A 115,343-nucleotide genomic window follows, 5' to 3' on the forward strand; every position below is an offset into this window, starting at 1 on the left:
TCCGCATTCCGCATTCCGCATTCCGCATTCCGCATTCCGCATTCCGCATTCCGCATTCCGCATTCCGCATTCCGCATTCCGCGTTCAGCGTTCACTTCCCCCTGTGCTATTTAAACGCTGAGTTTGCCCGGGGGTTTCGCCAAAAAATGCACGGTAGGCTTTACTAAAATTACTGACATGGACGTAACCCACAGCGTAAGCGGCGGATTTTACCGGCATGTCAGTTTGCTCCAGCAATGCACGCGCTCGGTTTAAGCGTTCGCGACGCAAGAACTCTCTTGGTGAGCACTGCTGCATGGTTTGGAACAGTTGGTGCAGTTGCCGTTTGGAGACTCCAAACCTTTGGCAGATGTCATCTCCTTTGAGTGGCCGCTCTAGGTTCTCGCGCAGGTATACCGTTATATTATTAAATACCTGCTCGCCCCACAGTGGCGCTTGGCTTGAGCTGTTGTCTTGGCAGGTAATCGTAAGGCGAACGGACTCGGCGAAAATAGACCAAGCCACCGCTTCTAGTTGTAGCTCCTGCGTTGGGGAGCCACCAGCGCAGGTGACTGGAGAAAACACATCAGTCAGCAGGCCGCGCAAACGGCTCTGTACGGGCAGGCGCCGATTTACAGTGCCACCCTCCGGCACCGTGGCAAAATTGGCCAACCCCTCAGGCAGTTGATCTCCTAAACGTTTATGCAAGATCGACATTGGGTTGGCAACGCCTATGTGTCGTACGGTTTGCCCGCCGGGAATAATAAAGCGCGATCCAATGTCTTGCACGCGAAAAAGCAAACCGCTTTGTGGGGTTATCAAGTGTTGTTGGCGATCCGGAGTTTCTAGAGTGATTGTGCCGGTCAGCAGAAAAATACTGCACAGCAGCTCGGCTAATTCTTTTTGATCTGAATGACAGTCAATAACGCAATCTTTGGTTACCCGAAATTCAGATCGGTACAGCGCCAACTCGCTACCGAAATCAAACCGTTGCACTCGGCCAATACCCGCGCTCTCGGGTAGCGGAAAATCATCGGCCACAAAGTCCCAGAGAACCTGATAAGGGGGTGAAAAATCACAGTGATGATCGTCGTGAGTCATGGCGGGCATTTTAACATAAGCCTAAGTGGCGAGTTTAATTTATTGAGCGATACTGTGCCAAACGCATAAAAGTGATGCAAAACAATAAATCAGACAACTTGCTGCTTAGCGTTCCCGCCGTTATCGTTTTGTGAAATAAACGCTGGATTTTCTTAGGGAAAATCTACCGGTACAGTAACCCCCAACAGAGTTAATGATCCGTGATAATACCGTGCAGCAAAGCTATGCCTGTAGCCGTTAAAGAGCTCCCTGCGACTTTCTCCTCCCTGTTATTGCTTTCATCTCCACAGCAAGGGTTGCCATTCAGGGCTTTAGCGATGGCAGTGTCGTTGTCAGCGGCACCCGCATGGGCACAAAGCGTCAACGGTACGGGCGAGGTTATTCCAGCAGCTGGGCCCCACCCTTGGTCTATCGCCGGTGACCTTAATGTGGCGCAGGATGCGGCAGGCACACTGGCCATTGAAAGTGGCGCTACGGTGAATAACTCGGAAGGCTATATAGGACGCAACGCGGCCGGCTTGGGCGAGGTCAGCGTTACGGGGGCGGGCTCCATTTGGGCGAATGCCGGCCGGTTGCAAGTCGGCGGTGAGGGCAGTGGTGATTTGAGAATTGAAGACGGTGCCGCCGTTAGCAGTACCCTAGGCCATATTGGTTATGGTGGTCCGAGTGATAGTTCTGCCACTGTGACTGGGGCCAGCTCTTCGTGGACTAACAGTGATGATCTACACGTCGGCCTGTGGGGCAGTGCTGCACTTACGGCTGAGCAAGGTGCCACGGTCCTCAGCAGAAAAGGCACGTTGGGTTATTTCTACACGGGTAATGGGACGGCTACCGTGACCGGTGGTGGTCGCTGGGAAAATCAGGGGACACTTCATATCGGTGTCGATGGTACGGGTACGCTTAATATTGGCGTTTCTGATTTGAGCGACACGGCAGGCACTGTCATCGCAACCGAGGTGACTACCGGCGTTGGTAGTGGCACGGTCAACTTTAACCAAACCGACGATATTACGTTTGCTATTAATATCAACCAGAATATCCGTTTGCATCAGCGTGGTACTGGCAGCACGACCCTAACCGAGGACAATACTTACAATAGAGGCACTATCGTCAATGGCGGCACCTTGGTTGTGAATGGCGGCAGTATTGACCACGCTAGTGCCGATATCATTGTGGGTGAACTCACGGGCGATAGTGCGACCTTGCTTATGCAGAGCGGTGCCAGTATCAATAGCAACAATCATTATATTGGTAGGAATACGGGTAGTAATGGCGCCGTAACGGTAACGAGTGGCGCAAATTGGACGGGCGAGGGATTGCATGTCGGTAGTGAGGGCAGTGGCGCGTTGATCGTTGAAGACGGCTCCACGCTTAGCAATACATTGTCTTATATTGGCTATGGCGGGTTGAGTAACAGTACTGCTACTGTGACTGGGGCCGACTCTTCATGGATTAACAGCGATGATTTGCATGTAGGGCTGTGGGGCAATGGTGCGCTTACGATTGAGCAAGGTGCCACGGTCCAGAGTAAAAGAAGCACACTGGGTTATTATTCAACGGCTAGTGCGACGGCTACGGTAACCGGTGGCGGTCGCTGGGAAAGTCAGGAGACGCTTCATATCGGTAACACTGGTACGGGCACGCTTAATATTGGCGCTTCTGATTTGAGCGATACCGCAGGCACTGTCATCGCAACCAAGTTGATTACCGGCATTGGTAGTGGCACGGTCAACTTTAACCAAACCGACGATATTACGTTTACGGTACCTATCGAAGGAAACATTGTTCTGAATCAGCGTGGCTCTGGCAGCACGACCCTAACCGGGGCCAATACGTACAATAGAGGCACTACCGTCAATGATGGCACCTTGATCATAGATGGAGGCAGTATTACTCACGCCACTGCCAATGTTGTGGTGGGTGATGTCTCCGGCGATACAGCAACGCTGCTGATGCAAAACGGTGCCAATGTCAGTGGTGATGACGACTATATTGGTAAAGACTCAGGCAGCATCGGTGCTGTGAGCTTAACGGGTGGCGCCAGTTGGGCCAATAGGCGCAGCCTGACGGTGGGGCGAGGCGGCAATGGCACGCTGGATATTAATGCGGGCAGTACGGTTAGCAGTGAGGCTGGTCAAATAGCCTGGGTGTTGGGCACCACAGGAAGCGTTACGGTCACAGGGGCTGGCAGCCGCTGGGATAATAACGATGTGTTATCGGTTGGCAGAAGTGGAGCCGGGTCGCTAAGCATTGCTGAGGAGGCGGTCGTCACCAGTGAAACCGCTTACATCGGTCGCAACTCTGACGGTGTCGGTGAGGTCACTCTCACAGATAACGCCATTTGGACCAATAGCGGTGAGTTGCATGTTGGTATGTGGGGCAATGGCACACTTAGCATCGCCAGTGGCAGTGCGGTGAGCAGTACCGTTAGCCACCTAGGTTGGGATAATGGCACCGAGGGGACAGTAACAGTGGCCGGCGGTGCCACCTGGACTATGACCGATGAGCTGTACCTTGGCGGCATCGGTACCGGAACGCTTAACATTGGCCCGTTTGATCTTAGTGGTACCGCCGGTACGGTAATCGCCGAGGAGATTAAGACCGACATATGGTTTCCCTTTAGGGGGACTGGAGTCTTAAACTTTAACCAAACTGACAACGCCCTTTTTGCTACGCCGATTCAGGGAAATATCAGCCTCAATCAGCGTGGCAGTGGCACCACAACCCTAACGGGTACGCATACCTACCAAGGCGATACCATCATCAGCGGCGGTACGCTGTTGGTCAATGGCAGTATTGCATCGGAGGTAACGGTGCAAGCTGGCGGAACCTTAGGTGGCAGCGGCAGTGTGGGTGGGGTTACCAGCGCGGGCACTTTGACGCCTGGTAATTCGCCGGAAACCCTGAACGTCATGGGCGACCTGGTGCTTAACGCGGCTTCAGTGCAAGAGTTTGAGTTGGATGCCCCCGGCACAGTCGGCGCTGGTGTGAACGATTTGATCGAGGTCGATGGCAACCTCACTCTGGACGGCACACTCAACATTATTGATTGGGGTAATTATGAAGCAGGCACTTACCGGCTGATTAACTTCACAGGTGCGCTGACCGACAATGGCTTAAATATTGGCACCCAGCCTGCGGGCTATACGGCGGTATTGGATCTCTCTGTGGCGAATCAGGTAAATTTAATCGTTAGCGCCGATCCTGATCCTGATCCTGATCCTGATCCTGATCCCGATCCCGATCCCGATCCCGATCCCGATCCCGATCCCGATCCCGATCCCGATTCAACGGTGCATGCATTGCCTATTTTTAATCTACCAGGGGTGTTGTGTATGGCACTGCTGCTGACAGTTAGTGGCGTGGTGCGATTGAGAAAACGCGGACGGGTTTAGTTTCAAAGTCTGACGTCGGAGGTCTGACGTCTGATGCAAAAGAAAAAAGTCGTCAGACGTCCGGCCTCAGACGTCTGACTATTATTAGTTACACATTAAACAAAAAGTGCAGTACATCGCCATCTTTTACGACATACTCTTTGCCTTCTTTACGCGCTTTACCCGCGGTTTTTGCACCTTGCTCACCTTGGTACTCAATAAAGTCATTGTAGGCGATGGTTTCGGCGCGAATAAACCCTTTTTCAAAGTCGGTGTGAATAACACCTGCTGCTTGTGGCGCTGTGGCACCAATAGGGATGGTCCAGGCGCGCACTTCTTTGACGCCTGCGGTAAAGTAAGTGTGGAGACCGAGTAGTTCATAGCCGCCGCGAATAACGCGGTTTAACCCTGGCTCTTCCATGCCCAGTGCTTCCAGAAATTCTGCTTTTTCATCGTCGTCCAGTTCGCTGATTTCCGCTTCAATTTTATTGCAGATAGGCACCACGACGGCGTTCTCGGTAGCGGCAATTTCGCGTACTTGGTCTAAATGTGGGTTGTCGTCAAAGCCGTCTTCCGCCACGTTGGCAATGTACATGGTGGGCTTTAACGTCATTAGGCTCAGTTCGCGCAGCAGGCTGCGTTCATCATCGGTAAGATCATACGAGCGCAGTGGTTTGGCTTCATCGAGGTGTGGTTGCACTTTTTCCAGCAACGCCTTCATAGCGATGGCGTGCTTGTCCTGGCCTTTGGCGGCTTTGGCAAAGCGCAGAATGGCTTTTTCTACCGTTTCTAAATCGGCCAGCGCCAGCTCGGTGTTGATTACGTCGATATCGGAGGCGGGGTTAATTTTACCGTCAACGTGGATGACGTTTTCATCCTCAAAGCAGCGTACAACATGGGCGATGGCATCCGTCTCGCGAATATTGGCGAGGAACTTATTGCCGAGGCCTTCACCCTTAGAGGCGCCAGCCACAAGACCTGCAATATCGACAAATTCCATGGTGGTGGCAATCACCTTCTCGGGTTTGACGATCTCGGCAATTTTGTCTTGGCGGGGGTCGGGTACCGCAACCACACCGGCGTTGGGCTCAATGGTGCAGAACGGGAAATTCTCCGCGCCAATGCCCGCCTTGGTCAGTGCGTTAAACAACGTGGATTTGCCTACATTCGGAAGACCAACGATACCGCAATTAAAGCCCATGGAACTGTCTCTTGATTGGATGATTGTGCAAACGGCGAATTATACATGAATTGGATGGTGGAGAGGGAGCTTGCTAGCGGTACGCAGAACGCCAGGTGCACAATGCAACAAGCGCTAAGCAAGATTTGACGCAGGCTAAGCTCAGCGCAAAATTTCAGCATTCAGCATTCATTTCTGTCCCAATAGCTTCCGTTTCACTTTCGAAGCTAAATTCAGCCCCATGCGGGCGATCCAGAACGCCTTATGGCTGGTAAGTTTGTCGAGCTTATCCTGCAGGCGGTGGTTGTCCCGGTATAGGCGCTGTAGATGTTGGTCGCGCCGCGTCAAAAGTACTTGAATGCGCTGATAGTCTGCAGTGCTCAATACTTGGCCGGGCTGAATGTGTTCGGGCAGTGGGCGTTCAACGTAGATGGTTGAGTGGCGGCCCTTGTATTCATGAGCTGGACGGGTTTTGCTGTAAAAATATAGGGCAATAGATTTGCGTGAATGCGGGTCTTGATCGCCATTTGGTAGGTTGATGCGCTCAAAGCCGTGCCACGAGTGATCGTGAGTGGCAAAAATCACGCAGCGATTAAACAGCGGTGCCACTTTAGTAATTTTATTTTCTGCAGGTGGCTTGCGCGGGTCTTGATGAAATTCGATCAGCCCGCCCCAGTCGTCTTGCCACTCTTTGTTGAGATAGATAATTAAGTTAAGCCGGCGGTGATAATTGGTAACCGGGTGGCGGTTGAAGTCGACGTGTGGATCTAAATCCTGGCCGTGACAGTTTTCGTGTGTACCGCCGCCAAAGTAATCTGGGTCGTAAATTAAGTCAGGTATGCCTGTGGCCTGACTTACCCAGTTTAAAAATTTCTCGGATCGAATCAGCTTATCCAGTTTTTGGTACTGGGTGCCAATATCGCGCAGTTCAGTGTACACCGCTTTGCGGCCGATGATGCCATTCTCGTTGCGCGCTTTTTCGTCATCGAATACAGGAAACTCGTCCAACAGAGTCTGACAAAAGTCGGAGTCAAAAAACTCGTCAATAACGAGGTGGGAAAAAGGTTCGGCTGACTCAAAAGCTCTGGATAAATGTGCGGTGGCCTTTAAGGTGGATGGGCTGAGGCAGTCCTGTAGGGTATTGGCCATAGGTATCTCCGGGACGGTTTATTATAGTATTTCCGATAGTATAAACAGAGGTCGTGGTTGGGGCTAGATGCTTGAGGTCGGAAGCTTAATGGGAAGGGGGCGGTTTAAAGCGAGGGGGGGGATTTCGTCTTAGGCTTTATTTCGTATGCAACTGATGCATCGCCTGATTCCATTCACCTTTTACCGCTAGGGGTAGGGCTTTGATGGCTTTGTCGATGCTGTCGTCGATCAGTTGTTGCTCGTCGCGTCCGGCGCGTTTGAGTACATGGCCCGTGACTTTTGAGGCGTGGCCGGGGTGGCCGATGCCAATACGCAAGCGGGCAAAGTTTTTGTTGTTGCCAAGGCAGGCAATAGTGTCGCGCAGGCCGTTGTGGCCGCCGTGACCGCCGCCAATTTTTAAACGGGCGATACCGGGCTCGAGGTCGAGCTCGTCGTGAGCGACTAAAATGGCTTCAGGGTCAATTTTATAAAACTGCGCTAGGGCACCAATGGCCTGGCCGCTGCGGTTCATAAAAGTGGTTGGTATTAGCAGGTGAACCTGGCGGTTGCCGAGCAAAATGCGTGCAGTATCGCCAAAGAACTTTTTTTCCGGAGAGAGGCTGGTGCCCGCCTGGCGAGCCAGTTCGGACACCAAGTCGGCGCCGGCGTTATGGCGGGTTCGGTCGTACTCGGCTCCGGGGTTGCCGAGGCCTACGATAAGTTGAACCGGTGTATCCATAACGCCGCGCCTACAGGGTCAGGGCCAGCAGCTTATTCGCTGTCGCCTTCGCCTTCTGCTTCGCTAGATTCAGCGTCGTCTTCGCTCATGCCTTTAGGCTTGTTCACGGTAACAACTGGCTGGTCGTGATCTGAACCGTGTGACAGTTCAACCGAGACAACACCTTTGGGCAGGTTCAGGTCAGAGATGTGAACAACCTGACCCAGCTCAACGTCGGTCAGGTCCACTTCAATGAACTCTGGCAGGTCAGCAGGTAGACAGCTAATTTCTAACTGAACCATATTGTGAACGATTTTACCGCCTTGCATCTTAACGCCTTTACACGCTTCTTCGTTTAAGAAGTGCAGAGGTACGCTGGTGTTCAGCTTTTTGGTTTTTGATACACGCATAAAATCAACGTGGAACAAAATTGGCTTGGCGGGGTGACGCTGCAAGTCTTTCAGGATAACGTCTTCGGCTTTATCATCAATTTCCAAAGAGATGATGTGCGAGTAAAACGCTTCGTTTTCCAGCTGCTTGAGCAGGTCTTTTTGGTTCAGGGTAATGCTAACAGGCTTTTTCTTACCACCGTAAACGATAGCAGGTACTTCGCCAGCCAGACGACGCAGGCGGCGGCTCGCACCTTTCCCTTTGTCTTCGCGGCTCTTTGCAATAATGACAAAATCTTCACTCATTGTGAATTTCCTCTGTGTAAACCATACAGGTCCGCGACCAGAACACTGCATGGGGTTGTTAACACTGCAACCCTATGTTGCAGCGGTAATCTGAGCCTCCGCTTAGCGGAACATCGCGCTCAGTGATTCCTCATTGCTTAGGCGGCGCACCGCTTCGGCTAACATTCTCGACAGGGTCAACACGCGCACGCGGCCGCAGTTTGACGCCTCTTGGCTCAGGGGGATGGAGTCGGTAATCACCAGCTCATCCAACACTGAGTTGTTTAAATTTTCAATTGCTTTGCCGGACAACACAGGGTGGGTGGCGTAGGCCACAACCTTTTTTGCACCTTGTTTTTTCAGTGCAGCGGCGGCATTGCACAGTGTGCCTGCGGTATCGACCATGTCGTCCACCAGCAAGCAGGTGCGTCCGTCAATCTCACCGATGATGTTCATCACCTCGGCGACGTTGGCCGAAGGGCGGCGCTTATCGATAATCGCTAAATCGGCGCCTAGTTGCTTGGCCACCGCACGGGCGCGAACAACGCCGCCGATGTCGGGTGATACCACCACCAAGTCTTCAAATTTTTGCGCTTCGATGTCTTCCAGTAACACCGGAGAGCCGTAGACGTTGTCTACCGGTACATCGAAGAAACCCTGAATTTGCTCTGCGTGCAAATCGACCGTCAGTAAGCGGTCGATGCCGGCGCCTACCATCATGTCGGCCACAACTTTGGCGGTAATGGGTACGCGGGCCGAGCGCACACGGCGATCTTGGCGGGCGTAACCGAAGTAGGGCACCACAGCGGTAATACGGCCGGCCGAGGCGCGTCGCAGCGCATCAACCATTACGATCAACTCAATCAAGTTGTCGTTGGTGGGGGCGCAAGTGGGTTGAACCACAAATACGTCGCGACCACGAACATTAACATTGAGCTCTACCGCGACCTCGCCGTCGCTGAACTGGGAGACGGAAACGTCGCCCAGCGTCATGCCCAGATGATCGACAACTTTTTGCGCGAGCGCTGGGTTGGCATTGCCGGTAAAGACCATTAAGTCCGTCACGTCAGGTACCCTTCTGTTTGTTAGTGTTCTTTTTTATCTGCAATAGGCAAATAAAACAACAGCACTGTGCCTGCGCACAGTGCTGCTATGATAACCCGGCGCTTAGGCCAGAGCGAAATCGTGGAGGGGAGTCCTCTGTTCGGAGGAGGGCCCTCAACGCGGAGGTTAATCCTTAAGCTCTAGCGGAGCAAGCTAATCGTCGGGGTACCGAGGAATATGGCTGGGGTGGAAGGATTCGAACCTTCGCATGACGGGATCAAAACCCGCTGCCTTACCGCTTGGCTACACCCCAGTAGTGCTTAATCAGGAATGAGTTCGTTCAGTGGTGAGTGCGAAATGCCTTGGGCGACAAATCCGGGCAAGGTGTCCGGTGCTTGTGCCAAGACCGCTCGGGCCTCTTTCTCACTGTCGAACGGAGCAAACACACAAGCTCCTGTTCCTGTCATTCTCGCATCTTCGTTGAATTTCTTCAACCAAATCAGTGCGTTATCCACGTTGGGATACAGCTTTCTGACGAGAGGTTCACAGTCGTTTCGTGTGGCCCTCTGCGAGAAGGCCGCTACTTTAATGGGGCGGGTGTCTCTTGTCAAATCTTTATGTGAAAAAATTGTGGCAGTGCTTACATGACAGTCAGGTTGGATAACGGTAAACCATTTTGGCGGCAAATCCACCGCCATCAGTTGCTCACCGATGCCTTCGGCCCAAGCGGTGCGGCCATTAATAAACACGGGTACGTCGGCACCAAGCTTGAGCCCCAGTTGCATTAAGACGTTTTTGCTCAGTCCCAAGCCCCATAAATGGTTGAGGCCAACTAAAGTGGTGGCAGCATCACTACTGCCGCCGCCAATACCGCCGCCCATGGGCAGTACTTTGTTTAACTCGATATGAGCCCCTAAGTTTAACGGAGGGGAGGTTGAATTTTGCGCGGCTTCTTGCAGGGCGAGGGCGGCGCGCAAAATTAAATTGTCGCTGTCGGCCACGCCTTTGAGGTTGCTCTTAAGGTTTACCCTGTTCTGGTCGGTGCGGGTAAACGTTAAGGTGTCGCCGACATCCAATAACTGAAACAGCGTTTGCAGCTGGTGGTAGCCATCGGCTCGCTGTCCGGTTATATGTAAAAACACATTGAGTTTAGCCGGAGCCAGCAAAGTGAGGGAATCAATCAAGGCCGGGATTCCACTGGTGAATGGATAGCACTAGCCGAACATCCATTTGAGTGTCGGCCGAGTCGTTGCCGATGGGGGCTTGCTCGGTTTGAATCTTGTCCGCTCGCACATAGCCCGGCAGTACAAAGCCGTCGACCCATTGGTGGCGCTTGAAACTTAAACGCCAGCCCGACTGTTCAAAACTGCTCAATAAGCCTTCGGGGGTGTAGGTTAATTCTGTGCGGGGAGTGTCGGGCGCTGGAATACCTTTTACCCAATCACTGAGCAAAGATACCGGTAGCTGCCAGCCGGTGGCTTGATAAAGCAAAGACTCAACGTCGCGGGCTACCAACTCGGGCTCACCGGCTTGCTTTAGGCTGACTTGCTGGGCGTTGCCCTCAATAACGATTCGGCCGCGCCCCAGGGGGCCGGACAGCGAGAGATTGACATCGGTCTTCGATTGGCGCCAGCTGAGCCGTGCCGAGCCATTGTCGTCGGGCAGGCGGATGCCAAGTTTGCCCTGCAGTTGCCAGTCGTGCAGTTGAGCGAGGCGCTGGCGCTGATGTTCGGCGTCGTCCACCTGCGGCTTGGGGGGCGTCGGAGCGCAGTGCGTTAAACACAATAAGAACGCGATGATCAGTGTCAGCCGCCCCAGCTTTGAGTTGGGGCTCACGCCACAAGCGGGAGTAAACTTCATGGACTATTTATTCCGCCGTCAGGGGGCTTAGCGCTTCAAGCGGCACTTGCAAGCGCTTGAGTGTGTCCAGAACATATGAGCTATCGGGGTTAAGGTTTAGCCCACGGCTCCAAACACTTTTGGCCTCTTCTTGTTGGTTATTGGCCCACAGTGCCTCACCTAAATGAGCCGCTATCTCTGGGTCGGGAAAGATATTCATCGCTTTGCGCAGGTAGCGAATGGCGATGTCGAGATTGCCTAAGCGAAAGTGTACCCAGCCTAGGCTGTCGATGGTGGCAGCGTCGTTGGGCTGCAGCACCAGCGCCTGTTTAATCAGCTCGTAAGCTTCGCTGTAGCGATCGGTGTTTTCGGTCAAGATATAACCCAAGGCATTGAGCGCCATGGCGTTGTTGGGGTCGTAATCAATGATGGTCCGTAGATCTTGCTCGGCCATGGGCATATTGCCCAGTTGCTGGTGCAACATAGAGCGAGAGTACAACAGCGAAGCGTTTTCCGGCTCGGCTGCCAGCGCGGTATTGAGTACCTCTAGCGCTTGCTCGGGCTGCTCGGCGCCCACTAGGCGCTGGCTATAAACCAGAGTGAGTTGGTCGCGCTCCTCGCCGGATAGGTAATTCAAGGTGCGCTCATAATAGTTGGAGGCGCTGGCGGCTTGCTCTTGAGTTAAGTAAATCGCAAAAATTTGGGCATTGGCCGCCAAGTATTCTTCACCCGGTGCAATCTTTTGGTAGTGCTTGAGCGCGTCTTCAGGCTTATCGCGTGATTCGGCCAGTTTGCCCAGAAAAAAGTGGGCGGCATCGGTGTTATGATTCAACTCAATCAGAGTGTGGTAGTTGTGCTCGGCGGTGAGTAGGTCGCCGCGTTGCTCGGCCACCAGTGCCAGCGCCCGTACCATATCGGCATCTCGCGGGTTGTCGTCCACCAAATGCTGAAATTCCCGCTGGGCCGCTTCGATATCGCTCATGGTCAGGAGGCGTGCGAACTGCAAGCGCAAACGCGTGCTGTCGGGCTCTTCTGTTAGTTTGTTTTCCACTAGGGTTAAGGCTTTGTCGGTTTGCTCTAGCTGGTGCAGTAATCCCGTGACCAGAACCAAGGCGTGGGTGTTGTCGGGCTCCAGCGTTAGGGCTTGTTGGGCTAGCTCCAGGGCTTGTTCGGGTTGGTCTTGCTGCTGCAATAACAGGCCGGTGCCAATCAGTAGGGGCGCGTTTTCGGGTTGTTGTGTCAGCAGGTTTTGATACTGCTCCAGCAATTGTTCGCGCTGGGTGTCGGTTACTTGCTGGGCGTTGGCGGCAATGCTCTGGTAGAGGCTGCCACTGTCGCGTGTTGTGCCAAGCTTGGTGCTGTTAAAGGCTTCCATCAACCGGTCGGCTTCAATCAGCGATATAATGGCCGAGGCCTGAGCGTCTTGGTTGTCGGGTGAGGAGTCGGCCCAAATCTGCGCGGTGCGCAAAGTGGCTTCTTTTTCCCCTAGGTAGCGAGCAATGCGGTAGGCGCGTTCGGCCACCTGCGGGTCGCCGGTTTGTTCGGCCTGCTGGGCGTAATTGGCCAGTGCCACATCGAGGCGGCCGCGGCTGCCGGCGATTTCGGCACTCAGCAGTGCGTAGAAGGTATCACTGGTGAAAGGGCGCGCGGGTAATTCGGGTGGAGCCACGGGCTCCACCTCGGCAACGACAGGCGTGGCCTGGGGCTCTATGGGCTGCTGGGCACAGCTAATTAAAGTGGCCGCGAATATAACAACGCCAGCCTGTAAAAGTGCTTTCATTTTGCCATCCTAAATCGGGTACCGAGCAAAGAACCTGTTATTGCCGGGCGGACACTGTAAAATGCCACTTGTCAGCGGCCTTGGCTAGCTGGACAATGGCGCCCCTATTTCGGTACAAGTACTTTCTTGCATGACATTATTGGCTTTTGGGATCAATCATACAACCGCTCCTCTCGCAATTCGAGAGCGGGTGGCGTTTGCCCCCAATGTCATGATCGATGCCCTGCGCGGCGCGCAAGGCCAAACCGGTGCCCGTGAAGCGGCCATATTATCTACTTGTAATCGCACCGAAATCTATCTGGAGTCCGAGCAGCAAGCCGAAGCGATTCTGACCTGGCTGCAGGAACACTCAGCAGTCTGCCAAGATGAGCTAAACCGCTGCCACTATCTTTACCGGGGAGATGAAGCGCTGCGCCACATGATGAAAGTTGCCGGCGGGCTTGATTCGCTGGTGTTGGGCGAGCCGCAAATATTGGGGCAAATGAAATCCGCTTATGCCATGGCACGAGAAGCCGGTACCGTCGGGGCATCTCTGCACGGGGCTTTTCAGCAGGTCTTTGCCGTGGCCAAGCAGGTGCGCAGCCAGACCGGCATTGGCGAGAACCCTGTCTCGGTGGCCTATACTGCGGTGACCTTAGCCCAGCAAATATTTTCCGATTTAAAGCAAGATACCGCGCTTTTGATCGGTGCCGGCGAAACCATAGAGCTAGTGGCCCAGCATCTCAGTGAACAGGGTATTGATCACCTGATTGTTGCCAACCGTACTCTGGATCGCGCACAAGCGTTGGCCGGTCGCTATGGTGGTGAGGCTATCTTGTTGTCGGAAATCCCTGAGTATTTGCAGCGGGCCGATATAGTGATTTCTTCCACTGCCAGCCAATTACCGCTACTGGGCAAAGGCGCGGTAGAGTCGGCGCTGAAAGTGCGCAAGCACAAGCCCATGTTTATGCTGGATATTGCGGTACCGCGCGATATTGAGGCCGAGGTCGGCGATTTAGCCGATGTTTATTTGTACACGGTGGACGATTTACAGGTCGTAATTGATCAAAACCGCAAAAGCCGCGAAGAGGCGGCCGACCGGGCCCTCGGTATTATCGAAAAAGGTGTGCAAAGTTATAAACGCGAGCAGCGCGCTCTCGATGCGGTGGATACCATACGTGCCTATCGCAATAAGGCAGAGCAATTGCGCGAACAAGAGTTGCAAAAAGCACTCAATCAGTTGCATGCCGGAGCCGATCCCGACAAAGTGGCCAGCCAGTTGGCTCGCAACTTAACCAATAAATTATTACATGCACCGACCACCGCATTGCGCGAGGCCAGTGCAAAAGGCGAATACGACACTCTGCGTTTGGCGCACGATCTGTTTGCCATCACCCAAGATGATATTGAACGCAGCGAGAAAGAATGAAAGCTTCTATTGTAGAAAAACTCGACAAACTCAGTGAGCGCAACGAAGAAGTTAGCGCTCTGTTGTCCGACGGCGATGTGATAAGCAATCAAGACAAATTCCGCGAACTGTCGAAAGAGTACGCCGAACTGGAGCCTGTGATGGTTGCGTTCAATCGCTATCGCACGGTACTAGAAGATATAGAAGAAGCGCGCTCCATGCTCGATGAGGGCGACGCCGATCTGCGCGAAATGGCGCGCGAAGAAATAGACAGCGGCGAAGAAGAAAAAGCAACACTGGAAACCGAGCTGCAAAAGCTGTTACTACCCAAAGACCCCAACGACGATAAAAACGTCTTTTTGGAAATTCGGGCAGGTACCGGTGGCGATGAGGCGGCTATTTTCTCTGGCGATTTATTCCGTATGTACTCGCGTTACTGTGAACAGGTTGGCTGGAAAATTGAAGTGCTGAGTGAAAATGCCGGTGAACACGGTGGGTACAAAGAATTGATTACCCGTATTAGCGGCACCAACGTGTACTCACAGCTTAAATTTGAATCTGGTGCACACCGGGTGCAGCGCGTGCCCGAGACCGAATCCCAGGGGCGGATTCATACCTCCGCCTGCACCGTCGCGGTTATGCCAGAGGCCGACGAGCTGGAAGAGGTGAATATCAATAAAAACGATATTCGTGTCGATACCTTTCGCGCCTCGGGCGCCGGTGGTCAGCACGTCAACAAAACCGACTCGGCCATTCGCATTACCCATATTCCCAGTGGCGTGGTGGTGGAGTGTCAAGATGAGCGCTCGCAACACAAAAACCGCGCCCGCGCCATGTCTTTGCTAGCGGCCAAATTAAAAAGCTCACAGGAAGAGTCGGCCGCCGCCAGTATTGCCGAAGAGCGCCGCTCGCTGGTGGGCAGTGGCGATCGCTCCGAGCGTATTCGTACGTACAATTACCCGCAGGGCCGGGTGACCGATCACCGTATTAACTTAACCCTCTATAAGCTGGATGAGGTTATGCAAGGCGCACTGGGCGAAGTGGTCGGGCCGCTCACCCAAGAGTATCAAGCTGACCAGCTGGCAGCTCTGGCCGACTGATTCGTGCGCATTGATCAAGCACTGCAACAAGCCACACAAGCGCTTACCAACAGCGACAGTGCGCGGCTCGATGCCGAGGTTTTATTGAGTGCGGTGCTCGATAAAAGCCGCACATATTTTTATACTTGGCCCGAGCGCACACTGAACGATTCGGAACAACAAACCTTTAACGCTTTAATTAAACGTCGCGCCCTAGGTGAGCCAGTGGCTTTTCTTACCGGCACGCAAGAATTTTGGTCGCTGCCGCTTAAAACCCATTCGCAAACGTTAATCCCTCGGCCCGAAACGGAACTGCTGGTAGAGCAGGCGCTGGCATTAGGCATTGATGATGCCGCGCAGGTTCTCGACCTCGGCACCGGTACCGGTGCCATTGCCTTAGCGCTGGCCTCCGAGCGACCCAGCTGGCAAATCAGCGCGGTGGATCGCATTGCCGACTCCGTTAATTTGGCGCGCGCCAATGCCCAGCATTTAAAACTGAACGTTACTATTTATCAGAGCAATTGGTTTGCCGCCGTGCCAAAACACGAACGTTTTGCGTTGATTGTCAGTAACCCGCCTTACATCGATGCGGAGGATGAGCATTTACAGCAGGGAGATGTACGCTTTGAGCCGGCCTCGGCACTAGTGGCTGATGAAGCGGGCTTGGCCGACATTCGTCGCATCAGCGAGCAGGCTCTGGACTATTTAACACCGGCAGGCTATTTATTATTTGAGCACGGCTGGCAGCAAGCCGCCCTTGTGCGCAACTTAATGAACGATCTGGGTTACCAGCATGTACACAGTGTGCGCGACTTGGCGGGCATTGAGCGGGTAACGATCGGACAGCGAGAGGCGGTAACACCGTGACAGAGTTAAACGATCAACAACTACTGCGCTACTCGCGGCAAATTATGCTGCCGCAAATGGATATTGCCGGCCAGCAGGCTTTGCTTGCCGCCACGGTGTTGGTTATGGGAGTGGGCGGCCTGGGTTCACCGGTGGCTTTGTATTTGGCCAGTGCCGGGGTAGGCCGTTTACTGTTGGTGGATGACGACAAAGTCGAGCTGTCTAACCTGCAACGTCAAATTGCCCATTCAACGGATGCCATTGATCAAACCAAGGTGGCATCGGCCGCTGAGAGTGTGCATAGACTCAACCCCGATACGCAACTTGAGCTTATCGACCAGCGGCCCGATCGCGAACCATTAACAGCGTTGGTTGCGCGTGCGGATGTGGTGGTCGATTGCACCGATAACTTCACCACTCGCTTTTTGTTGAATGAATGCTGCGTTGCACAGGCAACGCCGCTGGTATCCGGGGCGGCCATTCGTTTAGAAGGGCAGGTCAGTGTGTTTGACTCTCGCCAAAGTGATGCCCCCTGTTACCGCTGTCTGTACCCACCGCAAGCCGATGAAAATCTGAGTTGCTCGGCCAGCGGTGTACTGGCTCCTCTGGTGGGGGTGATTGGTTCGGTGCAAGCGGTCGAGACCATCAAATTGCTTACCGGTATCGGGGAAACACTCGCCGGGCGAGTGCAGTTTTACGACGCATTAACCGGGCGCTGGCGCGAGATGCGTTTGCCGCGAGACCCCGAGTGCCCGGTTTGCTCTGAGCAATCGGGGCGATAGCGTCAGGTGCGGGCAGATTGAACACGAGTGAAAGCACGCTTGGCCGTTGGCTTTAAAAAAATATAAAAAGTTGAGAAAAGGAAAAGGAATATTTATGCCGCAGGAACCAACCTATAAAATCATACTGTTGGGCGCGAGTGCTGGTGTGGTGGATGTGCAAGCCCAAGCCGGCTTTGCCAAATTGTTTAATCTGTCGGTAGACAAGGTCGAAAAGATTTTTGCCCAAGGGCAGCGCACCTTGAAAACCGGATTGAGTGCAGAGCAAGCGCAAAAGTATATCGACCGACTAGCGGAGGTCGGGGTGGCTTGCGAGATGGCGCAAGAGGTAGCTGAATCCACAGCCACTGTCGATGAGCCTGCACCAGCATCCCCGCCAGAGCAAGGCGCGCACGAGCCCGTCGCCGCTGGCACTCCTCCGCCTACAGGGGTAGGGAAAAGCACCGATAGCTATGCCGCTGACGATAAGCGTGAAGTCCCTTTTGTGTTTACCGGCAATGGTTTTGAATATTTTAAAATTTGGATCGTTAATATTCTCTTGTCGATTGTTACCTTGGGTATTTATTCGGCCTGGGCCAAGGTGCGTAATAAACAGTATTTTTACGGCAACACTCACTTGGATGAGGCCAGCTTTGAGTACACCGCGGACCCGGTTAAAATTTTAATCGGCCGGGTTATTGCCTTGGTGTTTTTGGTTTTATATACATTGAGTGGGAAAATATCACTTATCATCGGCACGGTTATGGGGATTGCGTTAATCGTGGCGCTGCCATGGATAATCTGTCAGTCCATGCGCTTTAATGCACGCTATTCAAGCTACCGTAATGTGCGCTTTGCGTTTAACGGTCGATTGGGGGAGGCGGCCTTAGTATTGCTGCTTTGGCCATTGTTAGGGGCGATTACTCTCGGCATTCTAATGCCCTACGCTATTTTCCAGCAGAAAAAGTTTATTTACGCTAACCATGGTTATGGCACTCAGAGCTTTGTCTTCAGTGCCACCGTGAGCCAGTACTATGTCGCGTTTTTGTTGACCCTTGCCATCTATGTGGGGGCAATCGCTTGCACCTTCATCCCTTATGTGGGCCCGCTGCTGGCCCTGGTGGGGTATCTATACGGCTTCGCCTACTTCACCACAGCGTTGGCTAACATTAATTACAATGCAATCACGCTCAAAAGTCATGCGCTTAAAGCCAATTGGAATGCGAAGGACTATTTGATTTTAATGGCCGTTAATACACTTTTAATTGTATTAACGTTAGGGCTGTTTATTCCTTGGGCCAAGGTGCGCACGGCGCACTTTAAAGCGCGCTACACCCAAGCGGTTCTGGCGGGCAATTTCGATACCCTGGTTGAACAGGAAAAAGAGTCGGTTAACGCGCTGGCTGAATCTGTTGGTGACTTGTTCGATATTGATATCGGTTTTTAAGAGGAGCCAGACGTGGCGATTTGCGGCAGATGGTATAGCGGGTCAAGTGCACAGCCAACCGAGGCGCTGCTCGACGTGTCAGAGGACGGCCACCTGCAGATTCTCGCGCAAGCAAATGGGCGCGTGCTGGCCGAAGAGCTGGCGGCCACGGTTGCCATTTCATCGCGTTTGGGCAATACCGCTCGCTTTGTAAAGTTTGACAGTGGCGCCGCCTTTGAAACTCGCGACAACGATCAAGTGGATCAGATGCAACGACAGTGGCAAGGTGCGCGTAAAGGCTTGCTGCATACACTGGAGTCGCACTTGGGCTTGGTGGCAGTAGCCACTGTTGTTGTCGCCGTACTGGTATGGGGCGGTGCCGTGTGGGGTGTACCCGCCGCCTCGAATGCTATTGCCCATCAGCTGCCGCAAAACTCGCTCGATACTGTCGCTCGGGAAACTCTCGCGATTTTGGATAAAACGTATTTTGCACCGAGTGAGCTGAGTGAAACACGGCGCGCCGAATTGCAAGCGCATTTCGCCCCGGTGCTAGCCGAGTTCCCGGAGCTGCCTTTAAAGGTTACTTTCAGGCAGGGAGGCGACATTGGCGCCAATGCGTTTGCCTTGCCCGATGGCACTGTGATTTTTACCGACGAAATGGTCGAGCTGGCGCAATCCGATCGTGAGTTGGTTGCCGTGCTCGCCCATGAAATTGGCCATGTGGCCTTGCGTCATAGTATGCGAGCGGCCATTTCTAATGCGACTCTCGGTTTTATTTATGTCACCGTGGTGGGCGATAGTACCGCACTCAGTGATTTGCTGATTGGCCTACCGGTGGCGCTGACAACCTTCTCCTATTCGCGCGATCACGAGACCGAAGCCGACGCGTTTTCTGCCGCTTATCTCGACCGTGCCGGAATTGATCGGCAGCGGTTTATTGATTTGATGCAAAGGCTAGGCGAGAGTGCTGCATGCACACGGTTGATAGAACAGACTGAGACCTACGACCCGCAGCTGCTGAGCGACGAAGAGCGGTTGCAAGTGTGTGAAGCGCTGGCCGAACAACACTCAGACGAACATGAGAATAAGTGGTTAGGTTATCTCTCGACCCACCCTGAACTGGAAGAGCGCCTGGAGGCATTCCAGATTTTGTAAGCCCAAGCTAAACATTAACCTTTGCGCTTGGCATTAGCGCAAAGGTTAATTGTGGTTGCTGCAAGTATTTAAAAGCTGCCGTTAACTCAACCAAAAAATGCGGTTTTTAACTCTTGATGCTGCTCGGCCTTTAAGCGAGGGCCATATTGCGTCACTACTTTGGTGGCGGCGAGGTTGGCAAAGCGCCCAGCGCGCTCGTAACCTTCACCCTGACTGAGGGCGTAGAGGAAGGCACCTGCGTACATATCACCGGCACCATTGGTATCAATGGCTTTTGCTTTGGCGGTGGGAATGCTCATTAAGTCTGTGCCATCAAACACCAGCGAGCCTTCGGCGCCTAAGGTAATGGCGAAGGTTTTGGCGCAGCGCTGCAGCTCAATAATCGCGTCGTCAATATTTTCGGTTTGGGTAAAGCCGAGCGCCTCATCGCGGTTACAGAACAGTAAGTCGACGCCGCCGCCGATCATCTCGGTCAAGCCATCTTTAAAGAACTGCACCATGGCCGGGTCCGACAGGCTGAGTGCGACTTTGGTGTTGTGCTGCTCGGACAATTGGCGCAGTTTAATCGCCGCTTCGCGGCCGGTATCTGAGCTGACCAAGTAACCTTCAATATACGACCACTGCGAGGCGCTAATGGCGTCTTCATCCAACTCCGTGGTGGAGACGGTAGCACTGAGACCTAAAAAGGTATTCATGGTGCGTTCGGCATCGGGGGTAATCATCACCAAACATTTACCGGTAATGCCTTCATCCTGACCGACGTGGGTGGGGTAGCTGACCTTGGCATCTTTAATATCTTGCAGGTAGAAGCTGCCATTGTCGTCGTTGGCGACCTTACAGGAGTAAAAGTTGTGGCAGCCGAAGTAGCCTGCGGCAATAATGGTGTTGGCGCCGGAGCCGCCACTGGCACGCTGCGAGGCCACCAAGTGATCTTGCAAATAGCCAATAATCTCGTGCTGGCGCTCTTCGTCCACCAGCGTCATCACGCCTTTGTCTACGCCCATGGCTGTTAAATCGTCATCGGTTACCGTGATTTCGGTGTCTACCAGAGCGGCGCCGATGCCGTAAATATCGTATTGCTTTGCCATTGTTTGCCTCTAGCGCTGAAGGGGTGAGCCGGCCGGTGCCGCACTCATAAGTTAAGGGGCATTTCACACCGACTCGACACTTCGGTGGCAGCTCCCTTGTATTTGGGCGCACATTATGCAAAATAACCGCGCCCTAATCAAAGCTGGTATTCTGCACCCTATGACCAAACGCCGTACTCGTACCACCAAACGCACTCGAAAAAAGGCCTCTGGCCGCGCCGGGCACGGCCGCTCACTGTTTAAGCTGCTTTTCTTTTACGGTTTATGCATCGCGCTGGTGGCTGTTGGCCTGTGGATGCTCTACCTCGATCAGATTGTACGCGAGAAGTTTGAGGGTAAAAAATGGGCGCTGCCAGCCCGGGTTTACGCGCGCCCTCTAGAGTTATACGAGGGGCTGTCGGTCACACCTAATTTGCTGGAGCGCGAGCTTGGGGCTCTCGGGTACCGCTGGGTGGATTCGGTGACAAAACCCGGCCAGGCCAGTCGACACAGTGCCGGCGAGTACACCCGCTATCAAATTTACACTCGCGGTTTTAACTTTTGGGATGGCCAAGACCGGCCCCAAAATTTTGAAGTATTACTGGGGCCGGTTGGGGTGGCGCGCCTTACGCTCGATGCTCGCGAATTACCCTTAGTAAGGCTGGAGCCAGAGCAAATTGGAGGCATTTACCCTGCGCAAAAAGAAGACCGGCTGTTAGTACAGCTAAAAGACCTGCCGCCGCTTTTGGGTGAAACTCTGCTGGCGGTAGAAGATAAAAACTTTATTAATCACTGGGGCGTATCGCCGGTGGCCATTGCTCGCGCCGCCTGGGTAAATGTCCGTTCTGGTCGGGTAGTGCAGGGCGGTAGCACCTTAACCCAGCAGCTCGTTAAAAACTTTTATTTAACACAGGAGCGCAGCCTCACCCGCAAAGCCCAAGAGGCGGCTATGTCGGTCTTGCTGGAGTTGCACTACAGCAAAGCCGAAATTCTAGAAACTTATATCAACGAAGTCTTTTTGGGGCAGAGCGGCGCGCGCGCTATTCACGGTTTTGGTTTGGCCGCGCAGCATTATTTTCAGTTGCCCGTCTCCGAACTGGATGCCCCCAAGGTGGCACTGTTGGTGGGTTTGGTTAAAGGCGCCTCATATTACAACCCGTGGCGCAACCCCGAGCGCGCCCGCAAGCGCCGCAATCTGGTGCTGGATGTTATGCACCGCGAAGGCCTGATTAATAAGGCGCAGCTAAGCCGTGCTCAGGCCGCATCGCTTGGGGTAGTTAAGGCGGGCAGCCGTTCGCAAACCACCTATCCGGCGTTTGTCGATCTGGTGAAGCGGCAGCTGGCTCGCGATTACAAACCCGAAGATCTACAAAGCGATGGCCTGCGTATCTTTACCACGCTCTCGCCCATGGTGCAGCGTCAAGCCGAAGAGGCCATGAGCAAACGCTTAACGACACTAGAGCGCGACTACAAAACCGAGCAACTACAAGGCGCCATGGTGGTGACCTCGGTGGGGGCTGCCGAAGTGCTGGCGGTAGTGGGGGATCGCAACCCGCGCTACGCCGGTTTTAACCGGGCATTGGATGCCAAACGCCCGGTGGGCTCATTGATGAAACCCTTGGTGTACTTGGCCGCACTGGAGCAACCTGCGCGCTATCATCTAGGCAGTATTATTTCCGATGCGCCGGTTACGGTGCAAAGTGATGATGGCGAGCTGTGGCAGCCGCAAAACTATTCCCGCCAAAGCCACGGCGATGTGCCTTTACTGCAAGCGCTGGTGCGTTCTTACAACCAAGCCACGGCCCGGCTGGGAATGCAAGTCGGGCTGGATAAGGTCGCCCACACCTTAAAGCGCGCCGGATTCGACGGGCGGGTGCCGCCCGTACCGGCGATGACTTTGGGGGCTATTGAAATGTCACCCATTGAGGTGGCGGGTATTTACCATACCCTGGCGGCCGAGGGCACCTATACGCCCCTGCGGGTGATTCGCGATGTACTGACCGCCACCGGCGAGCCGCTCAAGCGCTATCCGCTGACCATAGAGCAGCGCTTTAGCGAGGCGGCAGCTTTTCAGTTGCAGTACGCCATGCAGGCGGTGTTGCGCGAAGGCACCGGTCGGGCGGTATACCATCGCTTTCCGGCCGACTTACCGCTGGCAGGCAAAACCGGCACCACCAATGATCAGCGCGATAGCTGGTTTGCCGGTTTCAGCGGCGAGCATTTAGCGGTGAGCTGGGTGGGGCGCGATGACAACAGCCCCATGCCCCTGACCGGCAGCGGCGGCGCTTTAAAAGTGTGGGCCGACTTAATGAGTGAACTGCCGACATTGGGGGTTAACTTAGAGCCACCGGAGTCGGTCAATTTTGACTGGGTTGATGCCTCCAGCGGTATGCTCAGCGCCGAGGGCTGCGAGGATGCCCTGTGGTTGCCCATGGTAACGCGCTACGCCCCCACCCAAGCGGTGGATTGCCGATTGCAGCAGCAAAAACAGGAGCGCAGTTGGTGGCAGCGGTTTTGGAATTAATTGCCGAGTGTTGTTTCAGTATTGCACCTAACACTCGCGGACAAATCAGCAGGTGATATGAAAGAGTTAAAGCAAGGTTTTGCCGCGCGTTGTTACGGCGGTTGGATAATCAGTGCCGTTTTACTGGCCAGTTGTGCCAGCCATACCCCGGCCCCGGTCAGTGAGGCCGGTGGCGGGCAAACCCTTGACCCCAGTGTGAGCCAACCCAGCCCCGATGCCACTGAGCCTCAACAACCGGCAGAGTCAAACGAGCCCAGCGCCCCGGCCCCCGTTCAGCCCTCGATGGGCAATCGTGACTCGGCAGTGGCGGCATTGCTGGAGCGATCATTGAGTGAGTACCGGCGCGGCCGCTACCCCCAGTCGGTGGCCACCGCAGAGCGGGCGCTGCGCATCGACCGGCGCAATGCCGACATCTATTTACTGCTGGCGAAAAACTACTATCGGTTGGAAGACAACCAGCAAGCCGCCCAGTTTGCCCAGCGCGGCTTGCGCTACTGTGGCGACGACCGCTCGCTCAAGTGGGAGTTGGAGCGTATACTGAATAAAACTTTGGATTAAAACGCGCAGATTTATCGATGTTGCTACGGTGTTTGATGATTACGGTGTTCGTCTTACAGGGCCTGTTAGGCTCTGTTTTAGCGACACCTGCGCCCGAAAAAAATGCAGCACCGGAGCGCGTGGCGGTTGTGACGGATCAACTGGTGGCAACCCCCTGTCATGGTCACGGCGACATGACAGCCGAGCACACTAAGCAGGCTGAAAATTCGCACGCCCTGGCTCCGGAGCCGGAACACTGTTCCGGTGTTTGTTGCTGCCCGGGAATGTGTACAGCGGCAACTTTATTACCCTCCTCCTGGATTCTTCTTGCGGTGCCTCAGCAGACTGTAACGGCCCGTTTGGTCGTGCCGCTGCTGATTGCCCATCCCTCTCGTTTATATCGTCCCCCCACATTGGTCTGACACAGCTTCAGTGCGCCTAAAATTTGGTGCACCCGAATAAAGTTTGCCCTGATCAGGGTGTCTTTTTTATTGTGAGCAGACAATTATGTACGGAAAAATAATGATAGCGTTGCTGGTTGCAGTCGCGCTTGGATTGGTGGGCGGCTATTATTTAGCTTCTCCCGTATCGAATACCCTATTGGCGGTGGGCGAGGCTCCCCCGCAGAGTGCCGAGGCCTCATTCGAGCCCCTGTACTGGGTGGCCCCTATGGATGCCTCCTATCGGCGCGATAGGCCGGGTAAATCGCCGATGGGGATGGACTTGGTTCCCGTTTACGCTGAAGCGGATACTTCTCACCCAGCGGATGTGACCATATCCTCCGCCGTTGAACAGCACTTGGGTTTAACAACCAGCGTAGTGACCCGGCGCACTTTAAGTCCCACGATTAAAGCCGCCGGCTTTGTCAGTTTTAACGAGCAGGCATTAACGCACTTTCATTTGCGTGCTACCGGGTGGATCTCCAATCTGTCGGTCAATGCAGTAGGCGATTCGGTGCAAGCGGGGCAAAAGTTATTTGATTTTTACTCGCCCGATATTCGCAATACACAGCAAGAGTTTTTGCAGGCACTGAGCAGTGGCAATGACAGTTTAATACGCGCCTCGCGAGCCAAGTTAATCGCCCAGGGTGTGCCGGCACAAGAGATTAACTCTGTTGCAAAAAACCGGGAAATTAAATCGGAGATCGGGTTCTATGCGCAAAGCTCCGGGGTGGTCGCGGAACTCAATGTTGCCAATGGTGCTTACGTCTCTCTGGAGCAAAATACATTATCGGTAGGGCCTTTGGATACGATTTGGGTTATTGCTGAGGTGTTTGAGCGCCAGGCCGGTCTTTTGGTTGAAGGTTTAGCGGTGGAAATTCGCTCGCGCGCCTATCCTGGCCGTCGCTGGCACGGGCAAATCGACTACGTCTATCCGGTGGTTAATCCTGCTAATCGCACCACCCGTGCGCGTATTGTGGTGAACAATGCCGATGCCAGTCTGCGGCCCAATATGCTGACTGAAATTTCTATCAGTGCTCGACAGAAAGCGCGCACACTTGCAGTGCCCAGCTCATCGGTAATACGCATAGGGCAGGGTGAGAGAGTGGTGCGCGAGGTATCCCCCGGCGTATTTCGCAGCACCGTGGTGGAAACAGGCTTGCGCGCAGAGAGCTTTACCGAAATAACGAAAGGATTGGCAAAGGGTGACAAGGTTGTTACTAATGCTCACTTCTTAATTGACTCCGAGTCGAGTATTCACCTTGAGTTGGACAGGTTATCTCAACCCGATTCGAGCACATCCCCGAGCATGGATTACAGCCAAATAAATCACAGCCAGTCGGAGCACTCGGGCATGAGCCACGGTGCGGCTGTGTCAAACACCGAGCACCCGGCTTCTCATCAAGGGCATGGGGGTGCACCATGATTCGGCGCATTATTGTCTGGTCGATTGAAAATCGCCTGCTGGTTTTATTAGCAGGGGTAGTCTTGGCGTTGGCTGGCGTGTACAGCCTGAATAAAACACCGGTGGATGCGATTCCCGATTTATCCGATGTGCAGGTGATTGTAAAAACCCACTACCCGGGGCAGGCGCCGCAAGTGGTGCAGGATCAGGTGACCTACCCATTAACCACGGCAATGCTGGCGGTACCCGGTGCGAAAACCGTTCGCGGTTTTTCCTTTTTTGGGGACTCTTTCGTTTACATTTTGTTTGACGAGGGCACAGACCTTTATTGGGCGAGGTCACGAGTATTGGAGTATCTCAACCAAGTTAGCGGTCAACTGCCTGACAGCGTGCAACCCGAGCTTGGCCCGGATGCTACCGGGGTGGGCTGGGTGTTTAACTACGCGCTGGTTGACCGTACAGGCGGCCAGGACATAGAGGCACTGACTCGGCTACAGAACTGGTTTTTGCGATACGAATTGCAAGCGGTCAGCGGCGTTGCCGAGGTGGCAACCATCGGCGGGATGGATCGCCAGTATCAGGTTGAAGTCGACCCCAACCGCCTGCGCGCTTACGGCGTACCTCCCGCCCAAGTGGTGACGGCAATACGCAGGGCCAATGCCGAGGCCGGTGCGTCGGTGATTGAAATGGCCGAAGCAGAGTATATGGTGCGAACCACCGGTTACATAGAAACGCTGGAAGATTTAAAACAAGTGCCACTGGGGGTGAGCCATCAGGGAACGGCACTGACCTTGGACGCTCTGGCGGATATTAAACTGATGCCCACAATGCGTCGCGGTATTGCCGAGCTCAACGGTGAAGGTGAGGTGGTCGGCGGGATTATCGTTATGCGCAGCGGTGAGAATGCCGCAGCCGTGATTGAGCGCGTAAAAGAGAAAATCACAGCCCTTGAGGGCAGCTTGCCGCCGGGGGTGGAAATTGTGACCACTTATGATCGCTCCAAGTTAATTTACGCAGCGGTCAGTAATCTATACCAAAAGTTGGGCGAAGAGTTTTTCGTCGTCGTCTTAGTGTGTGCGCTGTTTTTGTTTCACTTGCGCTCGGCTTTAGTGGTGTTAGTCAGCTTGCCACTGGGTATTCTCGCCAGTTTTATCATTATGCAGTGGCAGGGCATTAACGCCAATATTATGTCTCTGGGAGGCGTTGCCATTGCCATTGGGGCGATGGTTGATGGTGCCGTGGTGATGATTGAAAACCTGCACAGTCATCTTGAGCGTCATAAAAATAAAACACTGACCGCACAAGAGCGCTGGCAAGTGGTGACAGAATCTGCAGCGGAGGTGGGCCCTGCTTTGTTCTTTTCGCTGTTAATTATTACCGCCAGTTTTCTACCTGTGTTTGCGCTCGGTGCGCAAGAGGGCAAGTTGTTTAGCCCATTGGCCTACACCAAAACCTACGCCATGGCTTGCGCCGCTGGCTTGGCGGTCACCCTGGTGCCGGTACTTTTGGGTTATTGTGTGCGCGGCCGGATTGTGCCCGAGAGTAAAAACCCGGTTAACCGTTTGCTGGTGGCAGGCTACCGGCCGCTACTTAACGCGGCCTTGCGTTTTCCCAAAAGCACCATTGTTTTAGCCGCTGTGGCGATGATTGTAGGGCTCTATCCGGCGGGCAAATTGGGCAGTGAATTTATGCCGCCGCTGGATGAGGGCGACCTCATGTTCATGCCCACGACTTACGCGGGGCTGTCTATAGGCGAAGCGCGGCAAATATTGCAGCAAACAGACAAACTTATCAAAACCCTGCCAGAAGTGGAGTCGGTCTTTGGCAAAATAGGCCGGGCCGATACCGCGACCGACCCGGCACCGCTTACCATGATTGAAACGGTGATTCAGTTTAAACCGCGCAGTGAATGGCGCCCGGGGGTTGATATGGCGAGGATCAAGCGCGAACTAAATCAGCGTATTGATTTTCCAGGTCTGACCAATGCCTGGGTAATGCCAATTAAAACCCGCATTGATATGTTGTCCACCGGGATTAAAACACCGGTGGGTATTAAAATCGCCGGGCCGGATTTGAGCGTCATTAACCAGATAGGTGCTGAGCTTGAGTCACTGTTGATGCAGGTGCTGGGCACGGCCTCAGCATACGCTGAGCGGGTGTCGGGTGGACGCTATATTACTATTGATATTCAGCGCGATCAGGCCGCCCGCTACGGTTTAAATATTGCCGACATACAGACTGTGGTTCGCTCCGCCATTGGAGGCGAAAAGATCACTCAAACGGTGCAAGGTGAGGCGCGTTACCCAGTGAGTATGCGTTTCCCGCAAAGTTATCGCGACTCGCCGGAGAAAATTGCCGGTCTACCTCTGGTGACTGCAAGCGGCGTTACCCTGACGCTGGCAGATGTGGCCAATGTAACCATAGAAGATGGCCCACCGATGATTAAAAGTGAAAATGCGCGGCTGAATGGTTGGGTGTTTGTCGATATTGAGTCGAGCGATATTGGCGGCTATGTTAGCCGGGCCAAACAACACCTTGCCGGTACACTGCAGTTGCCCGCCGGTTACTCTGTGACTTGGGGCGGACAGTTTGAGTATATGCAGCGAGCGGCAGAGCGACTGACCTTAGTCGTTCCTATTACCTTGGCTATTATCGTTCTTTTGCTTTATATAAATTTTAGGCGGGTGATCCCGGTGATAATCATTTTGGTCACTTTGCCGTTTTCACTGATTGGCGCAATTGCACTGATGAGTATTTTAAACTTTCACTGGTCGGTTGCCGTGGCCATGGGGTTTATCGCACTGGCAGGTGTGGCGATTGAAATCGGGGTGTTAATGCTGGTGTATTTAGAGCTGTCGTATCAGAAGTTGTGCCAGAGCAATCAAAGCTTCAACCGGGCCCAGCTGGTGGCTGCCGTGCGCGACGGTGCGCTGCAACGTTTGCGGCCCATTGTGATGACAGCCGCGACTCTATTCGCTGGCCTGCTGCCGATTCTCATGAGCAGCGGCTCCGGTGCGCAAATTATGCAGCGAATTGCAGCGCCGATGATTGGCGGTACTGTCAGTACATTATTGCTGACGTTGTTGGTTTTGCCGGCGGTGTATCTGTTGTGGCGGCGGGGAGCCGCGAATGTTTGATGCCAGGCATCGGACATTTAGTTGTTTTCTTTTGCCCTTATTTGCAGGGCGGGCAAGTCATTCCTTCCCCTTATGATTGTGCTGAGTGTAGGTCAATGGTAGTGGTTGAGCGCACAGACAGGACGTGCCCGAAAGGCATAAACGCGCATGTGCCGGAATTCGCCCGGCAGGCGAGCTACTTCTTTGGTGAGCAAAGAAGTAGCCAAGAAACTCACCCCGCACATCTCAGCCCTTCGGGTTCCCGAATTGGAGCCAATTTTGAGGGTCGGAAAAGATCGCCCAGCCTAGGCTGCCCTCTCTGCTTTCAGCATTCACCTTGTTCCCAGCGCTTTTCCTTAATTGCACTTCCGTGTGCAATTAACCCACAAAATTAGCTCGAATTCGGCTGGATGTGATGGGGGGAGGGGACTTCGTAGCGAGTTTGGTTTTTGCGTCAGACATCAGACGTCCGACCTCAGACACTCACACCATCCATGTGCAATTAACCCACAAAATTAGCTCGAATTCGGCTGGATGAGATGGGGAGTGGGGGCTTCGTAGCGGGTTTTGTTTTTGCGTCAGACATCAGACGTCCGACCTCAGACACTCACATCATCCATGTGCAATTAACCCACAAAATTAGCTCGAATTCGGCTGGATGAGAAGGGGGAGGGGACTTTGTAGCAGGTTATGTCTTTGCGTCAGACATCAGACATTAGGCGTCAGACTTTCATTTCCCGTCAGGCATCTAAGTTTAATGTTTCGACTTCTTCGGGGGAATAAATTTTCTGCAAAAAAAGTACCGGCCGCTCCTGAGCATGTGCCGGATTTCGCCCGGCGGGCGAGGCACTTTTTACTCCAAAAAGTACCCAAAAAGCCGCCCCCGGCAACTGGCCCCTGTGGGGTGCCCTCATTCCGATTGATTTTAGTGGGCCGCATCTACTCGCCGTCCTTGGCGAGAAGATGCTTGCGCAAACCTCCTGTTTGCTTACCCACTAAAATCAACCTCCACTCGGCTCAGTGGCATGGGGGAGGGCGCTTCGTAGCAAGTTTTGTTTTTGCGTCAGACATCAGACCTCAGACTGTCTTACCCACTAAAATCAACCTCCACTCGGCGCAGTGGCATGGAGGAGGGTGGCTTCGTAGTCTATGTTTGTGTGGCAACAGACATCAGACATCCGTCTTCAGGCTGCAACTACGCCAAATTCAATGGTGTACATGAGACGGCTTACTTTCTGATCCTCGATTTCTAACCATATTTTCGATTTTTCACTGCTTTTTCATGGGTTTAAGAGTCTAAGTTCACGAGACTTAATAAACATGATACATTGCCGATTGCTGTTAAAATTGGCTTCTTTACCTTTCTGTAAAAATGCGCCAATTTAAAGGAAATAATATAAAATACAGTGAGTTTTGGCGAATTTCTAAAAGCAATCTAGGCGTGATACATTGCCAGGCGCATTTTTCAACTCGCACATTAATAAGCTGTTAAGTTTCAAGGAGGATTAGGTGGATATTTTTAATAATGCATGGGTTGTCGGTATCGGTGGAGGAATCCTTAGTGGTTTAGTTGTCACCCTAATAACTCGGTATTTATTTTCCAAAAAAGACAACAAAGAATACGCTCAAAAAATAGCAGCAGTAAACAAAGAAGTTGTGTATGCGCTAAGACCTGGGATTTCTGAAGGACATATTCCTGATATGGAAGTTCTTCATTCTTTAATTAATGCCACAGCTAGAAAATATAAGATAAATAGAGAAGATGCATATCAGGCTAAGCAAATAGCAGAAGAACTTATAAAAGAAATTATGGACTCTAGCTTTATATCGTCCGATACCAAGAAAAATTATTGTGAAACTTTAGCACATTTAGTTAACGAACAAAAAGAAGTTAGTGTGCCACTGGAAATCGAAAATGAGAGAAAACTCGTTGATGCTGAGTATCGGCAAAAACAAACTGAACGCGTAAGTAGTGTTTTGGGTTTAACTGCGGCCATGAGTACAATGGTTGTAGTTGCAACTAAAGTGCTTGATACCGATAAAGTATCCTCTCCACTTAAAAGTATTTTGGATATAACACTCCCTACATTAACAGTTCTTGTCGCCGTTATGGTGGCGACAGCAGCTATGCTCACCAGTGTTAGACTAAAAAAATTAAAAGCTGATCGTAATGAGAAAAATGAAACTTAACAAGTTGCTTAAACGGACAAAAAACAGTTGGCTTTTGCTCGTTCCTCACTATTTTAGCCAACCATTTTTAGCCGCTTAGCAAAGCGTTAAATGCCCGAAATCGCAAAATCGAGCGAACCGATAATCTCACTTCTAAAATGGGATAAGGTACCAATAGGATTTTTTAAAATTGAAGCTGGAACTGAAGACATCTGAGGCGTTAGGATTAAAAGTTGCGCGTCCTCAAAAGACACTTCGGGGGTTAATCTATCTAAGGCTTTATTTTTAAACGCCGTCTTGAGGCCTAGAGGAATTACGATCCTGCTCAAGAGATCACTCAGAAAAGGGTTTTGAATATCAAGCAAGTAAGGCAAATACTTTTTTGTAGTCTTGCTGGGGTTCGGGTATACATCAAACTGAGCCATTAGAATGGCCTAAATTCGTCGGCAAATAAGCCGTTCTCTTCTACAAAGCTATTGTAAGCTTTTATGGCCGCGGCATTTTCCCGTCTCCAGATTTCCGCCCCCTTCTCGGCTAGCTTTTGCTTAAGGGCCTGCTCTAAAGTGGCGGATAGATTCACATTAAGGTTACGTGACTTGGCGAGTAAGTCACTGTTTATGCTCAGGTTTGTTGGTTTTTTGGGAGCATTTAGGTCATATAAAGATTGCATCAAAGTGTACTCATGCGTATAGGTATGCGCACAGATTACAATATAGCATTTAACAAAGCAATCTACTGGACTTTCACGGCGTTGCTCGTTTTGCGGTTTCGGAATTCCGGGAACAGTTAACTTAATTCTCTAGGTGTTTGGTGCTGATAAACCATGAATAACGAAAAACGGAGAACAGGGTCAACCCCCATTCTCCGTTTTCCGTAAACCGTTACCCGTCTTTAGAAGTCGTAGCGGAATCCGATGCGCATTTGCCAAAGAGATGCATCGCCCACCCGTGTTGTGCCAGCGGGGTCGATGAACTCCTCGTAAACATAGCGCCCCTGTTCATCAGCGCTCATATTTACGGCGGCTTGCGAGCGTGGGAAACTGGCTTCGTATTGTACGCCCCAGTCGTCATTCATCAGGTTACCCAAGTTCTCCACAACCATATACAGCGAAGATTTGTGGCCTTCCATAATGCCAGGTAATTCCTGCTCGATTTTCAAATCGAACTTTATCCACCAGTCGCTGTAAGTTTCATTGCGATCCATAATGTCTCCGCGTGTTAAACCTTCGCTATCAACCCAGCTATAGAAGGCATCGACATCAAAATCTTCACCGTAGACAACATTCGGATCATCGGTGCCCGTAGGTATGTACAGCAGGTGACGAGAGGATCCTGAAGCGTCGCCATAATAATCTGCATCGTCAGTGTTATACGGTCTGTTGAACGTATAGCTATAAGGGCGACCTTCATTGGCGCTGCCAAATAGGGTGATGCGAGTGTTGTAATCACCAAAGAAGGCATGCTCATAGCCAACCTTTAAGGTGAAACGATGCGGGATATTATAGTTAGAGGTGAAAGCTCCTGGATTTTCGGGGTCGCTGGTCGCCAGGTTAGAGTAGTTAGAGCCCGCGGTTGAGCTGGTCATAGGGTTAATGTCTTCAGCATCAGAGTATGCATAACCGAAGGCGACTTCTAGACCGTTATCCCAAAATTTACTTACGCCTAAAGACAAAGATAGTGACTCGTGGGTGTCGTCGGCGTTTGTCAGCATATAGTCTTGGCGGCGACCATCGATGCTGTCGTAAATCGGACGACCGTCGAAGGCAGTGCCCACAGGAACTCTTGAAATGTCAGAGATGATGGCGGCGTTCTCATACTGACTATAAAGTAAGTCGGCAGATAGGGTTAATGCGTTGGGGAATGAGTAGCTGCCGCCCAAAGCGTATTTCCAGGATGCAGGAATTTCAAAGTTTGGATCAAGTATATTAACACCATAGCTTGAGCCTTGACCGTTGGCCACTGAGTCGTACAAATCCTGCGGAATATCCCAAATCGGGCGACCTTCGCCGGTGAAATCCATTTCCAGAATGGAGTTGCCGCTGCGATCTTGTACTTCAATCTGAGTTACGCCGTCGTTGGAGTAATTGTTTGACAGCCAAACATTGGGATTGCCGCCGGAATACAAACCGATACCACCGTGAATTTCCAGCGCATCGTTCAAGTTCCAGTTAAAACCTAAGCGAGGCTGAAATAAGTCAGCACCATCTAGATTTTGTGCGGAGTCGATATTGTAGGTTGTTAAGATGTCGCTGTTTGTTTTGGGAGCATCATCGCTTTCATACCAGTCGTAGCGTGCGCCAGCAATAATGGTTAGATCGCCACCTCGCAAAGAGATTTCATCTTGAAAGTACAAGGTGTTGATGGCGTACTCAAACGAAGCTGCAGCATCGGCGGATACATTGGTGCCCGCGGCATTTTCATAGGTGATGCGGAAGGGCGTTCCAGCTTCGAACTCTTCAACTGAGCCAAAGCGGTATTCACCCTGCGCTTCCTGGATAAACATATTGAAAACATCGAAGGTTTCACGCTCGTAACCAATCAAGAAGGTCTGATGATCCAAGCGATAATTGGCCGATAGTTTAAAGTTCAGATTTTCATAGCTCAGCTCATTGGCGTGGCGAGAATCATCTGCACCCAAATACACGGTCGCTTCTGAGTCGCTCCCGTCATTGTCATGGTCATTAAGAGTAGTGATTTGTACTTCGCCAAACTCAATTCCACCTAGTGGTAGCGCTCGATTTTGTACATCTTGATAGCCTACTTTTACTTCGGTTGACAAGTTGTCATTCCAGTTGGAAAAAAGTTGCAAAACGTAAGCGTTTAGTTCGGTACCGCGTTCGTAAAGATGATTTAGAAATTCCAACTCATTTGAATCACCATCTGATTCGGCAATTGAGAAGCCGTCATTGTAGTTATAGGTAAAAGCTGCGCGTTGCGAGTCTGATATATTCCAGTCAACTTTTACCAGAAGTTTTTCATCTTCAATAGGCTGGCTTGAAGGGGGTAGGCCTCCTGTCTCGTAGCCATAAATATCCCGAGCGATACGATCGATTTCGGCAAACTGTTCCTCTGAAACGCCCTCAACTGGTGTGGCTACACTCGCATCAGCTGTGCCGCGGCCAAAAGAGTCAACGCCTTCCAGCATTTCGTAAGCGGTAAAGAAATAGAGCTTATCCTTAATGATTGGACCGCCGACAGTGAAACCATAACGTTGTTCATCAAAAGCGGCTATATCCAGACTGTCACCCTCTAAGCTATCACCTAACATAGAATCATCGGTGTAATCATAAAAGAAAGAGCCGTGAAATTCGTTGTCACCGGACTTGGTTACCGCATTGATATTACAAGCACTGAAGCCCCCGTACTGGACATCAAAAGGAGCCAGCTCTACGGCAACCTGATCGATAGCGTCATACGAGAACGGCATGCGTTGCGTTGGGTAGCCGTTAGTGTTCAGACCAAACGCATCGTTCATGCGAACGCCATCTACCGTAAGGCTGTTAAATCGAGGGTTAGCGCCAGCGCATTGAATAGAATCATTATAGGCCTCATCCACATAGACTCTGGGGTCAATGCGAATGACGTCTTTAATATCACGGTTGATGGCGGGCGCAGTTGCCAGGTCTTGCAAGCTAAATTCCGCATTAGGGCCAACAACCGCATAATTTTGCTCTTGCAGGCTACCTAGCACCAAGGTTTCTTCTACTCTGGTTTCTCCTACTATCACTTCCAGTCGATAAGCGTCTCCGAGTGTTAAGTAAACGTCTTGAATAGTTCGGTTACCATTGTCTGAGCTTATCGTCACAGTGTAGGGGCCGCCAACACGAAGACCACGAGCACTGAAATGGCCGCTCTCACCTGCCATTAGTTTGCTGCGACTGTTGGATGGCTCGTGAACAACGGTGATCTTGGCATCGTTAACTGGTTGACCGTTAGCGTCTGTGACAATCCCTTGAATGGCCGAGCTGGTTTCCTGTGCAATACTTGGTAGCGCAATACCCATCGTAGCGGCAATGGCGATTGGTAATGCGTTTTTTAAAAATCTTTTTTTCATGGCAGTTTTATCCCGTTTGGTTGCTCCATGGTCGTTTGGCCAATGCGCGCACATAAAAGCCCGCCGATGCTTCGTTGGCATCAGTATTCGTGTTTGTATGGCGGGAAATTATTAGTATTGTTTGCGTGTTGGCTGGTTGACACTAACCTACGAATGCGAACATTCAGTGACTGTACTGTGACGATACCTTGACAAAACAGTGACAGAAACTTTCATGTTTATGTCATTAGCGGTCGTTACTCTAGCCATTCTTATGAGTTGGGGTGAGAACAATGAAAACGGCTAAGGGCGAGTGTCGCGGGAAAGGAAAGTTTATAGGCTTGGCGTTGGTTGCTGTTTGGGGCATGCTGTTGGTGAGTGCTTGTCAAAGTAATAACCCAACAGAGGTTTCTATGCCCATACGTGTGGCCACTTTTAATGTGAGTATGGAGGCGCGCAATTATCAATCTGACTCCGCACTGTTAAGTGATCAGGTGCTGCCCCAGGCGCTTGACGCCCGGGCTGAACAAATTATGAACATTGCCAAGGTGATTCAAACAGTTCGGCCCGATATTGTGTTGCTCAATGAGTTTGATTACAGCGCAACACCCTATGCAACCATTGAGCACTTTAAACAGCAGTTTTTGAATGTGGGGGACCAACCGGTAGATTACCCCTATGTGTACACCTCGCCGGTGAATACCGGCGAACTGTTTCCCGTCGACTTAGATGGGGACGGCGAGATCCGTCAACCCGCCGATACCTACGGTTTTGGTTATTTTCCCGGTCATTACGGTATGGTATTGCTCAGCCGCTACCCGATAGTTCACCAAGCGGTGCGCACCTTTCAAACTTTTCGCTGGCAAGATATGCCCGACGCTTTAGCGCCTGAGATTGATGGCCAGCCCTACTACCAGCCAGAGCAGTGGCAAGCGATGCGTCTCTCGTCCAAATCTCACTGGGATGTGCCGGTTAAGGTGGGTGATACTGAGGTGCATATTCTAGCCAGCCATCCCACCCCACCTGTGTTTGATGGGCCGGAAGATCGCAACGGCCGTCGCAACCACGATGAAATTAGACTTTGGTTGGATTATGTAGCGGGCAATGCCGACTATTTGTACGACGATCATGGCGCGTATGGAGGTTTGGCGCAGGGGGCTCATTTTGTGATTGTCGGGGACCTGAACGCCTCGGCAACCGAGGGAGATGGCCGCCGGGTTATGATGCAGCGCCTGTTAAACCATCCCAGAGTTTACGACCCAAAACCTGCAAGCCCCGGGGCTAGTGCGGCTCGCCCTGATCAGCCCGGCAGTGAATACCATACTGCCGCCTGGGGGATGAGGGCCGATTATGTGTTGCCATCGCAATCACTCACAGCTCAAGCCTCCGGCGTTTTTTGGCCCACGCCAGAAGAGCCGTTGCACTATTTAGTGAAAGATCGTCAATCGAGCTCTGACCATCGGTTGGTTTGGGTCGACCTTTTACTGCCTGAATGATGTTCTGAAAGCCGTAGAGTTTATGTTATGCACTAAAACACTTAAGTTGTTGGTCATTGTGCGTGAAATTCAGGGAAAATTCGCAATATTGTCGATTTTACGGACTGAGTCCGCGGCGAGGCCTGACGAGGTAAGTATAAGCTTTGGGTACTGGCGGCCTAATATATAGCCATATCATCTGTTTAATCTTTCGGCTATCTCTATTTCGTTTAATAGAAATGTTGGGTTTGGGTGGAAGTTTACGCTATCTGGTCAATACTTAAGTGACTGAAGGTTGCAAAGTTTCCCTGTTTCGCCTTCGGTGGGCCCAGTGGCTCGGCAGGATCTTTCCTTTAAGTTACTCCTAGAATGGTCTTTTTTACCGACGCTTCCCCCAAAGCGTCGGTTTTTTTATATTTGAGCTTTGGTCTAGCAGCTTGAGCGCCATTTACAGTGTTTTTTCCCTTAAGCTATAATCCCAGCGGCTCTTTGAGAGGCTGTTAGGGTTCCGACTGATTCCGCAGCGTACTTCGTTCGGGATGAGGGGCGGAGGTTCAAATGCTCTCCGCCGCATGCCGCATATACCAATAAATGATCAGCAAAAGGATTTAAAGCAAAGAGCTATGGCGCAGCAAAAATGTGATTATGTGAAGGGGGCCAGAGCCGCATGGCACTGTGAGCTTTGCAATGTAAACTTCAGTGAGCAATGCATACCCGATGGCTACAACCCCCAGTGGGGCAAACAGGGTCCAATCTGTGTTAAGTGCCACTCTCCCCTAAAAGACTTAGATGATCCCAGTGCTTACCTGCCTTTTTGGCAAGTGGTTCCTTATTTGTTTATATACCCACTGCATTTTAATGCGCTTTTATTGATGCTAATTGGCGCCGGAGGCGTCTGGTTGGTGGGCGGTGGAGCCCCTGGGTACATTTACAGCTTTATATTTTCTATCGTGTCAATTAAGTACTTTCTGACCGTAATTTCCAAGCGGGCTGAGGGGCGGCGCTGGGCACCGAGCTTGATTGAGCTTGCCAAGCCGGACCCCCATATGCTGTTTCTACAGCTGATCGGCGTGTATGTGCTGTTCTCGGCCGGCACTTTGGCCGCAACACTGCTGGCGGGCGTATGGTTGGGGTTGGCGAGTTTGGTTTTTATTACCGCAGCGCTGCCGGCCTGTGTGATGATATTGGCCATCGACAGAAATATGTTCTCGGCGGTCAATCCGGCACGGCTGTTTCCCCTGATATTGGAAGTCGGTATCGGCCCTTATTTTGCCCTATGGCTAATGACTGCGGCGATCGGGGGAATGTCGTCGGCGCTGAGTTATTGGCTCGAACCCCAGTTGAGTGAGGTGTGGTTATTGCCCGTACTGACTGCCATTGGGCTGTATTTTTCGTTAGTTTTACATGCGTTACTGGGTTATGTCTTATTTCAATATCGCGATACGATTGCCGGCGCTTCCTTGTCCCACAATGAGCCTAAACTGGAAGGGGATGAATTTCGCAAAGCGCGGCTCTTGGGGGCCATGGCGGTCTTTGAAAAAATGGGTGACATCGAGCGTTTGCGCCAGCCGATGCGCGACCTATTGGATGTCTGTCGCGACGACCTTGAAGTGCACCGGCGCTATCAAGGTCTGTTGATGCGGTTGAATAACGATCCAGACGCACTTGCCAAGCATACCGATTACTTACTGGGGCTCTTGCTCGATGCCAAGAAAAACACCGAGGCACTGGCATTGGTGAAAGATGTGTATGCGTTATTTGCAGGTTACCGTTTGCGTCATGCGCCGACGGCATTAAAACTGGCCCGATTGCTGACTAAGAAAAAGGAGCCGCGCTTGTTGGTGCAAGTCACCGCTAATTTACATAAGCGTGTTACTGCTACACCAGAGGTGGCGGCGGTGTATCTACTCGTGGCACAAGCGCTGGCAGGGCCTTTGGCGGAGCCTGCTAAGGCTAAGGCTGTTGTAGCTTATACGTTAAAGGTTTATCCCACCGCACCCGAGAGCAAGGCGCTAGCAAAGCTTAGCCGCTCTCTATAGTGTGGGAAGCCAAAGCCGAGTTGTTACTCAGTTGAATTGATGCTCAATGCTGGGAAATTCACCGCTTTTGACATGGTCGCGATAGAGCTTTAGGGCGCTGGGAATATCGCCGGCTTGTCGCAAGAAATTTTTGGAAAATTTCGGCGGCTGCGGCGTCAGGCCCAGAATATCGTTAATCACCAGTACTTGGGCGTCGGTTTGATCACCGGCGCCGATACCGATCACTGGAATGTCCGATTGCTGGGTAATCTCGGTGCCTAGGGCCGAGGGGACGCACTCCACCAACAGTAAATCGGCACCGGCTTGATTGAGTATTTTGGTATCTTCTAAAAGCGTTTGAGCGCGCGCGTCTTGCCGCCCTTGCACCCGAAAACCACCAAATTTATGCACTGATTGCGGGGTAAGGCCTATGTGGGCGCAAACCGGAATGCCTCGGTCGGACAGCATACGAACGGTGTCGGCCAGCCAGGCACCACCTTCAATCTTCACCATATGCGCACCGGCCTGCATAATACGAGCGGCGTTGGTTAGCGCTTGCTCTGGCGTGGCATAGGTCATAAACGGCAAGTCGCCGATGATTAGAGATTTATCGTTGCCGCGTGCCACTGCCTCAACGTGGTAAATCATCTGCTCCATGGTGACGGGAATCACGGAGTCGTAACCCAGCACCGTCATGCCCAGTGAGTCGCCAATCAGTACCACTTCAACCGAACACTTTTGTGCCATAGCGGCCATGGGGGCATCGTACAGCGATACCATGACGAATTTTTCTTGGCCGCGCATCTTGTGCAGGGTTTGCAAGGTGACTTGTTTCTCCAGACCGCCTGAGTTGTCTGCTTGAACGTAAGGCATGGTGTGGTTTCCTGTATTAAAGCGCGGGGGTGGGGTTGTAGTAGTGACGGCCATTTTTAATCGTCACAATGTATTCCACCAGCTGTTGAAAGTGCTCTCGGTTATCGGCCAAGTTTAAATCCTGAGCGTTGACGATTAGCAGCGGCGCCTGATCGTAATAGTGGAAAAACTCAGTATAGGCGTTGTTGAGAATTTTTAAATAATCATCACTAATGGATTGCTCAAACTTTACTCCGCGTTGGCGCACGCGTGACTGCAGTACATCCAGCGGGGCTTGTAGATAAATCACGAGATCCGGTTGGGGCGCATCTAAGGTTAACTTATTGTACACCTGCTGGTAGATGGCCAGTTCATCGTCATCGAGAGTCACTTGAGCAAACAGTTGATCCTTCTCAATCATAAAATCGGCAATGCGGGTCGGGCTAAACATATCGTCTTGACGCAATTGCTGAATTTGTCCGGCGCGCTGGAATAGAAAGAACAGTTGCGTTTGTAGGGCTACGGATTTGGGGTCGAGATAAAACCGCTCCAGAAACGGGTTTTCCTGCGGAGCCTCTTGCAGTAGGTCATAATTGAATAGCTGGGCCAAATTGCGGCTAAGAGTGGTTTTCCCCACACCGATGGGCCCTTCTACGGCAATATAGCCTGGCAATTCGACGCCACTTAAATCCAGCGCTAATTTCTCGAACACATCCGACACAGAGATCTCCTATTGCATGGGTGTTTATTTTAACGAGTCACCGATACCAGTGCCAGTTGGCGGGTCGAGAGGGGTGATGTCTGCACGGTTACACTGCTCAGCCAGCGCTTGTAGGTTTTGGCCGTCAGGCAGTTGAATGCCTGGGGCGATATCCGCCAAGGGGAGCAAGACAAAACTGCGCTGGGTAAGAAAGGGGTGGGGAACCTGCAAGCGCTCGGTATCAATATGCGCATCGCCGTAGAGCAGGATGTCCAGATCCAGTGTGCGTGGCCCCCAGTGCTGCAATCGTTCGCGACCGTGTTGTTGCTCTATGGCTTGCAGATGATCGAGCAGGGTGAGGGCCTCGAGCTGAGTTTCTAAGCAGGCCGCCGCGTTGATAAAGTCTGGCTGATTTTGGGGGCCAACAGGTTTGCTGCGATAGTAGCTTGATACATTGATCAGGCGCGATTGGGGAAGCTCTGCCAGAGCTTCAATCGCGCGCGATAATTGCTGCCGCGGGTCTTCTAAGTTACTGCCCAAGCCTAGGTAGGCATAGACCGCTGCACTCACTCCGGGCTCCGCTTCTTGCGCGGTGGGCGTCGGCTATTGCGTTTTTTGGTCGGCCCTTTAATGGCTTTCACCATGGACTGTTGTTCGGTTTCATCGGCCGCTTGAAACTGGGTCCACCAGTTGCCTAAGCCATCCATATCTTCGCCGGCGTCTTCGCGCAACAGCAGAAAATCATAAGCGGCACGAAAGCGGGGGTGATCTAGCATTTTAAAGGCGCGACCGCCGCCGCGCAGTGTTAAGCGGTGCTGTAAATCCCAAATTTCGCGCATAGGAATTAAAAACCGCTTGGGAATTGAGATACGAGCCAGTTGGTGGCCTACCGCATCTGAGGCGGCTTGAGCAAAGGCCTGACCTTTTGGCATGCCCCGGTTTTGAGCCATAAGTGCTTGTTGTGACGGCCACAGTAGGGCGGCAAAGATAAACGCAGGGGTGATGGATTTACCGGCCCGGATGCGCTTATCGGTATTGCTCATGCAAAGCTCGGCCATGGCCAGTGCTTTTTCATCGCCAGCGGCGATCAGTGCACCACTGTCGGGAAATAGCTGATCGTACAAGCCGTATTCGCGCAACAAGCCAAATGTGGCGGTGGCCGAACCGTTGAGAAAAAGCTTCAATATCTCTTCAAACAATCGCGCCGGAGGAATATTGGCTAGCAGCGGTGCCATGGATTTGATGGGCGCGGCTGTGTTCTTCTCAATATTAAAACCGAGCTTGGCGGCAAAACGCGCTGCGCGCAGCATGCGTACGGGGTCTTCTTCGTAGCGTTCTTTAGGGTTGCCAATCATGCGCAGAGTGCGCTTTTGCAAGTCTTTTAGGCCGCCGGTGTAATCGTGTACCGCAAAGCCGTCCAGCGAGTAATACAGTGCGTTGACGGTGAAGTCGCGGCGCACGGCGTCGGAGTGGACGTTGCCATAGACATTGTCGCGCAGCACCATGCCGTGTTCGTTGCGGGCCGCCTCGTGATGGCCGCGAAAGGTGGTCACTTCGATCATTTCCCGGCCGAAGCGCACATGAACAATTCTAAAGCGCCGACCGATAATACGGGCGCTGCGAAACAGGCTTTTGACCTGCTCGGGCTTGGCATTGGTGGCAACGTCAAAATCCTTGGGGTGGCCGCCTAGCAGGAGGTCTCGAACGCCACCGCCCACCAAATAGGCTTCGTAGCCGTGCTGGTTGAGCTGCTTCATTACCCTAATAGCCGCCTGACTAAGCAGCTTGCGTGAGACGCTGTGCTGATCGCGGGGGATAATAAGGGGCTGTTGGCGTTCAGTGTCGTTGCGTGTAGAGATCAGTTTAAACAGCCGTTTTAACATGGAGGGTACTGTGTTGGTGAAATCATTTTGATTAAGTTATTGGGGTAGGTTGAATCGGTATGGCCGAATTCACCTATTTGACCCATCGAAACCAGATTCTAGCATGGCAAGCCTCACGACGGTAGTTAGTGCCAGTTGCTCAGTGTACAGATAGCAAAACGGGAAAGCGTAAGCTTTCCCGTTAGAATGGGCGGCACTTCTTGTTGTGAGGTCAGTCGTGCACCGATTGCCATAAACAGGGCATTCGGCCGATTTACGCTGCGGTAAGGCAGCCAATGGATTAGTCACAATCCTGCATCCCTGCCCATTCCTTTCAATTGCGATCCTTCGGTGCCTAGTCAGTCTTAAGCTTAGTCTTCTTCTTATTATCTTTATTCTTATTTGTAGTGTTACGTTTATTATTGTTTGTTGTTTTTGTCGTTGTGTTTCGTTTCTTATTGTCTATTGTAATTATTATGTTGTTTCAAATTTTTTAATTATTTGTTGTTGTTATTAGTTTTGAACTTTTTTAATTATTTGTTGTTGTTATTAGTAAGACTACGTTTTTATTGTTTGTTGTTGTTATGTTCGCCCTATAAAGCATTTGCTGTGCCAACAATGAAAACTCCTTATATTTCAATCACATAGTATTTTCTCTAACCATTATATTCGATTTGGTTATTTCTAACGGTTACACCCGAGCGGCCTTGTTGTTACGTTACAGCGAGTGGGGTAACAGATTCTTGGGGTGACAGTGTGGGTGGTGGGGTAACGACATGGCACCTAATCACGCATTGGTGGTTTGAAAATCTGAAAAGGTAGTCGGTTTGCTGCTACTAGACGTAGCGGTGCAGTTGAAAAAGCGAGAAAAGTGTGTGCGGGAGGAGCCCCGCACCGGATTCAAGAAAGGCTATTTGCTGGTGGATTTCTGGCGCGGAATGCCAAAGCGCTGGCGACGTTCCCACAAACATTTTCGACTGACGCCTAGCTTTTTCGCCAGCTCAGTTTCGCTCATAGTGTCTTGGTGCTCTAAGACAAAGCGTTGAAAGTACTCTTCTAGCGACAGGTCTTCGCTAGGGTCTTGGTGTCTGGGAACTGATGTTAAACGTCTGCCGCCCAGCGCATAAGGGTCTTCGCCCTCAGGCTGATCATCTAAATGAACTAAATCCAAATCAATATCGAGCAGCTCATGGCTGATTTCTCGTTCATCTTCACAGAGGATTACAGCCCGCTGTATGGCATTTTCCAGTTCACGCACATTGCCTGGCCAAGTGTAGGTGGTAATGGCTTGAATAGCTTCTGGCGACAGCTTGAGGCTGTTTTTGTTGAATTGCTGGCAATAGCGAATCAGCAGCGCTTCGGCGAGGCTGAGAATATCCCGACCCCGGTCGCGCAGCGGTGGTACTTCCAGCTGTACAACGTTGATTCTAAAGTAGAGGTCTTCGCGAAACTGCCCTTCTTTGGCCAGAGCGCGCAGGTCGCGGTGCGTGGCGGCTACCAGTCGGACATCCACCTTGCGTGACTCCACGGACCCCAGTGGTCGTACTTCACCCTCTTGCAACACACGTAATAAGCGCGCTTGTGCTTCGAGGGGCAGCTCGCCAATTTCGTCCAAAAATAGAGTGCCTCCATCGGCGGCGGCTACCAGCCCTTCTCGAGTGCTGGCCGCACCGGTAAAGGCGCCCTTTTCGTGACCGAACAGCTCGGATTCAATCAAGGTTTCAGGGATCGCGGCGCAGTTGACCGAAATCATGAGCTCTTTATGGCGTTTGCTCTGTTCGTGCAGGGAGCGGGCCACTAGCTCTTTACCTGTGCCGGTTTCGCCGTGGATTAACACGGTGGCATCGGTAGGGGAGACCTTGGCGATACGTGAGTAGAGGCTTTTCATGATCTCAGAAGAGCCAATCATGCCGCTGACTTTGCTGTCACCCGTCGCGGCGCCCTGGTGGGCCTTGAGGTTGGCCTTGGCTTTGCCAATCACACGCTTAACGGCACTGACCATTTCGTCGTGGTCAAAGGGTTTGGCGATGTAATCAACGGCTCCCATGCGCATGGAATCTACCGCCGAGCGCAGGCTGGCGTAACTGGTCATGATGAGTACAGGCACATCGCCGGCTAATTTGATGAGGTCGGTGCCCGGTGCGCCGGGTAGGCGCAAATCGCTAATAATCAGTTCGAAATCCGTTAAGTTGAATTTCGAGGTTGCCTCTCGCACAGAGGGCGCTTCACTGACCACGTATTTATTGCGTTCCAGCAGCTTGCGCAGTGCTGTACGGATAATAGCTTCGTCTTCTACTACCAGAATCTTAGTCATAGTACGTCTCGACTCTATTGCTCATGCCTGTATTAGGCCTCGCTGCGGGGGATGGTCTGCACCCCTGTGATCAGCGAGTTTAAGTGTCGGGGCAGCTTGATCAGGATCTGTGCCCCGCGGTTGGTGTCGCGATTTACCGGGCTGATGATATCCAGAGTCCCACCGTGATCCTCCACGATGCTGTAAACCAAAGCGAGCCCCAGGCCGGTACCTTCTCCGGGGTCTTTGGTGGTGAAAAACGGTTCCAGAATTTGGTCGATATGCTCTTCAGGTATTCCTTCGCCGTCGTCTGTAACGGTAATGGATATATCGTCATCGTCCTCAGAGCTTGCAAGGATAACATGTCCTTCCTCTTCACTGGCATCCCGGGCGTTGGCCAGCAGGTTAATAAAGACCTGAATCATCTTCTGTTGATCGCCGGCAATAATGGCATTTTCCGCTAAATCATTGTCAAAGTGCACATATTGCTTGTCTTTTTGCAGTGACAGCAGTGCAATGGCTTCAGCCGCGCATTCGCGCAGCACCACGGCCTCAAAGGCACTCTTTTTATTTTGTCCGCTGTGGGAGTAGCTTACCAGCGACTGCACAATGCGGGTTACCCGGTCGGTTTGGCTGAGAATTTGATCCGCCGTTTCCAGTACATCGGGGTTGTCGGTGTCGTAGCGTAAATTTTGGCAAAGGCAGGCAATACCGGTGATTGGGTTGCCGATTTCATGGGCGACCCCGGCCGCCAGACGACCCACCGAGGCCAGGCGCTCGGAGTGGATAAGCTCTTGCTCGAGCAGCTGAGTTTCGGTGACATCTTCCAGCAAGATAACCTGATCATCTTCGACCTTGGTAAAGCCCGATTGCGAGGCTGTGCGCCGGGTGGTCGAGGGCCCTTCAATGGCCGCTTTGTGGAGGCTAATCCAGTGCGGGCGATCACTGAGATTAATTTCGTGGCGATACAGATGGGCATCTTCCCCCTGGCTGAAATTGACCAGTAACTCGCACCAAGGTTGAGCCAGGTCGTCCAGATGGGAGCCAAGAACATCTTCCGAAGCAATGCCTGTCAGATTTGCCATGGCTCGATTCCACATCAGAATTTCTTTATCGCGCCCCAGTGAGCAGACCGCCATAGGCAGCTCTTGTAGGGTTTTGCGGTGGTAGAGACGCAAATTGTTCAGCTCAGCCGCCATACCTGTTAAGTGGTTGCGGTATTGGGATAGCCGATTTTCAATTAGGTTAATATCGACGGTATCACGCGCCTCAGCCAGCTTGTAGGGCAGTTGATTGTCCATAATCTCGCCGGCGACATGAATCCCCATCAGGCCAGAGAGGTTGGCTTCCAGCTGGTCGCGCAGACGACGTAGGGCGTAGGGGCGGCGCTCGGAAATGGCCAGCCCCAGCTGGCGCAGGGCAATATCCACTTCGCGACTGGCGGTTACTTTGCCCAGCGGTTTGGCGAGGCGGGTTTTAAAATCCGCCGCGCTGTGGGCGTCCAGCGCCTGGCGCACAGGGTGTGAGAGCTCATCGGCTGCGCATAATTCTGCACTGTAAGCCTCTTCTTCCGTTTGCTGGGTTAGCAATGAGATGCTGATAAATATTAATGTGTTCAGGCCCAGCGAAATGACGGTGATCTCACTCCAATGACTCATGCCTACGCTTAAAGTGCCATCGCCAAAAGGTACGGCAATCTCTTCCAGCCCACTGAGCATAGGCACTAACATGCCAATGGCCCAGACAATAGTGCCGGCGGTTAGGCCCGCGATGACACCGCGCCGGTTGCCGCGCGCCCAGAACACAATGGCAAAGATTCCGGGCAGAAATTGCAGCGTTTCAATAAAGGCGACGAGCGCTAAATGAAACAAGCTTTGTTGGTTGTCCAGAAGCCAATAAAACAGGTAGCCACCGATAAACAGTGAAGTGATGACCGTTCGGCGCAACCAGACCAACTGGCTGTAGATATCTTGGCGGCGGCGCAAGCGTAAAAATGGCAGTATCCAGTGGTTCATGACCATGGTGGACAAGGCCAGGGTAATGACCACCACAGCGCCTGTGGCGGCGGATAAGCCACCGATAAAAGCGAGCATGGTCAGCCCGGGGGACTCGGCCATAATCGGGACACCCAAGGTAAAATATTGGGCAGGAAGTGGTACCGATAATTCAAAGCCGGCCCAGAGTATGGGAAAGATGGGCAGCGCTAAGAACAATAGAAATAACGGAAAAGCCCAGGTAACGGCGCGGGTATTGCGCAAAATTGGGTTCTCCGCCACGCCCATATGGAAAATATGAGGCATGGTGACGGCGGTGGCGACAAATACCAATAGTAGGGTATGGGAGGCACCTTCGCGGATGGGTGAGTGCAGTAGTGCCAGATTTTCGGGGTTGCGTTCCAGCCAGTTATCCAGCCCGGTAAAACCGTCAAATACACCGTAAACGGCAAACAAACCAATGGCTGTTAAGGCGAACACTTTAATCAGAGACTCAAAGGCCATCGCGGTAATCAAGCCGCGATGGTGCTCTCGGTTGGAGCCAAACAGAACGGTAAACAGGGCCAAAATCCCGCAATAGGTAAGGGCCATTAAGTCTTTAAAGGTCAGGCCGGTACCGGCGGCGGGAATGGCCGGTGCGCGACTGACAGTCAGGATATGCATGGTGTCGGCGGTCGCCTGAATTTGCAGTGCCATTAGAGGCAAAATGCCCAACAGCATGCACAGTGTCGTCAAGGCGCCAATACCGTGGCTGTGGTAACGAAAAACCAATAAATCAGCCAGTGAGTGTACCTGGTGACGCCGAGCCAGCTCGGTAATGGGCTCCAGTGCCACCGGGGCAAATAAAAATAGGGCGCCAGTACCTAAGTAATAGGCCAGTGCGCCATAGCCAAACTGGAAGGCCAGATCGATTACGCCGTAAAAGGCCCAGGCGCTGGCAAATATCCCCAGCGACAGCACATAGGTGATTGGGTGCTCGGTAATTTTACGTGGAATCCAGTCGCGCTCGGTGAGGGTAGCAATACCGAAAATGACCAGTAAGTAAAACAGGCACAGAAGGGCGACGTGGATCAGTTCAAAAGTCATGAGGGCTTTTTACGGGCCTGTACGGCGTAAGCAATAATAATCACGATAATCCACATGATGTAGGGACGGTACCAGGCGCCTTCGGGGTTCACAATCCACGTAAATAAGGTGGGTGAAAAAATATAGGCGATCAGCAGTAAGAGTATGACCAGTCGTTGATTGTTCATGGTTCCGCTATCGATAAAGTGTGTCCGGTGCCTTCTAGTTGTTCAGGCGCCCAGTGTTGGCAGCCCCATTGTAACAGTGTCTCGACCGTTTCTCCTCGCAGTTCTAACGGCGGGGCTTGCCGGAGAAAACGCAGGGCTTGCCATATATTGTCCGCCGCGAGGGAATTGTCCAGCGCCGGGGCTTGGTTTTGTTTGCTGAGTTTGCGTCCATCCAACGCGGCGACCGGCACATGAGCATAATGCGGGGCCGGTTGTTGCAGCATTTGAAAAAAGCGAATCTGGCGGGCGGTGACGGGCAGCAAATCGGCGCCGCGCACGACATGGGTAATACCTTGATACAGGTCATCGGCCACCACAGCCAATTGATAGCCGAATAGTCCATCTTTGCGCTGGACAATGGCGTCACCCACCTCGCGCGCCAAATCTTGTCTTTGATGCCCCTGAATTTGATCGACAAAAACCAATTCATTCGGCAATTGTTGCAAAGGCGGAGGCAAATCGTAGAGCTTGAGTCGCAGTGCGGCTTTTGGCTCGGCAGAGGCGGGCGTTTGCTGGCGGCAGTGGCCATTGTACACGCCACCCATGGCTTTCACCGCTTGCCGGGTGCAGGTGCAGGAATAAATAAGCCCCTGCTTAGTGAGAGTGTGTAGGAGGTGCTGGTAGGCTTGATGGCGCTGGCTTTGCCAAAGGGCGGTGCCATCCCACTGCAGGCCATGCTGCTCTAAGGTATGTAATATTAAGTCGCCGGCGCCTGACATCTCTCGAGGCGGGTCAATATCGTCGATGCGAACCAGCCAGTGCCCATTGGCCTGCCGGGCATCGAGAAAACTGGCAAGTGCGGCGATAAGCGAGCCGAAATGTAACGGCCCGGACGGGGAGGGAGCAAAGCGTCCGATGTAAGCGGTGGGCTGTTCAGGCACGGGGCATCTCGGGCGCAAGCGCCCGGTCGCAGGGGGCGATTAGCCGCCTATTTGCTTTTCTTTGATCTCGTCCAAAGTTTTACAGTCGACACATAAGGTCGCTGTGGGGCGAGCTTCCAAACGACGAATACCGATTTCTACGCCGCAGGCGTCGCAGAATCCATAGTCTTCGTTTTCGATAAGCTCTAACGTGGAGTCGATTTTTTTAATCAACTTGCGTTCGCGATCACGGGTACGCAATTCCAGACTGAACTCTTCTTCCTGACTGGCGCGATCGGCCGGGTCGGGAAAGTTAGCCGCTTCGTCTTTCATATGGCTCATGGTGCGGTCGACTTCTTCCATCAACTCTCTGCGCCAGGCTAGAAGCAAGTTTTGGAAGTGTTCCAACTGCTTCTCGTTCATATATTCTTCGCCTTTCTTCTCCTTGTAAGGCGAAAAAGTACGCAGCGTGTAACTTTCTGCTTGAGCTGAATTATTGGGCATAGTGCAACGCCTCTTGATCTCCTGTAGCTGGTGCGCCTAAAGGCTACCAGTGCTTGGTTACTTGTTGTGCCACTCGGCATTTCGCCAATTTCCACCCTCCCAGGTTGGGAGTCCTGCGGAAGGAGAGCGAAGCTACCAGATTCACCGTTACTGCGCCAGCATTTTTTGCATTTGCGCTGCTCGAAGCCTGCTCTGAGCAACTACCATTTTACCGTATAATAATGTGTTTGGATGGGTAAGATAGGTATGCAAGACACAAAACTCTGGGAAAAAGGGCAATTGATCAAGCGCTATAAGCGTTTTCTGGCCGATGTGGAAACTCCCCAGGGCGAACAGATCACGATTCATTGCCCCAATACCGGGTCGATGCGCAATTGCATCGCCGAGGGCAGTGACTGTTGGTACTCCCGTTCGGACAGTAAAACCCGCAAATACCCGCATACTTGGGAAGTCGCCACCACCCCGGATGGGGACTGGGCGGGCATTAATACCGGGCGGGCCAATCATTTGGTGCGCGAGGCGCTGGAGACTGGCATTATTGCGCCACTACAAGAATTTGATCAGTGGCGGGCCGAGGTGAAATACGGCGAGGAAAACTCGCGGATTGATTTTTTGCTCACGGGCGTCAGCGGCGATTGTTATCTGGAAGTGAAAAACGTCACTTTAAAAGAAGGCGAGAGCGGGTATTTCCCTGACGCGGTTAGCACCCGGGGCGCAAAACATCTGCGCGAGCTGATGCAGATGAAGTCGCAGGGCCATCGTGCGGTTTTGCTGTTTTGTGTGCAGCACAGCGGCATTGACGAGGTGAGGCCCGCTGATCATATTGATACTGCTTACGGTAGGACGCTGCGTCAAGCGGCGAGCGCCGGGGTCGAGCTACTGGCTTATAAGGCGGAAATTCAGCCCCAGCAAAGTCGTATTACCTTAACGAAGGCGCTGCCGGTACTCCTTTAAGCCAGTTCGAGTTTACCCCCAGTGCTAGGTTAAACCCGCAACATTAAAAATCCCGCGTGCTATAGGTTGGCAGTCTGTAAATACACGGTGCCATCAGATTCAGAAATCTCAACCGCTTGCAGCGATTGCCCCGGGCAGGGGCCGGCCACACACTCACCCGTATCGAGGGTAAATAAAGCGCCGTGGTTGGCACACTGAATCAGGCTTTTGTCGGAGGTTAAAAACTCATCGGGCACCCACTCAAGCGGTATATAGGCGTGCGGACAGAGATTGCGATAGGCCACCAACTGGCCATTTTTTCGCACCGCAAACACAGGGTAGGGCGAACCGTTTATCGACGGGGTAAAGCCTCGGCTTTCGTTTTCGCCGATCTCGCCGCTGGGGCACAGGGCAATGGGTTCTGTCATGGTTCAGTCCAGTTGGGGTTCGGCGAGAGTGAGCGTTGTTTGCCGTAAGCGACCATCGCGCACGAAGTGGACTTGAAGCTTATCACCGGGCGAGCTGGCCTCCAATACCGTCAGAAACTCATCTTGATTGCGGGTTGGGGTGTCGTCTAGGGCAATAATAATATCCCCCAGCTCCACTCGTCCCCAGCGGCCGCGTTTTGCGCCCTGCAGGCCCGCTTTGGCAGCCGGGTAGCCCGGCGCGACATGAAGTAAGGCCACGCCCTCAACGCCGGCTTGGCGCGACCAATAAGCCGGGGCAAACTCCACCCCGAATACCGGTCGTACCAAGCGCCCAAACTCAATTAATTGCGGCACAATTTCTTTGACGATATTGACCGGAATGGCAAAGCCAATACCGGCGGAGGCACCACTGGGACTGTAGATCATGGTGTTGACCCCGATCAGCTCGCCTTTGGAGTTCAGCAGTGGTCCGCCCGAATTGCCGGGGTTAATAGCGGCGTCAGTTTGAATGACATTGCGAATTTTGCGCTGATTGGGCGCTTCAATTTCACGCCCCAGAGCGCTGACCACACCGGTGGTTAAAGTGGCGTCCAGCCCGAATGGGTTACCGATGGCAAGCACTTTACGGCCCACCACCAGTTCACTGGAGTCGCCCACCGGTAGCGCTCGCAGTTTCTCTTTAGGGGCATCAATTTTAAGTACGGCTAAATCCTTGTCGGGCGCCAAGCCTGCCACCTTGGCAGGCCAGCTGGTCTGGTCGGGCAGAGTGATTGAGACCTGTTGCGCGCCTTCTACCACGTGATAGTTGGTGACGATATAACCCTGCTCACTCCAAATAAAACCGGTGCCAGCACCGCGCGGAATAGAGAGTAAATCGTAGGAGCGACGGTCGCGCACCACCTGCAGTCGGTTGACGTACACCACTGAGGGGCTGGCGTACTCGAAAATCTCAATGGTATTGCGCTCATCATTGGTGGCAAATTCTGGCGCAGCACAGGCATGGCTGGCGGCAAAAAGAGCCACCAGCCAAACGATCACTTGCCAGATTCGGCCGTAATGCATGGCGATCGACCGTTTAGCCGCCTTGCTGCAAAGCACGGATGCGCTCCTCCAGAGGCGGGTGGCTGGCAAATAGCTTCGCCATGTTTTGGCCAAAGCCACTGGAAATGCCAAAGGCCTTCATACTTGAGGGCATCGAGCTTTGTGCTCCCGCCTGTGTCTCTGCCTGCAGGCGTTGCAGAGCGCGAATCATTCCGGCGCGACTGGCTAGGGTTGCCCCGGCGTGGTCGGCGCGGAATTCGCGGTAGCGGGAAAAGGCCATCACGATCATTGAGGCCAAGAAGGCGAGCACAATTTCCGCCACAAAGGTCACAATGTAATAACCAATACCGAGGCCGCGCTCGGTTTTAAAGATCACGCGATCGACGGTGTGGCCAATAATGCGAGCGAAGAACATGACAAACGTATTGACCACGCCCTGTATTAGGCTGAGTGTGACCATATCGCCATTAGCGACATGGCCAATTTCGTGGGCTAGCACGGCCCGAGCTTCTTCGCGATCAAAACGCTGTAGCAAACCTGCACTAACGGCCACCAGCGAATTGTTACGGTTCCAGCCGGTGGCAAAGGCATTCGCCTCAGGGGCGGGGAAAATACCGACTTCAGGCATACCAATGCCGGCTTTTTGAGCCAGCTCTGTGACGGTGTCGAGTAGCCACTTTTGTTCTGCTGTGCGCGGGGTATCGATCAGCTGTACGCCGGTGGTTTTTTTAGCGATAAATTTGGACAGAAACAGAGAAATAAATGAGCCGCTGAAGCCAAAGACTGCACAGAAAATAAGCAGTGAGGTGAGGTTGAGCCCACTGCCGGACTCGTCCAATATGTGACCTACTCCCAGTAGATTTAACGTGATACTGGCAACAACCAGTACGCCTATATTTGTTAATAAAAATAAGCCAACTCGCAACACGGTAAGTACTCCTCGAAAACCGTTGGTTATTGGGTATATGCCGTCGAGTTGTGGATTTTCAATGGGGGGCGGGAAGAAAATGGCCACCCGTAGGTGGCCCAAGCAACCGTGATTAGCCTAGACACAGACGTGTCTATCGGTTTACCGCCAATGGGGTAAACCAGAGGAGAAGATCAGACAATAGACTTGCAGGAACATTGACCGATCACCGACGCTTGCTAAGCGCCAGTGATGTAACGATAATCATTATCATTACTGTTGTCAACAACTTTGTGCAATTGATTCGGCAGACTGCCTGTGTAGACAGCCGCTAGGGGATTGTAAAAGTGGTTAGGCTTCTTGCAGGTTGGAGATTTGGTGATTGAGCTGTTTGATCTTTTCGGCCATTTCTTCAATCAGACCGATGCAAATATGCGGCTGGTGTTCGACCAGTTCAATAAACTCTTCTTTGCGTACTGTCAGTACGGTGCAGGCCGTGCTGGCAATTACGCTGGCAATACGTTTCTGCCCGGTAAATACTGCTAGGGCGCCGAAAATCTCATCGCTTAAAATATGCCCCACTTTAATACCGTCGCAGTAGGCGTCGGCGCTACCTTCTAGCAAGGTGTAAACCAGATCGGCCTCATCGCCTTGGTGGATGATTGTTTCCCCTGCGGAGAAGTGCAAAAAGCCGGCGCTGGGTTGGAATTCTTTGCGAATTTCCTGGCTGAGTGCCAGTTGATACCAGCCACTGAGAGCGACAAGGTAATAACTCCAGAGTTTTTGCAGACTGTCGCTGGAGTTGACGTGATTGATGAGTTCTTCTCGCTCAATGGGAAGTACAGTCACGGTATCGGTAGTGGTGAGTTGGCCGGCCGGCAAATTTAGCATTCTGTGCAAGCCGACCAAATCGCCCTTCTCGAAGACAACTACGCGCTTGCCGTTCAGTTCGCTATTAATTTGCCCGTCTTGAATAAGATAGACGGTCGCAGGACTGGCATTGGCAAACAACTGATTCGAAGCCGGTACGGCAACTGGGGTAGATGCCGGCTGTAGATCTTCCATCAAGCTGCGCGTGATGCTGTGCAGCTTTTGTCCGAGGTCAGTTAGGGCTTCAAGTTCATGTGTTGGTAATTGCATGGTGTGGCCGTCTGTCTCTGTTCTTATCCGCAGGATTGATCATAGCAGGTCGGGTAAGGACCTTGGCAACTAAAATTCAACGTTTTCTAAACTTTGGTTTTCGGCGTCTTCGACCAGTTGTTTTTTCATGCCGGGGGGAAGGTCGTTCCAGTGAATATCCATCAAGGCTCCTTGAAGGGCGTAGAGCATGACTTTTGAAACACTAATGTCACGTTCTTTGATTTTTAGGTAGGCTTTTACGGCGCCAACTTCTTGTAGGTCCTCATAGCTTGCGATGCCAATGGCGCGGAGGATGTTTACTGACGCCATACCTAGGTTTTTCAGTTTAAGCAGTTCACTTTGCTCAGTTGCCATAACTACAGGGCTCCATTTTTGTCGTTATATTTCCACTTATGCGCTATTCCCATATATAGCTCTAGGTTATATTACATACTTATCTACCGTCTGCAAGCGACCGTCTCGCTATCGTAGAAAAGACACGATAAAGTTGGCGCATTAATTGATCAAGGCCACAGAAATGACCCAGACTCTTCTAGAGCGACAAGCATTGGGGCTAGATGACACTCATCTGGTTGAATATGACGATCGCGTTAAAGTCCATCGTCAGCTGCTGGCGCCCTTGTTGGATTTGAGCGGACGGTTGCAAAATACTGGCTGCCAGCTGGCCGTGGCCAGTGGATATCGAAGTTTTGACCAGCAGCTGACCATATTTAACGCCAAGGCGACCGGTGAGCGGCCGATATTGGATGATAAGGGGCGGCCGGTTGAGATCAATGGTTTGTCCGATCGTGAAGTGTTGTTTGCGATTTTGCGCTTCAGTGCCTTGCCCGGCGCATCGCGTCATCATTGGGGGACGGATATCGATGTGTTTGACCCAGCGGCGCTGCCGACGGGGTATCGCTTGCAATTAGTACCGTCTGAGTATGCCAGTGATGGCATCTTTCATGCGTTGTGTGAAGCGTTGCCCAATGCCATAGCGCCTGCGGGCTTCTTTCGCCCTTATCAGCAGGACTTGGGCGGTATAGCGCCCGAACCCTGGCATTTGAGCTGTGCCGCGATCGCTCAACCCTATGCCGAGGTGCTGTCAAAAGATATACTGCGTCAACAATTGGCGCAAACAGACATAAAATTAAAACACGCGATATTAGATAATATCGATAGTATTTATCGGCGTTTTATTGCCGTGGGGGAATGTTAAATGTCACTTGAGCCGGCCGTTCAGGCCAGTCAATTTTCACTGTTTAAAGAAAAAAAATTCTACCCCCTATTTTGGGCTCAATTTGGTGGCGCTTTTAACGATAATTTTTATAAAAGTGCGTTGATGATGCTTTTTACCTATGGTGCGATTGACAACTGGGGACTTGGCGTCGATGTGCTGAACAATATTGTGGCGGCGGCATTAATTATTCCTTTTTTATTGTTTGCTCCCATTGCGGGGCAATATGTCGACCGATTGGATAAAGCCCGGGTCGCCAGAGCGATTAAGTTGGCTGAGTTGGGGGTGATGCTGCTTGGCGGGTTAGCGCTGTGGTGGGGCAGTTCCGCCCTTTTATTATGCGTCATTTTTGCCACCGGGGTTCAATCGGCTTGTTTTAGTCCGGTGAAGTACGCGATTTTGCCTCAACACATCGGCACTCACCAACTGACTGGGGCTAATGGTGTTTTTCACTGCGGTACCTCATTAGCAATTTTTGTAGGTTTAATCTGTGGCACGCTTATTTTGCAAGTTACCGGCGGGCAACACTTTGTGGCGGTCGGCGGGGTATTGGTAGCTTGGGCGGGATGGCGTTTTAGTCGCCATATTCCCGAGGCTCCGGCTTGCGCCGAGGTCGTAGCGGTTGAACACAATCCGTGGAAGCTTATTAAGCGAACCCTGAGTTATGCCCACGAGAACAAAACTGTATTTTGGAGTGTGGTGGGGTTTTCTTGGTATTGGTTTTTGGGGTCGGTCTACCTAACTCAGTTGCCTAATTTTGCCCGCACGATTTTACTGGGTGAAGCTTCCAGCGTTACTCTTTTGCTGGTCGCCTTTTTGTTGGGCGTTTGCGGCGGGGCTTTATTGTGCGAAAAATTAAGTCGCAAACAATTAGAACCGGCGTTGGTGCCTTTAGGTGGCCTATTAATTGTTGTGCTCGGCCTTGACGTCGCCATTGCCGGGCAAAGCTTTTACGCTCAATACCATATGGCCGCACAAGGACAACTGTTCACATTAACCGATTTGGCGAGTAAATTTCTATTTTGGCGGGTGGTGTTTGATATTTTATTGTTGGGGGTCGCCGGTGGTTTGTACTCCGTACCTTTGCAAGCGTTAATGCAGCACCACGCCAACCCACAACGACGCGGCCAGATTATCGCCGCTAATAATGTGCTCAATGCATTGTTTATGATTGCCTCTACACTGGCGGCTGTGGTGGCATTGGGAGTTGTTGGCTTGTCCATTCCACACTTTTTTATGTTGACCGTTGGGCTGCACCTGCTTGTGCTGCTCCTGTTGTTATGGCGTGAACCAAAGTTTATAGAACATTTAAAAATTCGTTGCATTGAATTTAAATCGTAATTGGTGGGTTGATGGTTATTTTCGATTGCGATGGTGTTTTGGTGGATACCGAAACGCTTCACGCGAAGGTGTTGAGCGCTTGTCTCGCCTCGATTGATGTATGTCTGAGTTACGACGAGGTATTGGTAATGTTTCGGGGTAAGTCTATTGCGACTTGCCAGGAATTGGTGGCGTCATTATTGATAGCTCACGAGCCTTACAAACGCTGGCCTCAGCCTAAATTAGATTCGTTTGCCTCGGACTTCTGGGGCCGCGTTCATCGGGAAACTTTGCAAGCGTTTAACGACGGTGTACAACCTGTTGCGGGGGTGTGCGAGTTGCTGCAGCAGTTGCAGCTTAAGAAAGTGCCGTACTGTGTGGCTTCCAATGGGCGACATGAGAAGATGCAATTGTCGTTAACCCAAGCCGGGCTGATATCGTTTTTTCCCCGCTCGGTTCGATTCAGTGCAACCGAAGTGGAACGCGGCAAACCAGAGCCAGATTTGTTTCTTTTAGCTGCTCGTACTTTAGGCTACTCTATCAACCACTGTTTAGTGGTAGAGGATTCGCCTTCAGGGGCTGAGGCGGCGCGCCGGGCCGGCATGCCGGTATTGGGGTATTGCCCAGCGGGGACGACAGAAGATTTGGCAAAACAGATGCGCCAGCAAGGCGCTGTTATTATTCGACATATGAGTGAAGTATTATCCAAGGTGTGAGAGCATAGTTGGGTAAATTAAGTCGATTACGCGCTGGAGATACGTGTGCTACAACCTGTTGTGACCCCCGCTACTATTTGGCAGCAGATACGCTCAGAAGCTCACCAGCTGGCTGACGTTGAACCTGCGTTGGCGAGCTTTTATCACGCCTCTATTCTCAATCATACGACTCTTGCCGATACGGTCAGTTTTCATATGGCGAACTTGCTCGATAGCCAAGCCTTGCCATCCATTTCTCTGCGCGAAGTGTTTTCCCAGGCGCTGGGAGCTGATTCACGGATTGAGCTTGCTTTGTGTCGCGATATTGAGGCCTATTGTGAACGCGACCCGGCCTGCGATCAATTTTTGATGCCGCTGCTGTACTTTAAAGGCTTTCACGCGTTGCTGGCTTATCGTTTTTCTCATTGGTTGTGGGGCCAGGATCGCCACTGTTTGGCGTTGTATTTGCAAAATCGAATCTCACAGGCCTTTGGGGTGGACATACATCCGGCCGCGCAACTGGGCAGCGGCATTATGATTGATCATGCCACCGGGGTGGTGATCGGTGAGACGGCAGTGGTGGGTGACGATGTATCTATGTTGCACGCGGTTACATTAGGTGGCAGCGGTAACGACAAGGGGCATCGACACCCCACTATTGGCCGCGGCGTTTTGATCGCCGCTGGAGCGAAAATTCTGGGCAATATTACGGTGGGAGAGGGGGCTAAAATTGGTGCGGGTAGTGTAGTGCTAGAGGCCGTGCCGGCACACACCACTGCGGTGGGAGTGCCGGCTAAAATAGTGGGTCGCCCCAGCTCGGAAAGTCCCGCTCAAGATATGAATCATACGTTTGACCAATAGTGCGCGACCTGCTCAGAGCTTGTCGTTTTAATGCATATAGGTCTGTTCGTTTTCCAGAGTGTCGGTGAGGCACGCAAGTACTTCGGTGCGAGTTTGTAGCATTAAGCGGTAAGCGGCCAGCAGAGGATCGTTGCGCCTCGGTTCTCCCTCCAAGGTCGCAATTTTGCGTTGTATGCTGTCAATATCACGCTCAACCCGGCTTTTTACCGAGTGCTTGGCGCTATGGTCGTATAAATAATTGGCTGTTTTGTGCATGTGGATCCCCGTCGTCCTGTTTTCGAGGTTCGTTCAGTATGACCCTTTAAACAGGCGCTCTCCAGTTGGTGTCCAGAACAATTTTTCACATAAACACTACCCCGAAGACAGCTTTTTGCATGAGTCAGTATTGATGCACTCTGGCAGGCGGTCACGGCCTGAGAGGATCGTGCTAGGATTAGAGTAGTAGTGTTTAAGAATCTTACTAGATCAAGATTTAGGCGACATTGAGGTGTGTGATGGAACAAGAACAAGCCAGCTTTGATATTGTTTTTCGCGGCGATATTGTCATGGGGCACTCCCTGGAAGACGTTAAGCTGCGATTACAGCAATTGTTTAAAGCCGATGCGGCTAAAATTGATGCCTTGTTTAACGGTCGTCCAGTGCCGTTAAAGCGCAATCTCGATGAGGCCACGGCGCGTAAATATCATGCCGTATTGCAAAAAGCTGGAGCAGAGGTCAGTGTTAAGCCTGCCGGTGGAAATACCGCAGCGCCCAAGGCGCCTCGCCCTGCTACAGGCCGGCGCCAATTAACCTTGGCGCCGGTCGGGGTGAACCTGCTCAAGCTGAGTGAGCGCAAAGCCACTGTTAATACCCCCGTCGATATCACCGGCTTAACACTGCGTCCTAATAATGGCCCTTTGTTGGATGCCAGTGAAGCAAGTGCAGAACCGACGCCAGTGGTGGAGATACCGGATCTAGATCTTGCTGATACCGGCGCGCAACTGCTAAGTGAGGGTGAGCGCAACACTATTCCCTTGCCGATTGTGGAGCCGGAGGATTGGGGGTTAGCTGACGTTGGGGCCGATTTGCTCAAGCCCGAAGAGGTAACACAAGTCGCTGTGGCCGAGATTAAAACGCTAGAAGTGGATTTGGCGCCAGTGGGGAGTGATATGGGGCAAGAAAAAACCGACATAACTCCGGTGGCCCCGGATATAAGTAAGTTAAAGCTGCAAGACTCTTAAGATTGTAATGCTTGGGGCGGGGTGATGGATGCGCCCTCCTTGAAGAGGGCGCTAACGGATACGGTTGTTACGCTTTCTGGTAGCGCTCAACTGAATCCTGAATTTCAGCTCGGGCGGCGTCAACATCGGCCCAACCATCAATTTTGACCCATTTGCCATCTTCTAGGTCTTTGTAGTGCTCAAAGAAGTGCTCGATGGATTTCAAGGTGATTTCGGGTACGTCGGCAACCGATTGCACTTTGTTGTACAGCGGGGTGATTTTCTCGACGGGAACGGCCAGTACTTTGGCGTCTTCACCCGACTCATCAGTCATTTTCAACACGCCAACGGGGCGGCAACGCACCACTGAGCCTGGCATCAAGGCATGTGGTAGCAAAACCAGAACGTCTACCGGATCGCCATCACCACACAGTGTGTGAGGCACGTAGCCGTAGTTGCAAGGGTAGTGCATAGAGGTGCCCAGAATGCGATCGACAAACACCGCATCGCTGTCTTTGTCGACTTCGTATTTAATGGGCTCGCCATTCATGGGGATTTCAATAATGACGTTCATATCGTCTGGCAGGCTTTTGCCTGCGGGAACTTTGTCAAAGCTCATAGTTGCCTTCCGAAGGTAATTTTCACAGGATTAAGGATAAAACCGGCGCGATTCTACCACAATCGGCCATATTCGGTCGCTTGATAACCTAGGACAGGTTCGGTCAGATCAGTAGTATCCACAACAGAACGGCCAGAAGTGCCGCTGCCCCAAGGCTCACCCACGGCCAGACGCTCAGCCTGGAGGGGGTTGGGTAGGTCGGTTCGATGCGGTTGCCCGGTGACGTGGGGCGGGTCTTCCAGCGTTTAGGTTCGGTGCTGGCAGCTTTGCGCTCAATGGTTTTGGTGAACTCGGCGGGCAGCGGACTGCGAACTTGGGTTTTGTCGATGTTCACATTGGGGTCGACGACGAGAAAGGTATAAACATCAACCCGTAAGCGATCACCGTTGTGGACTAAATCGTCTTTAACTGGTTTTTCATTGACGAAGGTACCGTTGGCGGAATCCAGGTCGCGAACCCTAAGTGAGCTGCCGACGACTGAAACTTCCACATGGCGGCGCGATAAGTGAGAGCCAGCGATAGTGATGTCGCACTCGCTGGCACGGCCAATCACACAGCGTTTGTCTGCAGGTATTTCAAATGTCTGACCAGTTAGCCAGCTACCGTCGGCCACTAGCTGCCAGTTATCCGCGCCATGCTCCTGCGGGCTTGTTTGGTTCAGGGGCAATACTTCGAATTCCGCCTGGCCAAATCTGATAACATCGCCTGTTTGAAGTAATTTTTGAGTGATGCGCTGACCATTGACAAAGCAACCACTGGAACTGGTATTGTCCTTGAGGGTGACGCGGCCATCGGTGGTGACCAGACGCGCATGTAGTGGGTCAATATACGGTTCGGTTAGCACCAGGTTATTATCGCGAGCACTGCCTATGCTGTAGAGTTTTTCAACAATCAGTGCCGGTTCCTGAGGCTTGTCTTGGCGTCGCAGTTTTAACATGTTTCCTTGACTGTCCCCAATAAAATACCATCGCCATAGTAACACTATTGCGACCGTTTGCGCACAGAGTGAACAAACGGAATTTATCCGCTGTCAGACAGTCTCATATTTCTATTTTACCGGGGTGGGTATGCCTTTTAACGATTTTTCTGCGCCGCCGAAGGCGCAGGCGCGCGTTGTGATTCACTACTGTAACCTCTGTCGCTGGATGCTTCGTGCGGCATGGTTAGGGCAGGAAGTGCTCAGTACTTTTGCTGATGAGGTTGACGAGGTGTGTTTGCATCCAGGCGATGGCGGTGTATTTGCGGTATGGCTCAATGATCAATTGATTTGGGAGCGCCAGCGTGACGGCGGTTTTCCCGAGGCCAAAGAGCTTAAACAGCGTCTGCGAGATATACTTGCCCCCGATCGTGATCTGGGCCATACAGATCGCTAATTGAGTTAAATTATTCCATAATAGGCGCCCTAATTAAGGTCCACCTACAAGGAGTCGGTTCCAGACATGTTATCTTCGTTGCAGTCCCTCTATCGCTATTTGATTACGCGTCGCTCTATGTGGGTATTAGTAGGCTTAGTTTTACTGACAGCAGTTGCTGCCTTAGGTTTGCCTAATTTTAAACTGGATGCCTCGGCCGACTCTTTAACCCTAGAGAGCGATAATTCGTTGGATTACTTTCGGGAAGTGAATCAGCGCTATCAATCGGGCGACTTTTTGGTGGTCACCTATACCCCTAATGCGCCGATGTTCTCGGAGCAATCACTCGCAACCCTCGAACAACTGCAGGGTGAGTTGGCTAATGTGCAGGGCGTGAGCAGCATTAACTCTATCTTGTCGGTACCTTTGCTCTACAGCCCTATGCGCTCATTGGCGGAGCAGCAAGAGTCTACTCGTACCTTACTTACCCCCGGGGTAGACAAGTCTCAGGCACGTGAAGAGTTTCTAACCAGTCCGATCTATCGCGATACTTTATTGTCGGACGATGGTAAAACCACGGCAATACAGCTAAATCTTGCCGTGGATAATCGTTATATAGAAATGGTGCGTGAGCGAGATGCGCTGCGAGCCAAGCAGGCTGAGCAAGCGCTCAGTCCCGCAGAGGAAACACAGCTCGAAGCGATTAGCGCTGAATTTCTCGCCTACCGCACTCAGGTGACCGCGCAGGCACATCAGCGGGTGGAGACAATTCGACAGATTTTGGTGGGATATCAATCCGAAGCCGAACTCTTTTTAGGTGGCGTGAGCATGATTACCGCGGATATGATCGAGTTTATCCGCAGTGATTTGGTGGTTTTTGGTGCCGCCATCATTGTATTTATAATTTTAATGTTAGCGCTTATTTTCCGTCAGTGGCGCTTTGTTATTCTTCCTTTAGCTGTATGCGTTATGGCGGTGGTGTCGGTACTGGGCTTGTTGAGCTGGGTGGATTGGCGCCTTACGGTAATTTCTTCCAACTTTGTGGCACTGCTGTTGATTATGACCTTGGCCATTACCATTCATCTGGTGGTGCGCTACAGGGAGCTGCATGCGCGGCATCCCGATTGGACTCAAGAGCAGCTGGTAATGTCCACTGCCGGACAAATGATAAAGCCGTGTCTGTACACCGCTCTAACCACCATCGTGGCTTTTGTGTCACTGGTGGTCAGTGACATTCGTCCGGTTATCGATTTTGGCTGGATGATGACTATTGGGTTGTCTTACGCACTCGTATTGGCTTTTTTATTATTGCCGGCGGCTCTTATGGTTTTGCCTAAAGGCACGCCGCGAGATAAAGGCGACCAGTCTGCGGCAACGACTTTGCGTTTCTCCCGTGTCGCTGAAAAGCACGGTGCCAGTGTGATTGTGGTGGCATTGATCGCGGCGGCTGTTAGTGGTTATGGCATTACGCAGCTCGAGGTTGAAAATCGGTTTATTGATTACTTCCACGAAGACACTGAAATCTATCAAGGTATGAGCGTTATCGACCGCCAGTTGGGCGGCACTGTTAGTCTGGATATTGTCTTGAATGCCAAAGAGGTAACACCAGTTGCCAGTGAGGCGAGTGAGAAGGCAGCGCAGGATGTGGCTAGCGATGACGACGAATTTGGTTTTGATGAGCCGTTTGCCGAGACAAACACCGCAGATGAAAGCGACGCCTTTGATGACCCTTTTGGCGGCGATCCATTTGCTGAGGACTCTCAAGAGCACAATGCTGCGCACAAAGACAGTGCTTGGTTTAACCCCGTGGGGTTGCAAACCGTGGGGCAAATTCATCGCTACCTAGAGTCTTTGCCTGAGGTTGGTAAGGTTCAATCTCTGCATACCATAGGAGAGGTGACAAAAGATATTAACGGCGGCAAGCTCAATAACTTTGAGTTGACGGTGGTGCGAAACATGCTGTCGGATGATATCCGCAACTTTTTGGTTGATCCTTATTTATCCGATGAGGCTGGACAAACACGCATTACCCTGCGGGTAAAAGAAACCAGCTCTGATTTAAAGCGCGCCGAGTTGGTCGAAAAAATCCGTACCTATATTGTGCAAGAGGCCGGGTTAGCGCCGGAGCAGGTGCAATTTACCGGTATGCTAGTACTTTACAATAATATGCTGCAGAGTTTGTTTACCTCCCAGATTGTAACCTTGGGCGCGGTATTTCTCGGTATTATGTTTATGTTTTTGGTGCTGTTTCGCTCCATCACCATTGCGATTATTTCACTCTTGCCTAACCTACTGGCAGCATCGGTTGTGCTGGGCGGCATGGGGCTTTACGGCATCCCGCTGGATATGATGACGATTACTATCGCCGCCATCACGGTTGGGGTTGGGGTGGACCACGCCATTCACTACCTGTATCGCTTTCGCTCTGAATTGGCAAATAGCAGCAGTTATGTAGAGGCCATGCATAAGTCTCACGCGTCTATCGGCCGAGCGATGTATTACACGGCGGTAATTATTATCGTCGGCTTTTTAATACTGACCTTGTCGGAGTTTATTCCATCAATTTATTTTGGTGCGCTTACAGCGCTGGCTATGTTCGCTGCTATTTTGGGCTCGCTTACCCTATTGCCCAAGTTGGTGTTGATCACAAAACCATTTGGTAAGATTGATAGTGCTCGCTCGAGTGAGCCGTAATTACGGTTAAAGTCGCTATAGCTCTCGCTCGACATTTGTCGCTTGAGAGAATGAGGCTTGCTTTACTCAGATTTTCAGAGCCGGTGGCTGTTTTGTCTGTGTAATTAAATCACTACCACACGAACCGATAGGCGAGGTTCGCGTGGTAGTGAATATGATCATACACGCTTCATGCTTTTCTCTAAATCAGCCGTTTTACGACGTGCTAACGCCAAGTTTCCTTTAGCTTTGTCTAATACAAGGTAAATAAACAGCCCGTCATTGGATGTGCTGGGGCGAATGATATGTATTTGTGTGTCGAGTGAAATTAGAATATCTTCAATGCCTCCCTCGATACCTAAGCTTTTCATGGTTTTGAGTTTGGCCTTAACCACTTCACTGTTGCCCGCGGCGGCTAATTCTAAATCTACACCGGCGCCTTCGGAAGCGAGCAGCATGCCAGTAGTGTAATCGACAATGGCGCAACCTAAAGCACCGTCTACTTCCATTAAACCCACTTTTACTTCGTTAAGATTGCTCATAATTCCTCTCCTGGAAAAACTGCCTAAGCCGAGGCAGCAGCGGTTGTTGGTGATAATTTTACGACTTCAGCGGCCAGGCGTGTAATCAACAGCCGCAAGCTGGCAATGTTGAGTGTTTCATTGGCGGACATCACTAGCACATAACTACTGCCATCAATGGATAAGTCGACAAAAGCAACGTTACCTTGTTGAGCTTCAATAAATGCCACTTTGAAATTCTTGCGCAGTATTTGCTGGGAGACAGCGTTGCTCACTGAGTGTAAAGTGCTGGCAGCTGCGCTGAGACTATCTTCCTCAAGGCCGTGATTGGTAGAAGTAAATGTGTGTACGGGAAAGCCATCCGTAGTGGCCAATGAGATTACTTCTAATGCCTCGTTTTGTGCATAACTTTCAAACAAAATTTGAAGCGGTATCAGAAGGGCGGGGTTAAACGACATTTTGCGTTGCCTCCATATTTATTGCTGAGGATTGCTCAAGTGCATCAAGCAACTGTAAAATCATCAGTGATGACTCTATGTCACGTGGGTCTACCGGAACGATAGGGGCGTTAATGCCGTGCTGTTCGAGAGCGTAGCTAATAATATCGATAAACAGATCTATTTCTTGGTCATTTTCTGCGGTGTCGATATGGGTTAGACCGATCACTAGTGGGATTTGGTTGTTAATAGGGTCAAAGTGTTCAAGAATGTTGTCCAACGATTTAACGTTAAGCTCATTATTGAATTTTGTCAGAACCAAAAGCCCCCATAACCCATTTCGAACCATATCCCATAGTAGCTGGAAGCGTTTTTGCCCGGGCAGGCCGTAAAGACCTAAAGCAATATCTTCGCTGAGCGATAAGCGGCCATAATCTATGCCAACGGTTGTGTACTCTTTGCCAATATCAACACTGGACTTGGCTTCAGTGGCAAAAGGAGATATTTCACTGATGGTTTTAATAAGTTGAGTCTTGCCAGAGCCAACCTCTCCAACTACAGCAAGTTTCTTGTAAATATTGCTCATGGTTTGCTGGCCCTCATTCCTTGTCCGCTGATAAAGTTTTTCAACGCTTGGCTAAACCGGCCTGGGCGAGGTGTTTGTTGGTTTTTGTTTTGGTGCGCCTCAAAAGAATGAAGGTTGGAGGGGTCTTGAGTTTGAATAATAGTTAATGCTTTGGCTTCTCTGAGTTGTTGCAGGTAGGAATTTAATTCTTGAGCGGAATTAAACAACTCCAGTTCTAGTAGCTTTTTGTACTCTATAGTGTGACCAATTAAAAGCGGACATATTTTCATAAGGCCGGCGTTGACTCGCAATTGAGTGGGGCGTGGCCAAGAGCTCATCCCTAGTAGGGTGTTGTTAAATGAAGTCGATGTGTAGGAGTCTTCCTCTGGGGTTTGGTTCTGTTTTATATTTTCACTTAAGATTGATTGGAATATTTTGTTGTAGCGAATTCGGTCTTCATTTGTTTTTAATAAAGATTTTTCGTTTATCAAAGAATGAATTTTTTGTAAGTATGTACGGTGGGCAGCACATTGTTCGCTGAGCAACTTAATGCTCCAGCGAGTAAAGCTAGGGGTTTCGATTGCGGTGTTAAGAATAACAGCGACATTGGAAATTCTAGGATCTCTGTTGACACGATATACTACGTTAGCCAAACCCGACGGCTCGCCTTCTAAAATTTGTAGTAGCACATTATTAAGAACTAAAAATGTACCAACTATATTTTGTTCTTTATTGAATTTTCTCGCCGAATCGAAAATATAAAAAACATTCTCCGAATGGCTTGTATGATCTTCTGGCTCGGTGATTGTGCAAAGGCAGGCAATCCGTTTCATCAAATGACTTTCTCCCTAGGCGCCAACAAGGAAATTGCCGGTTGGCTTCATTTCCTTTTCTTAATATAAATCAGCATAGGGGTGGGGTAAAAAGTGCGCAATGTTATTTTTATTCGAATGTTAAATTAAAAAAACACTTTCCAAAACCAAACGTAAGCTTGGTGACAATTCGTTGTCGATTTTTGTGGTAAAAGTTTAGATGGGTGCTCTTGGTAGGGATGATTGACGTTGAGCTGGTGTGTCACATACCGCTGAATGGCGGAATAATTTACAAGTAATATTTTAGCGCCACTGCTCGCAGTGGCGCTAAAAATTGTTGCTTTAAGACTGAAGTGCAGGGACTGTATCGACCAGCCAGGCAGCTGAACCGATTAAAGCGGCTTTGTCATTGATGACCATATGCACTGGTATGCTTTCCACATAATCACGCATCACACCTTTATTGTGATAGCGCTGAATAAAATCAGTGTGCGGTAGGTAGTCAGCAATTTTTGGCACTATGCCGCCGCCTAAATAAATGCCGCCCATGGCGCCCCAGCTTAACGCTTTGTCGCCGGCAACACTGCCCAGTACATTGCAGAAAATCTGTAAGGCGCGTTCACACAGAGGGTCAGTTTGACTCATACCTTGCCCGCTGATATCCGCAGGCGACAAGTCAGAGGCACTAATGCCCTCGATGCTCGCGAGTGAACGATAAATATGCACCAAGCCCTGTCCCGATAATAGATGCTCGATTGATACATGCTCAAATTCTTTGCGAAGCTCTTGCAATATGGAAATTTCAGTTGCATTGGTTGGGGCAAAGCTGCAGTGTCCACCTTCGGTGGCAATGATTTTCCAGCCGCTGCTAATAGGGGCTAATAAGGCGGCGCCAAAACCTGTTCCGGGACCCATGACGCCAATAGGGCCATAAGGGTTCGCCGCTGTGTTGTATAACGTTTTAATGTCTTCCGGCTGTAAATGTGGTGCCGCATAGGCCAATGCGGAGTAATCGTTGATAACATCCAGCGCTTGCATGTTGAGTTCATCACGCAACTGCGAAATTGAAAATTCCCAGTTGAGGTTGGTGACTTTGACGTGGCCATCTTGAATGGGGCCAGCAATCGCCAGGCAAGCGAATTTAGGCATGGCGACATCGGCTTGCTTTATATAATCGCGAATCATATCTGCCAGAGTTGCGTACTCTCCGCTGGGCAGGCTAATTTGCCGCTCGGCCAGATAACCTTTCTCGTGATTGCAAGCGTTTACTAAGCCAAAACGGCCGTTAGTTCCACCGATATCCGCAACTAAAATAATGCTCATGTGGGCCTGTCTCCAAAGCGCTGATTTTCATTAAAAACCGAGTGTTTACGGTGGCTGAGCCGCAATTGCCAAATGTTATCGTTACAATTTGCGAAGCAGTCTAATTTGAATTGACAGCGCTGTCAACAATGTTATAGTTCGGCTTAAATTCACTGAGCTTAGCGAGTAAGAAAGCGAGTGATTAAAAAATAAAAAATCCTGACGATCAAAAAAACCACCGGAGGAAAGCGTGCCCTGGCCCAAAGTCACAAGCGTGGTAACAACTGACGCCGCCATCGAAACTCGCATTAATGACATTCTGGCGACGATGAGCGTGGAAGAAAAAGTCGGGCAGATGATTCAGCCTGAAATCAAACAAGTTACCACCGACGATATCAAACAATATCATATAGGCTCAGTCTTAAATGGCGGCGGCTCAGTACCTAATAACGATCGCTATGCGAAAGCGTCGGACTGGGTGGCTTTGGCCGATACGTTTTTTGATGCGGCGGCGGATGGCACCGACGGCAAAGTCTATGTGCCGATGATGTGGGGCACAGATGCCGTGCACGGAGTGGGTAATGTAGTGGGGGCAACACTGTTTCCTCACAATATCGCGCTGGGTGCTACTCACAACCCTGAACTAATCCGTCAAATTGGTGAGGTGACTGCACGCGAGATTGCCGCCATTGGCATTGACTGGGATTTCTCGCCCACGGTAGCGGTTGCACGCGACGATCGCTGGGGCCGCACCTACGAATCCTATTCCGAAGACCCAGAAGTTGTTCGCGCTTATGCGGGCAAAATGGTGGAAGGTTTACAGGGGCAGGGCGATACTGCTGACTTTCTTAATGAGCAGCACGTTATTGCCACCGCAAAACATTTTATTGGCGACGGCGGAACCATTAATGGCATTGATCGTGGCGATTGTGTCGATAACGAAGACGATTTGTGTCGACTGCACGGCGCCGGTTATATCAGTGCGATTGAGGCCGGCGTGCAAAGTGTGATGGCATCGTTTAACAGCTGGCACGGCGAAAAGTTACACGGTCATCAATATCTTTTAACTACGGTACTTAAAGATACCATGGGCTTCGATGGGTTGGTCGTGGGCGATTGGAACGGGCACGGTTTTATCGAAGGGGCCAGTGTGCTTGATTGCCCGCAGGCAATTAACGCGGGGTTGGATATTTTTATGGTGCCCGATCCGGATTGGAAAGTCCTATTCGCCAACACCGTTGAGCAAATTAAATCGGGCGTTATTCCAATGAGCCGGGCCGACGATGCCGTGCGTCGTATTCTGCGGGTAAAGTTGCGAGCCGGATTGTTCGAGCGCGAAAAACCGTCCAAGCGTCCACTGGCTGGTCGTGACGATTTAATTGGGGCCCCCGAACATCGGGCCGTGGCGCGCCAAGCGGTGCGTGAGTCGCTGGTGTTACTGAAAAATAAAAACAAACTCTTGCCGCTTAGCCCCAATCAGCGTGTGTTGGTGGCGGGCGATGGGGCCGACAATCTCTCCAAGCAAGCTGGCGGTTGGTCGGTGACTTGGCAGGGTACGGGCACCACCCGTGAAGATTTCCCCGGTTCCACCTCCATTCTCGATGGAATTCAGGCAGCGGTTAATGCCGGCTCCGGCGCCGTAGAGTTTAATGTCGACGGCGAATACACGACCAAGCCCGATGTTGCCATTGTCGTGTGGGGTGAATCCCCCTATGCCGAAATGCAAGGCGATGTGCAGAACTTGCTCTATAAAGAATCCGCTGGACGCGATTGGGCTCTGCTCAAAAAATTAAAAGCCGAGGGCATTCCGGTTGTTTCGTTATTTTTAACCGGGCGCCCGCTTTGGGTTAACCGGGAGCTCAATGCCTCGGATGCTTTTGTGGTGATCTGGACTCCTGGCACCGAAGGTGCTGGGGTGGGGGATGTGCTCTTCACCGATAGTAATGATCAAATTGTACACCCTATAAAAGGTAAGTTGACGTTTTCTTGGCCGCAAAACCCCGATCAGGTGCCGCTCAATCGCGATGATAAAGACTATGCGCCGCTTTTTGCTTATGGCTATGGTTTGAGTTATGGCGAGACAGACACACTGATCGATGATCTGCCCGAGGAGTACGACGCAAGCTTTGAAGCGCTGGATGAATTGCCGGTGTTTAATCGTCGCCCTATTGATCCGTTCAGGCTAATGCTTGAAGGGTGTAAGAACGACTCCGTCATTATGACGGGCAATTACGCGCAAACCACCAGTGTCACGGCCACCGCCGTGGATCGCGACATGCAAGAAGACGCGCGCAGGGTGGTTTGGAACGGCGAAGGTGAAGGCTCAGTGGCACTGGGCAGTCGCGATCGCCAGGTGCTGGTGGATTATTTAGACAACAATGGCGCATTGGTCTTTGAGGTAAGAGTCGACAGCGCGCCGTCTGCACCTGTCATGCTGCGCTTGGGCTGCGGTCCTAATAGTAACTCTGATTTGGATATCACTGACACCATTAGCTCGCTGGCCGGTACAGGTTGGGCGCAGGTAGTGGTTCCGGTTGCACTGTTCCCAGATGTCGGCTCTGATTTCGGTTTGGTATTGCCGCCGGAAGAGTTCTTTTACCGAATTTTACAACCCTTTACCCTGGTCACCAGCGGCACTTTAGATCTGCGTTTTTCTTTTGTTCAAATAAAAAAGGATATGGCAGGCAAGGCTATCGAGGTGAGCAAGTCCTAACTTAGCCCCCGCTAATAAGCCATATGCAGCCCATAACCTTTGTTGTGGGCTTGATAAACCCCCCGAAATAGCTACCATAGCCTCGCTTACAATCCGCCCAAGGTTGGGCCGTACCATCTGGATTGCAACTTTTGGCCGCCTATAACGTCTAATATAAGTTAAGCGTTACGGACCCCGTAAAGGCTCATATTAACTGAGCTGCGGCAACAAATTACGACAACCAGACGCAGTAAAAGCGAATAGATTATGGTAAAAGTCCGCCAAGATCATCCCATTGCCGAGGATGGCAGTGTCGATATTGATGCCTGGTTACACAGGTTGGAAGGCATTGAGCAACAACCGCCCGCGGCCCTAAGCGAAATTAAGCGCGCCGGCGAGCTGTGTCAGAGTGTCGATACGCTGCCCAGTGTGGCGCCACATCGCTGGGGGGAAGGCGTTAGTTGTTTTCGAATTGGCCTGGAAATGGCCGAAATCCTCGCTGATCTGCAGTTAGATCAAGATACCCTCGTTGCCGCCGTGCTTTACCGCGCGGTGCGCGAAGAGAAACTGACCCTTAAAGAAGTTGAGAGTCAGTTTGGTGAAATGGTTGCCAAGCTCATTAAAGGCGTACTGCGCATGGCCGCTATCGCCTATCAACGGTGCGAGTCGGAAGAGCGTGTATTCGGTAAACAGTCCGATGAGCAAGCCGATAACATCCGCAAAATGCTGGTGGCCATGGTGGACGACGTTCGCGTCGCCTTGATCAAACTGGCCGAGCGCACCTGCGCCATCCGTGCCGTTAAAACCGCCTCGCCAACCCGGCGTCGCCAGGTTGCCCGCGAAGTGTCCGATGTGTATGCGCCACTCGCCCATCGCCTTGGTATCGGCCACATTAAATGGGAATTAGAAGACCTCTCTTTCCGGTATCTGGAGCCTGCCGATTACAAACGAATTGCTTCGCTGCTGGATGAGCGTCGCATTGCGCGCCAGGAATACATTGAGCAGGTGCTAAGCCTGATTCGAACGGAGCTGACCGACGCCAATATTGACGGCGAAGTGGCCGGTCGCGCCAAGCATATTTACAGCATCTGGCGCAAAATGCGCCGCAAAGGTATCGGTTTTTCTCAGGTTTACGATATTCGTGCCGTGCGCATCTTAGTGCCCAGCGTGCGCGACTGTTACACCGTTTTAGGCATTGTGCACAGTTTATGGCGCAACATCCCGCACGAGTTTGACGACTATATCGCCTCGCCCAAAGAAAACGGTTATCGCTCTTTGCACACCGCGGTCATCGGCCCCGAAAATAAAGTGTTGGAAATTCAGGTGCGCACCTTTGCCATGCATGACGAAGCCGAGCTCGGCGTGTGTGCTCATTGGCGCTATAAGGGCACTGACACCCACAGTGAGCAAGATGGTTACGAGCAAAAAATTGCCTGGTTGCGTCAAGTGCTCGAATGGCACGATGAACTCGGGGGTGACAGCGAACAGCTACAGGACGATTTAAAATCCTTCGATCAGGATCGCATTTACGTCTTTACCCCTGAGGGGCATGTGGTGGATTTGCCTCATACCGCCACACCGCTCGATTTTGCCTACCGTATTCACACCGATGTGGGCCACCGCTGCCGCGGGGCCAAGGTAAATGGCCGTATCGTACCGCTTAATTATCATTTGAATACTGCCGATCAGGTCGAGATTTTAACCGGCAAGCGCGAAGCGCCGAGCCGCGATTGGCTGTCGCCGGCCTTGGGTTACGTCAATACAGCCCGCGCTCGCGCCAAAGTTCAGCACTGGTTTAAGGTGCAGGCGCGCGACGACAATATAGCAGAAGGGCAGGCATTGCTGGATCGCGAGTTTAAGCGCATTGCCGTGCACGATTTTGACTTTGATGCCTTGGCGCAAAAGCTGAACATGCATTCGCTGGACGATCTTTACGCCGCGGTTGGCGCCAGTGATATCGGCGTTGGGCAGGTGTTAAGTGCGGCCCAGCGGTTAATCGATGCGAAAAACCCCAAGCAAGATGTCATTCCGTTTAAAGCCAAATCACCCAAAAAGAAAAAAGACTCCGACGTTTTTATCGAAGGGGTGGGCAACCTGCTGACTCAAATAGCCACTTGCTGTACCCCGGTGCCCGGGGACGCGATTACCGGCTACATTACCCTGGGGCGCGGGGTTTCAATACATCGCTCCGATTGCAGCAACTTACTACAACTGCAATCCGATGAGCCAGAGCGAATTATCACCGTTGATTGGGGCGCGACTCCGCAAAGCAGTTACTCGGTGGACGTTATGATTGAAGCCTACGATCGCACAGGCTTGTTGCGGGACATCACCTCATTGCTGGACCACGAAAGTATTAACATCAGCGCTATGCAAACCCTGTCCGATAAGCGCAAAAACACAGTGGACATGCAAATTACCGTAGAAATACGCGGCTTTGAAGAGCTCAGCCGGGTGCTGACACGCCTGAATCAATTGCCCAATATTGCCACGGCCCGAAGGAAGCTGTGAGCTAGCGGCACGCATTACGCCGGACGCCGATAAAACCGGACGCCGCGCTTGACGGATTGTAAAGCTCACGCAAAAATTGTCCAGCGTCCAGCGTCCAGCGTCCAGCGTCCAGCGTCCAGCGTCCAGCGTCCAGCGTCCAGCGTCCAGTTAAATAGGAATCCCAATGTCATCCACAACCTACACCCTAAACGACCTCATCTACTTAATGCAGCGCCTGCGCGACCCTGTCGACGGTTGCCCTTGGGATGTAAAGCAAAGCTACCAAACCATCGTGCCCTCGACCATTGAAGAGGCCTACGAGGTGGCCGACGCTATTGAGCGTGGAGATCTGGACCACTTAAAAGAAGAGTTAGGTGATTTACTGTTTCAGGTGATTTTTTACAGTCAGCTGGGGGCAGAGGAGCACCGCTTTGATTTCCATCAGGTCGTCGATACTCTGGTGGCCAAGCTGGTACGCCGTCATCCCCATGTGTTTCCCGATGAGAGTTTGCGTGAGCGCTACGGTGACCGACCGGCAGAGGAAGCCGAGATTAAGCAGCGCTGGGAAGATATTAAACAAGAAGAGCGTGAAGCCAAAGGCGTGCGTGGCACGCTGGACGATGTTCCACTCAATCTACCGGCTTTAACCCGGGCGGCCAAATTACAAAAACGCGCCGCTCGTACCGGATTTGACTGGGAGGATGTACAGGGCCCTATTGCCAAAGTGCGAGAAGAGCTGCAAGAAGTAGAACAAGCATTGGCTGCTGGCAATATGCAGGCGGTGGAAGAAGAAATTGGCGACCTTTTGTTTGCCGTGGTGAATATCAGTCGTACCTTAAAGCAAGACCCAGAAGGCACTTTGCGCCGGGCCAATCAAAAATTTGAGCGCCGTTTTCGCTATATAGAAGCAAACGCCTCTGAGTCCCTGGCAAGCATGACTTTGCCAGAAATGGATAGGCTGTGGGAGCAAGCTAAATCTCAAGGTTTGTAGTTTGTGACAGAAGTATTGTCGTCTCGACTTGATGTCAGTAAACCTCGGTTGTCGACCGCCATTTTCTTAAGGTAAATAGCCACAGAGGCTCTAAATACAGGGCTGTCTCGGTTGACGCTCGCCTATTGTGGTTGGCTATCGGGTGAGCTTTTCTAATAGAAAGCTGTGGGCGCGCCTGTCGTGTGAATTAGCTATAGTGTACTGGGGATACTCGCAGAATAAAGGAGTCTGAGTGACAGACTTTCGACAAATAAAGCCCGGCTTTTACGATAAAAGTAAGCGCAGTATTAAAATCTCAGTGTCCGAACTGAGAGTGGGCATGTATGTGTCTAAATTAGACCGCGATTGGTTAGATACCCCCTTTTTAATGCAGGGTTTTTTGTTGGAATCACAAGGCGATATTGAAACTGTTGCCGAATATTGCCAACATGTTTGGGTGGATGCGGTTGAGCCTACATGGGTGCCCCCTGAAGAGCGCGGTGAATTAGGCACGGCCAGAGCCAAAACCACTTACATTAATAAGATCTCTGCCGAGGATGAGCATCGCCAGGCAACGGGTGTTTTCCGCGAGGCGCGACGTCTGACCAAAACGCTGGTGGATGATATTCGTCTCGGTGGCACTATCAACAACGAACAGGCTAAGGCCACCGTAAAATCCTGTGTCGATAGTATCTTACGCAACCCCGATGCTTTGTTGTGGATGACTAAAATTCGCAATCAGGACAATTACACCGCCGAGCATTGCCTTAATGTGTGTATCCTCGCCATCGCTTTTGGTCGCCACCTAGGGCTGAGTGAGGCCGAGCTGGAAACTCTGGGGCTGTGTGGCTTGTTACACGATGTAGGTAAAATGCGCATTCCCGATGAGGTGCTTAATAAGCCCGGCAAGCTGAGTCCAAAAGAATGGAAGCAAATGAAGGCGCATGTGATTCATGGTCGCAATCTTTTACTGGCTTCACCTGGCGTTGCCAATGCTGCGGTGGATGTAGCCTACAGTCATCACGAGCGCATGGATGGCAATGGTTATCCGCGTAAACTAACCTCGGCCGGCATTTCAGAGTTTTCCCGAATTATCTCAATTGTTGATGCCTACGATGCTATGACGGCCGAGCGTTGTTACGCTCCGGCCATTACTACTACTCAAGCCTTAAAAAACATCTATCAAGATCGCGCCACTCATTTCGATGAGCGTTTAGCCTTGGCTTTTATTAAAAGTGTTGGACTGTATCCACCGGGTAGTATCGTTGAGTTAAAAAATGGTTATATCGGTATCGTGCTAGAGGCCAATAAACGCTACCGCCACCTGCCAAAAGTGATTTTGCTAAGCCAAGGTGGCGAGGCGCTGCCGCGAGAAAAAATTATAGATTTAGAGCAGGTCGAGTCAGGTAAATTGGATGATCAGCACCTTATTCGCGATACTTTAGCCGATGGTGCTTATGGTATTTTTGTACAGGATTACCGCGAAAAAGGCCTGGTTTTTAGAGGTTGATGCGTGTTTAATAGTTTTTATTGCACCATAAGCGGTGAGCCTGCTCAACAACCAAAGCGTGCCTTTTTGCCAGTGCCTTGCGGTCATCGTCATAGCCGCCACCGATAACCGTAGCAACAGGTATGGCATAACTTTTACATATTTCCAGCACGCGGTAATCGCGCTCGCCAATTCCTTTCTCACTGATGTTCAGCAAACCTAAAGGATCTTGTGTGTAAATATCAACCCCGGCATCGTACAAAATTAAATCCGGCTGTTCGGTTTTAATTAACGCCGTGAGAGTCTGAGTAAGAACCTCTAAATATTCGGTGTCATTGGTGCCCTTGGCGAGTGCAATATCCAAATCACTGATCGCTTTGCATGCAGGGAAGTTTTTTTCGCAGTGAATGGAGCAAGTGAATGCTTGAGGCTCGCTGGCAAGTATGGCAGCCGTGCCGTCACCTTGGTGTACGTCGCAATCGAAAATTAACACCTTCCGCGCTTTATTTTGCGCCAGTAGCGTTTGTGCGGTTATAGCCAAATCATTCAATATACAAAACCCAGAGGCAAAGTTGTAATGGGCATGATGAGTTCCGCCGGCAAGGTGGCAGGCAATGCCGTTGCTCAGTGCTAAATGCGCTGTTAATAAAGTTCCGTTAGGTGATATAAGCGTGCGCTTGCGAAGGGCTTCGCTCCAAGGTAAACCCATACGGCGAACTTCTTGTGGCGATTGTTCGTTGTGGCAAAAGCGGCGCACATAATCGGGGCAGTGAGCACTGTGTAAAATCTTCGCACTTGCTTGGCCGGGCCGAAATGTATTGTTTGGGGTCAGTATTCCGCGCTCTGCTAAATAGGTGTTCAGCAAGGCAAACTTTTCCATAGGGAATCGATGCCGTCCGGGAAAGGGAAAAGAATAGGCCGGGTGGGTAACAAGAGGAATGGACATTTGCTGACTACGGCTCAGAAGGTTTTTCCGATTATAGCAGGTGTTGTCGATTAGGATTCAGTGATTTTTTGAGTGTCCAAAGCTCAGTGTTGTCGTTTATTCTCTTTGTATAAAAACGAGTGCTTCCTGTCGGTATGGATTGAACGTTGAGTGAGTCTTGCGTACAATGTGCGAAGGAATTGCTGTCACGATAGGGATGTTTTCTCCACATGGTAAAACCCCTCTTTAAGCTAATTTTCGCTGCTGGCGAGTCATCAGCGGCGGCTTGTTCGTGCTCGGCATTTCTATTTTATTATTATGGATGATTGATGGAGTGGTTATGTTTCAAATTCGTACTTTTCTCTTAGGTTGTTGCGCGGTATCAGCCCTGGCTGCATGCGGCAGCGGGTCTTCTTCCGACAACACAACCAATTCTTCAAGCTCGCAACCAGTATCCTCCTCTGGCTCAAGTTCAGATGACTACAGTGCAGTTGTAGGGCTGTACGATGTGAGCAATGGTGATGACGAGCAGTACTATTATATTGCTGCGGACGGCCTGTTCACCGCCTATAACTACTTGGGCGATAGTGTCGATAATGGCAATAACTGTTATCGTGAAGCGACAGGTGCTGAGGCAAATGCGGAGATCACGGGGCAAACGTTAACCGCAAAAGCGGATGGTAACTTTGCGATTGATGTGGCCGGTACAGAGCTGGTGTTTGAGATGGTGGGTGGCGAAATATCGCGTCTAACGACTCCTCAGTTTAGTTCGGGTGGCTCTATGTATGTCACCTTAAACGGAGCAAAAGTTCGTATTACCACCAATACGACCGACACGCCGGTCATTGCAGATATTCAAGCGATGATCTGTAATTAAGCTTGGTTAAGCCCCCGCGCTTAAGGGCGCTGGGGCTTTTGGTGTTGGCGTTACGGTGCAGCGTTAAGCGCGATGACGGTTAGCGCCCCGGCTTTTGATATTCGATCTTTTCAATATAATAAACCTGCTCGCCCTGTTCGTTGCGTATTACAACTTCGTCGTCCACTTGCTTTTTGAGCATGGCGCGCGCGAGCGGAGAGTCCATACTAATCTTACCGTCTTGCACATTAAACTCATCGGGCCCGACGATGCGGTAACAAACCGTGTTGCCATCTTCGCTTTCCAGTGTAACCCAGGCGCCAAAGTACACTCGAGTTGTATCGTCTGGAATGCGCTCAACGATCGTGAGCGCTTCTAACCGCTTGGTTAAAAAGCGCACGCGCGAGTCGATTTCTCGCAGTCTTTTTTTGCCGTAAATATAATCGCCGTTTTCGGATCGGTCACCGTTTTTAGCCGCCTCGTGTACCACATCGGTGACCTTGGGGCGCTCAACCTTCCACAGCTGACGCACCTCGGCGCGCAATACTTCGGCCCCTTCGGGCGTAATATAGGTGGAGCCTTTGGGGCGCGGGGCTCGCCATCTACCCACGATTAACCCGCCTCTGTCAGTTGTAAATGGTTGATGTAAAAATTGAGTTCTCGGTCAAAGGCCTCTTCAATAGCGTCGGCGCTGCGAAAGCCGTGGCCTTCATCGGCAAAAGTCACATATTCGGTAGCAATGCCTTTTTCTTGTAATGCCTGCACCATTTTTTCGGCTTGCGCGGGCGGTACAATTTTATCTTTTAAACCCTGTAAAAAAATCACCGGGCAAGTAAGCTGATCGATATGATGCAATGGTGAGCGCTGTTGGTACACCGATTGTTGTTCGGGGTAGGGGCCAATGAGCGAGTCTAAATAGCGCGACTCAAACTTGTGGGTGTCATCCGCCAGAGCCGATAAGTCGCCAATGCCATAGAGGCTGGCGCCCGCGGCAAAGGTGTCGGTAAACGTGAGCGCTGCCAGTACGGTATAACCTCCGGCGCTGGAGCCGCGAATAATCAACTTGTGTTTGTCGGCCAAGCCTTGATCCACCAAATGCTGTGCACCACTGGCAACGTCAATCACGTCAGTAACCCCCCAGTGTTGTTTTAATCGGTCGCGATAGGGGCGGCCGTAGCCGGTACTGCCACGGTAATTAACATCCAACACGGCAAAGCCGCGCGAAGTCCAAAACTGAACCTTGTAGTTAAGCGCGGCGCTGGTGGCGCCCGTGGGCCCGCCGTGACAAATAACCAACAGCGGCGGCTTTTGATTATCCGCTCCGCAGTATTCGGGATTAACCGGCGGGTAGTAAAACCCATGGCAGGTTTCGCCATCGCTGGTGGGGAATTCAATGGCCTGGGCGGCACTAAAATATTCGGCATCCACTAAGTCTGCCTGTGAGCGGCGCAGCATTTGCAATGGGGGCGCCGCTTTGTGGCCGATGGACTGGCTCAGCAAGTGGTAAAGGCTGCTTGTGCGCTCGGTGCTGGCGCCGAGAAATACAACGTGATCAGAGTTGGCGGCTAGTGCACTGATGTCCGTAAGTGGTGTTGCCAGAGCGCTGAATTTAAAGCCTCGGTTGATCTTGTTACGAGTGATCAATCCCAGTGACCACAAGCCATTTTGGCTAAAGCAGCAGATGATTTTATCGTTATCGATAAAACTGTATGTCGACATGCCAAACACCCATTGTGGGGTGGCGAACTCGGCCTCCATCGCGACAATGTTGCGGCTATGTTCCCCGTCAAAGTGGTGCAGGTTCCACCAGCCATTGGTGTCGCTAACGTAAAACAGTTCGCCCTCTGGGCTCCAGCTGGGCTGAAAAATAGAGGCTTTGTGCTGGTCGGTAATGCTGTCTGCTTTGTTGTTGGCGATATTGCCGGCAATAATCCGTGCATTATTTAATTCGCCATTACTTGCTACATCGGCCAAGTGCAGTTGAGTGCTATCCCAGGGCATATTGGGGTGCGTCCAGGATAGCCACGCCAGAGTGCGCCCATCCGGGCTAAGGCGTGGGTTGCTGTAAAAGTCCTCGCCGGTTATCAGTACGGTGGGCGCGTGTTCACCGGTGGTGTCAATGGCAACAATGTCGGCACGTTCCTCGCCTTGACCACTGTGGTCTTCGCGTACTGCGATTAAGCGCTGGCGGCTTGGGTCGTAACTAAAATCGGTATAACGATATGGCCCGGTATCGGTGAGAGCCACAGGGGTGAGTGAATGTCCCTGTCGCAGCGCAATTTTATACACCCGTTCGTCTTGATCGAAAACCGCAAATACCGCCTCTGGAGTGGCCAAATAAGCCGCGCCGCCATACTCGTGTGCACGTGACCGTACACTGGCGCTGGCATCCAAAAGCTCGCGCACTTCGCCACCTAAGCGTTGTTGCATCAGCACGCTGCGCCCGCCCTCATCGGCTCGCGTTTCAATCCAGTACACGGTTTGTTCGCAAACCTGCGGATCAGACAAACGCAGTGCGTTGCTGGTGAGTGTGCTGGCTGAAATAGGCGAGGGCCAAGTGCCAAAGGGCTGTGTATGCCGGTTGCGGTCAGTGCTCATAATTCCCCAGTGTTGTGTTACTAATGGGTTGAAACACTACCCATTGTCCGGCCGCTACGCAAGCATAGCGCCATTGTTTTAGTCGCAATGCTTGCCCCAATAAATGCCGCTGAGGTTTAATGCGGTTATGACAGATGAGATTCAGCAGCGGTTGCAACAAGTGCTTCACTCCCAGCCATCACGGCGTTGGTTAGTGGGCTTTAGTGGAGGGTTAGACTCCACGGTGCTGCTGCACGCTTTGCAATCGCAGGTCGGAGGACAAGCCGTGATGGCAGTACACGTCAACCACGGTTTGTCGGCCAACGCCGATACTTGGCAAGCACACTGCCAAGCGCAGTGCCAAAGCTTAGGCGTTCATTGGGTGGTGGAAAAAGTCCAATTAACGGGTTCGGGGGCCATTGAAGAGCGCGCCCGCAAGGCGCGGCTGGCCGTGTTTGCCAAGTTAATGGATCCAGGCGACGGTTTGCTGTTGGCCCACCACCGTCAAGATCAGGCGGAAACTGTGTTATTTCGGTTGTTGCGCGGCGCCGGTGTGACAGGGCTTGGGGCTATGCGATGGTCGCGCCCCTTCGCAGCCGGCCACATCAAGCGACCTCTGCTGGGGGTAGATCGGGCCGCACTGCAGGCCTATGCCGAGCGCCACAAGTTAAGCTGGGTGGAGGATGAATCCAATACCGACACCACTTTTGATCGCAACTATTTGCGCCGCACGATACTGCCCGCATTGCGCAAGCGCTGGCCATTGGCCGATCAAAACCTAGCGCTGGCTGCCCAGCACTGCCAAGAGGCCGACCTGCTTTTGCAGGAGTTGGCTCAGCTCGACCTGAGCACTCTGGCTGAGCGGCAAGAGCCAATGGGCGTATCGGTGGCGCTAGAGCCACTGCTCGGCCTTAGCGAATCGCGCCGGCGAAACTTGCTGCGCCATTGGTTGCGCAGTCGATTGGGCGAAACCGTTGGTGCGCAACTGCTGGCCGATATCCAATCGCAATTGCTCTGTGGCCAAAATGGCCACGCGCAAGTGGGCAATAAAAACCTGCTCTTGGGGTGTTTTCAGCAGCGTTTATATGCTTTAAGCGCGCCATTGCAGTGGCAGCCATCGGCACAGGTTGCGGCTCCAGAGCCGACTATTGCCTGGCAGCAACCAGAGCAGGTATTGCTGTTGCCAGGCGGCGATTATCTGCAGTGGGTTGACGCCCAGGCCGATACGTCAAGGGCGTTGTGGGGCAGGGCACTGGCGCGCAAGCACATGGGGCGTAACATTGTGGTTGATTGGCGTCGCGGGGGGGAGCGCTGTCGCCCGGCAGGCCGAGGGCACTCGCAGGGGCTGAAAAAGCTGCTGCAAGAGCAACCTTTACCCATTTGGCTGCGGGCTCGGGTGCCCTTAATTTATATTGATAATGAGCTGGCGGCCGTGGGGGACTTGTGGGTCTGTGAGGCCTTTGCCGCGGCCGCCGATGAACCCGCGGCTAATTTAAAGTGGGAATTCCCCTGTGTGACACTCGACGCTGTTTGAAACCTCTCTTTTTGATTGAGCCCGAGTCCGCTTTCTGGTATTCTGGCGCCCCATCTATGGGCCTGAAGTAAAGGCTCTATAAGCACCTTCCCTCAGCCTCTGAAAAGCCCTTAAATTTGGGCAACTAAGGCAAAAGGTGTGCTGCGAGTGTGCCGGTATTGCCCGCCACTCTCCCTACGATTTCTCTAACGCTTAAGCTCTACAAGGCTATACATGACGCGATATATTTTCGTTACCGGTGGTGTGGTTTCCTCGCTGGGTAAAGGCATTGCCTCGGCCTCTCTGGCCGCCATTTTGGAATCCCGTGGCGTAGCGGTCACCATCATGAAACTCGACCCCTACATTAATGTGGATCCGGGCACCATGAGCCCGTTCCAGCACGGTGAGGTGTTCGTCACCCAAGACGGGGCCGAAACCGACCTCGACCTGGGTCATTACGAGCGCTTTATTCGCAACCGGATGACTCGCCGCAACAACTTTACTACCGGTCGTGTTTACGAAACCGTGCTGCGCAAAGAGCGCCGCGGCGATTATTTGGGCGGCACCGTACAGGTGATTCCCCACATTACCGACGAAATTAAACGCCGAATTCTCGAAGGCGGACGCGATGTCGATGTGGCACTGGTTGAAATTGGTGGCACTGTAGGTGATATCGAATCTCAACCTTTCCTCGAGGCTGTGCGTCAGCTCAAGGTCGAGTTGGGGCCACAACACGCCATGTTGGTGCACTTAACACTGGTGCCCTATATTGCCACCGCTGGTGAAACCAAAACCAAGCCAACCCAGCACTCAGTGAAAGAGTTGCGCTCCATTGGTTTGCAGCCCGAAGTTTTGCTGTGTCGCTCTGAAGTCTCAATTGACGATGACTCGCGCCGCAAAATTGCCCTCTTTACCAACGTGCCGGAAAAGGCTGTGGTGCCTGTGCCTGATGCCAACACCATTTACGCGATTCCACGCCTGCTGCACGAGTTTGGTTTGGATCAAATTGTGGTGGATTACCTTAACTTGGAATGCGGCGCTGCGGATTTATCCGAGTGGGATGCCGTGGTTGATGGCAAGCTCAACCCCGAGCAAGAAGTGACCGTCGCCATGGTTGGCAAGTATATGGATCTGCTTGACGCTTATAAGTCGCTCAATGAAGCACTGATTCACGCCGGTATTCATACCCGCACTAAAGTAAATGTGGATTACATCGACGCCGAGCGCATCGAACAAGAAGGCGTGCAAATTCTGCAAAACGCCGACGCCATTTTGGTGCCCGGTGGTTTTGGCAACCGCGGTGTTGAAGGCAAGCTGGAAGCGGTGCGCTACGCTCGCGAAAACAAAGTGCCTTACCTGGGTATTTGTTTGGGTATGCAGTCGGTGGTGATTGAGTTTGCTCGCAACGTGCTGGGTCTTAAAGGGGCCAACAGCACCGAGTTCGATCGCCACTGTAAAGATCCGGTGATTGGCCTAATTACCGAGTGGGTCACCGCCGAGGGCGACGTAGAAACCCGCGATGAAAAATCCGACTTGGGCGGCACCATGCGTTTGGGCGCTCAGGAATGCCGTTTGGTGAAAGACTCGCGCACCCGCGACATCTACTCGCAAGATGTGATTGTCGAGCGCCACCGTCACCGCTACGAGGTCAACAACAACTACGTGGATCAACTGCAACAAGCCGGTTTGAAAATCGGCGGCTGGTCGTCTGACGACACCCTCGTGGAAGTGGTCGAAATTGCTGACCACCCCTGGTTTGTGGCCTGTCAGTTCCACCCGGAGTTCACCTCTACCCCGCGCGATGGCCACCCGCTGTTTACCAGCTTTGTCGACGCCGCCATCAAAGCCAGTAAGTAAGTTGTCTGTGCCCGGTGCGCCGGGCGCGTTCTTCCCTCTGGGCAGAACTTATCACTAAGGATTAAATTTGTGAGCGTAAAAAACGTAAAAGTCGGCGAGATTAACATCGCCAATAACGCGCCCTTCGTTTTGTTTGGCGGCATGAATGTGCTGGAGTCGCGCGATTTAGCCATGCGCACCGCCGAAGCTTACGCCGAAATCACTGAAAAACTCGCGATTCCCTATATCTTTAAAGCCTCCTTCGACAAAGCCAACCGCTCCTCGATTCACTCCTTTCGCGGTCCGGGCATGGAAGAAGGGTTAAAGATATTTCAGGAAATCAAAAGCACGTTTAAGGTGCCGGTGATTACCGATGTGCACGAAATCTATCAGTGCGCTCCGGTCGCTGAAGTGGCCGATATCATTCAGCTGCCCGCCTTTTTAGCGCGCCAAACCGACTTGGTGAAAGCCATGGCGGACACCGGTAGCGTGATCAATATTAAAAAGCCGCAGTTTTTAAGCCCCGGTCAAATGAAAAACATCTGCGAGAAATTTCGCGAATGCGGTAACGACAACATCATTCTGTGTGATCGCGGCAGCAACTTTGGCTACGACAATCTCGTGGTGGATATGCTCGGCTTCTCCACCATGAAAGACGTGAGTGGTGGTGCACCGGTGATTTTTGATGTGACCCACTCACTGCAGTGTCGCGACCCTATGGGCGCAGCCTCCGGTGGCCGCCGTCACCAGGTGGCTGAACTGGGCCGCGCCGGAATGGCGGTGGGTTTGGCCGGCTTGTTTCTGGAAGCTCACCCCGACCCGGACAACGCCAAGTGCGATGGCCCCAGCGCCTTGCCGCTGGATAAGCTAGAACCGTTTTTAACACAAATGAAAGCAATTGATGACACAGTTAAGGGCTTGCCCGAACTGGTCATCGATTAACAAAATTTTTTACACACTGTATATTTGAAACGACAATTGGAGCATTTATCTCAATGAGCAAAATTGCTGATATTAAAGCCTTTGAAGTATTGGACAGCCGCGGTAACCCCACCGTTAGCGCTGAAGTGATTCTGGAATCTGGTGCGGTAGGTTCTGCCTGTGCGCCTTCCGGTGCCTCTACCGGTTCACGCGAAGCACTCGAACTGCGCGATGGCGACAAGTCTCGTTACTTGGGTAAAGGTGTATTAAAAGCCGTTGCCAATATTAACGACACCATCAAGCCAATTTTGGTGGGTATGGATGCGACCGATCAGCGCGCGCTGGATAACGCCATGCTCGAAGCCGACGGCACCGAGAACAAATCCAAATTGGGCGCCAACGCCATTTTGGCCGTGTCACTGGCCGCCGCCAAAGCCGCAGCCATTGCCAAAAATGTACCTCTGTATGCGCACATTGCCGATATTAACGGCACCTCTGGCAAATACACCATGCCCGTACCTATGATGAACATTGTTAACGGTGGTGAGCACGCCGACAATAACGTCGATATTCAAGAGTTTATGGTTCAGCCAGTCGGTGCCAAAACCTTTGCCGAGGCTCTGCAAGTAGGTGCCGAAATTTTCCACGCGCTGAAAAAAGTGCTGAACGAAAAAGGCCTGAACACCGCTGTGGGTGACGAAGGTGGTTTTGCCCCCAACCTGCCATCCAACGAAGAAGCGCTGGCTGTTATCGGCACCGCCGTTGCCAATGCCGGTTACAAGCTGGGTGAAGACGTGACCCTGGCTCTGGATTGCGCCGCCTCTGAATTCTACAAAGATGGCGAGTACAACCTGTCGGGCGAAGGCAAAACCTTCAACGCCGAAGGCTTCAGTGACTATCTGGCCGAGCTGACCAACAAATACCCCATCATCTCTATCGAAGATGGCCTGGACGAAAGCGACTGGGACGGTTGGGCTTACCAAACCAAAATCCTGGGCGACAAAATCCAGTTGGTGGGCGACGACTTGTTCGTAACCAACACCAAAATTTTGCAAGAAGGCATCGACAAGAAAATCGCTAACTCGATATTGATTAAATTCAACCAAATCGGTTCTCTATCTGAAACTCTGGATGCCATCAAGATGGCGCAAGACGCCGGCTACACCGCCGTTATCTCGCACCGCTCTGGCGAAACCGAAGACACCACCATTGCCGATTTGGCCGTAGCGACCTCTGCCGGTCAAATCAAAACCGGTTCACTGTGTCGTTCAGACCGCGTGTCTAAGTACAACCGTCTGCTGCGTATTGAAGCTGAGTTGAATGGTACTGCGCCTTATAAAGGCCGTGCTGAATTTAAAGCGTAAGCCGCTTTAGATTTTTTGGGTGCACGCTTTTAGCGTGTGCCTGCTAAGAAAGCCCCGTGCTGTTTTTTCAGTGCGGGGTTTTTTGTTATGGGGTGGTGGATGGGTACCGTTGGCGCGCAATTCAACCATAAGTGATGTCTATGTCTCTCTTGATAAGTTACTGCTAAGATATGAGCAATTATAGGTTCCATATATAAACTCGGGAGAGTGATGTGAAAAGCATCTTACAGATATTTACCCTCGTTACAGTGTTGTTTGTGAGTGCAGGTATGGCGGTTGCTGACGAGTTTACCCCGCCGCTTGGACTTCCCGTTGTGCCCGATGCCAGGCTGGCGATTAGCGATGCATACGATACGGCGGGTGGTGATAGAGAGGAGTCGATAGCCCGATTTGGAACCAAAGCATCACGCAATGATGTTATTGATTTTTATACCGAGGCTCTCGAAAATGCCGGGTTTGTTATCTATTCGTCGTCTGATAAGGCTGATTATGCCATGATCGCTGCGAAGCGAGATGACGATCGAGTGACGATTTATTATAGGAACCAGAGTGACTGGGTCGAGGCCGATGAGGGCGAGTTCTCCATTAAAGCCGTCTACACTAAGTAGTGATAATGAAAAAATAAAATAGGCTGATATTACAAAAATGGCTCTCATTTTGTGGCACTATCCGGTCCATTTTATGGATGCCACCAACACCTGATGCCCCAGTGAATAAGCACGGGGGTTGAGTTAATGGCTGCGGTCTATAGCGAGAAGTGGAACGTGATATAAGTGGGGGCGCGTCAAGATTTTATCCTTTAGCTTTTATATGCTCGATTCCTGAGCGTTGTCTGTAAAATGGGGTCTGAATATTGATATCGAAATTACCAAAATGGGTTGAGGTTGGAGCCTTTGTTCTGACATTGGTGGCCGGCTTTGTAAATGCCGTCGGACTGCTGAGTTTTGAACATCAATCCGTTTCTCATTTGTCTGGCACGGCCACAATCTTTGGGGCGAGTTTTTTAAGTTCGAATTTACAAAGTATTATTCATTTGTTAGGGGTGTTGTTGTCATTTTTGTTTGGCTCATCGATGGCAGGTTTTTTATTGCATGGGTCAACACTTAAGCTTGGTCGACACTACGATACGGTCTTATTTTTAGAAGCATTATTATTATTAGTCACGTTGTGGTTATTATCGAACGGTTCTTTTTATGGGCATTTTTTTGCTTCGGCTGCATGTGGCCTTCAAAATGCATTAGCAACGACCTATAGCGGTGCCGTTATTCGAACAACACATGTAACAGGAATTTTTACAGATTTAGGTATTATGCTTGGAGAGTTTTGCAGAGGTAAGAGGCTTGATGGGCGTAAGGTAAAGCTTTTTTTAATCATAATAATTGGGTTTATATTAGGTGGGACATTAGGATCGTTTTTTTATAATAAATATAAATTTCTTTCGCTGTTGCTTCCTTCGGGTGTTTGTTTATTTATGGCCGTGGTTTATTTTATGTATGTAAAAATAACGAAATAAACCAAAGGTAAGCAATGCTATAGATGCATAGGAGCGACGATTATTGCTTCGTCGCCAGAATTTTTAGGTGGAAGAAGGTGAAAAGGAGTGTCACCAATAACGAAACCAGATTACACCCTGGGGGCAATGAGGATTCTGTTGTCCGAGTGATAAAAACTATAATTGGGCCCTAATTGTCGATGTCTAATTTAATTTACAAGGATTGTTAACGTGAAAGGTTATGAGTAGGATTTCAGGCCAGAAGCTCTTTCAGTTATACGGTGTTTATTAACCACAATTCATCGAGTAATGTTATTTACTAACTCGTGCCGATAAACTCAAGCTTCTTCGAGCTCGCTATCAAATTGATGTTTCAGGAATTATTGGTGTTTTTAGAAAAATTCTAATGTTGAGCTGGCAGCTAATGAGTGCCAGGCTGGGTAAAAATCCACTGACTATAATTAGAGGTGATTTGTGATGAATTTTTTCAGTGTCCGCATAGCCGGGCTTGTGTGTTTTCTTGCAGCCGGTTCGGCATCGGTTTTTGCAGCCAGTTTGCCTGACGGTGAAGGGCGCGATTTGGTTGAGGCGATGTGTTCTGGTTGCCACGGTGCCGATAAAATCACTCACAGTTTGGGTTATACCCGCGATGGCTGGCTTAGGTTGACTGGCACGATGATTGATTTGTCGGCCGACCCCGAGCGGCGGGGCGCTATTGCGGATTACCTCGCCAAGCATTTTCCGCCCAATGAGCAGCGGGCCCCGACGCTTGTTGAGGGCGATACCGAAATTAGTTTTCACGAGTGGGTAGTGCCGACCCTTGGCCAGCGCTCGCGCGATCCGGTACAGGCACCGGATGGCACGATTTGGTGGGTCGGTCAGTGGGGCGATATTGTCGGTAAAATTGACCCCGCCACCGGTCAGATGCACGAGTACGACCTTCCTGCTGGCACCAAGCCGCATTCGGTGACTATCGACAGTGATGGCGGTGTTTGGGTGATGGGCAATAAAAATGCCACGGTGGTTTTGCTCGACCCCGACAGTGGCGATATGAAAACTTATTCTATGCCGGACCCAGATGCACGGGACCCTCATACGGGTGTGTTCGATGCCAAGGGCCAACTCTGGTTTACTCTGCAGCACTCAAATATGGTTGGCCACCTAAACCCCGCAACGGGTGATATCCGGCTGGCGACTATGCCGACGCCCAACTCGCGGCCATACGGTATAAAAATCGATGCCTCGGGCGCACCCTGGGTAGCCTGTAATGGCAGTAACTGTTTGGTCAAGGTTGACCCAAAGACAATGGCGCTAACAGAAATTAAACTGCCCCACGAGGACACTAGGGTTCGTCGTCTTGATATAGCCGAGGATGGTATGATTTGGTACGTCAACTCAGGCCGCGGGCGGCTGGGGCGCTATAACCCTGCCAGTGAAGGGATTACAGAGTGGCCCTCGCCCAGCGGGCCCAAGTCTCACCCCTATGCGTTAGCAGTGCTGGATGGTGTGGTGTGGTATAACGAGTCTGGCATGCGTCCCGATCCTTTGGTGCGCTTTGACCCCGCGAGCGAGACTTTTCAAAGCTGGCCAATCCCTACGGCCGATATTTACGCTGGTATTGTGCGCCACATGCGCCCCACTCGCGAGGGCGATATGCTTATCCACCAGAGTGCGACCAACCGTATTATCCGCGTCGACATTGGTGATTGAGTGAGGGCGATCAAGTGAGCATTTGAGCTTAATCGATTAAGCCGCTACGGTATCAGCTCTTGAGTATGTGGCGGCGCGCCTGGCGCACTTATTGTGAGCACTGCTATCGACTTTTTGTAGAAGGGAGCCTATAGGGATCTGTTCTGTTTGTTTTGTTCAAGGGCTTTTTACGGGTGAGGCCGGTTAAGTCCTTTTTGTAGCGGCTTATAGTAAGGAGGCTGGGTCGGCTGTGTGGTGTTGCTCGTGCGACTCACTGAATATGGCGCGATCGCGGCCTTGCGCTTTGGCCAGATAGAGCGCTTTATCCGCGCGTTTTAGCCAGGCATCTTCGGTGGTGACTGGTGTCCATAGTGCCACGCCAATCGAAACGGTTATTTCTTTTCCGTCAGGTGTTTTTAAATCTTTGTTGATGGCCGATCTTAAATTATTGATAAATGCATGATGTTGATCGTGTATCTGATGAATTAGCAGTACGAATTCTTCCCCACCAAATCGGTAAAGCTGATCGTGTTGGCGTATATTAGATTTAATTAAGGCAACAAAGTGTTGTAGAACTTGATCGCCAGCTGCGTGACCGTATTGATCATTGACTGACTTAAAGTGATCCAGATCTAGTAGTGCTAGTAATGGCCGGGTGTTATCGCGCTGAGAGGTGGATATTACCGATTTAATATCTGAGCTCAAGGCTCGTCGATTTAACGCACCTGTGAGGGCGTCTACAGTATTTAGGGTTTCTAGTAGTTTAAATTGTTTCTCGCTGTGACTGGTATAGACAAAGGTGCTTAGCGATAGCATTAAGATTGTGACAACGTAGGAGGAAAGTGAGATAGTCGAGAAAATATCGGACAGGGTCAGTAGGCATATCCCGGCAGCCAAATTAATGCCGAAGGCCTCAATCGGTTTTACCAGAATAAAGGTGCTGGCGAATACAGGATAAACCCAAAGAAAGCTATCCATACCGTTGGCAATGACTATAGCCACCACTCCAGCATTAATAAAAACGGCCAGTATCGCACTGACTAAACGGATGTTTTTCGACTGGTGGGCGTAGGCTACCAAGACCAATAAACCAATAACTAACACTATATCAATGATTGCTGCAGTAAAATTTCTTTCTAAATACCGCATTACCGCAAATGGAAAAACTCCTAATATGGCAACTGCACTCAGTAACCACATTAGTGACAATTGATATTTCTCTTGCAATTGGTTGATCATGATATCGTTCACATCTAAATCATTAATTATGCCTTTCAAGAAGATAAATTAACAGTCATATATGATTATTTTAGTGTTAATACGTCAAGTAAATCTACTTAGTAGAGTGGCCGCCGGGCTAAATTAGGTCAGGGGGCGAGTTTTTATATTTCGTCATGCTAATTGAAGAAATCGCACCTTAGCTCCATACGTTGTAGGGGCTTTATCATACTTATAGGGCGGGTATCGATTATTGCAGAAATGTCATAATTGCTTAGTCATGTCACTGTCTGCTAAGCGTTGGTGGTATTTTGTTAGTCGTTGGCGCTTTATTTTCTCTCTTTACCTTATGGATTTCATTTTTCTACAATAAAGATATTTATGGTTTTTCTGGGCTACATTAGTTGTGTTTGTCATTGGATTTTTGGTGTTGTTAAGAAGGAGGGGGGCGAAGATTTTTGATGGGTGGGTGTCGTATTAATCTGTGTGTTGAAAATAAACTATTTCAATTTTTAATAGATTTATTTATTTGTTTGATTTTTTTGTCATATTTTATTTGTATTTTTTAAGAATAATTTTATCGTTAACATTTGTTCTTGAAGTGAAATTTATAATTCCTGTGAAAGTTTTATTGGTTGTTTATTTAAATATATTAATTTTATGTGTGCGTTAGTCTATTCTTTGTATGTCGACTGTATCGTTAACATTTCGGATGTAATTCACATCAAAATCTTAAATAAGTACGTTATATATTCAATTAAATTATTATGGTTTTTAGCTTTGATAATTTAATAAATTATTGTAAAAAAATAAATAATGATTAATGAGACAAAATTTGAATTTATTGAGAATGATGTCTCAATTGTTATTTTAATGATTTGATTTTTCCCTCCTTGAGAACCTCAATGTGGCTCTGTAGATGTGCGTCGTTTTGCCGCGGCTGAAACTTAACTGTTTCAAGGTTTATTAAGCACATATAAGAATAAGACAATTTTATTCCTATAATTCTAACCAAGGTCGGAGTCTGTTATGCGTTATTCAACTCTTCTTTATGGAAGCATTGCATTTTTAGTTTCATCTGGAGCTTTCTCTCATGGTCTAATGTCTGATCCTGCATCGCGCAATTGGCTTTGTGGTGCTGTCACTAAGCCAGATCAAGCTCAGCCGGGCAGTGCTTGTGCCCAAGCTTTTGCCGAGGATTTTAATGGCGGCTATCAGTTTATGAGTGTGTTAAGCCATGATGTGGGGCGAAAAGGTGTGGAGCCTATTCCCGAAAATGTCTGTGGTTTTGACAGTGAAACCTGGAGTGGTAGTGCCACGCCTTGGGATATTCCTATTGACTGGCCCACTAACTCGATAAGCTCTGGCGAGAAAACCATTACCTGGGATATCTCATGGGGGCCGCATTTTGACGACACAGAAGAGTTTCGGTATTGGATTACTAAACCCGATTTTGAATACACCATTGGTCAAGCCCTGTCGTGGAATGATTTCGAAGACGAAGCGTTTTGTGTTCTGAATTACGATGACAGTAATCCAGAGGCGAATCCAAACGTGGTTCCTGATAAAGGCAATGCTCTATTCCATACAACCTGTGATATCCCTGAACGCGATGGTCGTCACGTGATTTATGGGGAGTGGGGGCGCAATCACTATACTTTCGAGCGTTTTCACGGCTGTATAGATGTTGCTTTTGATGGCGGTGTAGGCCCGATTGCTGTTGAGGCTGACATACAGGCAACCCCCGATGTGACCACTATAACGGGTGCAGGACAGGTATCTCTTAGTGCGGCGGGCTCTAGTGGCGAAAACTTAAATTATCAGTGGAGTTTAACGCCGGCGAATAACAGTGCCTATAGTTTGAGTGAGGTCGCAGGTGAGCAAACAGTTTTAAATTTAGCCGATACCCAAAGTGAACAAGCGGTGACTGTAACTTTGGAGGTTAGCAACGAGGTCAGTGACAGTACCACTTCCATCATTATTAACCACTTACCCGAAGCCGCTTCAAACTGGGATAGCCTGGGGGCTTTAACCGAAGTCGCTCAAGCTTACCCTGCAGGCACCGAAGTTCAACTGCGTTTAGTGTCTGATACTGGTGAAGATATTTATTTACCTCAAAACAGTTTAACTCTATCGGCTCAAACCGGTGCGGCCGATGTATGGCCCCAGCAACTGGCGGATGCAGTTAATGCGCTAAATACAGATGTGCAAATTGGCGTTATCGACAGCAATGGTGAAGTATCTTCGGTTGCCAGCGCAACAGAAAACCGCGTGTATGCTCAGTCTCCTTCGCAGTACGCCAGTGCTTTTGTGGTGGTCGATGAACCTTCTTCATCTTCGTCGTCTTCATCCTCTTCGTCGATTCCTTCAGGGAGTTATTGTGATTGGTACGGCACCCCGACACCACTGTGCGAGCAGACTCAAGAAGGATGGGGGTATGAAAACAATACTAGTTGCGTTGCGGTATCTACCTGCCAATCCCAACCTGCACCACACGGAGTTGTAGGGGAGGCTAGCTCTAGTTCGATGAGTAGTTCTTCCGATAGTAGTTCCAGTGCGAGCAGTACCAGCTCAACCGGTGATGCGAGCCTAGCTTGTGATTACACCGTCAATAATGCCTGGAATACAGGTTTTACCGCAGAAATTACCTTAACCAATAACAGCGACGAAGCCGTTAGCGGCTGGTCAGTCAATTGGCAGTACACCGGTGACGTGGGTATCAGTAATAGTTGGTCGGCCGATGTCTCGGGTACAAACCCTTATCAGGCAAGTGCCACGGGTCACAATCAAACGATTAACCCGGGCGAGTCGGTCAGCTTTGGATTCCAAGCTTCGGGTGAGTCAGAGACTGTGATTGTTGAGGGCGAACAGTGTCAGTAATAGCCCCTTGCTTGGGTGTGTTTGGCGAGCCTTCCGGCTCGTCAGCTTTCAGCAGTTAGCTGGATAACTTCAAAATTTTTTACCACTATATCCTTCATGGAGGACGATGTTTTGCAAAATAAAATAACTTCAATAATGAGCGCTTGTGCAGTTGGTGTGCTAATGGCTTCGACAGCTTCCGCGCAAGAACAAAACTACGGTGAGGCCTTGCAAAAATCTATATATTTTTACGAGTCACAGCAAGCAGGCCCACTACCTGAGTGGAACCGAGTGCCGTGGCGCGGTGATTCTACCCCTGACGACGGGGCGGATGTAGGCCTGGATCTGCGCGGCGGTTGGTTTGATGCCGGCGATCACGTTAAATTTGGTTTCCCTATGGCGGCCACAACAACTCTTCTTGCCTGGGGCGGTGTCGATTACCGTCAGGCCTACGAAGACTCTGGCCAATTACAGCATTTGTTAAACAACCTGCGTTTTGTTAACGATTATTTTATTAATGCACACCCCGAACCTAACGTGCTTTATGGTCAAGTCGGTATCGGCTCGGACGACCACACTTTTTGGGGCCCGGCAGAAGTTGTGCATCATAAAATTCCCGGTTCGCGGGTTTCCATGAAAATTGATTTAGATTGCCCAGGCCCCGATTTGGCAGCTGAAACAGCAGCGGCTATGGCGTCCTCCTCTATGGTGTTCGCTCCCAGCGATGCGGGCTACGCTAATACGCTATTAACTCATGCCGAACAATTATTTGCGTTTGCTGAAAATACCACCGGTACCGATGGTGTGGATAACGCTTACTCTAACTGTATTACCGACGCCAAACAGTTCTATAACTCCATCTATGGCGTGTATTGGGATGAGATGGCGTGGGCTGCGGTGTGGCTATGGCGCGCAACTGGCGATGATAGCTACCTAGATAGGGCGCTTTTCTATTACGATAAAATGGGCAACGAAACTCAGTCCGACACGCCGGTGTATACCTGGTCTTTGGGTTGGAATGATAAAGCCTACGCCGTCTATGTAATGCTCGCCAACTTGCTGGGTGATGAGCGTTATCACACCGATGCACAGCGCTATCTGGATCACTGGAGTATTGGTGGTGGTAACCGTACCCCCGGCGGTGTTGTGGTGGTAGATAGCTCCGGTTGGGGTGTCAATCGTTACGCGGCGAATATCGCTTATCTGGCGCTCTACTACGCGGATGCCTTGGACGATACCGATCCGCTTAAAACTCGCTATCAGGATTTCGGGGTAACGCAAATTGATTATATTCTTGGTGAAAATCCAGCTAACCGCAGCTTTTTAGTGGGCTATGGCAACGATTACCCAACCAATGTTCATCACCGTGGCTCGCACGGTAGCTGGGCCGATAGCCTGCAGGTGCCAGAGCAGCAGCGTCATATTTTACACGGTGCTGTCGTGGCCGGGCCAGATGCCGACACCAATTACGTTGAAGATCGCGGTGACTACATCATGAATGAAGTCGCGGTTGATTATAATTCCGGCTTTACCAGTGCCGCAGCCGCTATGTTTGCCGATTATGGCGGTTCGCCACTACCCGAGTCACAGTTCCCGCCAGCCGAGGAGCGAGGCGATGACGAGTACTTGATTGGTGCCAAGGTCAATAGCTCTGGCCCTCGCCATGTTGAAATCCGCGCTGTGCTGCAGAACCATAGTACAACGCCGGCCGAGGGGCGTGATGATTTGTCCTTCCGTTATTTTTATGATTTAAGTGAAGTCTATGCCGCAGGCTATACGGCGGATGACGTTACCATGTCTTCGGGGTATTCGCAGGCTGAGTCTATTAGCGACCTGCAACCTTGGGGCGATCCTGCCGAGCATATTTACTATACGGAGGTAAGCTTCGACGGCGACTTAATTTATCCCGGGGGGCAGTCTGCCCATCGGCGCGAAGTGCAATTTCGTGCGTCTTTGCCGACCAATAGCGATGTCAGTGTGTGGGATGACAGCAATGATCCCTCTTATGATTCCGCTTATGCCAGTACATCGGATAATTATGGTTACACCACCGGTTTAATTCCTATTTACGGCGGCTCTGAGTTGCTAGGGGGCGAAGAGCCAAGCGGTGGCTGCGGTGCGGATACCGGCGTAAATTGTCTGCCAGTTGCGCAAGATTTAAACGTTACGACTGAGTTTGAAACCGAACGTGCGATCACCCTTGAGGGCAGTGATGAAGACGGCAGTGTGCAAAGCTACCAAATCGTCTCGGCCCCGCAGCATGGTTCACTCAGTGGTACCGGTGCCAACGTGCTTTATACGCCCGATGCCGGCTTCAGTGGTGCCGACTCGTTTACCTACCGCGTAACCGATAACGCCGGTGATGAGTCTGAACTGGCCACCGTTAGTATTACGGTTGAAGCGGAAGTTGTGCCTAATGTAGCAATTACCTCACCTGCCAATGGCGCCGAGGTTACCCCGGGCAGCGATGTTCAAGTGCAATTTACCCAAGCCAATGCCTCGGGAGTGCGAGTGCGCGTTAACGACATGGTCGTGACCGATGTGACCAGCGGCAATTCATTTACGATAACGGCGCCCAGTAGCGAAGGCAGCTTTACGCTGAGCATCACCGCGTTGGATGAAAATGGTGTCGAAACCGAGATTGCCTCAGCGGTGACCTTAAATGCAGTGAGTGAGCCCGCTAACAGTGCGCCGGTTGCCTGTTTCAGCCCACTGAACCCTGAGGTGGACGTGGCTCAATCATTGAGCTTTGATGCCAGCTGTAGCGCTGACCCCGATGGTGATGCACTCAGTTACACTTGGAACTTCGGCAACGGGCAGAGTGCCTCTGGCAGCAGCGCGTCGGTAAGTTACGCCGAAGCTGGTAGCTACACCGTGAGCTTAACAGCCGATGATGGCACTGATAGTGATGCCGCCACCACAGTAGTCACCGTGGGCGACTCTGGTTCTGGTAGTGGTGCACTGTGTGAGTATATTATCAGCAACGAGTGGAACACCGGTTACGTCGGTTTAATACGCATTACTAACCAAAGTAATAGCGTTATTAATGGCTGGAACGTCAACTGGGACTTTACCGATGGCTCTGTGCTTAGCAACAGCTGGAATGCTGATGTTTCCGGTAGCTCACCTTACAGTGCCAGCAGTCTTGGTTGGAACAGCCAAATTCAGCCAGGTGAATCGGTTGAGTTTGGTATGCAGGTGCAAAAAGGTGGCAGCAGTGCGGTTGTACCTAATGTCACCGGTGCAGTTTGTCAGTGAGAAAAAGGCGGGGTTGGTGGCAATCCCGCTTGGTAGTTAACGCCGGTGGAGTAGGTAAGCTAGGCCCATAGCCATGCAAGCTTCAATACCGGTTACTAAAACGCCTCGGACCTGGTTCGGGGCGTTTTGCTTTGTACTCCAGACCGTATAGATGACTGCCACGACTTCGGTCAATCGGGTGCTAGTCAAGTGTTTGGGCCCCGCCTTTGCATCATTAATCGAGCTGAATTTAGCTATTACACGGAATAAAGGGTAAAATACTCCCAATGTTTAAAACACTGGGCGATAGCATACTGAGCTATTTATCGCTTGGCTGACACCTGTTTGAGTCGGTACTTTACGGCCGTTTGAGCTAGATTAGATAAGGTTTTTTAATGAAAGTATGTGGCGTTGAGTTAACGGCGAATGATGCTGTGATTTGTTTACTAGAGCTGGACCGCGGCCAGTTTACCCTGCCAGATTGCCGGGCTCGCAAGTTGAGTTTGCCTAAAGTTCACAACCGGGAAGATTTACAGAAGTTTCAGGCCTCTTTTGCCAAACTAATGCAGGATTATCAAATCACCCGCGTCGTTATCCGTGAGCGAATGACTAAGGGAAAATTTGCCGGCGGTTCAGTCAGCTTTAAATTAGAAGCGGCAATACAATTAATTAACGATGTAGAGGTGGAGTTAATGACGCCGGCTCAAGTTAAGCAGGTGGTGTCCGAAAATCCATTGCTTATTCCGTTCTCCGAAACCGGCCTTAAGGGCTTTCAAGAGTCTGCGTTTATGGTGGCCTATGCCGCGCAGATGTCGGCCAACGGTTAATACCAGCAACTTCTATGGAGTCGGCAATGAATAAAGAACAGCCCAATAATCCTCTGCACGGTATTACGCTGGAATCGCTCTTGACTCAGTTGGTCGAGCGCTTTGGTTGGGATGAATTAGCAGACCGAATTAATATTAATTGTTTTAAAAAAGACCCCTCGATCAAGTCATCACTTAAGTTTTTACGTAAAACGCCCTGGGCTCGTGAAAAGGTTGAGCAACTGTATATCTCCTGCCTTAGCGCATAAATTTGCTTTAGGGTAAGGTGGTTGCAATCAGCCTTACCCACCAATCCAATCTCTGCCTACTTAAGCAAAAATATTCTGTTAGCGTGCTCACACTTCAACCATGCCTGTGGCGCTTTTCTACGCTTTTCCATCCTAGTGAATAGACCTTTTGGGCTGCGACATTTTGTCACTGGTGCGATGGACGTTATGAGTCTACTTTGACCCGCTAAACTTGGGGAGTTAAGTAGCATGAAGCGGACATTTTTATTGGGTTGTATCTTGTGCAGTTCTGCGGGAAGTGTAGTCGCGCAAGAGCAACCGGCCATTGAAGAGGTTAAAGTGTGGGGCGAGCAAGGCGAGTCCCGCGTGGCCGAGCGAGTAGGCCCGGTTAGCACACTTGAGCAAGCAGACTTTGCCAGTATCAATATGGCCACGACCGAAGATGTGGTAAAGCACGAACCCAGTGTAGTGATTCGACGCCGATTTATTGGCGACTCAAACGGCACCTTGGGTATTCGCAGTGCCAATATGTTTCAAACGTCTCGTTCTATGGTATTTGCTGACGGCGTACCGCTGCATTATTTATTGCAATCGCGCTGGAGTGGTGCTCCGCGTTGGACGATGGTCTCCGCCAGCGAAATTGCCCGTGTTGATGTGGTTTACGGCCCATTCTCGGCCGAGTACAGCGGCAACGCTATGGGCGGTGTGGTTTTAATTGAAACCGCCATTCCGCAAAAGCGCGAAGTGCATATTGATGGCAGTTTCTTTTCGCAGAGCTTTGATGATTATGGCCACGACGGCAATGTTGATGGTTACAAAGGTTTTGCCTCCTACGGCGATAAGTTTGGCGACTTTAGTGTCTATCTTTCCTATAACCACTTGAATAATGAAGCTCAGCCACAGTCCTTTTATTATGCTGGTGCTGCCGATGCCAGTGGTGCTGTTCCAGTCGCCGGCGGCATTTACGGTCAAGACTCACAGGGTATCGAGCGTTTGTATTTTGGCGATTCCGGCGTGGTTGACACCCAAACCGACAATATTAAATTTAAGCTGGGCTACGACGTCGATGCGTTCTCTGCGCTATTTAACGTGGCTTTTGAAGACCGACAATCGGAAACCTTCGGTGCCCATAGCTATTTGAGTGATACCCAAGGGCAGACGGTGTGGGGCGGCACAATAGAGCAAGATGGAAGTAATTACTCGGTACCGGCTCAGCGTTTTAATGTGAGTGCGGCTGACCGCGAAAGCTTAAATCTTGGCCTGCGTTTGCGCGCCGAACTCAGCCCAAAGGCGAGCCTTGAGGCAAACATCAGCCAGTTTAAAATTCTGGACGATGAAAATCGCAGTTCAGCGGTCAACCCCGAGCACCCCAGTTACGATTTGAACGGGCAGGTCAGTGACTACGAAGACACGGGCTGGGATACCTTCGGCGTCACCTTAAATATTAACGACTTTGCCATTGACGGGCTCGACTGGGTCAGCGGTGCGCGCTATGAGTCTTACGAACTTAACTACCAGGTGTTTTCATCCACAGACTATTTGGCCGGAGCAAAAGATAGCTTCACCAGTGCCAGTGGTGGTACAACCGATATTGCCGCGCTTTTTACCCAATTTAATTGGCAAATCAATGACACCTTTGATGTGGCGCTGGGCCTGCGCTACGAAGACTGGAGCAGTCAGGACGGTTACTACTCCGACGATAACCCTAATACCGCCGAATTCGATTTGGTCTCGGTGCCCGGCAATGACATGGATAAGTTCTCGCCTAAATTCTCTTTCGGTTATCGCCCCAATGCCGATTGGCAACTGCGCTACTCGCTAGGCCGAGCCTACCGGTTTGCCATTGTTGAGGAGTTGTTTAGCCAATACGAGGCTTACAACTCCATCAGCGAGGCCAACCCGACCTTGCAACCTGAGAATGGTCTGCATCAAAATTTTATGTTGCAGCGCGAGCTCAGTAACGGATACCTGCGGTTGAATATCTATCAAGATACCATAGAAGATGTTATTGAATCACAGTCAACTATCTTGCCCGGTGGTTCTTCTATTCGCACGTTTATTCCAGTCGATAAGGTGCGTACCCGTGGAGTTGAGTTGGTCGCAAATGCTAATGACTTTATCGTTAGTAACCTCGATGTGCGCATCAACCTGACCTATACGGACGCCAAAATCATTGCCAACAACGCAGACCCAAGCATAGTTGGCAATACCTTTTCGCGTATGCCCGAGTGGCGTGGCAATCTGCTGGCCACTTATCATCTGAGTGATCGCTGGAATATCGGGGGTAGCCTTCAGTACGCCAGCGATAGTTTCGGTCGTTTAGACAACACAGACACCGCTGATAACGTCTATGGCGCACAAGACGGCTATACCCGTGTCGGCTTAAAAACCAATTATGCGGTAAACCGGCAGTTTACGCTAAGCCTGGGTGTCGACAATGTAACCAACGAAATCGCTTATGTTGCTCACCCGTGGCCCGGCCGCACTGTGTTTATCAACTTCTCGTACGATTTATGAATGTAAAAATGAATGACCCGTCACAAATAAAAGAAAAAACCGTGGCTAGTACCCAGCGCCAAGTGTATCGAACCTTATGGCGCTGGCATTTTTATGCGGGAGTTTTTTGCATACCGTTTGTTATTACCTTGGCAATTTCTGGGGCTATATTTTTATTTAAGCCTCAGTTTGAGCGATGGGTCGATCATCCGTTTAATCAGTTACAGGTAAGCGAGCAGCGCGCCACACCCAACCAAATTATTACCACAGCTCAGGCTGCGTATCCGGGGTCGAAATTTATGGCCTATCACTTACCGGAGACGCCTCGCCATTCAGTGGTGGTTAGAGTGAGTGCCGCCGGTGAGCGCATTCAGGTGTATGTCGATCCGTATCGCAATCAAGTATTGAAATCCATTCCCTACGCCGATCAATTTATGCAGCAGGTGCGAAGCTTTCACGGTGAATTATTGGCGGGTCGCTTTGGTTCGGTCTTGGTTGAGTTGGCTGCTTGTTGGGCGCTGGTGTTGATTGTTACGGGTCTGTATTTGTGGTGGCCGCGTAGCGCGAAAGGTATGGCGGGTGTGCTCTACCCAAGATTGAGCAAAAGCGGCCGCGTGTTTTGGCGTGATTTGCACGCTGTTATCGGCGTATGGCTCAGCGCGTTCACATTGTTTTTGCTAGTTTCAGGTTTACCCTGGGCGCTGGTATGGGGGGCGGCATTTAAAGAAGTGCGTCAGTGGGGGGCGGAACCTGTGGTGCAGGACTGGACTCAGACACAAGCCCAAGAACGCGCTTCTTGGCGGCCGTCCATTGTCGAGCGTATTGATTTGCCCGAGGTTGTTATTGCTGAGGCTCAAGCGTTATCACTCGCCAGTCCGGTGCAAATATCGGCTGCCGGTGATGACTTTAAAGTGAGCTCGCAAACGCAAAATCGCCCCCAGCGGGCCGACGTGTGGTTAAACCGCACCGGCGAAGTGGTGAAAGCACGCGACTTTGCCGATAAATCTGTTGTCGATCGGGTGGTGGGGGTTGGCATTGCCGCTCACGAAGGTTATTTGTTTGGCTGGTTTAACTTGATATTAGGGGTGGTCACCACGCTTGGTTTAGTGGTGCTTAGTGTTAGCGGTGCCGTTTTGTGGTGGCGCCGCCGCCCCAGTGGCAAGCTCGGCGCCCCCGCGCCAATTCATACTCCCAGGGTGGGTCGTGTATTGGTGGGGCTGGTTTTACTCTTAGGGGTACTTTTGCCCGTGGTAGGTTTATCCTTAATCGCCCTAGTGCTGCTTGAATTTATCCTGTTGCGCCGCTGGCAAACCTCCCGCCGTTGGCTGGGTTTGGCCTAATCCGTTCTGGGTCGTGAGCGGGCTAAATCTGAACCTTAAAGTTTGGCTCTGCTCTGTCGCTGTGATGTAATGTCGGCAATAGCACAGCCGATACCCGCGTTTTTGATATTTTTAGTCCTAGTGTCTCCGCGTGGGCTTGTTGTTCGGGTATCATCAATAGTGCAAACAATGCCAGTTAACGGATACTCATCATGCACGAAATCAACTGCCCTCACTGTAAAAAAGCTTTTAAAGTCGATGAAGCCGGTTATGCAGATATTCTTAAACAGGTTCGCGACCACGAGTTTGAGCAACAATTAAATGAACGCCTAGCGCTTGCCGAGCGCGAGAAGCAAAATGCCATTGAGCTTGCCCGCAGTGAGGCGGCGCGCGAGCGCGACAAAGCCGCCGCCGAAAAAGACGCCGAAATAAAAGCGCTCAACGCTAAGTTGGCTGCCGGCGAAGAGGCCAAAAAATACGCCGTTATGGAAGCCTTAGCTCAGCTTGAGAAAGAGCGCGATACACTGGTACACAAGGTTCAGCAGGCCGTACAGGAAAAACGCGCAGCTGCCGAACTTGCCGAGGCAAAATTAACCAGTGAGCTGCAGCAGGCCAGCGCTAAGCAAAATGCCGAATTGCAGCGTTTAAATAGTGAACTTGAGCGCGCCAAGTGGGAGCGCGAGCGCGAGGCGAGCAGCCTCAAGGAGCGCTACGAGGCGCAAATTAAAGATCGCGAGGGCGAAATCGAGCGCTTACGCGATATGAAAGCACGCCTGTCCACCAAAATGGTGGGTGAAACTCTGGAGCAGCACTGCGAGACGGAGTTTAACCGCCTTCGCGCCACGGCGTTTCCACTCGCGTATTTTGAAAAAGACAACGACGCCCGTACCGGCAGTAAGGGCGATTACATCTTTCGCGATTATGGCGAGGCGGGCGCTGAGCCAGAGCAAGAAAAAACCGAAACCGTTTCCATTATGTTTGAAATGAAAAACGAGAGTGATGAAACGGCAACCAAAAAGAAAAATGAAGACTTTTTAAAAGAGCTGGATAAAGACCGCAACGAAAAAGGTTGTGAATACGCCGTGTTGGTGTCACTGCTCGAGCCCGACAGTGAACTGTACAATTCAGGCATTGTTGATGTGTCGCATCGTTACCCTAAAATGTATGTGATTCGGCCCCAGTTTTTTATCCCGATGATTACACTGCTGCGTAACGCGGCGCAAAACGCTCTTAAGTATAAAACCGAGCTGGCGTTGGTGAAGTCGCAAAATATCGATATCACCAATTTTGAAAGTGATCTCGACGCATTTAAAACCGGCTTTGCCCGCAATTATGAGTTGGCCTCCAAAAAGTTTAAAACCGCCATTGATGAAATCGATAAAACCATCACCCATCTGCAAAAAACCAAAGATGCGTTGCTGGGCTCGGAAAACAACTTGCGCTTGGCCAACAATAAAGCTGATGACCTCACGGTAAAAAAATTAACCCGGCGCAACCCCACCATGAAAAAAATGTTCGATAAGCTTGGTAGCGATCAGCAAAGTGATTAATCGCGGGGCGCTAACAGCGCAATGAAATCCAATACCTACCGGCTGGATCGCTATATAAGTCAGTACAGTGAGTATTCGCAGGCCGATGTTCGGGTGTTAATTGCGCAAAAGCGGATTGTACTGGATGGCAAGCCCGCCGACTCCATAGCGCAGCGCGTTACCAAGTTTACCCATGTGGTGCTCGATGGCGTCTGCTTAAACGACACACAACCGGCGTATATCATGCTCAACAAGCCCGCCGGTATTGTGAGCGCGACACAAGATCAGCAGCACACCACAGTGCTCGATTTGATTGAGCACCCACAAAAAGACGAGTTACACCTAGTCGGCAGACTCGATTTTAATACCACGGGCTTGGTGTTGTTAACCAACGATGGCCGCTGGTCGCGCCGTATTAGCTTGCCCGCCACCAAGCTTCCCAAAACCTACGAAGTGACTTTGGCCCAGCCGTTGCGTCAGGAGTATGAGGCGGTGTTTGCCGCCGGTGTGTACTTCGCCTATGAAAATATCACCACCCAACCGGCACAGCTGGAGATTGTCAGCGATTATTGTGCACGCTTAACGTTAGTGGAGGGTAAGTACCATCAGGTTAAACGCATGTTTGGGGTGTTTGATAACGAGGTGACAAGCCTGCATCGGATCAGCGTGGGGCCAATTCGGTTGGGCGATTTAGCCCCTGGCGCCACTCGCCCGCTCAGCGCCGAAGAGGTTGCCTGTGTCGATATCGCTGAAGCCGCTAATACCTAGCTCACCGGCGTTACGCAAACCCTAATTGGCCGACTCGGTGGGCAGTAAGCGAAACGTTTTATCGGTAATAATCTCGCCATCAATCGCCAGTGTAATACGCCACGGGCCTTGTTTGTTGCCGATCGGCTTCCAAATGGTGTCGCCAATAAAAAAATTCCAGTCGTTTTGGCGTATGTACTCTTCGCCGCTGAACGGTGGCAGAGAGTTGCCGGTTTCATCGGGAATGTCGGGGTGATAAATACAGTACTGTAGCTTCTTATTCTTGGCTTTTTTGATGTTGGCAATATAGCCAAACTCAATGCCTTCCTCACAGGGAATATCAAAGGTCGATTTCAGCAGTGTCGGTAATGATTTGGCGCTGTGATCCCACGGCGTATAAATACCCCAATTTTTTATCCGAACTTCCGGTTTTTTCTTGGCCATAGTACGTAAGTGTTTTGCATGAGTCGCTATTTTAACCTTCTCAGTGCGCTATATATAGCCTCGGTTGGGCAGCTGCGCTAAACTGCCGCCTATGAAATGGTTGTTGGCAATTCTCGTGGTTTTGTTTGTGGGGCTGCAATACCGACTTTGGGTCGGTGAGGGCAGTTATGCTCATCGCGCCCGCCTACAAGACGATATTGCCCGCCAGCAAGCTGAGAATGACCGCCTGCGTGAGCGCAACCGGGTCTTAGCGATCGAGGTGACCGACCTTAAGAATGGTCACAAAGTGATCGAGGCGCGTGCGCGGCAAGATATGGGGATGATTAAAGAAGGTGAGACCTTTTTTATGACTCCCTCGGCGCAATAACCGAATATGTCTGAATCTGCCACCTATTGGGCGGTTGTACCCGCCGCCGGAGTCGGGAAGCGTTTGGGCGGCGCTATCCCCAAACAGTATCAGCGCATTTTGGGTAAAACCCTGTTAGAGCACACCTTAGATAAACTCCTGGCGGTGAGCGCAATTGAGAAAATCATTGTCGCGCTCAGCCCCGTCGATACCTATTGGTCCGAGCTGTCCTGTCGTCATCATGCCCGAATTGCCACCGTAATCGGCGGGCAGGAGCGGGCCGATTCGGTGCTCAGTGCGCTTAATGGGTTGCCGCAAGATACCACGATCAATCACTGGGTATTGGTTCATGATGCTGCGCGGCCCTGTGTTGTGCTGGAAGATATCCACGCACTAATGGCAAACCCTACCGAGCAGGGCGCTATTTTAGCGACCCCTGTCAGTGACACCGTTAAATCAGTTCGAGGGAAAGACATTACGGCTACCGTCGACCGAACGGCTTTGTGGTCAGCACAAACGCCGCAAATGTTTCCGTTACACGCTCTGCGCCAAGCATTAACGGATGCTCTAGCACAAAAACGACCGGTAACAGATGAAGCCAGTGCAATGGAGTTGGCCGGTTGGCAACCCCAGGTGGTAGCGGCAAGCCGACACAACATTAAAGTGACCCATCCGGAAGACCTAGCCTTGGCAGAGCTAATTTTAACCAATCAATTAAAAGGGTAAATCATGCGAATTGGGCAGGGCTTTGATGTCCATAAATTTGGGCCGGGGGATAAAATAGCCATTGGTGGGGTAGTGATACCACACTCACAATCGCTGGTGGCCCATTCCGATGGAGACGTTCTATTGCACGCTCTGTGCGATGCACTGCTGGGCGCCTGTGGGTTGGGGGACATCGGTAAACATTTCCCCGATACCGACCCGCAGTACCGCGGTGCCAACAGCCGCGAGCTGCTGCGTTTAGTGATGAGTAAAGTCAAAGCTGACGGGTGGCGAGTAAGCAATGCCGACATGACCATCATTGCCGAGGCTCCCAAAATGGCGCCTTATATAGCGAATATGTGCGAGGCTATCGCCCAAGACTTGGCTTGTTCCATCTCTCAAATTAATGTTAAAGCCACCACCACCGAAAAGCTCGGCTTTACCGGCCGGGGCGAAGGTATAGCCGCCCAAGCGGTGGTGTTGTTGGCGCCTATTCAGATATAACCTATGACCGAATTTTCATTAGACTTCCCTTACGCTTATTCAGGCCCCAGCGCTGAGGCGGATTTACGCCGTACCAACAGCGACTTTATGGTGTTTGAGGACTTAGGCTTTGAGCTGGCCGGTGAGGGCGAGCACGTTTTTTTACACGTACAAAAAGACGGCGACAACACCGAGTGGTTAGCGCGCCAGATTGCCAAACTGGCTGGCGTCGAGTCGCGCGATGTGGGCTACTGTGGGCAGAAAGACCGGCACGCGATTACCCGTCAGTGGTTTAGTGTGTATTTGCCTAAAGGCGATGACCCCGATTGGGCGTCGCTCAGCTCAGACTCTGTGCACGTGATTGAAACCGTACGCCACCGGCAAAAGTTGCGCCGAGGCCAGCACCGCGCTAACCAGTTTGTGCTCTGGCTGCGCGACGTGACGGGTGACCGGGTAGCTCTGGAGTACATCCTGACCCAAATTGCAAAGCAAGGTGTACCGAACTACTTTGGCGAGCAGCGCTTTGGTATCGATGCGGGTAATCTACACGCGGCCGAGCGCATGTTGGTGGCCGGTAGCACCATTAAAAATCGCAGTAAAAAAGCCATGGTGCTATCGGCGGCTCGTTCGTGGCTATTCAATCAAGTACTGGCGGCACGGGTAGAAAATGGAAGTTGGTTCCAAGTGCTGGAGGGCGAAATCACCGAAGGTGAGTTGCCTACAGGCCCTTTGTGGGGGCGTGGCCGTTTAGCCTCCAGCGATGAAGTGCTCGCTTTGGAAAGCGATATCTTGAATCCTTGGCAACACTGGTGCGAGCCGCTGGAGTTTACCGGTCTTAAACAAGACCGGCGGGCGTTAGTCAGCCGGGTCTCCCAGCTTGACTGGCAGTGGCAGGCGGATGACTTACGCTTACAATTTGAGCTGCCTGTGGGGGCTTATGCCACCGCTGTCGTGCGCGAATTGGCGCGGGTGCGCACCGTATTGAGCGAGTAGGCCGATGTCGAATTATGCTATAGTGGCCGACCAAAATACTGACAATGTATAGAAAAATACAGAGGGTAAGGGGTTGAATAATCTTAACTTAGAGGGCGTTGGTATGACCTCCCAGCGCACTCGGGAGCGGTTGATCCAGCGACTGGTAGACCAAGGAGTGGCCGATCTGCGCGTGCTGGATGTTATTCGTAACACCCCTCGCCACTGGTTTTTGGATGAAGCTTTGTCGCACCGCGCCTACGAAGACTCAGCCCTCCCTATTGGCTACGGTCAAACACTGTCCCAGCCTTATATTGTCGCCCGCATGACGGAAATCCTGCTGGGCGCCTGCGGCAAAACCCCAGAGAGGGTATTAGAGGTAGGCACCGGTTCCGGTTATCAAACCGCCGTACTGGCCCAATTAGTGGGGCAAGTGTATTCGGTGGAGCGTATTAAACCGCTGCAAGACAAAGCCCGTACCCGCTTGCGCGAGCTAGGCCTGCGCAACGTGATGTTTACCCACGCCGATGGCGGTTTCGGTTGGCCGCAAAAAGGCCCTTTCGATGCCATTCTAAGCGCGGCAGCCCCTGCGGTAATTCCCGAAGACTTAAAGCAGCAACTAGCGCCTGGCGGGGTAATGGTTATTCCCGCCGGTGGCGAGCAACAAAGCTTGTACCTAGTGGTGCGCGAGCACGATGCCGACTCGTTTATCACGCAAGAATTAGAACCGGTTAAATTTGTTCCACTATTATCGGGTACCACTCGCTGATGCGTTGGCAAGGTTTGCGTCCGTACTTGTCAATACTGTTAAAAGGCATGGCCATGGGGGCGGCGGATATCGTGCCCGGCGTGTCTGGCGGTACCATCGCCTTTATTACAGGTATTTATGAGCGGCTATTAAAAGCATTAAAGTCTTGCACACCCATGGCGCTGGTTGTACTCAAGAGAGAAGGTGTTGCGGCTTTTTGGCGTGCCATCGATGGTTCCTTCTTGGCCACGCTCTTTGCCGGGGTGATACTCAGTATAGTTTTATTCTCTCACGCCATTGTATTGCTACTCGATAATTACCCTCTGCAAATATGGGGTTTTTTCTTTGGTTTAATACTCGCTTCTTCTTGGTTTTTAGCCAAAACCATTCACCTTCGGCACTGGCGGCCGCTTTTGTTGATTGTGACCGGGGCACTGGCCGCCATTGCCTTTGCCACTATTAAGCCGGTGGATGTACCGGTGAATGGTGTAACGGTATTCTTATCGGGCGCTATTGCTATTTGCGCCATGATTTTACCCGGTGTATCGGGCAGTTTTTTATTGTTAGTACTGGGCATGTACGCGGTCATGATAAAAGCTGTAACCGAGGCGAATTTTGTGGTGTTGGGGGCATTTATGGCCGGCTGTGTTTTCGGTTTGCTGGTGTTTTCGCATTTTTTATATTGGCTGCTGCAGCGTTTTCATCAAAGCACCATTGCGGTGTTAACCGGTTTTTTGGTAGGTGCTGCCGTAGTAGTCTGGCCTTGGAAGCAAATATTGCTTACACAGCTCAATCGCCACGGCGAACAAGTCGTGGTCGCACAAAAGAATGTGTGGCCTTGGGTGTACGACACAGGGGCCGGTCAGAGTTCGCAATGGTTATCGGTTATATTACTGGCACTGGTGGGGGCGTTGATTATTTTAGCCCTGGAGCGGATGGCCTTAATGGGTAAAAAATAAGCATAAAAAAGTGCTTAAAGATCACTATTAGGCCATTTTAATGGCGCAGGTTAAGATAAATTTCTAATAACCACGGTTTATTAATTGCCAAATCAAATAAGCCGCTGTTATTTATATTGAGTCATTGGGAGCCGCACTGTATGTTTTTTGCCCCAGGTCAAAAATGGCACCTAATTAAACTGTTCACAATATTGAACACTTTGATATTGGCAGCTTGTTCCTCGGCTCCGCCGGCTCAAGTTACCGACCGCGAGCAGCCGCCCACGCGAAAAATTCTGATCCATTCGGTGGCGCCCAATGAAACCCTTTACAGTATTGCTTGGCGTTACGGCCTTGATTATCGGCAATTGGCGCGCCATAACGGCATAGGTGCCCCTTATACAATCTACGCAACTCAGCAGCTGCGGCTCGATATCAGCGATGCCTCAAAGCGTCAGCCACCGCCTAAAATCGCTCGCCGAGAGCCCGTTAAACCTCCCAAAGTAACGCCTCAAAAGCCTGCGCCTAAGGTGCAGGAAAATGCGAATGCTACTCAACCCCCAGTTCGACGTTCTGAAAATAAAACAACCACACAAGTTGCAGCAACTCCTCCGGCCACTATTCGCAGTCCACTTTCTTGGCGCTGGCCGGTAAGTGGCAAAGTGATAGCGGGCTATAGCTCATCCGGTGGATTAAATAAAGGTGTTGATATTGGTGGAAAATTAGGTGAGTCTGTAGTTGCAGCCGCCGGTGGCTATGTTGTTTACGCCGGATCTGGCTTGCGAGGGTACGGCAAATTAGTGATCGTTAAACACAATGACACCTACCTAAGCGCCTATGCTCATAACCGAGCGCTGAGTGTAAAAGAAGGTGACACTGTTAAAGCCGGTCAAAAAATTGCTGAACTAGGTTCTAGCGGCACCGATAAAGAGAAATTACATTTCGAAATTCGGCGCGATGGTAAACCGGTAAACCCACTGACGTATTTGCCCAAGCGTTAATCGGTTACCCAGCGTTAAGAAATGTTCTACAGGATGTAGTAATAGAGTGCCGCTAACGTTTACGGCCATATGGCGAAGGCAATAGTTAAGTTGCCGCAGAGGATCCAATAAGGGGGCCTGATATGCCAGTTAGAAACAGGGAAACAACCAGTGCTACTGATCTTAAAGATCAAGTAGTTGCCCAATCCATCGATACCGGTGCCGATGTTGCCGAAGTGCAACTCGACGAGCCGCCGGCCAGTAAGACATCTGCACGAAAACCGCGAAGAAGCTCACCGGAACGTCTCGCCTCCGACAATTCAGCACTTGATGCCACCCAGCTTTATTTAAATGAAATTGGTTTCTCTCCACTGTTAACCGCCGAAGAAGAAGTGTATTTCTCACGCCGAGCGCTAAAAGGCTGTGATGCATCGCGCAAACGCATGATTGAGAGCAACTTGCGTTTGGTGGTGAAAATATCCCGCCGTTATGTCAACCGCGGCTTGGCGCTGCTCGATTTAATTGAAGAGGGTAATTTGGGGCTAATACGCGCGGTGGAAAAATTCGACCCCGAGCGCGGTTTTCGCTTCTCTACCTACGCCACTTGGTGGATTCGCCAAACCATTGAGCGGGCCATCATGAATCAAACACGCACGATTCGCCTGCCGATTCATGTAGTTAAAGAGCTAAATGTTTATTTGCGTGCAGCCCGCGAACTCACTCAAAAGCTTGATCATGAACCCACCGCAGACGACATTGCCACTATGTTGGACAAGCCGGTCGGTGATGTAGAGCGTATGCTCGGTCTTAATGAGCGCGTTACCTCGGTGGATGTTCCCATTGGTAATTCGTCAGATCGCGCCGTGGTGGACACGATTGCCGATACTCATGAGTCGGACCCAGCTGCGTTAATGCAAGACGACGATATTAATCACAGTCTCGACCACTGGTTAGATGATTTGAGTGAAAAGCAGCGCGAAGTCTTAGCGCGCCGCTTTGGCCTTCGCGGCCATGAGGTGAGTACACTTGAGCAAGTGGGCAAAGCCATTGGCTTAACCCGTGAGCGAGTGCGTCAAATTCAAGTCGAAGCGCTGCGTCGTCTGCGCGATATTCTGGAAAAGCAAGGGCTTAACAGCGAGAGCTTATTTAACGTTTAATCTCACGCTTTACCAGAGTGAGCTGACAGCCACAAAAAAAGCCGCGCAGTGCGCGGCTTTTTTTGTGGTACTTTTTTGTTGTACCTAAGGTTGTCGCTAAATTCTAGCGCTCCAGGTATTGCAGCTTACCCTCAACGCCATCCCACTCTTCGGCATCGGCCGGGGCGTCTTTCTTCTCAGTAATATTAGGCCAAACTTCGGCCAACTCTGCGTTTAACTCGGTAAACACTTCCTGATCTTCCGGCACTTCATCTTCCGAGAAAATAGCATCAACCGGACACTCAGGCTCACACAAGGCGCAATCGATACACTCGTCGGGGTGAATTACCAAAAAATTGGGGCCTTCATAGAAGCAGTCGACCGGGCATACCTCAACACAGTCGGTGTGTTTACATTTAATGCAGTTATCCCCAACTACGAACGTCATTGCGTGACTCCACGGTTACCAATATTTTAAAAGTGGGGCATTTTACCAGCATTTGCAAGTTTTGGTAGGGGCAAGTCGCCTCTAACTCACGGTTAATTAAGCTGTTTTATGCGACTGAAAATCGTTTTTATTTACAGCGATTTCAACCGATACAAAGCCTCCAACGCCTGCTTAGGTGTCATCTCGTCCGGTTCGAGCTCATCCAGTGCACTAACCGCTGGATGCTCCGGTGCATCAAACAGGCTGGCCTGCATGGGCGAGGCGCTCGGTGCGGCCGGGGTCGAGCTCAGTTGGTGATGCTCGCCGCCCTCCAGACTTTGTAGCTGCACCTCGGCGCTTTGCAGAACCGGGTTGGGAATGCCAGCTAAACGAGCGACTTGAATACCGTAGCTTTTGCTCGCCGGGCCCTCCTGGACCTTGTGTAAAAACACAATGCTGTCTTTGTGCTCGGTGGCGTTGAGGTGCACGTTAACAATACCCGGAATGCTGTCGGGCAGCTGGGTAAGCTCAAAGTAATGGGTGGCAAACAGAGTAAAGGCCCGCAGTTTTTCCGCTAGGTGTCGCGCGCAGGCCCAGGCCAAAGCTAGGCCATCAAACGTACTGGTACCGCGGCCAATTTCATCCATCAACACTAAGCTGCGCTCGGTGGCGTTGTGCAAAATATTGGCGGTTTCGGTCATCTCGACCATAAAAGTGGAGCGGCCACCGGCCAAATCATCGGACGAACCAATGCGGGTGAAAATACGGTCCACCATGCCAATGGTGGCCGATTGCGCGGGCACAAAACTGCCCACGTGAGCCAATAGAGTAATCAGGGCCGCTTGGCGCATATAGGTCGACTTACCGCCCATATTGGGGCCGGTGACAATCAGCATGTGGCGCTCGCGGCTAAAGTTGAGGTCGTTGGGCACAAAAGGTCCGTCGAGGACTTGCTCAACCACCAGGTGCCTACCACTTTTAATGCTGATGCCCGGTTCGGGCGAAAGGCTCGGTGCGGTTAGCTCTAAGCTTGTGGCGCGCTCGGCAAAATTGCACAGCACATCTAACTCAGATACACCGGCGGCGGAGTCCTGCAGTGGAATCAACTGCTGGTTGAGCGTTTCAATCAGCTCTTCGTACAGTGCTTTTTCCCGGGCCAGGGCTCGGCTTTTGGCCGACAGCGCTTTGTCTTCAAATTCTTTTAGCTCTGGGGTGATAAAACGCTCGGCGTTTTTTAATGTTTGTCGGCGAATATAATCGGCCGGTGCCTGGCCGGATTGAGCGCGGCTCAACTCAATGTAGTAGCCGTGTACACGGTTGTAACCGACCTTAAGGGTGCTCATGCCGGTTCGTTCGCGCTCGCGGGTTTCGAGATCCACCAAATATTGACCCGCGTTTTCACTGATGCCGCGCAGCTCGTCCAACTCGGCATCATAGCCTTCGGCAATAACCCCGCCGTCGCGAATCACCACCGGTGGGTTTTCTACAATGGCTCGCGCCAGTAAATCAACCAGTTCGGGGAAGGTGCTAATCAGCTCGCGCAGTGTGTGCAGCCGTGGGCTGTCGCACTGGGCTAAATCCGCCTGCAGCTCCGGGTAGCTGGCCAGCGATAAATACAGGCGCGATAAATCCCGCGGTCGGCTGGAGCGCAGGGCCAGCCGACCTAAAATACGCTCCATATCACCAATGCGCTTGAGTTTGTCGCGCAGGGGTTCAAAGCGGTAGTTATCCACTAACACCCCAATGGCATCTTGGCGTTCTTGCAGCGTATGCAAATCGCGCAGTGGGCGGTTTAGCCAGCGCCTAAGAAGGCGAGCACCCATCGCGGTGGAAGACTTGTTCAATACCGAGAATAAAGTGTTGTCGTCCCCGCCGGTTAAGTTGAGGTCAATCTCCAGGTTGCGGCGTGTGGCCGAATCCATGGCAACCGCTTGGTCGCGGTTCTCGTGCGCCAGGGTACGCACATGGGGCAGGGCGGTGCGCTGAGTTTCGCGGGCGTAACTTAGCAGGCAGCCCGCAGCGGCAATCGCGGTGTGTAAGTGGTCGCAACCAAAGCCGGATAAATCCTGGGTGCCAAATTGCTGGGTTAACAACCGTTCCGCTGTTTCCAGCTCAAACTCCCAAGGGCCGCGGCGGCGTACGCCTTTGCGGTTTTCGGTCACCTCGGGCAGCACAAGCTCGTCACTGATCAGCAACTCGGCTGGATTTAAGCGCTGAAGTTCACCGCTGGCCGCATCCAGCCCATCGACTTGCAACACCAAAAAGCGACCGCTGGCCATATCTAAAGAGGCAATGCCAAAGGTGTCTTCGTGGCGGTGAACAGCCACCAGCAAATTATCGCGGCGCTCATCGAGCAGGGCTTCATCGCTCACCGTGCCGGGGGTAACCACCCGCACCACCTTTCGCTCCACCGGCCCCTTACTGGTGGCCGGATCGCCAATCTGCTCACAAATGGCCACCGACACACCGGCCCGTACCAAGCGTGCCAAATATCCCTCCGCCGCGTGATAGGGCACACCCGCCATCGGAATCGGCTCGCCGCCCGATTTACCGCGCGCTGTAAGAGTGACGTCCAACAACTCCGAAGCCTTTTTGGCATCATCAAAGAACAGCTCGTAGAAATCGCCCATCCGGTAAAACACCAACTCATTGGGATGCTCAGCCTTGATCTTCAGGTACTGCTGCATCATGGGGGTGTGGCTGGATTCAGACTTTACGGCCATAGGTGTGTGTCATGTTGGGAAATGGGTGGGCCATTTTACGGGATTATGGGGGCTGGGTGAAAGGTTGCTTTTGATGAGGCGATTTGGAATCGTGATGACGAGTGAGAATAGTTGGCATTTGCATTAACTCTTTAATACTGTCAAAATGCGCGCCAACTGGTAAGTGCACCTCGTGGAGAATGTATGAAGAAATTAATGTTAGCGGCTTTGCCTAGTAGTTTTTTCGCCCTGACGGCTTTAAGTGGGACCGTTGTATTAGCTGATGGCTCCCCGGACGTAGCTGTTGAGCAAATGACGATTACCGGTGTGCGTGATGATCGTAAAAGCAGCGGTGCGACTGGGCTTGATATGGGTGTTTACGAGACGCCACAATCGCTGACTATTATTGATTCTGCCGTTATTAACGATTTTGCTCTGTCGGATATCAATGCTTTGCTGAAAATGACCACAGGCATTAACGTTGACTCCACCGAGACGGATCGCACTTACTACAACGCACGCGGTTTTGACATCACCAGTATGCATATCGACGGTATTGGCATGCCGTTTGGCTCGTTGGTGGTGGGCGATGTCGATACGGCTCTGTATGAAAAGGTCGAGGTTATTCGGGGCTCTAACGGTCTAATTACCGGCTTAGGTAACCCTTCGGGCACTATTAATTACGTGCGCAAGCGCCCGACTAATGAATTTACAGGCTCGGTAAAGCTGACCGGGGGTAGCTGGGATAATCGCCGGGCGGAGTTGGACGTCTCCACGCCTTTAACGTCTAGTGGGTCGTGGGCGGCGCGCGGTGTACTTGTGGCTCAGGAAAAAGACAGTTGGTTAGACCATTACAGCAACGAGCGCCAGCTCGGTTATCTGGTGGTCGATGGTCAGTTGACCGATGATGTGACTCTCGCTGTGGGTTATAGCCGTCAGGACAACAACAGCGAGGGTGTACTCTGGGGCGCTGTTCCGGTCATTTACAATAATGGCGAACAGGCCGATTACGATGTTGCCACCTCAACAACCATGGACTGGACCTACTGGAATACCTTAACGGACGAAACCTTCGTGGAGCTGGGTTGGGAGATAAACCAAAACTGGCGTTTGACCGCCTCGGCCATGCATACCGATTACGAAGAGCACTCCGAGGTGTTTTATATTTACTGGAATGAAGGCCTTGATGCCGATACCGGGCTGGGACTTCTTAGTTACCCCGGCAAGTTCGATGATGAAAAAGAGAACTTAATTTTAGATGCCAATCTTAACGGCCGTTTTATGGCTTGGGGATTAGAGCATCAATTGCAACTGGGTATTAGCTCGGCCGATAGTGATTCGGAGTCCTATGCTCACGACGCGCTGTCGGGTTTTGTATCCATGCCTGCCTTTCCCGGCTGGACCGGGTCCGAGGTTGAGCGCCCAATCTGGGATACCCCTTACCAGTCAGCTCATCAGGATATTAGTCTCGATCGTATCTACGGCTCTTTATTGTTGGCTGTTAGCGATAATATCAACCTGACTTTGGGGTTGAATATGGTCGACTACAACAACGAGGGTGTCAGTTACGGAGTGCCGACAGATTCACAAGAAGATGGCAGTAGTCCTTACATCGGTTTTACCTGGGAATTGGCGGACAACTTAAACCTCTATGCAAGCTATAGCGATATTTATCAGCCACAATATGTTTTGGGTGAGGATTTGCAATCGCTCGGCTCTGCCGAAGGCAAAAGTTACGAGCTGGGCCTAAAGAAAAGTTTTGCCAATAATGCGCTGGTTACGTTAGCACTGTTCCGTACCGAGCAATCCAATCTCGAAGAGTTTAAAGAGTATGGCGATGGCGACGGTATTGACGATACCGATTATAGCGATGATTTTGACTACTCCATTTACCGTGGTATCGACGTTGAGTCGCAGGGGGTTGAGCTTGAAGTGGCCGGTTCTATCACCGACCAAATCTCATTACAGGCCGGTTACACTTACCTGGAGTTGGAAGACCCCAACGGTGATGATGCGCGCACGTTTATTCCACGCAATAGCGCCAAATTATTGCTGACCTGGAACCCCTCGGCAGTGCCTGACTTGGCAATGGGTCTGTCCACGCGCTGGCAAGATGAGGTGTATTTTACCTCTGCTTATGGCCGAATCGCCCAAGATTCCTACGCCGTAGTCGGTGGTTATGCGCGCTATCAGGTAACGGATAACTTCACTTTGAACGTGAATCTCGATAATCTGACCGACGATAAATACTTCAGTTCGGTTAAATACGAGCAAGCCTACTATGCCGCGCCGCGCAGTATTAATGTCTCGGCTAGCGTAAGCTTTTAACGTAATTGTTTAACGATACCGTAATCTCATCGGGGGCATAGCGGCCCCCGCCTTTGTTTTGAATGGGGTAAGCCGTGAATAAATCACTGTTTAAAATACATAGCTGGGCTGCGCTTTTTGCGTTTATACCCCTTTTGGTGATTTGTATTACCGGCAGTTTGTTGGTATTTAAACACGAGATTGACTCGCTACTGATGCATGATAAGGTTCGGGTTGAGCCGCAGGCGCAGCGTGCACCGCTGGACGCACTGCTCAATACCATTAACCACCAACAACCCGATTATGAAGTGGTGGGGTGGGTGTTATTTCAAGATGATGCCCGTGCCGATGTGGTTTACGTAATGGAGAAGGGCACTAGCGAGTGGTCCTACCTTTTACTCAACCCCTACACCAATACGTTGCTGTCGACACCTGTGCTTCACGATCATTATTTTACCGACTGGTTGCTGGAGCTGCACTATACTTTTTTGCTGCACGATGTTGGCCTGTTAATTACCAGCGTTTTTTCCATCGCGCTGCTATTGTTAGGGCTTACTGGGTTTATTCTGTACCGCAAGTTTTGGAAAAACTTTTTTACCCTGCGTTGGAACGCGCGCATGGTGGTGTATTTTTCTGATTTGCATAAAATGATTGGTATTGTTAGTGCGCCAATACTGGTGATATTGGCTTTTACGGGGGGATGGTGGAATATCGCCGCGTATTTGCATGAAATGGAAGAGCACTCCGACGGTTATGAACACCATATAATGCAAGAACGGCTTTACAGTGACCAGCTTTCATTGGATGCACTGGTTGCCGAGGCCGAACAAAGCGTGGACGGATTTACCGCTACTTATTTGTCACTGCCTTGGGAACCACAAGCGAATATTACCGTGTGGGGCGAGGTGCCAACCGGCAACATACTCTCAAGCCAGTACAACAGTACAACCTCGTTCGATGCACAAACCGGTGAGAAGCTTTCCACTTACGATATTCGCGAGGCAGGTTTAGGCGCTCGTATTATTGATACCTACACCAGCCTTCACTACGGGGATTTTGCCGGTTTGTTTTCGCGCATTATCTGGGCAGTGCTAGGGGCGTCCCCCGTCATTTTGTCTATTACCGGCATCACCCTATGGGTTAAACGGCGCAAACAGCGAAGCAGAGCCAAGCTCAAACGCCAGCAGGCACGACAGGCTATAGCGGCGGGCTAAAGCGCTATAGCCTTGCATTGCAATCTACATAAATGGGGG

95 protein-coding genes and 1 tRNA gene are annotated in these 115,343 nt (G+C 51.3%); 53 read left to right on the top strand and 43 right to left on the bottom strand.

Translation table 11 applies throughout. The features are described from left to right. Nucleotides 1-84: 84 nt before the first annotated feature. Nucleotides 85-1,089 (bottom strand): helix-turn-helix domain-containing protein, encoded by a 1,005-nt coding sequence (locus Q4563_RS06845; RefSeq protein ID WP_303604048.1) that lies wholly within the window; start codon nucleotides 1,087-1,089, stop codon nucleotides 85-87. Nucleotides 1,090-1,304: 215 nt separating this feature from the next. Between Q4563_RS06845 and Q4563_RS06850 the strand changes: the two genes are divergently transcribed. Then, nucleotides 1,305-4,475 (top strand): beta strand repeat-containing protein, encoded by a 3,171-nt coding sequence (locus Q4563_RS06850; protein ID WP_303604049.1) that lies wholly within the window; start codon nucleotides 1,305-1,307, stop codon nucleotides 4,473-4,475. A gap of 88 nt (nucleotides 4,476-4,563) precedes the next feature. Here Q4563_RS06850 and ychF read toward each other — a convergent pair whose 3' ends face one another. From ychF to Q4563_RS06895, 9 genes are all read right to left on the bottom strand, one after another. Next, nucleotides 4,564-5,655 carry a redox-regulated ATPase YchF gene (gene ychF / locus Q4563_RS06855; protein ID WP_303604050.1) on the bottom strand — a complete coding sequence of 364 codons (1,092 nt, stop codon included), beginning with the start codon at nucleotides 5,653-5,655 and terminating at the stop codon, nucleotides 4,564-4,566. 168 nt (nucleotides 5,656-5,823) lie between these two features. Beyond that, entirely contained in the window at nucleotides 5,824-6,783 is a 960-nt protein-coding gene (locus Q4563_RS06860) for a 2OG-Fe(II) oxygenase (protein WP_303604051.1), read from the bottom strand. Nucleotides 6,784-6,919: 136 nt separating this feature from the next. Then, the gene (gene pth / locus Q4563_RS06865) at nucleotides 6,920-7,501 is read right to left on the bottom strand and encodes an aminoacyl-tRNA hydrolase (protein ID WP_303604052.1); all 582 of its coding nucleotides are present in this window, start codon (nucleotides 7,499-7,501) and stop codon (nucleotides 6,920-6,922) included. A 32-nt stretch (nucleotides 7,502-7,533) separates the two neighbouring features. Further along, a complete protein-coding gene (locus Q4563_RS06870; RefSeq protein WP_215976430.1) occupies nucleotides 7,534-8,175 on the bottom strand; it encodes a 50S ribosomal protein L25/general stress protein Ctc in 642 nt (213 codons plus the stop codon). A 102-nt stretch (nucleotides 8,176-8,277) separates the two neighbouring features. Continuing rightward, nucleotides 8,278-9,207, bottom strand: coding sequence for a ribose-phosphate pyrophosphokinase (locus Q4563_RS06875; RefSeq protein ID WP_303604147.1), 930 nt, complete (start codon nucleotides 9,205-9,207; stop codon nucleotides 8,278-8,280). 229 nt (nucleotides 9,208-9,436) lie between these two features. Further along, nucleotides 9,437-9,511 (bottom strand) — tRNA-Gln (locus tag Q4563_RS06880). A gap of 7 nt (nucleotides 9,512-9,518) precedes the next feature. Then, nucleotides 9,519-10,379 (bottom strand): 4-(cytidine 5'-diphospho)-2-C-methyl-D-erythritol kinase, encoded by an 861-nt coding sequence (gene ispE, locus Q4563_RS06885; RefSeq protein ID WP_215976511.1) that lies wholly within the window; start codon nucleotides 10,377-10,379, stop codon nucleotides 9,519-9,521. Next, complete coding sequence (lolB, locus tag Q4563_RS06890) at nucleotides 10,375-11,058, bottom strand: lipoprotein insertase outer membrane protein LolB (RefSeq protein WP_215976432.1); 684 nt, start codon at nucleotides 11,056-11,058, stop codon at nucleotides 10,375-10,377. The genes ispE and lolB overlap by 5 nt, the downstream gene beginning before the upstream one ends. 7 nt (nucleotides 11,059-11,065) lie before the next feature. Then, nucleotides 11,066-12,817: a tetratricopeptide repeat protein gene (locus Q4563_RS06895; RefSeq protein WP_303604053.1), complete on the bottom strand. Its 1,752-nt coding sequence runs from the start codon at nucleotides 12,815-12,817 to the stop codon at nucleotides 11,066-11,068. A gap of 130 nt (nucleotides 12,818-12,947) precedes the next feature. Between Q4563_RS06895 and hemA the strand changes: the two genes are divergently transcribed. The 6 genes from hemA (at nucleotide 12,948) to Q4563_RS06925 (ending at nucleotide 19,468) form a co-directional block, all read left to right on the top strand. Continuing rightward, nucleotides 12,948-14,225 carry a glutamyl-tRNA reductase gene (gene hemA / locus Q4563_RS06900; RefSeq protein WP_303604054.1) on the top strand — a complete coding sequence of 426 codons (1,278 nt, stop codon included), beginning with the start codon at nucleotides 12,948-12,950 and terminating at the stop codon, nucleotides 14,223-14,225. Then, entirely contained in the window at nucleotides 14,222-15,304 is a 1,083-nt protein-coding gene (gene prfA, locus Q4563_RS06905) for a peptide chain release factor 1 (RefSeq protein ID WP_215976435.1), read from the top strand. The genes hemA and prfA overlap by 4 nt, the downstream gene beginning before the upstream one ends. A 3-nt stretch (nucleotides 15,305-15,307) precedes the next feature. Continuing rightward, the gene (gene prmC / locus Q4563_RS06910) at nucleotides 15,308-16,150 is read left to right on the top strand and encodes a peptide chain release factor N(5)-glutamine methyltransferase (protein ID WP_215976436.1); all 843 of its coding nucleotides are present in this window, start codon (nucleotides 15,308-15,310) and stop codon (nucleotides 16,148-16,150) included. Nucleotides 16,151-16,194: 44 nt separating this feature from the next. After that, a complete protein-coding gene (locus tag Q4563_RS06915) occupies nucleotides 16,195-16,911 on the top strand; it encodes a HesA/MoeB/ThiF family protein (RefSeq protein ID WP_442903743.1) in 717 nt (238 codons plus the stop codon). Between the two features lie 94 nt (nucleotides 16,912-17,005). Beyond that, nucleotides 17,006-18,334: a YjgN family protein gene (locus Q4563_RS06920; protein WP_303604055.1), complete on the top strand. Its 1,329-nt coding sequence runs from the start codon at nucleotides 17,006-17,008 to the stop codon at nucleotides 18,332-18,334. Between the two features lie 12 nt (nucleotides 18,335-18,346). Then, complete coding sequence (locus tag Q4563_RS06925; protein WP_442903733.1) at nucleotides 18,347-19,468, top strand: M48 family metallopeptidase; 1,122 nt, start codon at nucleotides 18,347-18,349, stop codon at nucleotides 19,466-19,468. Nucleotides 19,469-19,554: 86 nt separating this feature from the next. On the opposite strand, the gene Q4563_RS06930 is transcribed toward Q4563_RS06925, so the two are convergent. Next, a complete protein-coding gene (locus tag Q4563_RS06930) occupies nucleotides 19,555-20,556 on the bottom strand; it encodes an adenosine kinase (protein WP_215976440.1) in 1,002 nt (333 codons plus the stop codon). A 115-nt stretch (nucleotides 20,557-20,671) separates the two neighbouring features. On the opposite strand from Q4563_RS06930, the gene mrcB reads away from it, so the two are divergent. From mrcB to Q4563_RS06960, 6 genes are all read left to right on the top strand, one after another. Continuing rightward, complete coding sequence (gene mrcB, locus Q4563_RS06935) at nucleotides 20,672-23,059, top strand: penicillin-binding protein 1B (RefSeq protein WP_303604057.1); 2,388 nt, start codon at nucleotides 20,672-20,674, stop codon at nucleotides 23,057-23,059. Nucleotides 23,060-23,116: 57 nt separating this feature from the next. Continuing rightward, on the top strand, nucleotides 23,117-23,617 hold the full coding sequence (locus Q4563_RS06940; RefSeq protein WP_303604058.1) for a hypothetical protein: 501 nt from the start codon (nucleotides 23,117-23,119) through the stop codon (nucleotides 23,615-23,617). Nucleotides 23,618-23,652: 35 nt separating this feature from the next. Then, on the top strand, nucleotides 23,653-24,018 hold the full coding sequence (locus Q4563_RS06945; protein ID WP_303604059.1) for a hypothetical protein: 366 nt from the start codon (nucleotides 23,653-23,655) through the stop codon (nucleotides 24,016-24,018). 85 nt (nucleotides 24,019-24,103) lie between these two features. Next, the gene (locus Q4563_RS06950) at nucleotides 24,104-25,462 is read left to right on the top strand and encodes an efflux RND transporter periplasmic adaptor subunit (protein ID WP_303604060.1); all 1,359 of its coding nucleotides are present in this window, start codon (nucleotides 24,104-24,106) and stop codon (nucleotides 25,460-25,462) included. After that, nucleotides 25,459-28,578, top strand: a complete 3,120-nt coding sequence (locus Q4563_RS06955) for an efflux RND transporter permease subunit (RefSeq protein ID WP_303604061.1) — start codon at nucleotides 25,459-25,461, stop codon at nucleotides 28,576-28,578. The genes Q4563_RS06950 and Q4563_RS06955 overlap by 4 nt, the downstream gene beginning before the upstream one ends. A gap of 1,488 nt (nucleotides 28,579-30,066) precedes the next feature. Further along, the gene (locus tag Q4563_RS06960; protein WP_303604062.1) at nucleotides 30,067-30,747 is read left to right on the top strand and encodes a hypothetical protein; all 681 of its coding nucleotides are present in this window, start codon (nucleotides 30,067-30,069) and stop codon (nucleotides 30,745-30,747) included. A gap of 86 nt (nucleotides 30,748-30,833) precedes the next feature. On the opposite strand, the gene Q4563_RS06965 is transcribed toward Q4563_RS06960, so the two are convergent. The 3 genes from Q4563_RS06965 to Q4563_RS06975 form a co-directional block, all read right to left on the bottom strand. Then, the gene (locus tag Q4563_RS06965) at nucleotides 30,834-31,151 is read right to left on the bottom strand and encodes a CcdB family protein (protein ID WP_303604063.1); all 318 of its coding nucleotides are present in this window, start codon (nucleotides 31,149-31,151) and stop codon (nucleotides 30,834-30,836) included. After that, nucleotides 31,151-31,396, bottom strand: coding sequence for a type II toxin-antitoxin system CcdA family antitoxin (locus Q4563_RS06970; protein ID WP_303604064.1), 246 nt, complete (start codon nucleotides 31,394-31,396; stop codon nucleotides 31,151-31,153). The genes Q4563_RS06965 and Q4563_RS06970 overlap by 1 nt, the downstream gene beginning before the upstream one ends. A 221-nt stretch (nucleotides 31,397-31,617) precedes the next feature. Beyond that, entirely contained in the window at nucleotides 31,618-34,779 is a 3,162-nt protein-coding gene (locus tag Q4563_RS06975; RefSeq protein WP_303604065.1) for a TonB-dependent receptor, read from the bottom strand. A 272-nt stretch (nucleotides 34,780-35,051) separates the two neighbouring features. Here Q4563_RS06975 and Q4563_RS06980 point away from each other — a divergent pair, with 272 nt between their 5' ends. Next, complete coding sequence (locus Q4563_RS06980) at nucleotides 35,052-36,254, top strand: endonuclease/exonuclease/phosphatase family protein (RefSeq protein WP_303604066.1); 1,203 nt, start codon at nucleotides 35,052-35,054, stop codon at nucleotides 36,252-36,254. Between the two features lie 602 nt (nucleotides 36,255-36,856). Beyond that, complete coding sequence (locus tag Q4563_RS06985) at nucleotides 36,857-38,272, top strand: hypothetical protein (protein WP_303604067.1); 1,416 nt, start codon at nucleotides 36,857-36,859, stop codon at nucleotides 38,270-38,272. A 27-nt stretch (nucleotides 38,273-38,299) separates the two neighbouring features. On the opposite strand, the gene panB is transcribed toward Q4563_RS06985, so the two are convergent. The 9 genes from panB to dksA all read right to left on the bottom strand — a co-directional run bounded on the left by panB (nucleotide 38,300) and on the right by dksA (nucleotide 48,608). After that, nucleotides 38,300-39,124 carry a 3-methyl-2-oxobutanoate hydroxymethyltransferase gene (gene panB / locus Q4563_RS06990; RefSeq protein WP_215976450.1) on the bottom strand — a complete coding sequence of 275 codons (825 nt, stop codon included), beginning with the start codon at nucleotides 39,122-39,124 and terminating at the stop codon, nucleotides 38,300-38,302. Nucleotides 39,125-39,140: 16 nt separating this feature from the next. Next, nucleotides 39,141-39,824, bottom strand: a complete 684-nt coding sequence (locus tag Q4563_RS06995; protein WP_215976451.1) for a deoxynucleoside kinase — start codon at nucleotides 39,822-39,824, stop codon at nucleotides 39,141-39,143. Between the two features lie 24 nt (nucleotides 39,825-39,848). Next, nucleotides 39,849-40,373: a 2-amino-4-hydroxy-6-hydroxymethyldihydropteridine diphosphokinase gene (gene folK / locus Q4563_RS07000; RefSeq protein ID WP_215976452.1), complete on the bottom strand. Its 525-nt coding sequence runs from the start codon at nucleotides 40,371-40,373 to the stop codon at nucleotides 39,849-39,851. Beyond that, nucleotides 40,370-41,686, bottom strand: coding sequence for a polynucleotide adenylyltransferase PcnB (gene pcnB / locus Q4563_RS07005; RefSeq protein ID WP_215976453.1), 1,317 nt, complete (start codon nucleotides 41,684-41,686; stop codon nucleotides 40,370-40,372). The genes folK and pcnB overlap by 4 nt, the downstream gene beginning before the upstream one ends. Before the next feature lie 889 nt (nucleotides 41,687-42,575). Then, the gene (locus Q4563_RS07010; protein WP_215976454.1) at nucleotides 42,576-43,979 is read right to left on the bottom strand and encodes a sigma-54-dependent transcriptional regulator; all 1,404 of its coding nucleotides are present in this window, start codon (nucleotides 43,977-43,979) and stop codon (nucleotides 42,576-42,578) included. A gap of 32 nt (nucleotides 43,980-44,011) precedes the next feature. Beyond that, nucleotides 44,012-47,038, bottom strand: coding sequence for an ATP-binding protein (locus Q4563_RS07015; protein ID WP_215976455.1), 3,027 nt, complete (start codon nucleotides 47,036-47,038; stop codon nucleotides 44,012-44,014). Then, a complete protein-coding gene (locus Q4563_RS07020) occupies nucleotides 47,035-47,205 on the bottom strand; it encodes a hypothetical protein (RefSeq protein WP_215976456.1) in 171 nt (56 codons plus the stop codon). The genes Q4563_RS07015 and Q4563_RS07020 overlap by 4 nt, the downstream gene beginning before the upstream one ends. Then, nucleotides 47,202-48,125, bottom strand: a complete 924-nt coding sequence (gluQRS, locus tag Q4563_RS07025) for a tRNA glutamyl-Q(34) synthetase GluQRS (RefSeq protein ID WP_303604068.1) — start codon at nucleotides 48,123-48,125, stop codon at nucleotides 47,202-47,204. Before gluQRS ends, Q4563_RS07020 begins: the two co-directional genes overlap by 4 nt. A 39-nt stretch (nucleotides 48,126-48,164) precedes the next feature. Further along, nucleotides 48,165-48,608 (bottom strand): RNA polymerase-binding protein DksA, encoded by a 444-nt coding sequence (dksA, locus tag Q4563_RS07030; RefSeq protein ID WP_215976458.1) that lies wholly within the window; start codon nucleotides 48,606-48,608, stop codon nucleotides 48,165-48,167. Nucleotides 48,609-48,854: 246 nt separating this feature from the next. On the opposite strand from dksA, the gene sfsA reads away from it, so the two are divergent. Further along, nucleotides 48,855-49,562, top strand: a complete 708-nt coding sequence (sfsA, locus tag Q4563_RS07035) for a DNA/RNA nuclease SfsA (RefSeq protein WP_303604069.1) — start codon at nucleotides 48,855-48,857, stop codon at nucleotides 49,560-49,562. A 59-nt stretch (nucleotides 49,563-49,621) separates the two neighbouring features. On the opposite strand, the gene Q4563_RS07040 is transcribed toward sfsA, so the two are convergent. From Q4563_RS07040 to Q4563_RS07060, 5 genes are all read right to left on the bottom strand, one after another. Further along, the gene (locus Q4563_RS07040) at nucleotides 49,622-49,969 is read right to left on the bottom strand and encodes a Rieske (2Fe-2S) protein (RefSeq protein ID WP_303604070.1); all 348 of its coding nucleotides are present in this window, start codon (nucleotides 49,967-49,969) and stop codon (nucleotides 49,622-49,624) included. 3 nt (nucleotides 49,970-49,972) lie between these two features. Then, nucleotides 49,973-51,067 carry a S1C family serine protease gene (locus Q4563_RS07045; RefSeq protein WP_303604071.1) on the bottom strand — a complete coding sequence of 365 codons (1,095 nt, stop codon included), beginning with the start codon at nucleotides 51,065-51,067 and terminating at the stop codon, nucleotides 49,973-49,975. Continuing rightward, nucleotides 51,045-51,938, bottom strand: coding sequence for a protease HtpX (gene htpX, locus Q4563_RS07050; protein ID WP_303604072.1), 894 nt, complete (start codon nucleotides 51,936-51,938; stop codon nucleotides 51,045-51,047). The genes Q4563_RS07045 and htpX overlap by 23 nt, the downstream gene beginning before the upstream one ends. A gap of 330 nt (nucleotides 51,939-52,268) precedes the next feature. Continuing rightward, entirely contained in the window at nucleotides 52,269-53,057 is a 789-nt protein-coding gene (locus Q4563_RS07055; protein ID WP_215976462.1) for a Crp/Fnr family transcriptional regulator, read from the bottom strand. Nucleotides 53,058-53,126: 69 nt separating this feature from the next. Continuing rightward, entirely contained in the window at nucleotides 53,127-53,411 is a 285-nt protein-coding gene (locus Q4563_RS07060; RefSeq protein ID WP_215976463.1) for a TfoX/Sxy family protein, read from the bottom strand. Between the two features lie 163 nt (nucleotides 53,412-53,574). On the opposite strand from Q4563_RS07060, the gene Q4563_RS07065 reads away from it, so the two are divergent. Genes Q4563_RS07065 through cysE form a run of 4 tightly spaced genes read left to right on the top strand, consistent with a single transcriptional unit; the run spans nucleotide 53,575 to nucleotide 57,149 of the window. Continuing rightward, complete coding sequence (locus tag Q4563_RS07065; protein WP_303604073.1) at nucleotides 53,575-54,255, top strand: M15 family metallopeptidase; 681 nt, start codon at nucleotides 53,575-53,577, stop codon at nucleotides 54,253-54,255. Then, a complete protein-coding gene (locus Q4563_RS07070; RefSeq protein ID WP_303604074.1) occupies nucleotides 54,256-55,614 on the top strand; it encodes an MFS transporter in 1,359 nt (452 codons plus the stop codon). A gap of 11 nt (nucleotides 55,615-55,625) precedes the next feature. Continuing rightward, entirely contained in the window at nucleotides 55,626-56,309 is a 684-nt protein-coding gene (locus tag Q4563_RS07075) for an HAD family hydrolase (RefSeq protein WP_215976466.1), read from the top strand. A 39-nt stretch (nucleotides 56,310-56,348) separates the two neighbouring features. Next, on the top strand, nucleotides 56,349-57,149 hold the full coding sequence (gene cysE, locus Q4563_RS07080) for a serine O-acetyltransferase (RefSeq protein WP_442903744.1): 801 nt from the start codon (nucleotides 56,349-56,351) through the stop codon (nucleotides 57,147-57,149). Nucleotides 57,150-57,176: 27 nt separating this feature from the next. Here the strand turns inward: cysE and Q4563_RS07085 are convergent, their stop codons facing one another. Next, a complete protein-coding gene (locus Q4563_RS07085; protein ID WP_215976468.1) occupies nucleotides 57,177-57,404 on the bottom strand; it encodes a hypothetical protein in 228 nt (75 codons plus the stop codon). Between the two features lie 239 nt (nucleotides 57,405-57,643). Between Q4563_RS07085 and Q4563_RS07090 the strand changes: the two genes are divergently transcribed. Then, nucleotides 57,644-58,369 carry a hypothetical protein gene (locus Q4563_RS07090; protein ID WP_215976469.1) on the top strand — a complete coding sequence of 242 codons (726 nt, stop codon included), beginning with the start codon at nucleotides 57,644-57,646 and terminating at the stop codon, nucleotides 58,367-58,369. A gap of 67 nt (nucleotides 58,370-58,436) precedes the next feature. On the opposite strand, the gene ppa is transcribed toward Q4563_RS07090, so the two are convergent. Both ppa and Q4563_RS07100 read right to left on the bottom strand, forming a co-directional pair. Beyond that, nucleotides 58,437-58,967 carry an inorganic diphosphatase gene (gene ppa / locus Q4563_RS07095; protein WP_215976470.1) on the bottom strand — a complete coding sequence of 177 codons (531 nt, stop codon included), beginning with the start codon at nucleotides 58,965-58,967 and terminating at the stop codon, nucleotides 58,437-58,439. A 103-nt stretch (nucleotides 58,968-59,070) separates the two neighbouring features. Further along, nucleotides 59,071-59,904, bottom strand: a complete 834-nt coding sequence (locus tag Q4563_RS07100) for an FHA domain-containing protein (RefSeq protein WP_303604075.1) — start codon at nucleotides 59,902-59,904, stop codon at nucleotides 59,071-59,073. Nucleotides 59,905-60,034: 130 nt separating this feature from the next. On the opposite strand from Q4563_RS07100, the gene Q4563_RS07105 reads away from it, so the two are divergent. Both Q4563_RS07105 and Q4563_RS07110 read left to right on the top strand, forming a co-directional pair. Beyond that, nucleotides 60,035-60,340 carry a SelT/SelW/SelH family protein gene (locus Q4563_RS07105; RefSeq protein ID WP_215976472.1) on the top strand — a complete coding sequence of 102 codons (306 nt, stop codon included), beginning with the start codon at nucleotides 60,035-60,037 and terminating at the stop codon, nucleotides 60,338-60,340. Nucleotides 60,341-60,406: 66 nt separating this feature from the next. Beyond that, nucleotides 60,407-63,013 carry an efflux RND transporter permease subunit gene (locus tag Q4563_RS07110; RefSeq protein ID WP_303604076.1) on the top strand — a complete coding sequence of 869 codons (2,607 nt, stop codon included), beginning with the start codon at nucleotides 60,407-60,409 and terminating at the stop codon, nucleotides 63,011-63,013. A 158-nt stretch (nucleotides 63,014-63,171) separates the two neighbouring features. Here the strand turns inward: Q4563_RS07110 and Q4563_RS07115 are convergent, their stop codons facing one another. The 5 genes from Q4563_RS07115 to glk form a co-directional block, all read right to left on the bottom strand. Beyond that, entirely contained in the window at nucleotides 63,172-63,534 is a 363-nt protein-coding gene (locus Q4563_RS07115) for a hypothetical protein (RefSeq protein ID WP_215976474.1), read from the bottom strand. Nucleotides 63,535-63,557: 23 nt separating this feature from the next. Further along, nucleotides 63,558-63,971 (bottom strand): roadblock/LC7 domain-containing protein, encoded by a 414-nt coding sequence (locus Q4563_RS07120; RefSeq protein ID WP_303604077.1) that lies wholly within the window; start codon nucleotides 63,969-63,971, stop codon nucleotides 63,558-63,560. Then, nucleotides 63,961-64,536: a GTP-binding protein gene (locus tag Q4563_RS07125; protein WP_303604078.1), complete on the bottom strand. Its 576-nt coding sequence runs from the start codon at nucleotides 64,534-64,536 to the stop codon at nucleotides 63,961-63,963. The genes Q4563_RS07120 and Q4563_RS07125 overlap by 11 nt, the downstream gene beginning before the upstream one ends. After that, nucleotides 64,533-65,348, bottom strand: coding sequence for a BLUF domain-containing protein (locus Q4563_RS07130; protein ID WP_303604079.1), 816 nt, complete (start codon nucleotides 65,346-65,348; stop codon nucleotides 64,533-64,535). The genes Q4563_RS07125 and Q4563_RS07130 overlap by 4 nt, the downstream gene beginning before the upstream one ends. A 321-nt stretch (nucleotides 65,349-65,669) precedes the next feature. After that, nucleotides 65,670-66,650: a glucokinase gene (glk, locus tag Q4563_RS07135; RefSeq protein ID WP_215976478.1), complete on the bottom strand. Its 981-nt coding sequence runs from the start codon at nucleotides 66,648-66,650 to the stop codon at nucleotides 65,670-65,672. A 229-nt stretch (nucleotides 66,651-66,879) separates the two neighbouring features. Here glk and Q4563_RS07140 point away from each other — a divergent pair, with 229 nt between their 5' ends. The 4 genes from Q4563_RS07140 to Q4563_RS07155 all read left to right on the top strand — a co-directional run bounded on the left by Q4563_RS07140 (nucleotide 66,880) and on the right by Q4563_RS07155 (nucleotide 74,291). Further along, a complete protein-coding gene (locus Q4563_RS07140) occupies nucleotides 66,880-69,342 on the top strand; it encodes a glycoside hydrolase family 3 protein (protein WP_303604080.1) in 2,463 nt (820 codons plus the stop codon). Nucleotides 69,343-69,588: 246 nt separating this feature from the next. Next, nucleotides 69,589-71,832, top strand: coding sequence for a GTP diphosphokinase (gene relA / locus Q4563_RS07145; RefSeq protein ID WP_215976480.1), 2,244 nt, complete (start codon nucleotides 69,589-69,591; stop codon nucleotides 71,830-71,832). A 163-nt stretch (nucleotides 71,833-71,995) separates the two neighbouring features. Beyond that, nucleotides 71,996-72,802: a nucleoside triphosphate pyrophosphohydrolase gene (gene mazG, locus Q4563_RS07150; RefSeq protein WP_215976481.1), complete on the top strand. Its 807-nt coding sequence runs from the start codon at nucleotides 71,996-71,998 to the stop codon at nucleotides 72,800-72,802. Nucleotides 72,803-73,034: 232 nt separating this feature from the next. After that, nucleotides 73,035-74,291, top strand: a complete 1,257-nt coding sequence (locus Q4563_RS07155; RefSeq protein WP_303604081.1) for an HD-GYP domain-containing protein — start codon at nucleotides 73,035-73,037, stop codon at nucleotides 74,289-74,291. 7 nt (nucleotides 74,292-74,298) lie between these two features. On the opposite strand, the gene Q4563_RS07160 is transcribed toward Q4563_RS07155, so the two are convergent. Then, entirely contained in the window at nucleotides 74,299-75,216 is a 918-nt protein-coding gene (locus tag Q4563_RS07160) for a histone deacetylase family protein (protein WP_215976482.1), read from the bottom strand. Nucleotides 75,217-75,535: 319 nt separating this feature from the next. Here Q4563_RS07160 and Q4563_RS07165 point away from each other — a divergent pair, with 319 nt between their 5' ends. Then, a complete protein-coding gene (locus tag Q4563_RS07165) occupies nucleotides 75,536-76,072 on the top strand; it encodes a hypothetical protein (protein WP_303604082.1) in 537 nt (178 codons plus the stop codon). 79 nt (nucleotides 76,073-76,151) lie between these two features. Here the strand turns inward: Q4563_RS07165 and greB are convergent, their stop codons facing one another. Then, nucleotides 76,152-76,661 (bottom strand): transcription elongation factor GreB, encoded by a 510-nt coding sequence (greB, locus tag Q4563_RS07170; RefSeq protein WP_215976484.1) that lies wholly within the window; start codon nucleotides 76,659-76,661, stop codon nucleotides 76,152-76,154. Between the two features lie 2 nt (nucleotides 76,662-76,663). Next, nucleotides 76,664-78,649, bottom strand: coding sequence for a S9 family peptidase (locus tag Q4563_RS07175; RefSeq protein ID WP_303604083.1), 1,986 nt, complete (start codon nucleotides 78,647-78,649; stop codon nucleotides 76,664-76,666). Between the two features lie 127 nt (nucleotides 78,650-78,776). Between Q4563_RS07175 and tilS the strand changes: the two genes are divergently transcribed. From tilS to Q4563_RS07210, 7 genes are all read left to right on the top strand, one after another. Continuing rightward, nucleotides 78,777-80,162 carry a tRNA lysidine(34) synthetase TilS gene (gene tilS / locus Q4563_RS07180; RefSeq protein ID WP_303604084.1) on the top strand — a complete coding sequence of 462 codons (1,386 nt, stop codon included), beginning with the start codon at nucleotides 78,777-78,779 and terminating at the stop codon, nucleotides 80,160-80,162. A gap of 213 nt (nucleotides 80,163-80,375) precedes the next feature. After that, nucleotides 80,376-81,998: a CTP synthase gene (locus tag Q4563_RS07185; RefSeq protein ID WP_215976487.1), complete on the top strand. Its 1,623-nt coding sequence runs from the start codon at nucleotides 80,376-80,378 to the stop codon at nucleotides 81,996-81,998. A gap of 69 nt (nucleotides 81,999-82,067) precedes the next feature. Continuing rightward, entirely contained in the window at nucleotides 82,068-82,919 is an 852-nt protein-coding gene (kdsA, locus tag Q4563_RS07190; RefSeq protein ID WP_215976488.1) for a 3-deoxy-8-phosphooctulonate synthase, read from the top strand. Nucleotides 82,920-82,972: 53 nt separating this feature from the next. Further along, nucleotides 82,973-84,262: a phosphopyruvate hydratase gene (eno, locus tag Q4563_RS07195; protein ID WP_215976489.1), complete on the top strand. Its 1,290-nt coding sequence runs from the start codon at nucleotides 82,973-82,975 to the stop codon at nucleotides 84,260-84,262. A gap of 212 nt (nucleotides 84,263-84,474) precedes the next feature. After that, on the top strand, nucleotides 84,475-84,870 hold the full coding sequence (locus tag Q4563_RS07200) for a hypothetical protein (RefSeq protein WP_303604085.1): 396 nt from the start codon (nucleotides 84,475-84,477) through the stop codon (nucleotides 84,868-84,870). A gap of 245 nt (nucleotides 84,871-85,115) precedes the next feature. Then, nucleotides 85,116-85,775 (top strand): YoaK family protein, encoded by a 660-nt coding sequence (locus tag Q4563_RS07205; protein WP_303604086.1) that lies wholly within the window; start codon nucleotides 85,116-85,118, stop codon nucleotides 85,773-85,775. Nucleotides 85,776-86,231: 456 nt separating this feature from the next. Continuing rightward, the gene (locus Q4563_RS07210; protein ID WP_303604087.1) at nucleotides 86,232-87,464 is read left to right on the top strand and encodes a virginiamycin B lyase family protein; all 1,233 of its coding nucleotides are present in this window, start codon (nucleotides 86,232-86,234) and stop codon (nucleotides 87,462-87,464) included. 204 nt (nucleotides 87,465-87,668) lie between these two features. Here the strand turns inward: Q4563_RS07210 and Q4563_RS07215 are convergent, their stop codons facing one another. Beyond that, nucleotides 87,669-88,694: a GGDEF domain-containing protein gene (locus Q4563_RS07215; RefSeq protein WP_303604088.1), complete on the bottom strand. Its 1,026-nt coding sequence runs from the start codon at nucleotides 88,692-88,694 to the stop codon at nucleotides 87,669-87,671. A 996-nt stretch (nucleotides 88,695-89,690) separates the two neighbouring features. Here Q4563_RS07215 and Q4563_RS07220 point away from each other — a divergent pair. The 8 genes from Q4563_RS07220 to Q4563_RS07255 all read left to right on the top strand — a co-directional run bounded on the left by Q4563_RS07220 (nucleotide 89,691) and on the right by Q4563_RS07255 (nucleotide 101,923). Then, nucleotides 89,691-91,541 carry a lytic polysaccharide monooxygenase gene (locus Q4563_RS07220; RefSeq protein ID WP_303604089.1) on the top strand — a complete coding sequence of 617 codons (1,851 nt, stop codon included), beginning with the start codon at nucleotides 89,691-89,693 and terminating at the stop codon, nucleotides 91,539-91,541. A gap of 162 nt (nucleotides 91,542-91,703) precedes the next feature. Further along, on the top strand, nucleotides 91,704-94,778 hold the full coding sequence (locus tag Q4563_RS07225) for a glycoside hydrolase family 9 protein (protein WP_303604090.1): 3,075 nt from the start codon (nucleotides 91,704-91,706) through the stop codon (nucleotides 94,776-94,778). Between the two features lie 374 nt (nucleotides 94,779-95,152). Then, the gene (locus Q4563_RS07230; protein WP_303604091.1) at nucleotides 95,153-95,584 is read left to right on the top strand and encodes a DUF3010 family protein; all 432 of its coding nucleotides are present in this window, start codon (nucleotides 95,153-95,155) and stop codon (nucleotides 95,582-95,584) included. A 26-nt stretch (nucleotides 95,585-95,610) separates the two neighbouring features. Further along, complete coding sequence (locus tag Q4563_RS07235; protein WP_303604092.1) at nucleotides 95,611-95,832, top strand: VF530 family protein; 222 nt, start codon at nucleotides 95,611-95,613, stop codon at nucleotides 95,830-95,832. A 228-nt stretch (nucleotides 95,833-96,060) separates the two neighbouring features. Beyond that, entirely contained in the window at nucleotides 96,061-98,328 is a 2,268-nt protein-coding gene (locus Q4563_RS07240) for a TonB-dependent receptor (RefSeq protein WP_303604093.1), read from the top strand. An 8-nt stretch (nucleotides 98,329-98,336) separates the two neighbouring features. Continuing rightward, the gene (locus Q4563_RS07245; protein WP_303604094.1) at nucleotides 98,337-99,647 is read left to right on the top strand and encodes a PepSY-associated TM helix domain-containing protein; all 1,311 of its coding nucleotides are present in this window, start codon (nucleotides 98,337-98,339) and stop codon (nucleotides 99,645-99,647) included. Nucleotides 99,648-99,838: 191 nt separating this feature from the next. After that, nucleotides 99,839-101,176 (top strand): DUF2130 domain-containing protein, encoded by a 1,338-nt coding sequence (locus Q4563_RS07250; protein WP_303604095.1) that lies wholly within the window; start codon nucleotides 99,839-99,841, stop codon nucleotides 101,174-101,176. Between the two features lie 21 nt (nucleotides 101,177-101,197). Continuing rightward, nucleotides 101,198-101,923, top strand: a complete 726-nt coding sequence (locus Q4563_RS07255; protein ID WP_215976501.1) for a pseudouridine synthase — start codon at nucleotides 101,198-101,200, stop codon at nucleotides 101,921-101,923. A gap of 21 nt (nucleotides 101,924-101,944) precedes the next feature. Here Q4563_RS07255 and Q4563_RS07260 read toward each other — a convergent pair whose 3' ends face one another. After that, nucleotides 101,945-102,346 carry a DUF3859 domain-containing protein gene (locus tag Q4563_RS07260; RefSeq protein ID WP_303604096.1) on the bottom strand — a complete coding sequence of 134 codons (402 nt, stop codon included), beginning with the start codon at nucleotides 102,344-102,346 and terminating at the stop codon, nucleotides 101,945-101,947. Between the two features lie 91 nt (nucleotides 102,347-102,437). On the opposite strand from Q4563_RS07260, the gene ftsB reads away from it, so the two are divergent. The 8 genes from ftsB (at nucleotide 102,438) to rpoS (ending at nucleotide 108,675) form a co-directional block, all read left to right on the top strand. Then, nucleotides 102,438-102,713, top strand: a complete 276-nt coding sequence (gene ftsB / locus Q4563_RS07265) for a cell division protein FtsB (RefSeq protein WP_215976503.1) — start codon at nucleotides 102,438-102,440, stop codon at nucleotides 102,711-102,713. A gap of 6 nt (nucleotides 102,714-102,719) precedes the next feature. Further along, a complete protein-coding gene (gene ispD, locus Q4563_RS07270; RefSeq protein ID WP_215976504.1) occupies nucleotides 102,720-103,418 on the top strand; it encodes a 2-C-methyl-D-erythritol 4-phosphate cytidylyltransferase in 699 nt (232 codons plus the stop codon). Nucleotides 103,419-103,421: 3 nt separating this feature from the next. Further along, nucleotides 103,422-103,901 (top strand): 2-C-methyl-D-erythritol 2,4-cyclodiphosphate synthase, encoded by a 480-nt coding sequence (gene ispF / locus Q4563_RS07275; RefSeq protein ID WP_303604097.1) that lies wholly within the window; start codon nucleotides 103,422-103,424, stop codon nucleotides 103,899-103,901. Nucleotides 103,902-103,904: 3 nt separating this feature from the next. Continuing rightward, entirely contained in the window at nucleotides 103,905-104,873 is a 969-nt protein-coding gene (gene truD, locus Q4563_RS07280) for a tRNA pseudouridine(13) synthase TruD (RefSeq protein ID WP_215976505.1), read from the top strand. Between the two features lie 103 nt (nucleotides 104,874-104,976). Then, nucleotides 104,977-105,621 carry a protein-L-isoaspartate(D-aspartate) O-methyltransferase gene (locus Q4563_RS07285; RefSeq protein WP_215976506.1) on the top strand — a complete coding sequence of 215 codons (645 nt, stop codon included), beginning with the start codon at nucleotides 104,977-104,979 and terminating at the stop codon, nucleotides 105,619-105,621. Nucleotides 105,622-105,647: 26 nt separating this feature from the next. After that, a complete protein-coding gene (locus tag Q4563_RS07290) occupies nucleotides 105,648-106,559 on the top strand; it encodes a DUF368 domain-containing protein (protein ID WP_303604098.1) in 912 nt (303 codons plus the stop codon). 140 nt (nucleotides 106,560-106,699) lie between these two features. Continuing rightward, complete coding sequence (locus Q4563_RS07295) at nucleotides 106,700-107,539, top strand: peptidoglycan DD-metalloendopeptidase family protein (RefSeq protein ID WP_215976508.1); 840 nt, start codon at nucleotides 106,700-106,702, stop codon at nucleotides 107,537-107,539. Nucleotides 107,540-107,661: 122 nt separating this feature from the next. Then, nucleotides 107,662-108,675, top strand: a complete 1,014-nt coding sequence (gene rpoS, locus Q4563_RS07300) for an RNA polymerase sigma factor RpoS (protein ID WP_303604099.1) — start codon at nucleotides 107,662-107,664, stop codon at nucleotides 108,673-108,675. A gap of 103 nt (nucleotides 108,676-108,778) precedes the next feature. Here rpoS and fdxA read toward each other — a convergent pair whose 3' ends face one another. Together fdxA and mutS are read right to left on the bottom strand one after the other, a co-directional pair. Continuing rightward, entirely contained in the window at nucleotides 108,779-109,102 is a 324-nt protein-coding gene (fdxA, locus tag Q4563_RS07305; RefSeq protein ID WP_215976509.1) for a ferredoxin FdxA, read from the bottom strand. A 131-nt stretch (nucleotides 109,103-109,233) separates the two neighbouring features. Further along, a complete protein-coding gene (mutS, locus tag Q4563_RS07310; protein ID WP_303604100.1) occupies nucleotides 109,234-111,804 on the bottom strand; it encodes a DNA mismatch repair protein MutS in 2,571 nt (856 codons plus the stop codon). Nucleotides 111,805-111,987: 183 nt separating this feature from the next. On the opposite strand from mutS, the gene Q4563_RS07315 reads away from it, so the two are divergent. Further along, entirely contained in the window at nucleotides 111,988-114,111 is a 2,124-nt protein-coding gene (locus Q4563_RS07315) for a TonB-dependent siderophore receptor (RefSeq protein WP_303604101.1), read from the top strand. A 74-nt stretch (nucleotides 114,112-114,185) separates the two neighbouring features. Further along, nucleotides 114,186-115,304 (top strand): PepSY-associated TM helix domain-containing protein, encoded by a 1,119-nt coding sequence (locus Q4563_RS07320; RefSeq protein WP_303604102.1) that lies wholly within the window; start codon nucleotides 114,186-114,188, stop codon nucleotides 115,302-115,304. Nucleotides 115,305-115,343: the final 39 nt, after the last annotated feature.

The sequence above is a fragment of the Gilvimarinus sp. 1_MG-2023 genome (assembly GCF_030548285.1).

What these genes read in the sequence shown, in the direction of transcription:
- Q4563_RS07165 (WP_303604082.1), top strand. Translation starts at nt 75,536, where the DNA reads ATGTTTCAAATTCGTACTTTTCTCTTAGGTTGTTGCGCGGTATCAGCC.
- Q4563_RS07185 (WP_215976487.1), top strand. Translation starts at nt 80,376, where the DNA reads ATGACGCGATATATTTTCGTTACCGGTGGTGTGGTTTCCTCGCTGGGT.
- panB (WP_215976450.1), bottom strand. Translation starts at nt 39,124, where the DNA reads ATGCCTTACGTTCAAGCAGACAACTCAGGCGGTCTGGAGAAACAAGTC.
- Q4563_RS07125 (WP_303604078.1), bottom strand. Translation starts at nt 64,536, where the DNA reads ATGAGCAATATTTACAAGAAACTTGCTGTAGTTGGAGAGGTTGGCTCT.
- Q4563_RS07040 (WP_303604070.1), bottom strand. Translation starts at nt 49,969, where the DNA reads ATGACAGAACCCATTGCCCTGTGCCCCAGCGGCGAGATCGGCGAAAAC.
- Q4563_RS07295 (WP_215976508.1), top strand. Translation starts at nt 106,700, where the DNA reads ATGTTTTTTGCCCCAGGTCAAAAATGGCACCTAATTAAACTGTTCACA.
- Q4563_RS06985 (WP_303604067.1), top strand. Translation starts at nt 36,857, where the DNA reads ATGGCGCAGCAAAAATGTGATTATGTGAAGGGGGCCAGAGCCGCATGG.
- Q4563_RS07315 (WP_303604101.1), top strand. Translation starts at nt 111,988, where the DNA reads ATGAAGAAATTAATGTTAGCGGCTTTGCCTAGTAGTTTTTTCGCCCTG.
- Q4563_RS07240 (WP_303604093.1), top strand. Translation starts at nt 96,061, where the DNA reads ATGAAGCGGACATTTTTATTGGGTTGTATCTTGTGCAGTTCTGCGGGA.
- ychF (WP_303604050.1), bottom strand. Translation starts at nt 5,655, where the DNA reads ATGGGCTTTAATTGCGGTATCGTTGGTCTTCCGAATGTAGGCAAATCC.
- Q4563_RS07100 (WP_303604075.1), bottom strand. Translation starts at nt 59,904, where the DNA reads ATGTTAAAACTGCGACGCCAAGACAAGCCTCAGGAACCGGCACTGATT.
- Q4563_RS06930 (WP_215976440.1), bottom strand. Translation starts at nt 20,556, where the DNA reads ATGGCAAAGCAATACGATATTTACGGCATCGGCGCCGCTCTGGTAGAC.
- Q4563_RS07160 (WP_215976482.1), bottom strand. Translation starts at nt 75,216, where the DNA reads ATGTCCATTCCTCTTGTTACCCACCCGGCCTATTCTTTTCCCTTTCCC.
- lolB (WP_215976432.1), bottom strand. Translation starts at nt 11,058, where the DNA reads ATGAAGTTTACTCCCGCTTGTGGCGTGAGCCCCAACTCAAAGCTGGGG.
- rpoS (WP_303604099.1), top strand. Translation starts at nt 107,662, where the DNA reads ATGCCAGTTAGAAACAGGGAAACAACCAGTGCTACTGATCTTAAAGAT.
- Q4563_RS07250 (WP_303604095.1), top strand. Translation starts at nt 99,839, where the DNA reads ATGCACGAAATCAACTGCCCTCACTGTAAAAAAGCTTTTAAAGTCGAT.
- Q4563_RS06860 (WP_303604051.1), bottom strand. Translation starts at nt 6,783, where the DNA reads ATGGCCAATACCCTACAGGACTGCCTCAGCCCATCCACCTTAAAGGCC.
- Q4563_RS07075 (WP_215976466.1), top strand. Translation starts at nt 55,626, where the DNA reads ATGGTTATTTTCGATTGCGATGGTGTTTTGGTGGATACCGAAACGCTT.
- Q4563_RS07020 (WP_215976456.1), bottom strand. Translation starts at nt 47,205, where the DNA reads ATGAACAATCAACGACTGGTCATACTCTTACTGCTGATCGCCTATATT.
- pcnB (WP_215976453.1), bottom strand. Translation starts at nt 41,686, where the DNA reads ATGTTAAAACGGCTGTTTAAACTGATCTCTACACGCAACGACACTGAA.
- Q4563_RS06955 (WP_303604061.1), top strand. Translation starts at nt 25,459, where the DNA reads ATGATTCGGCGCATTATTGTCTGGTCGATTGAAAATCGCCTGCTGGTT.
- Q4563_RS07090 (WP_215976469.1), top strand. Translation starts at nt 57,644, where the DNA reads ATGGAACAAGAACAAGCCAGCTTTGATATTGTTTTTCGCGGCGATATT.
- Q4563_RS07210 (WP_303604087.1), top strand. Translation starts at nt 86,232, where the DNA reads ATGAATTTTTTCAGTGTCCGCATAGCCGGGCTTGTGTGTTTTCTTGCA.
- tilS (WP_303604084.1), top strand. Translation starts at nt 78,777, where the DNA reads ATGACAGATGAGATTCAGCAGCGGTTGCAACAAGTGCTTCACTCCCAG.
- Q4563_RS07015 (WP_215976455.1), bottom strand. Translation starts at nt 47,038, where the DNA reads ATGACTTTTGAACTGATCCACGTCGCCCTTCTGTGCCTGTTTTACTTA.
- Q4563_RS07255 (WP_215976501.1), top strand. Translation starts at nt 101,198, where the DNA reads ATGAAATCCAATACCTACCGGCTGGATCGCTATATAAGTCAGTACAGT.
- glk (WP_215976478.1), bottom strand. Translation starts at nt 66,650, where the DNA reads ATGAGCATTATTTTAGTTGCGGATATCGGTGGAACTAACGGCCGTTTT.
- Q4563_RS07065 (WP_303604073.1), top strand. Translation starts at nt 53,575, where the DNA reads ATGACCCAGACTCTTCTAGAGCGACAAGCATTGGGGCTAGATGACACT.
- Q4563_RS06965 (WP_303604063.1), bottom strand. Translation starts at nt 31,151, where the DNA reads ATGGCTCAGTTTGATGTATACCCGAACCCCAGCAAGACTACAAAAAAG.
- mazG (WP_215976481.1), top strand. Translation starts at nt 71,996, where the DNA reads ATGTCATCCACAACCTACACCCTAAACGACCTCATCTACTTAATGCAG.
- Q4563_RS07260 (WP_303604096.1), bottom strand. Translation starts at nt 102,346, where the DNA reads ATGGCCAAGAAAAAACCGGAAGTTCGGATAAAAAATTGGGGTATTTAT.
- mrcB (WP_303604057.1), top strand. Translation starts at nt 20,672, where the DNA reads ATGCAAAATAACCGCGCCCTAATCAAAGCTGGTATTCTGCACCCTATG.
- Q4563_RS07105 (WP_215976472.1), top strand. Translation starts at nt 60,035, where the DNA reads ATGCCTTTTAACGATTTTTCTGCGCCGCCGAAGGCGCAGGCGCGCGTT.
- Q4563_RS07245 (WP_303604094.1), top strand. Translation starts at nt 98,337, where the DNA reads ATGAATGACCCGTCACAAATAAAAGAAAAAACCGTGGCTAGTACCCAG.
- prfA (WP_215976435.1), top strand. Translation starts at nt 14,222, where the DNA reads ATGAAAGCTTCTATTGTAGAAAAACTCGACAAACTCAGTGAGCGCAAC.
- mutS (WP_303604100.1), bottom strand. Translation starts at nt 111,804, where the DNA reads ATGGCCGTAAAGTCTGAATCCAGCCACACCCCCATGATGCAGCAGTAC.
- ispD (WP_215976504.1), top strand. Translation starts at nt 102,720, where the DNA reads ATGTCTGAATCTGCCACCTATTGGGCGGTTGTACCCGCCGCCGGAGTC.
- Q4563_RS07130 (WP_303604079.1), bottom strand. Translation starts at nt 65,348, where the DNA reads ATGAAACGGATTGCCTGCCTTTGCACAATCACCGAGCCAGAAGATCAT.
- Q4563_RS06940 (WP_303604058.1), top strand. Translation starts at nt 23,117, where the DNA reads ATGAAAGAGTTAAAGCAAGGTTTTGCCGCGCGTTGTTACGGCGGTTGG.
- Q4563_RS06895 (WP_303604053.1), bottom strand. Translation starts at nt 12,817, where the DNA reads ATGAAAGCACTTTTACAGGCTGGCGTTGTTATATTCGCGGCCACTTTA.
- dksA (WP_215976458.1), bottom strand. Translation starts at nt 48,608, where the DNA reads ATGCCCAATAATTCAGCTCAAGCAGAAAGTTACACGCTGCGTACTTTT.
- Q4563_RS07220 (WP_303604089.1), top strand. Translation starts at nt 89,691, where the DNA reads ATGCGTTATTCAACTCTTCTTTATGGAAGCATTGCATTTTTAGTTTCA.
- Q4563_RS07120 (WP_303604077.1), bottom strand. Translation starts at nt 63,971, where the DNA reads ATGTCGTTTAACCCCGCCCTTCTGATACCGCTTCAAATTTTGTTTGAA.
- ispF (WP_303604097.1), top strand. Translation starts at nt 103,422, where the DNA reads ATGCGAATTGGGCAGGGCTTTGATGTCCATAAATTTGGGCCGGGGGAT.
- fdxA (WP_215976509.1), bottom strand. Translation starts at nt 109,102, where the DNA reads ATGACGTTCGTAGTTGGGGATAACTGCATTAAATGTAAACACACCGAC.
- Q4563_RS07225 (WP_303604090.1), top strand. Translation starts at nt 91,704, where the DNA reads ATGGCTTCGACAGCTTCCGCGCAAGAACAAAACTACGGTGAGGCCTTG.
- truD (WP_215976505.1), top strand. Translation starts at nt 103,905, where the DNA reads ATGACCGAATTTTCATTAGACTTCCCTTACGCTTATTCAGGCCCCAGC.
- Q4563_RS06970 (WP_303604064.1), bottom strand. Translation starts at nt 31,396, where the DNA reads ATGCAATCTTTATATGACCTAAATGCTCCCAAAAAACCAACAAACCTG.
- Q4563_RS06870 (WP_215976430.1), bottom strand. Translation starts at nt 8,175, where the DNA reads ATGAGTGAAGATTTTGTCATTATTGCAAAGAGCCGCGAAGACAAAGGG.
- Q4563_RS06845 (WP_303604048.1), bottom strand. Translation starts at nt 1,089, where the DNA reads ATGCCCGCCATGACTCACGACGATCATCACTGTGATTTTTCACCCCCT.
- Q4563_RS07285 (WP_215976506.1), top strand. Translation starts at nt 104,977, where the DNA reads ATGACCTCCCAGCGCACTCGGGAGCGGTTGATCCAGCGACTGGTAGAC.
- pth (WP_303604052.1), bottom strand. Translation starts at nt 7,501, where the DNA reads ATGGATACACCGGTTCAACTTATCGTAGGCCTCGGCAACCCCGGAGCC.
- hemA (WP_303604054.1), top strand. Translation starts at nt 12,948, where the DNA reads ATGACATTATTGGCTTTTGGGATCAATCATACAACCGCTCCTCTCGCA.
- Q4563_RS06920 (WP_303604055.1), top strand. Translation starts at nt 17,006, where the DNA reads ATGCCGCAGGAACCAACCTATAAAATCATACTGTTGGGCGCGAGTGCT.
- Q4563_RS07115 (WP_215976474.1), bottom strand. Translation starts at nt 63,534, where the DNA reads ATGAGCAATCTTAACGAAGTAAAAGTGGGTTTAATGGAAGTAGACGGT.
- Q4563_RS06950 (WP_303604060.1), top strand. Translation starts at nt 24,104, where the DNA reads ATGTACGGAAAAATAATGATAGCGTTGCTGGTTGCAGTCGCGCTTGGA.
- sfsA (WP_303604069.1), top strand. Translation starts at nt 48,855, where the DNA reads ATGCAAGACACAAAACTCTGGGAAAAAGGGCAATTGATCAAGCGCTAT.
- Q4563_RS07060 (WP_215976463.1), bottom strand. Translation starts at nt 53,411, where the DNA reads ATGGCAACTGAGCAAAGTGAACTGCTTAAACTGAAAAACCTAGGTATG.
- Q4563_RS06915 (WP_442903743.1), top strand. Translation starts at nt 16,195, where the DNA reads ATGCTGCCGCAAATGGATATTGCCGGCCAGCAGGCTTTGCTTGCCGCC.
- ftsB (WP_215976503.1), top strand. Translation starts at nt 102,438, where the DNA reads ATGAAATGGTTGTTGGCAATTCTCGTGGTTTTGTTTGTGGGGCTGCAA.
- Q4563_RS06850 (WP_303604049.1), top strand. Translation starts at nt 1,305, where the DNA reads ATGCCTGTAGCCGTTAAAGAGCTCCCTGCGACTTTCTCCTCCCTGTTA.
- relA (WP_215976480.1), top strand. Translation starts at nt 69,589, where the DNA reads ATGGTAAAAGTCCGCCAAGATCATCCCATTGCCGAGGATGGCAGTGTC.
- Q4563_RS07235 (WP_303604092.1), top strand. Translation starts at nt 95,611, where the DNA reads ATGAATAAAGAACAGCCCAATAATCCTCTGCACGGTATTACGCTGGAA.
- ppa (WP_215976470.1), bottom strand. Translation starts at nt 58,967, where the DNA reads ATGAGCTTTGACAAAGTTCCCGCAGGCAAAAGCCTGCCAGACGATATG.
- Q4563_RS07055 (WP_215976462.1), bottom strand. Translation starts at nt 53,057, where the DNA reads ATGCAATTACCAACACATGAACTTGAAGCCCTAACTGACCTCGGACAA.
- Q4563_RS06945 (WP_303604059.1), top strand. Translation starts at nt 23,653, where the DNA reads ATGATTACGGTGTTCGTCTTACAGGGCCTGTTAGGCTCTGTTTTAGCG.
- Q4563_RS07085 (WP_215976468.1), bottom strand. Translation starts at nt 57,404, where the DNA reads ATGCACAAAACAGCCAATTATTTATACGACCATAGCGCCAAGCACTCG.
- Q4563_RS07175 (WP_303604083.1), bottom strand. Translation starts at nt 78,649, where the DNA reads ATGAGCACTGACCGCAACCGGCATACACAGCCCTTTGGCACTTGGCCC.
- eno (WP_215976489.1), top strand. Translation starts at nt 82,973, where the DNA reads ATGAGCAAAATTGCTGATATTAAAGCCTTTGAAGTATTGGACAGCCGC.
- Q4563_RS07110 (WP_303604076.1), top strand. Translation starts at nt 60,407, where the DNA reads ATGTTATCTTCGTTGCAGTCCCTCTATCGCTATTTGATTACGCGTCGC.
- Q4563_RS07070 (WP_303604074.1), top strand. Translation starts at nt 54,256, where the DNA reads ATGTCACTTGAGCCGGCCGTTCAGGCCAGTCAATTTTCACTGTTTAAA.
- Q4563_RS06975 (WP_303604065.1), bottom strand. Translation starts at nt 34,779, where the DNA reads ATGAAAAAAAGATTTTTAAAAAACGCATTACCAATCGCCATTGCCGCT.
- Q4563_RS07010 (WP_215976454.1), bottom strand. Translation starts at nt 43,979, where the DNA reads ATGACTAAGATTCTGGTAGTAGAAGACGAAGCTATTATCCGTACAGCA.
- Q4563_RS06875 (WP_303604147.1), bottom strand. Translation starts at nt 9,207, where the DNA reads ATGGTCTTTACCGGCAATGCCAACCCAGCGCTCGCGCAAAAAGTTGTC.
- Q4563_RS07230 (WP_303604091.1), top strand. Translation starts at nt 95,153, where the DNA reads ATGAAAGTATGTGGCGTTGAGTTAACGGCGAATGATGCTGTGATTTGT.
- Q4563_RS06980 (WP_303604066.1), top strand. Translation starts at nt 35,052, where the DNA reads ATGAAAACGGCTAAGGGCGAGTGTCGCGGGAAAGGAAAGTTTATAGGC.